Source organism: Schlesneria paludicola DSM 18645 (assembly GCF_000255655.1).
Lineage (GTDB): Bacteria > Planctomycetota > Planctomycetia > Planctomycetales > Planctomycetaceae > Schlesneria > Schlesneria paludicola.
The window spans coordinates 1,618,408-1,733,750 of sequence record NZ_JH636434.1 but is presented as its reverse complement, the minus strand read 5'-3'; the positions used below and the strand labels follow the sequence as shown (position 1 = coordinate 1,733,750).

Below are 115,343 nucleotides of genomic sequence, written 5' to 3'. Positions count from 1 at the left end.
CGAAAACAGCATCCACGGGGTGCGCCGTCATGCCGCGTCGGCAGGCGAAGTCTTCGCAGACGTTGCGGCCGAAGTGGGGACGGAATATTTCTGCGGACTCGAATTCACCACGCTGCAATTCGCCGCAGACCGTGCCGCACAGATTTCCTACAAAGACAAAATTGGTTCACCGCATGAGCCGACACGCGTGTTCCCCTTCGTGCTGAACACCGAAACGCTGCAGATTTCCTGAAGTATTCGGAGATCCTACGCTGCCATCGATAGCCCGGCTCCTTTCACGGCCGGGCTATTTTGCATTCCATTGAGCCTGCAGAACGAACGCGGATTATTTTCCTCGTTCCCAAGCTCCCGCTTGGGAACGCTCTGCCGCCCCCAGAGTGTGCAGAAGCGTCCCAGGTCGCTTTTGCACTCGACAGTAGGCACGATTGCAAGAGGCGTTACCAAGCAGGAGCTTGGTAACGAGGAACGAAGCAGGAGCTTGGTAACGAGGAGGGGGCGAGGGTTAACCAGCGAGCGAGCGATTGGAGTGCGATCTCGATTCGGTCACGATTTTTCAAGGTGTGTCCGCATGGCCGCGTTTGCACCTCTTTCTTGCAAAAGGTTAGAGTGTCACGGTCATTGATACGTTCTGAATCAGACTTCTTTGCCGCTGAGGAGCACCCCATGAGTCACCGATCCCATCGTCGCGATTTTTTGAAAACGTCGACGGCCGCGCTGGCCGGGGCGACTTTGCCCTACTGGTTCACGTCGACCAGCAATCTCGCGCTCGGTCGGCAACTCGTGAACAATCGTCCTGTACTTGGCTGCATCGGAACCGGAGACCGCTGGAACGGGGTGGGGCCGAACGCACTGGAATTTTCAGACTGTGTCGCGGTCTGCGATGTGGACCGACTGCACGTGGAAAAAGGTCGCGATCGTGTGCACGAGATTCAGGCCAAGAAGGGCAATGACGCCGTTCCGGAAATGTACGAAGATTATCGCAAGCTGCTCGATCGCAAAGACGTCGACGTCGTCACGATTGTCACGACCGACCACTGGCACTCCAAGATTGCCATCGAAGCGATGCAGGCGGGCAAGGATGTCTATTGCGAAAAGCCGCTGACGCTGACGATCCTTGAAGGAAAACAGATCATCAAGGTTCTGAACGAGACCAAACGCGTTTTCCAAGTTGGCACGCAGCAACGCTCGGAAATGTCGGCCAACGAAGGCAAAATTCAGAATCAGTTCTTAAAAGCGGTTGCCATTGCTCGCAGCGGACGCTTGGGTAATATCAAGAAAGTCACTTGTTCGATCGGCGGTGCACCCTCGAGTCAGGCTTTGCCGAAAGCCGATGTGCCTGCAAATCTCAATTGGGACATGTGGCTCGGCCAGGCCCCGATGACCGACTATTTGCTCGGCGGCATTGGCAATAACAAGCACTATCCAGAATCACGGACCCACTACGAGTTCCGTTGGTGGTACGAGTATTCCGGTGGAAAAATGACGGACTGGGGTGCACACCACGTCGATATCGGGATGTGGGCGCTGGGCATGGATCACAGCGGGCCAATCTCTGTGGAAGGAACTGCCACGCATCCTGTTCCACTCCAGAATGGAATGCCGACCGAATCCAATCGGTACAACGTCGCCACAGAATTCAACGTCACTGCGAAGTTTGCCGATGGGGCCGAACTCGAAATTCGCAGCGAAGGCGACAATGGCGTGCTGATTGAAGGAACCGAAGGGCGGATCTTCGTCAGCCGCGGAAAATTGTCGGGTGCACCCGTTGAAGATCTCGCGAACAACCCCTTGCCAGAAACGCTACTGCGGGAACTCTACAAAGGCAAAGACCCCAAGGGCGGTAAGAACGCGCATATGGCAAACTTCTTCGACTGCGTCAAAGATCGCGGTTTGCCCGTCAGTGATGTTTACTCGCACCATCGCGCCATGACGACATGTCACTTGGCGAATATTGCAATTCGGCTTGGTCGCAAGATCGAATGGGATCCGAAGACCGAACAGATCGTCAACGACAAGCAGGCGGCCCACTGGATTGGCCGCGAGCAGCGTAAAGGGTACGAGATCAACGTGAGCGTTTGATCGAAAAGCGGACCTGGAATATGTCCGGCCGACATCTTCCTGATCGAAGATGTCGGCCTTATTTTTGTGTCGCGGCAGATTTGAAATGCGGACGGACGACGAGATGGAAGATTGAAACTCTTGTGCGCGTCATCACGCCGATCGCCGTCCTCGGATCGGGCCTGCGTCACACGTTTTCTTCGTTTTGTTTCTATTTGAAGACCTCGGTATCCCATGATCGACGAACTGAAAATCGCCGTAAACGAATTGCTCGAGGGCACACCCCTATCGGCCTTCATCATGAAGTCTGCTGTCGGTGCGATCATGGATGGTCAATGTTCCGAGATTGAAATCTCATCGTTTCTAACGGCACTGCGCTGTCGGGGTGAGTCGGTCGGTGAACTGGTCGGTGCGGCCAGTGCCATGCGTGAACGCGCGACTCCGATTGTCTGCCGCTCAACGGGGCTGCTCGACACCTGTGGAACGGGCGGCGACCTGCTTCACACCTTTAACATCAGCACGGCGGCGGCCCTGGTTGCGGCGGCCGCAGGGCAACCTGTCGCCAAGCACGGCAACCGAGGGGCAACTAGTACTACAGGGTCGGCCGACGTGCTGGAAGCGATGGGCGTCAACTTGAACCTGACACCCAATGAGGTTGGTCGTTGCATTGACGAAGTTGGGATTGGTTTCTGTTTTGCCCCGTTGTTGCACGGGGCCATGAAGCATGTGATTCCCGTGCGAAAGCAGCTTGGCTTTCGGACGATCTTCAACATGCTGGGACCACTGACAAATCCGGCGCGAGCCACCTATCAGGTGATTGGAACAACCCGCACCGCCGTCGCCGAACTGCTCGCCAATGCGCTCCATCAGTTGGGGTGCCAGCGGGCGTTGGTTGTTTGCGGCAACAACGAATTGGATGAAGTCAGCCTATGGGGCGAAACGGTGGTCTTTGAAGTCTCGCCCGCAGGGGTTCTGCATCAGGTGTGGCGTGCCGATTTGCTGGGGTTGCCTGAATGCCGCGTCGAGGCGCTACGAGTCAACAATGCCGCTGAGAGTGCCGAAATTATCCGTCGCGTTTTTGCGGGCGAGCCCGGCCCGGCACGTGACATGGTGATTGCCAACGCCGCCGCTGGGTTGCTTGCGGCGAATCGGGCGAACTCGATTCAGACTGCGATTCCCATTGCTCGCGAGACGATCGATTCGGGGGCCGTTTCGGAGTTGTGCGAGACGCTCAGAACATGGACCAATACGCTTTGAGGCGGTGATTTTTGACGTGGCAAGGCGATCCGCGTTCTGCCGCGGGCATCCGGCCGAACTGCCTGCGTTCCTTATACGACGATATTCTTTTGGACTGGTGATCTATGAAATTGACGACCGAGCACGTGAATGGTTTGACGTGCCATGTCGCGGATCGACTGGAGCATGGCACGAACCCTGATGCTGTTGTCATCCTGTGTCATGGCTACGGAGCGTCCGGAACGGATTTGGTCTCGATTGGACAGATGCTTTTGAAGCATTCCAAATTGACCTCAGTCCAGTTTCTGTTTCCTGAAGCTCCGTTGAGTCTTGAAGATCTCGGTATGCCCGACGGGCGGGCCTGGTGGCCGATTGACATGCGCCGACTACAAATGGCCGCCGCCTTGGGGTCATTTCGCGATCTTCGGAATGACAATCCACCCCATATGGCCGTCGCGCGGGAAATGCTCGTCGGGCTGATTCGACAATGGTCCGAACGAACGGGGGTGCCACTCAGTCGGTTCGTTCTGGGCGGATTCTCACAAGGATCAATGCTGGCCACCGATGTCACACTGCAGCTTGACGAAAACCCGGCCGGGTTGGTTGTCTTGTCGGGAACGTTGCTGAACGAAGAAGTTTGGCGTGTACGAGCGGCCCATCACAAACTGCTGCGCGTCTTTCAATCACATGGCTCGAATGACCCGATACTGCCTTTCGCGGCGGCCGGGTGGTTGCGAGATTTGTTAAATCAGGCCGGAGCGGATGTCGAGTTTCTGCCGTTCTCGGGCGGGCATGAAATCCCCCTTGAAGTACTGCAGCGCGTCGCCGTGTTCCTGAACGAAGTGACGGCAAAACGCTCGGTCTGATTCGACCGGACTTGTCGCTCCGATGTCCTGGAAAATTCGTGAGGCCCATGTTCATGACTCAAAGACCGACGTCGTACTCGCGTGTTGAAACGCATTCCACAACGATTCTGGCTGTCCGGCATCAAGGGAAGGTCGCCTTAGGGGGCGACGGGCAGGTCACGTATGGTACCGCGATTCTGAAATCCGACACGCGTAAGGTTCGTTGGATTCTCGATCGGAAAATGCTCGTCGGGTTCGCCGGTTCGACGGCGGATGCGTTCTCGCTGCTCGAACGATTCGAAGCGAAGGCAAAGAACTTCCCTGGAAACTTGCCTCGTGCGGCGACGGAACTGGCCCGCGACTGGCGCACGGATCGGATTCTGCGTAAGCTCGAGGCGATGATGATCGTTGTCGACGCGGAGCACAGTTTGCTGATTACCGGACAGGGAGACGTGGTCCAACCGGCTGATGGCATCCTGGGGATTGGGTCGGGAGGGAACTACGCGGTTGCAGCGGCCAGGGGCCTGATTCGGCATTCCACCTTATCGGCCGGAGAAATCGTCCGTGAATCTCTACGAATCGCGTCGGAAATCGACATCTACACGAACGACAATATCGTCGTCGAGGAATTTGGACAGCCGAGTTAAGCTGTAGTTGCTTCAGATAGAGAAGGCCGCTGCGATCCGCTTTGATTGTGTCAGGTGCTGAGTGACGTCGTCGAACACCATTCTTGCCGCAAATGTGAGCGATCTGCTTTTGGCTCATGCTGAACAGGCAGATCGTTCGATCAATTGGCCCGCCGAATCTTGGAATGCGCTGGGACAAGCCGGGATGCTTGGCCGATCAATTCCTGCGGAATTCGGCGGGACCGCGGTCGAACCCGTCGCGTTTCAGCTCGGCATGGAAGAAATCTCGAGCAGTTGCCTGACGACCGCATTTATCCTCAGTCAGCGGGAAGCCGCCGTTCGACAGTTGCTCAAGGGGCCCGCACATTTGCAGCAACGCTATCTCCCTTCTCTGGTTGATGGATCAGCCTACGTCACGGTTGGGTTGTCTCAACTGACGACGTCACGTCAGCACCTTGGCCCCGTGCTGCGTGCGACCCCGACTTCAAATGGCGGATATTGTCTCGACGGAGAAATTCCTTGGGTCACCGGTGCGGATCACGCCATCGGCATTGTCGCCGGAGCGACTCTTCCCGACGGTCAGCAATTGCTAGTGGTGATTCCCGCCGACCGGCTTCGGGGAATGATCGAAACTCCGTTGCCTCTGGCGGCCCTCGTGGGCTCGCGGACCAGTCTGATTCGGTGCCGGCAGGTCGAATTGGAAGCCGATTGCGTTCTGATGAATCCCACCGACAACGTGCTGGGAAAACTTGGTGGCGGTGGTCTTGATACGTCGTGTCTGGCGATCGGTCTGACAGGGGCTGTCGTGCGATATCTGCAGCACGAGGCGGAACGACGGCCTGATCTGCTTCCTATTGCCGAACGATTTGAATCGGCGTGGCGAAGCGCCCAAGGACGCCTGCACCAACTGGCGCAATCGGTCGCCGATTCGGGGCAGACATTGGAATTGCGTCTCGACTGTACGAAATTGGCGCTGCGATCGGCTCAAGCCGGATTGATGATCGCCAAAGGCGTCGGATTCGTATCGCCGCATCCGGTGCAGCGATGGGTTCGTCAGGCGATGTTTTTCCTTGTGTGGTCGTGTCCGCGCCCTGTTGCTGAAGGCGTGCTGGCGGATCTGGCTGATTTTTGATGCGTCGCGCATTCGCGATCCGGCGGCGATCACTGGCTCAATTGAGAAACAGAAACTCATTACTATTCAGTAGCAGTCGGCACAGATTGGGAAGTCCGTGCTGTTCCAAATAAGCGCCGAATTCTCTCGATTCGGCTGGTGAAGGACCCCGACACAAAATGAGGCGGACCGCGCGGTCAATCTGTCGTTGGCGAATTGCCGGGGCGATCAGCGTTGCCTGGTTGCCCGATGCTGTCGCGGAAGTCTCGTCGCAGTCTCGTTCGATTCGCACGGCGATCTGTTCACAGTAACTGGCAATGAACGCATCATTCCAGAGTGCCAAAGCCTGCTGAATTGTAACGCTGTTGCTTCTGACGGGGGTAATCTGATCACCGGAGGGACAATCGAGCGACTCCATAAAGGGATCGGGTAATGTCCGAAACAGGAAGCGATAGATACTGCGTCGGCGACCCTGATCGCTGCTCGGATCAAATTTCGAATAATCAACTTTCGGGGTGACGTGATGTCCGGGCTTCAGATCGAAATGACGGTCCGATGGCCCGCCCATGCGCAGATCCAGCTGTCCCGAAATTGCCAAGACCGAATCCCGGATGGATTCTGCATCGAGTCTGATCCGGTTCATTCTCCAGAGCAAACGATTGTCGGCGTCCGCCGCCACGCGAGGATCGATGCGAGGTGACGTCGAGGATTCGAGACGCGATGCGACGGTCTGGCGATACGTGCGACTGGTCAAAATGAGCCGGTGCAGGGTCTTAAGGGATTGGCCTCCGTCACGAAACTCGACGGCCAGCCAATCCAAAAGTTCGGGGTGTGACGGTGTTTCACCCATGTGCCCAAAATCATTCAACGATCCGACCAATCCATGCCCGATATGAAGGTGCCACACGCGATTCACAATCGATCGCCACGTCAGGGGATTAGATTTGTTCGTCAGCCATTGGGCCAATGCCACTCGACGTGCAGACTCGGGTGTTCCCGCAGGAATTTCAAATCGGCCAGCAAGGCTTGTCACACAACTCAGTGCTCCTGGCGAAATCTCATCGCGTGGATTGCGAATGTCTCCGCGGTGCAATAGATGGATCGATCTGGGTCCTGGCGGCGGATGGAGCGATCCGTCGGGGTCGAAGTCGGCGGCCGCCGCATAAACAAGCGACTGCTTCGGAAGAGCGGCAATTTGCTGATTGATGCTCTCCAACTGCTGGTGACGTGCCAGTTCAATCCACTGCGTTTGAGTCCGCTCCGCGGTGGGGATCTCGAGGAGTGCCGCGATCTCAGAGGTAAGAGATTCTGTAATCAAGGGCGAAATCGCATCCGTGAGCGAAATTCGCATGCGGCCGATCAGATGCGCACGTCCGTGCAACTGCTTCAAGACAAACCGTAGCCTCGAAGCCTTTCGAACAGAAGAATCATTCGAATTCGAACTCGCTGGCTCAATCGCTGCGTCACGAATCGTCAGGGGGTGTTGGAGTTCGAACGTCGCGTGATGGGCAACGCCTTCCTTGGGATGAATTCCCCAGGCGGTCTCGTTGTTGTGATCGATGGCCTTGCCGATCTCCCAGCTTTGCTGGTCGAAGTCGGCTTTCGCGTTGAGCAGCGCTTCTGGGATTTTTTGATCGTCGACGTAGATTTCAAACTCCGACAGATGAAAATTTCCATTGTCGTTTCGGCCTGGGCCGTGCTGCGGCAACCGATCGTCGTCAAGGACTTCCAGGCGAACTGCCGTGATTCGCTTGATCGTCGGTCCTCGTTCGAATCGCGTCGTTTCTGTCGCATCCGCCGTCGTCAAACCTCGCACATGCTCCGTCAACGGACCTGATTCGATCGTCACGGTGTCTTTGTCTGGTCGTGCTCCGTCAGAGTAGATGGATGCGTCTTCGAGCTTTGTCAGAGTGGCTCCGTCGGACGAATTCCACGATTGAGGGTCGACAAGATGCCACGTAACGCGCTGCGAATGGATCTGCTGTTCCCACGAACGCAGTGCGTTACGAGCGGCATCGGTTTCCAATTCGGCCATGACGGCGGGAGAGCGATGTTCCAGATCGTGGCGTCGCTGCGTCAGTTGGATTCGACGCTGCCGCACCCTGGAATCCACGTCATATTTGCGATTGGCGCGTTCGACACCCGAAAAGACGGCCTGCAGGGCATAGTAGTCGCGCTGGCTGATCGGATCGAATTTGTGATCATGGCAGCGTGCACAATGAACTGTGACGCTGGCCACGTTACTCATGACGGTTGTCAGCATGTCGTCCCGGTCGAGGTACCGAGCGATTTGCCGATCGAGCGTATCTTCGCGGATATCGCGCAGCGAACTTTCATCCCAAGGGCCCGCAGCCAGAAAGCCCAGGGCGGGAATCAATGATGGATCGTCTGGAAACATGGCGTCTGCGGCGATCTGTTCTTGGATGAATCGATCGTAGGGCGTGTCCCGATTGAAGGCTTGAATCAAATAGTCGCGATAGGGCCAGGCGTTCTCGCGAATTCGATCTTGGTCATGGCCATGCGTTTCAGCGAAGTGCGCGGCGTCGAGCCAATGTCGCGCCCAACGTTCGCCGTAATGAGGGGAATCCAATAGGCGGTCAACGAGTTTTTCGTAGGCTTTCGTGTCAGAGTCCGCAAGGAATGCGTCAACTTCCTCAGGTGACGGCGGCAGGCCGATCACGTCGAAGTAAATCCGACGAATCAACGTCCTCCTGTCAGCCTCGGGAGAAGTGGAAAATCCATGCTCGTTGAGTTTGTAACGGATGAATGCATCGATCGGATTTGTTGTGGACGGTTCAGCAGCCACGACTGGAACGCTGGCACGTACCAGGGGCTTGATCGACCACAAATTTGCTTTGTTCGCGACGGTGCCCGCGATGCTGTCAGGCCATTTTGCCCCCTGATCGATCCAGGCTCGCAGAAGTCCAATTTCCGCGGGTGACAATCGTGGCCCTTCCGGCGGCATTTTTAAGTCACCGGTACCAGCAACAAACTGAATCAGGGGGCTGTTTGCGCTATCCTTCGCGACGATATTGGGGGCATACGATTCACCGCCATGCAGCGCCGTTTGGCGGACGTCGAGTCGGTAGTCGCCTTTCTGCTTTTCTTCTCCATGGCAACGAGCACACGCCCGCTGAAAGATCGGCTGAATGTCACGGACGAAATCGATTTCTTGGGTTGCCACCGGTGGCAATTCACGGACTGACTGTTTGTCTTCGTCTGCCTGAATGTAGACCACACTCATGCAGGCGGTCATGAGCGAGAGAATCAGCAAGTTCTCGATCGGTTTGCTCTTCACGGTCGCCTCGGTCACGGAAAGTTCAATTCGGCGATCGCCGAAACCTGATGCGCATTTCGCATCGAAGTTGATAGATCCGTTGTAAGGCAGGGCGATCCGAGAAGTCAATCGGCTTGGATTTGTGAGGCGAGGTGCCCATAACATCTGACAAGATTTGCGGTCATCCATTGCAGGGTCGAGCCTGCGCGTCACACATAAAGCAGAGCAACCCACCTCTGCGAATGGCCACCCGACGATGCACGCGGCTAACAAATGGGATCAGCCAAAAGGGAGAACTACGAAGCCGACTTGGCGATGTGGTTCGCGTTCGACAATTTCGGTCGCAAACACCTGACGTTAAAGGAAAGGCCAGCGGTGGCTACCGGGCTTGAAGACCACATCTGGACGATCCGCGAACGGAGTGAAGAGTCGGCCAAGTCCTGAGTCTGAGATCGAAACGGAACGGCCCTGGAGATAAGCTGGGACTTGTTCTTTTCAGGGGAATGAGATGAATCGCGAAGGCTGCCTGAGTGAATTGATCGTTCTCACGGTGATTTGTGTTCCAGTGCCGCTGTTCTTTCTCGTCCTGTCCGGATTCGAGATGATTGATAATTGGATTCATCAACGAGGCAGTTTCCCACTGCCCAGTCTGGCTCCTGGATTTTTCTTTTGTTCTCTGTTGGCTCTACTTCCACTGGCCTTACTCTGGGGCCTCTTTTTCTGGATCTGGAAAACACGCAAACCTGATTCCACAGAATAACCTCAGTTTTGTCGACACACTTTACGACACCACGACCGATTCGTGCGATGGAGCCTTCTGGCACGAATCGGATTGCCGAGATCCCTATTTGGAAGGGTTTCGCAGTGATTCGATCAGCCGATGATAGCTGGGCATCAGGTGGGCATCGACCGTTTGTGTGACGGCTTTCCAGACATCATCGACGAGCGTGCCATTGATGACTCCATCGACCGAGCGGCTGACAAACTGGCCAAACAGTTCGACAGAGGAAGACGCCCCTGGCCCGACGCCGGACGTCACTTCTGACATCACGTGGCCATAGTCATTGGCGATCAGACTGATGGTGGGCAGCTTGGGAACTGGGTCTGGTCCATTGACGTAGCGATAGATCTTGCGTGCAAGCTCTTTATCAAATGCTTTCGACGCTTCGGCATTTCCAATCATCGGTCCGCCGAACGTATACACCTGATGGACATTGACGAACTTGCGTTGAAACAGCCAGGCACTTAAGACGGCCAATGCGCCTCCCAGACTGTGCCCGGTGATCCAGAGCGGCCGGTCGGCACGCTTCAGTTCTGCTTCGACGCGGGAATACAGGGGTTCCCAGATCGAACCGAGCGCATCGATAAATCCCTGATGAAACCGGGCTCCTACCCCCGCCGCGGCAAAGTCCGTTCCCAGACGCCCGCTGGGCAGGATCAGCAAATTGACGGCGTCAGAGAGCAGCCAGTCCTTCAGGCCTTCGAACGATGTTGGTGATTCGGTGCCTCGGAAGGCCACGATCACGTGGTCGTCGTTTTGTGCGAGAAATGCCTGAGTGTTGCCGACACTGAACAACTGAGCGTCCAAGCCGAGCTGCGCGGCGAACTCGCGCTTCCCGTTCTCCTGGTCGAGATAGGCCAGTTCCGAGGCTTTGGCGAGCGTCATTGCGTTGCGGTGATCACCGAAAGCATCTTCGAACAAATCGAAACTCATGGTCCGATCCTTGTCAAAACGGCAAGATCAAAGTGGAAGGATCGCGATGATAGTGTGCTCGCTGGAAAGAGACGAGCAAAGTCGCAATGATGCTCGACGACTTCAACCCTAAGGAAATCCGTCCATGTCCGATGCCTCAACACAGATGGTCGTTCACAACGTCTTTTTCACGCTGAAAGAGGGAACGGCCGAGAATATTCAGAAGCTTACCGATGCTTGTTTTAAGTATCTGAAAGATCATCCGGGCGTGGCGTTCTTTGGTGCCGGACCGCTGGTTCCGGAACTTGCCCGTCCCGTTAACGACCGCGACTTTCATGTCGCGTTGCTCGTGGTCTTCAAATCCAAACAGGACCACGACATCTACCAGACCGCGCCAGATCATCTAAAGTTCATTGAAGAGAATAAGCCAACCTGGGACAAGGTTCGCGTGTTCGACAACTATTCGAAGTAACGCGCCGAACGGCATTCTGGAATTCCGAGTTATCCACGAACGGCCCAAGGGTGGCATTTCACCGCGCCCCCCTCACGTTCACCTCGCTCTCTGCGTCCCCGAATTTAGGTTCAGGGGACGCCTCTTTCGCCCCTTCCGCAGGCAGCCTTTCCACAGCATCCTCGCATCTGATCTGCGATCACATCAATCAACCTCGGCTGCTGCAGCCAACGTTTTCTCTCGTCGGTCCTCACGTTCCCGAGCTTCCCCTTTGACGAAGCCTCTGGCACGGTGCATCAATGCGGAACGGTGCGGATACAGAACGGCGAGCTTTCACGAAACGAGCGACCTTCCAAACGTTTGGAAACAACTCCCAAACTGCCCACTGCGCCGTCTCTGGATTTTGCTATTGTGCCGAGTTGGCAGTGTTGGATTCGATTTAAGGAGGCCCGACGTCTCATCGCGATGCGGGCACCGCTACCGGTCTGTGCGCAGCCTCTCGAAAATCATCGTTTAAGCGAGAAAAAGATTTGAAATGAGCAACTTCATGAGCACGTAATTTCCCTATGAAATACAGGGCGGCGTTCAGGTTGATCATTTTGTTCAGGAGAATTCAAAATCGGGCAATGTGCGAAAAATGCCACCTTGGTTAAGGCGGCTTCGTGAGGCTGATCTTTGACAATTTGATTGAACTTCAGCCGTTTGTGGCAACGCCATGAAGGACTTTTTGGGATGGGTTTTCGGCACCACTGATGAGAGCACCACTGAAGAGAGGGGTCTGGCGAGCCGAAAAGCGTTATGGCGTTACGATGCTCGGCGCCCCCCCCGTTTTGAAGGATCGTCCTAGGACGATCGGATGTCGGCCTCTCAGTGCGGGACTTGGGAACGAAGATCCAACCTATTGGGTTGGCGCCGACCCAACAGACTCCTGGACTATGAGAGCAGCTTTGTGACGACGTTTCCGTGGACGTCGGTCAGACGGAAATCGCGGCCTTGAAATCGGTACGTCAGCTTTGAATGATCGAAACCGAGCAGGTGCAGGATCGTCGCGTGCAGATCATGAACATGGACGCGATCTTCCGTCGCGTTAAATCCGAACTCGTCGGATTCACCCATCGTGATCCCGGGTTTGATTCCGCCACCGGCCATCCACATTGTGAAACAATTGGGATGGTGGTCGCGACCGTCGTTTCCACCCTGAACCATGGGTGTGCGCCCGAACTCACCGCCCCAAATGACCAGCGTGTCTTCCAACAGGCCACGTTGTTTGAGGTCCTTGATCAGGGCGGCTGCCGCTTGGTCGGTTTTCCCACACTGATCTTTCAAGCCATTCACCAGTCCCCCATGGTGGTCCCACGCTTCGTGGAACAATTGCACGAACCGCACGCCTTTTTCGACCAGCCGTCGTGCGAGCAGGCAATTGTTCGCAAACGAAGGCTTGCCGGGTTCCGCGCCATACATTTCCAGCACATGTGGTGATTCGTTCGAAATGTCCATCAATTCCGGCGCGCTGGCCTGCATGCGATAGGCCATCTCATACGAGTTGATGCGTGAGGCGATTTCGGGATCGCCGGTGACTCCCAGGCGAATTTGATTCAGCTGCCTGAGTGAGTCGAGCGATTCACGTTGAACCGTTCGATCGACGCCGCGTGGGTTGTCGAGGAACAGCACCGGCTCGCCACTTGAGCGAAACAGCACGCCCTGATTGACCGTTGGCAGAAAGCCGCAGCCCCAGTTTGACTGACCGCCGCTGGGGCCTTTCGAGCCAGAGCTGAAGACCACGAATCCGGGCAAATCTTGCGATTCGCTACCCAGCCCGTACAGTGACCAGGCACCCAGACTGGGACGCCCAAACTGCTGTGCCCCGGTATTCATCATGATTTGACCGGGGGCATGATTGAATGCGTCGGTCACCATCGACTTGACGATGGCGATATCGTCAACCACCGTGGCGAGGTGAGGTAGCAGTTCCGACAGTTCTGCTCCCGATTGACCGTGACGGGCGAACTTGAACTTCGGACCAAGTAACGTGGAGTTTGGATTGATAAACGCCGCTCGATAGTCCTTGATCAACTCGGCGGGGGGCTGCTTGCCATCCCATTTCGCCAGCTCTGGTTTATTGTCAAATAGCTCCAGGTGCGAGGGGGCGCCGGCCATGAATAGGTAGATGACGCGTTTTGCTTTCGGTGCAAAGTGCGAATGCTTGGGGCTGAGCGGATCGAGCCCCGCGGGAGCGGCTTGAGCGGTCTGGCCCAGCAACGAACCAAGGGCGACCGAACCCAATCCCACTCCGCAATCTTCGAAGAACCACCGACGTGTGATGTTTCGAGAACGTTCAAGATCAAACGCTGTCATCAAGGCGATTCCCAAGAAATACTGCGACGGAGTGCAAAGCGGTTTGCGAGCCCTTTGCGAATGTCATTCGGCCCTGACCGCTGGTCAACTCAGTCTAGCATTCTGGTGGCCGAACTTCGACGTGAATCAGCGAGAATCGATCCATCAGATTCTGCGTTTTCCCATCGCGCCGTTGGCACGGTGTGCCTCTGATGCCACCGGCAAATCATGTCATCAGCGCCGTCAACGGGTGCCCTTCTGAAATCTTGTGGGGCCGACCATTTTGGTCATAGAGCATGAGATCGTGCTGAATTCCAAGCGATTCAAAGATCGTCGCCGCGATGTCATCAGGTCGGACGGGAAAATCCGTGACATCGGCAGCGTGTTGATCCGTCGCTCCGTAGGCGACGCCACCCTGGATTCCACCGCCAATCAGTTGAATCGAGTAGGCGCGCGACCAATGATCGCGTCCACCGCCCTGCGCCGTATTGATCTTGGGCGTCCGTCCAAATTCACCCATGACGACGATCAATGTTTCATCAAGCAGTCCGCGTTCCTCAAGGTCCGTGACCAGGGCTGACAGGGATTGATCGAACTCGGGCAACAGATTTTCGTTGTAAACTCGAAAGTGGTCGAAGTGCGTGTCCCAGATCTGAAACGCGGAAAGCGTGGTGTTCTTGGGGTTTGAGACCGCGTTCGCAGTGACAAATCGCACTCCGGCTTCCACCATTCGCCGGGCGAGCAGCATCACCTGGCCCATTTCGAATCGCCCATATCGGTCGTGGGTTTCCGCAGATTCGCGACTGAGATCAAACGCCGCTTGCGTTTTCGACGACAGAATCAACTGCATCGCTTTGTTTTGATGGCTGTCGAGTGTCTGCATTCCGGCGACGCGATGAGCATCGGCGAAGGTTTCATCGACGGTTTTTAGAAGGTTTCGCCGCGCCAGCAAACGATCTGCGTTCACCGCATCGGGCAACTGCAGGGCGTCGGGGATGGGCAGTTTTCCTTGCCATTCAGGTGAACGGGCCATCATCCGATTGCGAACGACAGGAAACGGGTCATAAGCCTTACCCAGCCAGCCACCCCCGGCACTGGGAGTGGGAAATCCCATATCGAACAAATACGTCGGGGTCAGCACAAAGCTCGGCATCGATTCTGGCGAAGGCAAAACCTTGGCGATGACAGAACCATAGGTTGGGTGATCCGTTGGTTTCGGTGAAATATCCTGATCCGTTCCAGGCGAGTGCCCGCTGAGCGCATAGGCGGCCCCACTGTTGTGCGCGAGCAAATGGTGGTGCATCGACCGAATGATCGCCATCTTGTGCGTCAATTGGGCGAGCCGCGGTAGCTTTTCGCAGATCTGGATGCCAGGCACACTCGTTGAGATGGGCTGATAAGGGCCGCGGATCGAGTCCGGTGCCAGCGGTTTCATGTCGAATGTGTCGTGCTGCGCCTGTCCACCATTGAGCAGCATCAGAATGCAATGCTTGGCGCGGCGGATTGAGCGCGCGTGGGCGGTGGACCTGAAAAGGTCGGCCAATCCCAAGCTTCCGATCGACAGCATTCCCGCTTGTAACACCTGCCGACGCGAGAGCTTCCCTTTCCAGCAAACTGGTTGCCCAAACACCCGAAGCATTGGTTGGCTTTCGTACACGAGTTATTTGGCGGTCAAGCGGTGCAGACGAGCAGACATTCCAATCTACCCGTCCAGCGCATGCAACACCACGCCAATTCACGAGCCCAGGTTCTCACAAGTCGAATGGTGGGAAACATTGAGGCGAATTTGATTTATTGCACAGTTTCAACGTGGTTTCCGGCAGCGATGAGGGACGCACGAAATGCCGTCAAATGGCCTCAAAAATGCACCGATGGAGTGGAGTCTCTGCGATTTCGTGAATGCTTGCTCCCGTTTCGCAGACTCAATCGCTATCTTTACCGCTCACACATTCGTAACCCTGTCGGCGTATTCGAGAGTTCCCGGATTCGGGGTTCGCTTGTGTCTTAGCAACGTTGAACTGGCTGCGTGCCATCAGATCATTGAAGGATGTCGACATGCGAAACGTGCTGGCTGTGATTCTGGGGGGCGGAAAAGGCACTCGGTTGTTTCCGCTCACGCAGCTTCGATCGAAGCCAGCTGTACCACTCGCGGGAAAGTACCGCCTGATCGACATCCCGATTTCGAACTGTCTCAACAGCGAAATCAATCGCATCTATTTGCTGACGCAGTTTAACTCCGCCAGTTTGCATAGCCACATCCGACAGACGTATCGGTTCGATCGTTTTGACGGCGGCTTCGTCGAAATCCTGGCCGCGCAGCAGACGATGGAAGGGCACAACTGGTACGAAGGCACCGCCGACGCTGTTCGCAAGAATCTGCGATACTTCGAACAAAGCGGGATCGAGTACGTCTTGATTCTGTCCGGTGACCAACTCTACCGGATGGACTTTGCCGAAATGCTCGAGACCCACAAGAAATCGGGAGCACATGCGTCGATCGCCGCTCTGCCGGTGACACGCGAAGCGGCGCGCGGATTCGGGATCATGCGCGTCGACGACACGGGCCGCGTTCGCGGGTTCCTCGAGAAGCCCAAGTGTGATGAAGAGATTGACAAGCTCGTTCGAACCGACCCAGCCTGGATCGACGCGCGTGGCATCAAGAGTCACGGACGCGACTGTTTGGCCAGCATGGGAATCTATCTCTTCAATATGGATACGCTCGTCGAGCTGCTGTCGAAATCGGATTACCAGGATTTCGGCAAAGAAGTCTTTCCGATGTCGATCCGAACGCACAACGTGCACGTCCATCTGTTTGATGGTTATTGGGAAGACATCGGAACGATTCGCTCGTTCTACGAAGCGAACCTCGATCTGACCCTGCCCAATGCGCCATTCAAGATGGAGGATCAGCGTTTTCCGATCTACACGCATGCACGCTCGCTGCCACCGACACGTTGCGATGGTGCGCACATCAAACGCAGTTTGATTGCCGATGGGTGCGTGATTGGCGAAGGGTCGATCATTGAAAACAGCGTGATCGGATTGCGATGTAAGATTGGCAAGAACGTCACCATCGCGAATTCGATTCTGATGGGTGCCGACATGTATCAGACGGAAGAAGAAGTTCAGTCTGATATTGCCAAAAGGATCCCCATTCTGGGGGTTGGCGATGGCAGCATGCTGGACGGAGTCATCGTCGATAAGAATTGTCGCATTGGAGAAGGGGTCCACGTTCAAGGCGGTGAATCGTGCACTGTGACGGAGCGTCCGCCCGTCGTCATCCAGGATGGAATTATCGTCATCCCTAAAGAAACAACGTTGCCTGACGGCTGGCGACTGTGATTCGAATCTCACGATGACGCATCGATTTTATTGTTCCGATCTCAGCGAGCTTGGTTCCGTCCGCCTGGTCGAGACCGAAGCCCATCACCTCGTTCATGTGTTGCGGCATGATGTGGGTGATCAGGTCGAGCTTTTCGACGGACGGGGGCTTGCAGCGATTTGTCGAATCACGGCTGTTCGCAAGCGAGACGCGGACCTCGAAATTCTCACGTCGCGGCGCGATCCCGTGCCGTTGACGCTCCTGACTCTGGCCACCGGCGTCCCCAAAGGGGATCGCTTTGAATGGCTGATCGAGAAAGCGACGGAGCTGGGGGTCGCTCGAGTGATTCCGTTAACGACGACCCGCAGCGTGGTTGACCCACGCGACAGTAAACTCGACAAGCTCCGACAAACGGTTATCACCGCATGCAAGCAGTCGGGTCAAAACCATCTGATGGAAATTACGCCCGTCGTCGCGTGGACTGAATTTTTACGCGATCACGATCCCGCGGCCGAGCTTTTAATTGCGCACCCCAGGGGGGCAGACGTGGGGCTCGTCAGCGAAGACGCGAAATCGTCCAGCCGCGCAATCATCGCCGCGATTGGCCCTGAAGGCGGGTTCAGTGATGACGAAGTTCAGTCGGCTGTGACTCATGGAGCAAAAATCATCCGACTTGGCCCGCGAATTTTGCGGATTGAGACGGCGGCGCTGGCGCTTGCGGCAAAGATTCTGTTGTAATCGTGTGTCCCCAAGTCGTGCCTGCCTGTGCCTTGATTTCAACATATTTTAGGTACCACTGACTGTGCAAGTGCCCTTAGATTCTGGAATGAAGTGCATCCTGGTTGATGGAAATGGAACGGCGATTGCCACTCAAAAGGACGCTTTTGTTTGATCTCTCGACGGGCGTCATTGTCCTGCGATGAATCAAAGTGGTTGGAGCAGGAGCATGGGCTGAGCCGGCGGCACACGAAAACCGGCGAAAAAATCCTTTACGGCGTTGCCGTTTGCGGCATGCAATGGACGCAGTGCGAAAATCTGGGCATGGTGCCAGGATAGCCCGCGCCGTCGACATTCTTTGCGTTGAGAACGGCCTTGACGAAACGGAGTCGTTTGCGAGTTGCAACGGAGGTCAAGTATCCTATTGGACGCGCGTTTCGTTTTTGTTTGATCGCTCCCGACAAAAAAGATCTCCTTTGAATGAAGACGATTAAGAAGTTACTCGTTGCCAACCGCAGTGAAATCGCCATTCGTATTTGCCGGTCGGCTCACGAACTGCAAATCCGTACGGTCGCGATCTATACGCACGAAGATCGTTACGCATTGCACCGGTTCAAAGCGGACGAGGCCTATCAGATTGGTGCCCCCGGCGAACCGATTCGAGCCTATCTCGATATTCCGGCGATCATTCGAATTGCCAAGCTGGCTGGCGTTGACGCCATCCATCCCGGTTATGGATTCCTGTCGGAAAATCCAGCATTGGCCGCCGCATGTGACGAGGCCGGAATCATTTTCGTTGGTCCGACCGTCAAGATTCTCGAATCGTTGGGGAACAAGATCACGGCGCGCGAGATCGCCCGGGCGGCCGGCGTGCCGGTGCTAGGTGGCAGCTCGAAGCCAATCGCCGACGTCGCGGATGGTCAGAAGCTGGCCGAGGCGACCGGCTATCCCGTGATTTTGAAGGCCGCCAATGGCGGTGGTGGACGCGGGATGCGTGTCGTCCTCAAGCCCGAGGATTTGCCGGGACTCTTCGATCAGGCTCAGCGCGAGTCGATGACGGCCTTCGGGTCGCCGGACATCTTCGTGGAAAAGTTCATCCGGCAACCGCGTCATATCGAAGTCCAGCTGCTCGGCGACAAGCACGGCCATCTGGTCCATCTGTTCGAGCGAGATTGCTCGGTTCAGCGCCGGCACCAGAAGGTGGTCGAGATTGCTCCCGCGCCATTCCTGGATTCCAAGATCCGCGACGCGATCTGTGAATCGGCCATCAAGATCGGACGTGCCGTCGGCTATCAGAATGCGGGCACGGTCGAATTCTTGTTCGACACCGAAAAGAACGACTACTACTTCATCGAAGTCAATCCACGAATCCAGGTCGAACATACCGTGACCGAAGAAGTCACGGGGATCGACATCGTCAAATCGCAGATTCTGGTGGCTCAGGGGGTTCCGCTCGACGATCCCGAAATCAACTTGGGGTCGCAGGCCGACATCAAAACAAATGGCTTTGCGATTCAATGTCGCGTCACAACCGAAGATCCTTCGAACAACTTCATGCCTGACTATGGCCGGGTGTCGCACTACCGCTCGGCAGGCGGTGCCGGCGTACGACTGGATAGCGGCAGTGCGTTTTCGGGGGCGGTCATCAATCCGTTCTACGATTCACTGCTCGTCAAAGTCTCGGTTCGCGGCCGCCGATTTGGCGATGCCGCGAAGCGGATGGAACGCGTGCTGCAAGAGTTTCGTATTCGTGGCGTGAAAACGAACATCCCGTTCCTGATCAAGGTGATGACGCATCCGAAGTTCATCAATGGCGGGTTCACGACGCGGTTCATTGACGAAACACCGGAACTCTTCCAGTTCGCGCCGCGAAAAGACCGTGCGACAAAGATGCTGACGTTCCTGGCCGACACCATCCTGAACACGGGAAAAGTGCATGCCTCCGCGGCACTGAAAGTCGATCGAAGTCCGGCACCCTTGCCGAAGCTCGATCTGAACGCACCGATTCCTCCTGGCACCCGCGACAAGTTCAAGGAGTTGGGGCCGAAGAAGTTCTCACAATGGGTACGCGATCAGAAGCAATTGCTGATCACCGATACTACGATGCGTGATGCGCACCAGTCACTGCTGGCAACGCGTTTCCGCACACACGATCTGCTCAATATTGCCGATGCCTATGCTCGGCTGTGTCCTCAATTGTTCTCTTTGGAGATGTGGGGTGGGGCGACGTTTGATACTGCCATGCGGTTCAACAAAGAGTGCCCCTGGGATCGATTGGTTCAGCTTCGTGAACGAGTCCCCAACATTCTATTTCAGATGTTGTTGCGTGCTTCGAATGCCGTGGGATACACGAACTATCCCGACAACATCGTGATCGAGTTTGTGAAGGAAGCCGCGCAGGCGGGGATGGACGTGTTCCGAGTGTTCGATTCGCTCAACTGGGCGCCGAACATGCGTGTGGCGATGGACGCCGTCTGCGAAACCGGAATGCTGTGCGAAGCTGCGATCTGTTACACCGGCGACATTCTGAATCCGGGGCGACCCAAGTACGACCTGAAGTACTACGTCAACCTGGCGAAGGAGCTGGAAAAAGGCGGGGCTCACCTGCTGGCAATCAAGGACATGGCAGGGCTTTGCAAACCGGCTGCTGCCGCCAAGCTGGTGAAGACGTTGAAAGAGGAAATTGGGATTCCCATCCATTTCCACACGCACGACACCGCCGGGATTCAAGCCGCGTCAATTCTGTTCGCCAGCGACGTCGGGCTGGATATTGCCGATGCGGCGCTCGCCCCGATGTCGGGCGGAACGTCTCAGCCGAACCTCAACACGCTGGTCGAAGCGATCCGCTTCTCGGACCGTAACCCGGGGCTTGAAACCGAGCATCTGGATTCGCTCGCCCGGTATTGGGAGGTGGTCCGTCAGTATTACCAGCCATTTGAAACCGTCATGCTGCCCGCTACGGCCGATCTTTATCAGCACGAGATGCCGGGCGGACAGTACACCAATCTGTACCAGCAGGCGAAAGCGCTGGGGATGGCCGATCGCTGGCCTGAAGTTTGCCGCGTCTATGCCGAGGTCAATCAGTTGTTCGGCGATATCGTGAAGGTGACGCCAAGCTCGAAAAGCGTTGGCGATATGGCGCTCTTCATGGTGGCGAACGAGTTGACGTCGGCCGATGTCTTGAACGAACAAAAGGATCTTTCGTTCCCGGAAAGCGTGATCGATTTGATCAGCGGCAAGATGGGGCAACCACCTGGTGGGTTCCCTCTGGCAGTTCAGAGGCGCATTCTGCGCGATCGTCCATTGGTCACCGGTCGTCCTGGCGAGAGTCTGCTTCCAGCCGACTTTGCTTCTGCTGCCGAGAAGGTTCGCAAGATCATTAAGCGTGAGCCGACGAATCGTGACGTCGTAACGTGGCTGCTGTATCCGAAAGTCTACGAGGAATTCAGCGAGCATCAATTGGTCAATTCCGACACCAGTTGTCTGCCGACACCGGTGTTCTTTTACGGACAGGCTCCAGGCGAAGAAATTTCGTTCGATATCGAACCGGGTAAACGTCTGATTGTGAAGTTCTTGTCGATCAGCGACCCACATCCAGATGGGAAGCGGACCGTCTTCTTCGAATTGAACGGACAGCCGCGCGATGTGACGGTGGTCGATAAGTCGCTCGAACCAAAGGCTTCGGCCAATATCAAAGCGGACTCGGCGAATCCCAAACATGTGGGGGCCAGTATGCCTGGGATGATCTCGACCATCGCCGTTCAAGCTGGCGACAGTGTGACCAAGGGTCAAAAGCTGCTCAGTCTTGAAGCCATGAAAATGGAAACGAATTTGACGGCCGACCGTGACGGTAAGATTGCTCAGGTATTGGTCAAACGAGGGACACAGGTCGCCGCAGGTGATTTGCTGATGACGATGGAATAGACGATGTGTGTTCCATGTCTTCGGACATCGGAAAGATCAGCCTTGTGTCACGCCTCGGCACACAGGGCCATCATTGTGAAGAAGTGGAACGAGGAATGACTTCGTTTCGAGAAGATTTCGGGCGAGACTTGGTCTTTACTTGGGCCGAGTCTCGCCTGATCATTTGGCGAAGACTTGCCACGTGCTGCTCGCCACCGTTCGCAGGAGACTCACATGAATCGTGCCTTGCTGGTCATTGATGTGCAGAATGAGTACTTCACCGGCGCACTGCCAATCACGCACCCTACCGGTCACCTAGAACAGATTCTTGGCGTAATGGATGCTGCGGCCAAGAAGAGCCTGCCGACCGTCGTGATCCGACACCATCAATTGGATAGTGACTCGCCGATCTTCCGGAAGGGATCGACAGAGTGGGAACTGCACCCCGAAGTTGAGAAGCGACGCTACGATCTGTTGATCGACAAGACGTTGCCTGGCAGCTTCACGCTGACGGGCCTGGAAGAATGGCTGAAATCGTCAGGAATCGGCACGCTGACGATTTGCGGTTACATGACGCACATTTGCTGTGATACGACAGCTCGTCAGGCGATGCATCGGGGATACAACGTTGAATTTCTCTCCGACGCGACGGGGACATTGCCTGTTGCGAATTCGGCCGGAGCTGTCACGGCGGAAGAGCTGCATCGATCGATTCTGTGTGCTCAGCAGATGATGATCAGCGAGGTTCTCGATTCCAAGGCCTGGATCGAGCGCATCTAGGTGTCGCTGTTATTGCCTGTGCGGACCGCAAATCTACATTGCATCACTCACAATAAAAGAACGGCCGAGGAACTTTGGAGTTCCTCGGCCGTTAAGCACTTCAGTGGATCGCTCTCAGTTGGTTTAGAACTCGCCAACTTGATCGCCTGCGTCACCCGTGACGATGGCCGCCAAAACCATGGCACCGATGTTCTCGCTGACGAATCGAACCGAACCGTCACCCATCAAGACTTGAACGCCGCCGATATGGAACGAGTACAGTTCGCTGTCATTTACGCAATTCACAAAGCACGTTCCGACGCAAGCACCCGTGGGACAAGCGGTCGCATTGGTCAAGGGTGCGTTGCCCTTCTTGGCGTTGTTGATCGTGACACCGTCGTCGGTGCTGCCGTCGATGGCACCCGAGAAGCCGGGATCTGCCCAGCCCCATCCGTCTTTGGTCACGACATTGGGAGCCACAATGCGTTTTCGTGTTTGATAAATCGCAGGGCGACCGGCAGCTTCCGCGATCATCATGGTGTTTGACAATCCGTCGGTGACGTTGGCGATTGTCCGTGACATGGTGCTGTGCATGACGCTCGTAAAGCGGTTTTCTTTCGTGCTGGGGGCATTTCCTGGCAGCGTCAAAACGGGCGAGAGAGCGGTCGTCGGGATCGTATTGCCGGTGGCACCCCAGATACTCGCACGGGCACCACTGAGAGCCATGTAATCGCAAACACCATATCCACCCACGGCAGTCGGGTAAGGATATCCCGTCGGATTTTCAACAGCAGGCGTCACGCTGCTGGGTTTTGTTCGGGATTCCTTCGACGGAGCCGACGGACATTGGAAAACGGTCAGGTTGGTTGAGGTCAGAGTGTATTGCGACGGATCGGACCAAATCGTGTTGAAGCTAAACTGGTTATACAGCGGTACCTGATCCAGGTACGGCAGGACCATTTGATTGCAGTTTTGCTGAAAGTTGATTGGCGGGGTGGCCCCGGTGAAATCAATTTTCTCCATCGGGAAGGTGTTGTAGGTCGATTCGTAGTTGTAGTACGCCAGACCAAGCTGTTTGAGGTTGTTGCGACATTGGGTTCGGCGAGCGGCTTCGCGGGCCTGCTGGACGGCAGGCAAAAGCAGCGCGATCAACACGGCGATAATCGCGATCACGACCAGTAGCTCGATCAGTGTGAACCCTTTGTGGTGGCGTTGCCGGTTTCGCGTTTTCGTCATGACAGTCTCCTGGGTAAAAAGCAATCCGGCTGCGTCAGTGCAGTCCGAGTGATCAAGTTCACGAGGTTCGACTTTGGCTTCCGCGAATTCGATTTGCAGAAGTCGTCGGAAGGATCAGGGGTTCAATTCGATTGGCTCGAGTTCATTTCGCCCTGGTTTGACGGAGATCAATACGGTTGATGTGCCCGGGTCCTGGTACTTTTTTGGCAGCAATTCAGGACCAAGGTCACTCTCCTGATCATTGGGACGCAGGGGCTTTTTCCACGAGATGGCCGCGACGTATTCGCCGGGTTTCGCACCGTTGGCAGTACCTTTCGAAACGATCGTCTGGACCGAGAACTTGCCATCTCCGCCAACCGTGGCCTTAGTCACGGGTGTACCGCTCGTGGGATCGCCGTCGACGCCCATGTCGAACAGAATCAGTTCCGCGCCGGTTGTCGGCTGGCCCTTGAAGGTGATCCGACCAACGACGGGAGCGAGATTGTGCAATTCGGATGGTTTACTCGTCCCGAACCCACATCCAACAAGTGCAAAACTCAACAGGAAAAAGCCGGTCGCCTTCATGAGGCCTGTATGGCGGAGACGAATTTCCTTGCCACGTGTCTTCATCACAATCGCTTCCAGCTGGCTTTTTTAGTGTTCGAAAGAGCATCTAGTTCGAGGTGGCGGATGATCTCTTCGGACAATGAAGAAAAGATGAACAAACGCTGAAATTTCGAGTTTTCGTCAAATGGGTTTGACGACGGTGGAAGTCATCCAAGATGAGAGCGTGCATCTCATTCCAATCTGGTCACGGTGTCGTCGGTGACTCAGGGATGACGTCTGAAAAAATGGCGCGAAGATTCAGACTGGATGTGACACGACATGGAACGCATCTGCTTCAAGACCGTCCGAGGCATTCAGGTGCTCCTTCAGGCGGGAATGTTCGTTGATGAATGTCGACGAACGAGGGGTTCATCAGTCGCGTAAATCGCATTTCGTCGCTAAATTTCACCATCCTGGTTTCGTTCACGTTTTTTGGAAACGCCTGTGACCCGTCCCGCTGCAGCAACTGAGCCGTCTCCTGAAGATCTCGCGTCGCGCCTTGAATTCGCCCTGAGAGTGGCGGAAGAGGCTCAGGGACTCATTCTGAGTTACTACCAATCTGCCGATCTCGTCGTTGAGCGGAAACGAGATGCAACTCCCGTGACTGAAGCCGACAAGCAGACCGAAGTTTTGATTCGTGATCGGCTTGCCGTTGCATTTCCGGACGATGCGATTCTCGGGGAAGAGTTCCCCGGTAAGGATGGAACGACCGGATTTCGCTGGATTCTTGATCCGATCGACGGCACGAAGTCCTTTGTGCATGGGGTCCCCTTGTTCGGGACATTGATCGGTATCGAGTACGGGACGAAATGTGTCGTCGGTGTCTGTCGATTCCCGGCGCTCAACGAAGTCGTCTATGCGGCAAAGGGCACGGGAGCCTGGTGGAAGATTGGCGACGAGGAACCACGTCCGGCTCGTGTCAGCGGCGTGACGGAACTTGCCGACGCCACCTTCTGCACGACGAACCCCTCGCGATGGTACAACATCGGTCGTCGCGACACGTACGAAACGTTGATTGGATCGGTTCAATTGGCGCGTGGCTGGGGTGATTGCTTCGGGCATATCCTGGTGGCCACGGGGCGCGCTGAACTCATGGTCGATCCTTCACTGAATGCCTGGGATGCTGCCGCTTTGGTTCCGATTCTGGAGGAAGCAGGCGGGCACTTTGTGGATTGGACAGGCGAAGCGACGATCTACGGCGGTAGCGGATTGTCCGTTGTCCCCGGGCTGAAGGACACGGTCCTAAGCCTCTTAAAAAAAAAGTATGTGATTGACGGGGACAATTTCAGCACGCTCGAAGAATTCTACGACGAAATCAGTCGCGTGCTGATTCCCGGGGTCGAGTGGGGGCGGAATCTCAGCGCCCTCAATGATCTGCTGCGCGGTGGCTTTGGTACTCCGGCAGGTGGATTTCAATTGGAGTGGAAGAACGCCACCATCTCGCGCCAGCGACTTGGGTACCCGGAAACGATTCGGCAATTGGAGCAACATTTGGAGCGGTGTCATCCCTCCAACAAGGCTTCCGTGGAATATGATTTGGACGTTGCCAGGGCGCATCGTGGCTCAACAGTCTATGACTGGTTGATGGATCTCTTCCGCGAACATGGCGAGGGTGGCTCCGAGGCGGGTAGTGGAGTCGAATTGGTCGTGGACTGACCTGTCTCGGGGTGATCCTTGTTCATCTTTTTGCGAATGGAATTCCGCCGTGATGAGCAGTCCACGACGTTGCCTGTTCTTATTGATCGCCGTTTCGCTGGTGGTCCGACTTGCGTGGGCGGCGACTCTCGAGACCGGACAGGACGAGGCGTACCATTTTCTGTACACCGTTCATCCTGACTGGAGCTACTTCGATCATCCGCCGATGCTGCGCTATGTTGCTCAAGCGGGGATTTCGACATTCGGTGGATGGTTGCATCCATTGTCGTTGCGTTTCGGTTTTGTGCTGATGTTCGGGGGGGCCACATGGATCATGTTCACGTGGACGGCTCGCTGGTTCGGCGAGTGGGCAGGATTCTATGCCGCGCTCGCACTGAATCTGAGCGCCTACTACACCGCGGCCGCGGGGGCATTCGTCCTGCCCGATGGTCCGCTGCTGTTCTTTGCGCTCCTTACGATGTGGCGGCTTAGTGAGGCGCTTGTCGCGTCGCCGGGACGCCTTGTACCATGGCTCTGGGTTGGTCTGGCGTGTGCGGGTGCGATGCTCAGCAAGTACCATGCGGTATTCCTGCCGTTGGGGGCACTGGTCTACATTCTTGTGACACCCTCCGCACGTCGAAACCTTTTGACGCCGGGGCCCTATTTCGCGGCGGACATCGGGTTGTTGGGACTGGTTCCCGTCTTGATCTGGAATGCACAACACGACTGGGCTTCGTTTGGATTTCAGACCGGCCGCGCCGTTGGTGGACGGCTCCAAATTGGTGGACTGGCCGTGATGCTGTTTGGTCCGATGGCGTTGCTGTTGCCGTGGATCTGGTATTCCCTCATCGCGGCGTTGATCGGTCGCCTCCGGTCGTTTCGTACCATTACTGGCATCGAACGATTGCTGATCTGTCAGGCTCTCGTTCCTCTCGTACTCTTTGGTGTCGTGTCCTGTACGCGACCGATTCTGCCGCATTGGCCACTGATCGGCTTTCTTCCCCTATTTCCCATGCTGGGTGCCGACTGGGCCGCGCGATCGGTTCGCGAGCCGATCGTCGTCCGACGATGGCTGAACTTCATGACGGCATCCGTGCTGCTCATCGCAGGGGCGTTTGTCGTGCAAGCACGGTTCGGGCTGATCCAATTTCCGTTCCGTGATCCGTGCATTGAAATCAGCGGATGGGACTCCGTGGGGCGAGAATTGCAGGAGCGTGGCCTGATCGATCGGCCAAATACGTTTCTCTTCACGAGTCATTGGTTCGACAGCGGGCAAGTGGCGTTTGCCGTCCGCAATCGCATCCCGGTCACCTGCTATCGTCAAGGGGATGCGAGAGGCTTCGCCTATTGGAGTCGGCCGGAAGACTGGGTCGGTCACGACGGGATCCTGATCGACACCGACCTTCGTGATGATGTGAATACAATTTATGCTCCTTATTTCCGTGAAGTGGACGAATTGCCTTCGATCGAGATGACTCGTGGGGGCCGACCGTTTCGAACGGTACGCCTGTACTTGTTCCGTGACCAGCAGCGGCCGTTTCCGTTTGCTTACGAACGCACGCCGAAATAGTGGGATTTCTGCTGGAATCTTCGGGATCGCGAAACATCTGGTTGCCGAAGCCATGCATTTCGCCAACAATTCATTTGTTTGAACGAATGACGTCAACGCATTGCTTGCACAGCCTCGTGGGACGGTGTTCCAATAGAGCGAATGACCTGGACGAATTTCTGGAAGGGGAAAAACCCTGATGAGTGCTGAAATCCTGGCGCCGATTGAAATTGCTCCTGCATCGACGGAAGTCGGCAGCTACTTTATTTCGAACTATCCTCCGTTCTCGCTCTGGAATCGCAACGACGTGACCGAGATTCGGAATGCGTTCGCATCCGAACCCGATCGAAAAGTCCCCTTGGGGCTCTATCTGCATATCCCGTTCTGCCGCAAACGCTGCAAGTTCTGCTACTTCCGCGTTTACACCAATCAGAACGCCAACGCCATCACTCGCTATGTCGAGGCATTAGCGAAAGAGGTCGAGCTTCTGGGACAGCAACCCGCCGTTCCGGGACGTGAACTGAAGTTCGTCTACTTTGGTGGAGGGACGCCGTCATACCTGAGCTCGCGTCAATTGCGGTTCTTACGAGACGAACTGAGTCGATCGGTCTCTTGGGATCATGCGGAAGAAGTCACGTTTGAGTGTGAGCCGGGGACGCTTAGTCTGGAAAAAGTCCAGACGCTGAAGGACATTGGAATCACGCGTGTCTCGTTGGGGGTGGAAAACTTCAACGACAAGATCCTGGAAGAAAATGGCAGGGCCCATTTGTCGCCCGAGATCATGCGTGCGTATGACTGGCTGCAACAGGTTGGATTTCCCCAGATCAACATCGACCTCATCGCCGGAATGGTTGGTGAGACGGACGAAAACTGGGCCGACTGCATCGAGCGTGCGCGGGCGATGAAGCCCGACAATCTGACGATCTATCAGATGGAATTGCCGTTCAACACGCTGATCTCGAAGGACATGAAAGAACACGGAACCGCTTCGCCGGTGGCCAATTGGGCGACAAAACGCCGCTGGGTCGACGAAGCGATGAATGCCTTTATGGCCGACGGCTATCACGTTTCGAGCGGAAATGAACTCGTTAAGAATCCGAAAACAGATCACTTTGTCTATCGGGACAACGTCTGGCGTGGTTGCGACCTTCTCGCGGCGGGGGTCTCGTCATTCGGGCACTTCCAAGGCGTGCATTATCAGAATCTCGACCAGCTCGAAGACTATTTGAAGACGGTCGAGTCCGGCGAACTGCCGATCAATCGCGCATTGCGGCCGACGGCCCATCAACGGTTGATTCGTGAGATGATTCTGCAGATGAAGGAAGGTCATATTTCGGCAGAGCCGTTTCGCCAAAAGTTTGGTGTGAACATTCTTGACGAGTTCTCGAAGCCATTGGCGGCGCAAGCGGCCAAGGGATACTTGACCGTCAACGGCGATGAAATTGCCCTGACGCGAAAAGGCCTGCTGCAGGCCGACACGCTGCTGCCAGAATACTTTGAAGAGCAGCATCGTGAAGTGCGGTATACTTGACACCGTACATTGCTGCACGCGAAACGATCAATTGCCAATTGTCTCGTCTATCCGCGTTTGTCGCTCTCTCCCACAGGACCTAGGGGCGGGATGATGTCAACGGTGTTCGGTATCAGTTCGAATGGGACGAGCTGTCCGCCGGAGAACATGGGATAGCTTCTCGCGAACTTGGGTGACATTCCGCCCGAGCGCGTGCGACTTGATCCACCTCCTGGACGAGCGAAGAAGAAGGACTTATTGCGAGTCTTAGCGAACAATGAGATTCGCTGTGAACTGGTGGATGGCACGCTCGTGGAGAAGCCCGGGGGACAAATTGGATCTGTTCTCGGTGGATGGTTGATTCATTGTCTCTGGTCGGATCTTGAAACGCGAAATCTGGGGCGGGTCTTCGGAGCCGATGCACCCCATGAACTGAAGCCGGGTTGATTCGAATGCCCGATGTTGCCTTCGTTTCGTTCGATCGGCTCCATCAGGGTGACGCGCGTAAGAAAAGCGTGGCGACTTGGGTCCCAGATCTGATCATCGAGATCCTGAGTAAAAGCAATTCGAAGAAGGAAATCGATCGCAAGCTGACGGAATATTTCGGCGCGGGTGTGTTGCTGGTCTGGATCGTTGGCCCTCGTAAAAAAACGATCAAGGTCTACTCCGACGTTCACACGGCAACACTGTTGAATTCGATGATACGGTTGACGGTTGACGGTGGGCAGATCTTGCCGGGCTTTGCGATGTCGATTCGTCACTTGTTGGCGAAGATCGAATAGCAAATTTCGGTCGTGGAATCAGGGAAACAGGCGACTCACCGCCCAGTCTCCATTCGCCGACTGGACGTAGGCAAATCGATCGTGCAATCGACTGGGGCGCCCCTGCCAGAATTCGATTCTGTCAGGGACGACGCGATAGCCACCCCAGTGAGGGGGGCGGGGAATGGGTTGGCCTGCGAATCGTTGTCGAAATTCTTCGACGCGCGCATTCAATGCGGCAGGTGATTCCAATGTTCCGCTCTGCGACGAGGCCCAGGCCCCCAATTGGTTGTTCAATGGGCGTCCCGCGAAGTAGTCGTCGGATTCCTGCTCGGATACCTTCTCGACGCGACCTTCAATCCGAATCTGTCGTTCCAACTCTTTCCAGTAGAAGCACAACGACGCCCAGGGGTTCTGGCCAATTTCCTCCCCTTTACGGCTGTCATAATTTGTGTAGAACGCGAATCCGCGTGCGTCGAATCCACGAAGGTAGACAATTCGTGCTGCGGGTCGGCCCGCCGCGGAGCATGTCGCCAGGGTCATTGCCGGGTATTCCGTAATCCCGGCCTTTTGAACGTCCTGGTACCACTTGGAAAACTGTTCGATTGGGTCGGCCGCCAGGTCGGCCAGATCGAGAGTTCCCAAGGTGAATTCGGCGTGGACAAAGTCTTCAGGCATGATGGAGGCCACCGGCGTGCAAGGATTGAAAGTCTGAAACGTCGATTGTCAAGCGTTACCATTGCTACTTCGAGACGTCGACCGAGGGCCCGGCGTCGGCGATCAGCATGTCAGCCGGTTCAGCGCGTGCGACGCATGCGGCAATGACCAGATCACCCGTGACGTTAACGACTGTACGACACATGTCCAGGATCCGGTCGACACCCAGAATGATTCCAATCGCGGCTCCAGGTACTCCCACCGATTGCATGACGACCACGATTAACGGAAGTGAACCGCCGGGCACCCCGGCAGTACCCACACCGGCCAACACAGCCATCAAGACGACGGTAAACTGCTGACTGGCGGTCAGATCCACTCCCATCACCTGAGCGAGAAAGAGGACGACAACTCCTTCATAAAGCGCGGTTCCGTTCTGATTTCCGGTTGCCCCCACGGTCAACACGAAATTGGACACGCGTTGCGGCAACTTCAATTCTTCATTGGCAACCTTCATTGCGGTCGGTAACGTCGCACTGGACGATGAAGTCCCAAATGCGACTAAAATCGCCTCAGAGGCATTCGAGAAGAATTTCCAAGGTGACATCCGCGCGAAGACCACCAGGACGATCGAATAAACGACGAATAGCTGAAGGCCAAGGCCGGTCAGGGCGGTGATGACAAACAGCATCAGCGTTTTCAGGATGTCGAACCCAAGTTGGGCCGCCAGAGCGAAGACCAGGCAGCCCGCTCCGTATGGTGCCAGTTTCATCGCGAATCCGATGACGGCCATTGAGATTTCATATAAGCCTTCTAGCCAGCCAACGAACGATTTCGTTCCATCAGGCTTGGCGGTGATCGCAATCCCGCAGATCAATGCGAACACCATGACGGCCAACATGCCGTTGCCTTTGGAGCTGCCGTCGACCGCTCCTACCATCTCTTGCAACGGATTTTCAGGCAGCAGGTCCACCAGTGTGTCGCGGAGTGGTTTTGCATCCTTCGCTTTGCTGATCTTGTCGGCGGCGCCGGTGGAGTATTGCTCGAGCAGTTGTTGCCTTTGCGTTTCGCCGAGATATTTTCCGGGCTTGAAGAGATCAACGAGTCCAACGCCGATCAGCACTGCGGAACTGGAAAGTATGGCCGTGAAACCCAGCGTCCTCAGGCCCATGCGACCGAGTTTTCGCACGTCGCCGATATCCGCGACCGCCAGCGCGAGTGCGGAAAACACCATCGGTACGACGACCATGAACATCATTCGCAGAAAGATCTTTCCGACGGGCTCGACCCAATAGATCAGATTGTCGAGCCAATCGGCCAATCCATTGGAGTTGCCGTCGCTCGTTCCTCCTTTCTCAGAGCTCCCCAGTGAATGCGCAATGAGCCCAGCCAAGATCCCAACGATCAGTCCGATCAGAATCTTGGTGTGGAGTGGCAGTCCTTTGGGGGAAGATTCGTGACGGTGTTCGTTGGTCATCAACAGTCCTTCGTGAAAGAGGCCGAGCACCAAGAGAATACCGGCCCCTGCGACGAACGTCATCTCGCGCCACAAAAAGGCCGCCGAACTGGCGTTTCAACTAGAATTCACGAACTTGCCGCGTAAATGGCATGAATCTTAAGACCGCTTTGAGACGTCACTGTTGGGCATTCCATCTCCAATTGGGCTTGAGGTCACGCCATTGAAGGCGACTTACGTTGCCGTTTTTTCGGTTGTTGTCCCTCAATAGCGCACGATGAACCCACCCGCGAGTCGTCTGACCAGACGTTTCATTTCGAGCACGGTCAGCGTCGAGAGTACACGTGATGTTTCGATGTTGGCGGTGCGAATCACTTCGTCTACGGCGGTGGGCTCGGCCGACACGAGGTTCAGAATCGTTCGTTCCTGGTCGGAGAGTGTCAGTTCAGCCGGTTGACGGACTGTTTCGGTCGGCGTTCGCTGTATGGGTTTGACGAGTGGTCCAAGTGCGCTCAGGACGTCGTCCACGCCGCGGATCAGGGTCGCACCATCGCGAATGAGATCCAGGCACCCAAGACTGGCCTCGGAGTCGACGCGTCCAGGCATCGCGAAGACATCGCGGTTCTGTTCCATGGCATGTCGGGCCGTGTGCAAGGCACCGCTGCTGCGGCCGGCCTCAATGAGGACAACCCCCAACGAGATCCCAGAGATGATTCGATTTCGTTGAGGAAACAGGCCCGACTTGGGGGCTTGATCCATGGGCGATTCGGTCAACAGGCAACCCTGCTTGGCGATTGAGTCAGCGAGTTCGACATGTTCGGGCGGATAGACCGTATTCAAGCCCGTGGCACAAACGGCAATGGTCCTGCCGCCGGCATCGAGCGCGCCTTTGTGAGCCTCGGCATCGATTCCACGTGCCAGTCCACTCACGACCGTGATGCCAGCACGTGCCAGCGCTTGAGCCAGTCGGAATGCCTGCTGCCGTCCATAGGCCGTGCAGTGCCGCGATCCGACCACACCGACCGCTAACGCATCTGTTTCAATCAGTGTTCCTTTGCAGTAAAGCACTGTTGGCGGATCAGGAATGCGATCAAGTGCCCCGGGATATTCGGGTGTTCCTCGGACGATCAAATTGGTACCGGCCGCGCGCGTCTTGTCCAACTCATGGCGTGCCGCCTGTTCGGTTCCATGTGTGATCAGCGACATGGCGAGCTTGGGGCCGACGTTCTGGACTTCCTGAAGTTGTGAAACCGATGCGGCCAGGATCGCTGAAGGCGAACCGAATCGTTCGAGCAGCAGTTGATACGTTCGTGGGCCAAGACCCGGAACCAGGTTCAGTCGCAACACGTCAAGTACGCTGCCAGCATCACGAACGACTGGGACAACGTCGTCAGGAAACAGTTCTTTGGGCATATTCTTCGCACTGAAGGATGGACGAGGCGCATCGATCTGGGGCAAAATAGTAACAAGAATTCTAACGTTTCTGCATGGAGTACGATGCCGGTGTGCGGACGGATCAATCTGAAATTGTCGCCCACCGAATTGGCTGAGTTCTTCAGTCTGTTTCGTGAGCCCGAATGGTCGCCGCGTTATAACCTCGGGCCGATGCAGTCGATTCTGGTCGTGCGACTGAAGCCCGGTGGAGTTCGGCAAATGGATCCGTTGCAATGGGGGCTGGTTCCAAGTTGGGCACGCGATGCGGCGAGCGGATCGATCATGACGCTGGCACGTAGTGATACGATCACCGAGAAGCCTGCATTTCGCGAGGCGATTTGTTCGCGTCGTTGCTTGATTCCGGCCGGCGGCTTCTATGAATGGCAGCACATTTCCGGGAAGACCAAGCAGCCTTGGCACATCTTTCGGCGCGATGGACGACCATTCGCTTTCGCGGGGATCTGGGAAACCTGGCGGCGACCGGATGGTGGATGGTTGGAATCCTGTGCGATCATCACGACCGACGCGAATCCGTTCATGAGCGAACTCGGTGATCGGATGCCTGTGATGCTTTCCGAACCGGATTGGGACATCTGGCTGCAAGGCCAAACGCTGCGGCCGGTGGTCCTTAGCGAGTTGTTTGTCCCGAACACCGTGATTGAGTTGGACAAGACTCCGGTCAGCACGTTCGTGAACAGCGTCAAGAATGACTCGCCTGAATGCATTCGTCCAGTGCCGAAACCTCGGACACTGTTTTGAGTCGCCTGCGACGCGTTCGGGCTAGATGCTATCTGCGAGAAAGCGATCGACCCGGCGGAAGTACCAGACGCCCGTTACCAGCATCATCGACGAGACGAGAAATGAGATGGTCAACTCGTCCCATGCTGGAAATCGCAGACCGAGCACCGCCCAGCGGAATGCGTCAAGAAGTGCGGCCATGGGATTGGCGAAGTAGAGCCAACGCCATGCCTCCGGGACACGTGTCGAATCGCTGGCAATGGGACTGACGATCAGCCCCAGTTGAAGTGAAAACGGCACGATATGGCTGAAGTCCCGATAGTGTGCATTCAGTGCGGACAGCCACAGGCCGAAACCAAGTGCGGACAGGATCGTCATCAAGACAACGATTGGGGCGAGCACGATCTGTGGACTGGGGGTGACGCCAAACCAGATCATCATTGCCCCCAGGAGGGCGATTCCCACCACAAAATCGATGAGTGGCCGCATGCTCGCCGCAAGAGGCAATGCCATGCGAGGAAAGTAGACCTTCGTCAGCATCTGGCGATTGTCGAGCAGGCAGTTTGTCGAGACCGTAATGATCCCTGCGAAGAGCTGATACAGCAGCAGTCCCGTCAATGTTCTGATCGGGGTGGGGACCGCCCCTTCCACCGGCTCGCTCGAGATCATTTTGGTGAACAGTCCCAACGCGAACATCAGCGCCAGGGGCTGCAGCAACGTCCACGCGATCCCAACGACAGTCTGTCGATAGCGAACTGTGATGTCGCGGACCGCGAAGATCCAGACCAGATCGCGATACCGCCACAATTCACGAAGGTCCAACCAGTCCAACGAACGTGTCGCATCGATCACGATCACTTCGGCATCGGGCGACGTGGCGTTGGACTGGGGCATAAATTGAGCGGGCTTTCCATCGAAAAGAATCGGCACCCCGACATCAGTGTGCTTCGGGCGGCGTGTTCTGGAAAGCACGGGCGCGGAACAGGAAGTCGACGATATTTCCTTCGTGGGGTTGCAGCCAGTTCAACTGAACCGTCTTGACCGGGCCGATATTCAAGCGGTCGATGTGTGTCGCATCCAGCAATTGCTGTTTGAATTTTGCGTCATCAGTCAGTGCCGTACAGACCAGAGTCTGCTTGATTTGCGAGAGCATCTTGTTTTGAGGGCATTCGACCACTGATACGAACGGAAACATATACTCGGTGTTGGCGAGAGGCACGTCAGGTCCTGTGCAGTGCACCACGGTCGGGCGCAGATAATCGCATCGTTCCCGCTTATCCAGGCGATCACCATTGCGATATTTGGCCGTGACTTCGGTCACGCCGTCGGCCTTGCAACCTTCTTCGATCTGCGCGTTCATGGCGTCGGCGGCGCCGGGTGTTGTGAACGCGGCCAGCGATGCTTTGGGGTCTGCGGGCGGCAATGGAACGACGGGACCCAGTCGCTGTGCCAGGGCGTCGGCAATTTCCTTGGTGTGACGCGATGCCCAGATCCCGCTGGCGTTGATGCAGCTGCGTCCGCTATTCGCAAACACGCTATCGACCATCAAATCGAGGTAGTCTTCCCAGCGGTCGACGACATCATCGCCGAGGATGATCTTCGAGAATCCAGGACCATGCACCGAAATACGGGGGTTGCCCGCATGTTGATCGACGGTGGCTTGTCCGCCGAAAATCATTGCGCGGTTGCAGTCGGTCATCACAGCGCCGCCGACATCGTGTCCACCGGGATACACCGAGATGGCTTCGCGGGGTAAACCGGCTTTGAAGAACGCTTCGGTAATGCGGTAAGGGGTCCAGAACTCTTGCGAGCCGGGCTTAATGCACAGTCCGATCTGCATCGGCAACGCGGGCAGCCATAGGGTGTGCACACCGGGTGAATTGTTCGGCAAGACCATCCCGAACACAGGGGTCGTCGCCTGGTATGACACCATGACGCCGCGGGATTCTTTTCCGTATCCATTCGTCAGGATGTCGTACGGCAGCCCGCGAGTCAGGGCGTCGAGCACCTGATCCATGTGCCCTAGCACGAACGCATTCTTTCGCATGTTTGCCGCGCACATGTTTTCTGGCAGGCCGGTGGTAGCGGACTGCAGTCGACAAAACTCAGCAGGCGACAGTGATCCGTTTCCGCAAGGAAGAGTTTCTTCCAGGTACATCCGCGCTGCGGCTTTGCAGATGTCGATTAGCTTGGGGATCGGAACCGCACGCAGGGCGTCGCGCGCCTTTTGTGCTTTCTTCAGATCCAGCTTCACCATCGCGCCGGTGGCCTGGTGTAGCTGGGCGACCGTTTCGCCGGTGTCAAAATGGACCACCGGCTGTCGTTCCATCGATTCGTAGGTCTGGCCAAAGCGAAGAATCGGGATATCGAACATGTGAAGCTCTCACGGTTAGACGGTCTTAAGTTGTACTGCGAAATCCAATCAATACACGCCGACGGTGGTCGTCTTGGCGTATTCGTGGAACGGTCGGGTTCCACTGATTCCATCCCAGGGGTACTTATCGTGGGGCAGTTCGCGTTCCCCTTCGTCACGTTCCATGAAGCCTGGGATGAACAACTCTTTCGTCATCGTGTACAGCTTGACGCGGCCCGTCTGGCTATAGCCCACGAGCTGGTTGTAGTCCTTGAACTCAACCGTTTCGATCACCGCACGCGGCTGTGGGGCGTAGTAGGTGATCTTGTAGTTGTCGGCTGGATCGAACGGCTTTCCGCATGCCAAGCCCATCAACGTGTTGCCGTATGTGGGGGTGATGTAGACGTCGGGGCCGAGCAGTTCTTCACGACAGGTGCGGTACCACTGCGGTGTGAATTCGGTTCCCCCGGCGAAGATGCCCGTAATTCCTGTTTCCGCGATGCTTGAACCCTCGTCGATCAACCGCATGGCGAGCGCTTCCAACAGCTTGGGCGTCATGAATGCGCATTTGATGTCGTGGTTGGCAGACAGGATCGTCATGACCTGATCGATGACGTGATCCTTATAATCTTCTGCTTCCTTGATCTTGCCTTTCTTTAGCAGTTTCACCACCCAGCGTGGATCGAGATCCACGCAGAAGCAGATTCCGCCGCGATGTTGAGCCAGGTGTTCAACGGCCAGTCGCAGTCGACGAGGACCAGAAGGGCCGAGCATCAGCCAGTTCGAGCCCTTGGGAAAATACTCGTCCGGCAATGTGTCGCTGAAGTTCTCGTAATCGATCCAGTGATCTTCGATCACCATGCGGCTCTTCGGGATCCCGGTCGTCCCACCGGTCTCGAAGACGTAGGCGGGCTTGCCTGCCAAACCTTTCGGGATCCAGCGATTGATTGGACCGCCACGCAGTTCTTCGTCTTCGAAGTGAGGAAACTTCTTCAGGTCATCGAAGCATTTGACTTCTTTCAGTGGATCGAACTTGAAGGTCTTCGCCTTTTCGAGCCAATAAGGGCTTCCCGTCGATTCATGAAAGTGCCACTGAACGGATTCGACTGTGTGGGCGTCGAGTTGAGCTTTCGCGGCAGCAATTTTTTCGGCAAGTTGACTCACGGGCGGGACCTCTTGGAGCGGTGGGACGAAAACAATTGTCTGAGAATCATAGTAGCAAGAGTGGCGTTTTCAAACTTCACAGGGATTCCCTGCGGACTGTCGCACGGCATTCTGAGCATGATCGGAAAGGATTGCCACGCTGCCAGTGAGGATTACGCTCGCTTTCGGGCGTCGCGAAGGTATTTCCAGTATGCGGTGAGCCAAGGCTGGCCCCATTCGCCCGAGGGTAACCCCTGAGTGCTGAGCGGGGCCGCACGCCCCGCCTGAATTTCGTTCAGCTTGGCCGTCAGCGCATCAAGGTTATCGAAAACGACTTTGTGCTGGATCACATGGTGTGAATCCTGCGTTTCGTCGAATTCGGATCTGTAGTAACCGTAGACGGGGCCGGTGTCGATTCCCTTGTCGATCTTCAGCAGGGTCATCCCCACATTGCCGCGATCGTTTTGGGCAAGTGCCCAAAAACATCCATGGGCGTTGCGGTACTGGGGGCAGATTCCGGGGTGCATGACAAACGTGCCAGACTTCGGAATTGTGAAGACGCTTTCTTTGAGCAGCGATTTACACCGGGCGATAACGATGTCGGGCGTCAAGCTCTGTAGGAACTGTTCGACCTCTTTCGAATTCGGCGAAGGTGCGTGCAGGATCCGTGTGGATGGCCCAAGGGGCGGAAATTGCACGCACAATTGGTCGAGCGTCGTCCGTTCCCACGCATGGTCGCGTTTGGCCAGGAACAACTTGTAGTAGACCCGGAACGCGAGCACGTCGAGAAACCGAACCAACCCCACACGCTGGATTTCTCGCTGGATGCGTCGTCGCATCCGTTTGGCTGGTTCCTCGAGAATCACGACGCCGACCAGTTCTGTCGTAGTCGCCAGCCACCGCGCCAGTCCTTCCCGGTTCAAGTCGTCGTCGGCATGACAGATCAGCACGGTGCGACAGCGAGATGCGGTGTCCGAACAGTCTGTCACTGGCGTCGCTTTCAAAGGGTTTCGGCCGGTTCCTAACGGTTCGTTACGGCGTGTGATCCGAAGGCGACGCCCCGATCATTTGGCGGGGCGCATCGCGTCCCATTTGCGGTACCCTTCGTCCAGAAACTTGGCGAAGTCGCCTTCTTTGGATTCCAGGCCCAGGAACTTGCTCAGAATGGTTTTCCCGTCGGGTGTGACCACGGCGTAGGCAGGCAACGTCACATCGCCAAACCAATCGGTTTGAAGCCCGATATTGCGGGCCAGAATTCGGTCCGCTTCCGCCTGATCCGGCTTGTTGGGAACCTTGTCGGCGTACAACTGCGCTTGGACGAACCGTTGAAGACGACGATGGTTGTGCGGCTTTGCCATCCGCTTTTCCATCAGGCGGCAATTGGTGCAGAAGACGCCGGTGAAGTCGATAAAGAGCGGCTTGTTCGTGGCCATCGCGCTCAGCACGGCGGCATCAAAGTCCGTTTCAAACTCGGATTCGGTCACTCGCGCGGGAGCAAACGCGACAAGCTGGTCGACGAACCAGGATTCGCGATCTGGATTGGCCATTCCCACCGCGAAGAGTCCACCCAGTAGCAAAAAGCCGACGGACAACAGGACGCGTATTGGAGACAGGCCCTGCACGGGCGAGTCATGGGTCAGACGGAACTGGCCCAACAGGTAAAGTCCCGTGCAGATCGACAGCACGGACCAAAGCGTCATGACGTTGGTAAAATCGAAGATCCAGGGCACTGGATTCCACTGCTGGTCGACAATACTGATGTATTTGACGGCGACACCGACTTCGACGAAGCCCATCACAACCTTCACGGCATTCAGCCAACCACCACTTTTGGGCAAGGATTTCAGCATCCCGGGGGCCATTGCCAGTGCGAAAAACGGCATTGCGAACGTGGCTCCGAACGCGAGCATTCCCAGCACGGGCCAGTAGTACTCCCCTTGCGCGGCGGCGGCCAATAGCGAACCCACGAAGGCAAACGTACAACTGAACGAGGTCAGCACGAACGTCAACGCCATGAAGATGACACCGAGGTAGCCGCCCGCCTGCTCTCCGGTCGAGGTCATCGACACCAGCCAGCTTGGCACCTGGATTTCGAATAAACCCAGCATGTTCAGGGCGAAGGTAAAGAAAACCGACGCCAGGAACAGATTCAGAATCCAGTTATTGGCCAGTTCGTTCGGTTTGGTGGCACCAAAAATCGCCGCGATCCCCACTCCGATGACGACGAACGCCGCAACGATCGATGCGGAAAAGACGAGTGCCAGGGCAATCGGGCGGGTGCCGGTCGATTCGTTTTGTTTCAGGAAAAAGCTGACGGTAATCGGAACCATCGGGAACACACACGGGGTGACCAGGGCCACCAGACCGGCGCCAACGGCCGTCAGCAGAAAGAAGATCAAACCTTTATCTTGAATCCGGGGTGCGGCGACGACTTCTGTTGGCGCGGTGGGTTCTTCATAGAAATCGACCGTGGCAGGCGGTTGGATGTCATCGCTTGTGACACCCAGCGAGAACTTGGTGTTTTTGGGAATGCAACTGGTCGAACAGACCTGGTACTTGATCGCGCCTTCAATGCCATAAGCATTCGGGCGACCGTCGGGGAGGACTTCAAATTCCTGAGTCCATGTCACCTGATCATGATAAATCTGAAGCTTGTCGTTGCCTTCTTGCTTATGTTCGACTTCACGATTGGGTTTGAACTCGTCCCCGATTGCCTTAAGCCCATAGACCGTCTTGAGGTCGAATGCCGTGGGCTGTCCCCCGGCACCTTCGTAGGTTGGAAACGTGTGCCAACCCTGATCCAGATGCATCGTGATCGACAGCACGACGATTTTTCCCGCGGACTCTTTCTTTGGTCCGAGCTGGTATTCGAATTCAACGGGATTCGAATTTCCTTTGATCGGCCGATCGCGGTACCAGAATTTCACTGCCGCCTCGTCAGCGGGTTTTGCGTTCCCGGTCTCCTTCACGAGGTTCGCGTGCAGATCGATGCCACGGATCGGTGTGCATGATCCGCCAGCACCCTCGGAGCAGTATTGCCCTTCAAGCTGGAGTTCGACGGCGACGTTCGCGGGATCGACTTCTGATTCGACCTTAAATTTCTTCGACCATGAAACGTCGCCATGGAACTTGGAAATCACTTGATTCAAGATCGGATCAGGTGCCGTTTCAGGCTTACGGTCAGGCTGAAATTCGTTGTCGACGGCGGCCAGTCCGACGATTTTTTTCGTCGTGATGCGTGTGCGCTGATCGAATTCGCCGGTTGTGGCGTAGATGTAACTCTTGGGGGGAAGCTTGGCGGAAACGGTCAAGGTGACTTCATCACCAGGCTTCGCAGTGGCAGGTTCCAGCGTCGCGGTAAACACGGCCTTCACCGATTTTCCAGGCCGAGGCTTGGTCTCGAGCAGATCCTCGAAATTGCCGAGTTGTGCCCATGCGGGGCAGATCATCACTGTGGCAAAAACCAGAGCGGCCTGCAGGACCGTGACTAAGCTGGTTTGGCGACCGGAATCCATGGAAGAACAGCGCATTATTTGCATCCTGCGAGACATCATTGGCAGCCCCCGCGAAGGAATTCGTATCGGGTGAGCCAAACTCACCACGTCCGTGTCTCCTTTGCCATTCCTTTGCGCCGCTCACAGGTCAGGTGTGGGTCGAGCCCAAATCCCATTTGAGCTGGATTGCCAGCGACCATGTTCACAGCGCCACGGGACGCTACAACGGCAGGGGTTCATACGTCGGAATCCCCCCAGCCGTTGGGGTATATCTTAGCCGCACTTGGCCAATGGCCCAATGTCGACTTAGGGAAAAACAGGTCGTCCGTCAGTCGCAGATCGTCGTCGGTGCGGTCCGGAAATCAACATTTTTGGGTGATTTCAAGCGGCACGGGTCGATCCGAAGTGGAGATCTGCCGAGTTTGACGTACTGATCCGGCCATCGAATTTGCCGGGTGTCAGCATCTTCGGTGGCCGGATCGAACAGACGCTTACGACTTGACTTCGAAAATGGCTTCGACTTCCACGGCTGCATTTGTGGGAAGTTGAGCGAATCCCAGCGCACTGCGCGCGTGATAACCGTCGCCCGATTTGCCGTAAATCTCGTGCAGCAAGTCTGAAGCGCCGTTGATGACCAGATGCTGTTCATGAAATTCGAGCGTCGAATTCACGCAGCCCAACAACTTGATAACCCGTAGACCATTCAGCGTTCCGTGGGTGTTATGCACCGATTTCAGAATCTTGATGACGCAGTCGCGTGCCGCCTGATAGGCCTCTTCGACGCTGACGCCAGCTCCCACTTTTCCTTTCAGGTCGCTGACATGTCCCGAGGACATCAGCAGATTGCCGGTACGGATGCAAAGGTTCAGATAGCCCGGCTCTTGTTTTGCAAAGGTGATGCCCAGTTTTTCGGCGGTTTCTTGTGGCGTCATGGTCGTGAATCGATCCTGATATCAAAAATGAGGAAAACGGATGTGCAGGCACGTTGAACTCCATCGAGTTCAATCCATCGAGCCAGCACCTGTCGCGGGAACGTGTCCTCGCGAAAAAAGGGGGCGCTAGTGTTCGATTCGCGATCGCTTCCAGGCCAGGCCCGGTTTGTCGACGCGGAATTGGACCAGACGCGTATGTTCCACTTCGGTGACATACGCGGTTCGGCCGTCGGGTCCGCCGAAACAAATATTGCTGGGCATGCTGCCGAGCACGTCGATTTCGCGAAGGATTTCACCCGCGGGCGAAAGTACGACGACGGTCCCTTTGCGGTATCGCGTAATGTACAAATTTCCGTCGACGTCGCAGCGCATGCCATCGAAGCCGAAATCGTCAAACTTCTTCAAGAGCCGCTTTTCGCCGACGGTCCCATCGGGCTTAATGGGCAGCGCCCACACGTTTCGCTGCGTCGTTTCGTTGACAAACAATGTTTTGCCGTCGGGGCTGACTTCGATTCCGTTGGTCGTCCCCATGTTTTCGGCGATTTTCTGCATCTTGCCGGTGGTGTCGATTTTCCAGAGTTGTCCCGTACCCTGCTTCCAGGCTGGATCGCTGGCATACAAGGTTCCGTCGGCGGCAATGGCCAGATCATTGGGTTGATTCATGCTGTCGTCATGGGCAAACAGATCGATCTTCTTCGTCTTCATGTCGATGCGCAGGACGCTGTGTCCCACGTAGTCGGCGACATACATCCGTCCCTGCAGATCGAACACGATTCCATTACCGACGCTCTCGCCCGGCAGCGTCACAAAGATTTCGCCTTTTCCGGCGGGCGTCACTTTGCCAATCGTCTGTTGCTTCTCGAAATTGACGGCATAGATATTCCCTTCACGATCACACTGAGGACCCTCGATCCCTGGCGTGAACTGCAGGGGTTGAGTCAGTGGCGTCGCGACGAACAAGGTTTCGTTCGCCTGACTGGCGAGCAACATCGCCAAGGCAAAGGGTAGCATGTGGGACTTCTCCTGAGGTTTTCAATTCGGCCGTCAGCGTATCCTGTCGCCTGGGTACGTTGATCGTCAACTCAGTCCTGGATTGTTCCCTCTTTCAGTCGTTGGCACTTCGATTTGTTCGGTGGTCGCTGGCGAGTTCCGGCGGCTTGGCGAGCAACTTCGCTTCCATCAGTGCCTTGACGAATTCACGTGCGACGGGACCCGCCACTTTGCCGCCACCACCGCCATTTTGGACGACGACCACAAATGCGTATCTGGGCCGTTCAGCGGGGGCGTATCCCGCAAACCAGGCGTGATCGACACCGTTCGTTTGCGCCGTCCCGGTCTTTCCCGCAATGGAGATTTCCTTCAGGCGGATGGTTTTGTAACCCGTGCCGTGCGAATCGTGCACGACCATGACCAAACCTTCTCGGACGGCTTCAAGGGTTCCCGGGTGTAGGCCCCGGACGGGACGCGATCCGTCCGTGGTCAGCGACTGCCGAACGGAGTCGGCTTCGTCCATGTTGGAAGGGCCGGAATTTGCTGCGAGATGAGGGCGAACAAGGTGGCCATCATTGGCGAAGGCGGCGATCATTCGGACCATTTGCAATGGCGTCACTTCGAGTGTCGATTGACCGATCGCAAGTTGCAGCGTGTCGACAGGTTTCCATTTCGAGGGCGTTGAGCCGGATTTCGCGGGCTGATCGGGGGCAGGGAGATGTCCCGCAGATTCCGACGGCAAGTCGATTCCCGTTGGTTCACCGATCCCGAACTCGCGGGCCCAGTCAACGAGCGTTTGCGGTCCCATACGACGGGCAGCGGAATAGAAGTAAACGTTGCACGATCGGCAGAGGGCACCTGCCAGATCCAGTGAACCGTGGCCTCGCTGGTAGTGTACGAATGGCAAACAACGAAATTGTTTGGGATTATCAAGGTATCCGCGGCAATCGAACAGTGTCTCGGCATGCATGACGCCGCTCTCGAGGGTGGCGACGGCGGAAATGGGTTTGAAGACCGATCCGGGCGGCAGCGGGATTCGCGTGATGCGTGACATCAGGGGACTACGCGGATCAGAAACCAAATCCTTCCAGGCTTCGGCATCGCTCGAAACCATCAGGTTCAAGTTGAACCGTGGGGCCGATGCCGCGGCCACAATCGCGCCGGTATTCACGTCCATCGCCACCAGGCAAGCTCCTCGCGGTCGTGTGGCGTGTCGCAGTGCCCCGTGCGGTCGTTCCTGATCCACTGTTCCCGGAAGTGTGACTTGTGACAACGCTTCGTCGGTCAATCGTTCTGCTTTGCGCTGCATTGCGGTATCGATTGTCAGGACCAGGTCTCGTCCCTGTTGGGGTGCGCGATCGATGCGTGTTTCGAGGATTTCCCCGCGACGATTCTTGATCAGTGTGCGGCGTCCGCGAATTCCTTTCAGGACGGAATCATAGGAACGTTCAAGCCCATCGAGACCATAGGGGTCGCCCAGTCGATAATCCTGTGGATCGCCGTCGGGGTACTTCGTTTTTCGATCTTGCAGTTGTTCGTCGGTGATCGGTTTACGATACCCAATCAGATGAGATGCCAGTTCGCCTTGCGGGTAAACCCGCTTGGTTCGAATGACGATTTGTGCGTAAGGATACAGTTCTCCATGTGCCTGGATTTCTTCCATCATATCGACCGTGACGTTGCTGATGACGGTATGGTGCTCGGTTTCTTCGGAAATCAATCGTGGTCCATGCCGGTGATCGTGGCGATCTTCGACTTTCTGCAGAATCTGTTGCCCAATCACAGACCAGAACGACTGGTGCGATCGGGCATCGAGATCCGCGCGTGCAGCAGCCAAATGACGTTCACGATGTTGACGTGCGACAGCCGCCTTCATGGCTTCGACGCGCGTTTGCACCTGTTGTCGCGCTTCGTCGAGATCGTCGACGGAGCGTTCCGTCAGCGCCGCCACTCGTGTCCAGAACTCCGCCAGTTCGTTCAAGACTTTTCGTTTTTCTTCGGCGAGTTTCTCGGCGATTCGACGATCGAGTTTACTGAGCCGTTGCTTGGCCTTGCTGGTGATCCATTCGTCATCGGGGGGATAGACGAGCGCCGGGTAATGAATCGACACATCGTACTGACGAACATCGTCAGCCAGGATGCTGCCGTCTGCCGCCAAAATTCGTCCGTCGCGTGCGGGGATTTCTTCGGTCTGGCTAGTTGTCAGCGAAAAGCCCCGTGCGAAATCTTCTTGAAGCGAAATCTGCAGTTGGGCGACGCGTCCCACGACGAGAAGGACCGGAAGGAACATGGCGATCCAAAGTAATCCCAGCCGTATGCGCGGATTCCGATCGGTATCCCATTCCGAGATCTCGGGGGATGTTTCATCTGACCACGGCGTTACAGGGCGATTCAACATGTTTCGGCCGGTCGCAAGGGCACGATTTGCCGCTGCTTAAAGGTTTGTCATGACCGTGCGTTATCCACCGGTCAGCATCGTCCAGCGATTCGTTAACGACACGGATTTGGGTCGGGCCGTTTTCCGGAAGGTTTGAGGCAGGCTGACGACGAGGATCAAGAACGCCCCGACGAACGCTGTCGCGGCGGCTTCTGTGGCTGGGGTCACCACGGTGGGATTCAGGTCATATGATCGGCGATCAAGATACTCATGAATCAAGGTGGAGCCGGCACGCCAGCAAAAGGTGCTGATGAAGACGGTCATTGCGAACCAAACGACGCCATAGCGACTACGGTGACGATTGATCGTCACGAGTACGGCCGCGATCAATGTCGTCAGGACCGTATGGATTCCCAACTGATTCTGGTCCAGGCCATCGACGCCCAAACCCATGACGGCTGCACAAAGGACGGCGGCTGTCGGATTGGCAATTGCCTCGCATCCGACGAGGGCGAGCCCGGGCAGCCAGACTGGCATCGACAAATCGAGCGGCGCCGAAATCAGGTTCGATTGCAAGACCAGAACGCAGTAGACGGCACAGAGCAAGAGCAATGTACGACTCATTCCGACACCGCCATTCGATCGGGATTGAGCGCCGTCCGCAGAACTTGAACCTTGGTGAGCGACGTGGGGAGTGAGACCGGTTTGACGAGCACCGTCCATTCGCGATCGTCCGAACCGAGTGTGGCTTCGACGACTTCACCATAGTAAAGCGGTGTGGGAAGGATGCCGTCTCGTTCTGCGGTGTAAACGGCATCGTGAAGATGAACGGAACTCTCGGCGGGAATCCCCTCAAGCTTACACAACGGGCCGCCTTGGCCCTTTAAAATGCCTCGCGCTTCGCCAAATACGAATTGCCCGTCATCCGTTTCACGAATGAGTTGTGCCCGACCGCGATAGTGGGCGTCGGTCACGAGCAGCACGGTGCTGGTCCACTTGCCGACGTTTTCGACTTTGCCGATGACGTAGCGTCCCAGCAGGAGTGCGTCTTCGGTGGAAATACTGGCATCTTCGCCGAAGTCGATCAATGTTTTGCGAGACTTGCGGGTCGACAGGACGAGTTCATTTTCTCGCAGGCCATTTTTGGAACCCTGATCGAGAAACTTCCCGGCGCGCCACTGTTCCGACAGGGTGTCGCCCAGGATGGCCACTTCGACGAGTGACGGCAGCAGCAGGCGGTCTGATTTGGCGCTCGCGCGCGTGATCTCTTCATCAGACACGTAGCGTTCGCACAATTGAGCGAGTCGTGTCTGCAAAGCTCGGCTGCGTTCCTGTTCGGCGGCAAGCTGATCGGCCAGATCCTCCCAATTCTGGTCGGATCGAACGGGCGAGGAGACGTTCAAATGAGGCAATTGCCGGGCAAATGCGTCTTTTGCGAAGCGAGCGACCTGCCAACCGGGGCGCATGATGTCTTGAATGGCGCCGCGCAGGCCCGTCGCCACATTATGGGGGGCAAAGTGCAGGCCGGCGCCAATCAGCGTCAGCCCGAATGCAGTAAGAAAAATGCGTGATTTCATGGCCCGTTCGCGTTTTTCGTGGCAGACAGATGCTCAGATGCCTTGTGTCGACGTTCACAGATTTCGATTGCTGGTTTCGAGACCATCCTTCCATTGCGCCAGGTGTTCGATGCAGATCGCGGCTCCCCGGACGACGGCCCGCAGCGGGTCCTTGGCGACTCGAACGGGGATGCCCAGTTGCTCCTGAAACAGCAGTGACAAACCGGGTAGCAGGGCGGTGCCACCAGAGAGAACCATTCCGGTGTCTGAAAGGTCGGCGACTAGTTCTGGATCGCACTGTTCGATGACACTCTTGATGCAGGTCATGATGTTTTCCAGCGGCTGTCGGAGTGCTTCACGAATCTGTTCGCTGGTCACAATGGCTTTGCGGGGCACGCCACTGACGATATCGAGGCCGCGGATTTCGCAGGTTTGTTCCTGGTCCAGCGGATAGGCGCAGCCAATTTTGATTTTGAGCTGTTCGGCCGATTGTTCGCCGATTCGCAAGGCGAAATGTTGTTTCATGTAGTCGACGATCGCCTGGTCTAGTTCATCGCCCGCGACGCGTAGCGATTTACTGGAAACGATTTCGGCCAGACTGAGCACCGCGACTTCTGTCGTGCCGCCGCCAATGTCACAGATCATGCTGGCCAGCGGTTCCGAGATCGGAAGCCCCGCTCCGATGCTGGCGGCTTTTGATTCATCGATCAGGTAAACACGTCCCGCACCCGCACGTTCGGCACTATTGAAGACGGCTCGCTTTTCTACATTGGTGATGCTGCCCGGAACGGCGATGACGACGTTGGGCCTGAATCCGGGAGTCGTGCGACCGGCTTTTTGAATGAAGTACCGTAACATCGCTTCGCAAAGCTCGAAGTCGGTGATGACGCCATCCTGGATGGGGCGTACCGCGATGATCGAATCTGGTGTGCGGCCGAGCATCTGTTTGGCGAGTTTGCCGACAGCCGTTCCGCGGCCTAGCACTTTTCGGCTGCCTTGCTGCAACGCCACGACGGATGGCTCATCGAGCACCACGCCTTCGCCTTGAATGGCCACGAGCGTATTCGCCGTGCCCAAATCAATGGCCAGGTCGGGACTCAACCAGCGTCTAAGACGATTCAGCATCCGTGCATCAGCCTTGTCAAGATCGCAATCAACCCGCGCAGACCGATTCCATTCGGCACAGGTGGCAGGGGCGGGAATGTAGTCGAGAATCGGCAATTTCGGCAAGACGCGGTTTGAGACTGGATCGACAGATTCCCCATCCTACGCCGTCTTCCGTCGTGAATGCCTGCCTTGAGCAGTCCCCACCGAGTCTCGACGTCATGCTCATCGAGTGACTGCGGTGGACGTCGGGGGAGCGTTCATGCCTTGGCCTGAACGGTCATTGGACTTTTCTCGCCGAGCAAGAGCCAGGCCGCGGCAAGCGTCAGAGGGATCACGAGTAGGAAATAGGGGACGAGGAGCATCGAAAATTCACCTGCGACAATTTTGCCGGGTGCGTTTGCTCCCGAATAGACGCCGCCCCAATTCCATCGCCAATGCGAGTACCGGCCATAGGGAATCGGTGATGAACGAGGGGGCACCGATTTTTGTGATGCGGCAGAAGATCGTTGCCAGTAGCCTTCTTTCAGAACGAGAGCTTCAGGTTCGCCATCTTCGATGGGAGTCAGTCCCGTCTCGCCTTCGTAAATCGTGATCCACGCGAGACCGTGGAAATTCGAATGAATCTCGTGGATCGTCTTGCCCAGGCCTCGAAAGCGAACGTATTCGTCGATATTTCGACTTCTGATCCATCCGCTGAGTGCCAGGCAGGCGATGATCAGGATCACGATTCCAGCTTTTCGGCGACTGCCTCGCATCAAATCAGCCATGCCGAAACGCACTCCAGGCGATTCGAGTCTGGTGGAATGTATTGTTGGGCTCACTTGCGATGATCCATGTAGTCGTGCAATGGAATGATGCGGGCGAGAGGTATCTGCAGTGCCAGCGAATCGAGATCGATGTCGACGCGTTCACGGTCTTCTTCTGAAAGAATCGGATATGTCTGCGGCCGAGGCAAAATCGTCGTGAGGATTTCCGGCTCTTTCGCATCGCGGATGAGTTTGAGCCCGCCGCCTTGAAACGGAATGATCCTTAACTCCAAGGTTTCCAGATTCGGTAGGTTCGCAAGTTGTTCCAAACCGTGTCGAGAAAAATGATTCGTCGCCCAGTTGAGATCTAACTTCGTCAGCGATGCCGTTTGCGACAGGTATTCCAGAGATTTATCTGTCAATTCCGCCGTGTGTAGAGTCACGCTGGCCAGATTTGGGAAGAGTTTAAGATGAGCGATGGCGTTGTCAGAGATTTCTTCCGCGCGAATATGGAGTTGCGTGAGGCTTGGAAGAGGACGCAAATGCTCAAGGGCGGTGTCCGTCATTTCGGAACAAGAAACGTCAAGGTGCGTTAGTTCTCGACACTTTGCAATGGCTTTTGCGAGGTCATCATCGAATTGATTTCGATTGATTCGGAGGGACTTCAAGCGTGGAAAGTTCAAAAGGTCTGTGGAAACATCATGCCCGCTCAGATCGAGGTGTTCGAGTTCAGTGAGAGCGATCAACTGATTCGTCGCTGATTCGGAAAAATGCATTCGTCCGAGCGGGGTTCCGACATGTGTTGTCAGGGTAAGGACCTTGAGGTGTTTCAGCTTCGCGATTGTCGAGAGTGCGGCATCAGTCAGTCGCCCTTCCTGATAGATCGAAAGGTGTGTGAGATTTGGCAGCTTTTCGAGTGATTTTAACCCCTCATCCGTCACTCCACACTCACTCAAATTGAGTTCGCGAAGACTTTCGATTTCGGAAATGCTGCGGAGCGTCGCGTCCCCCAATTCATTTGCCGACTGACTCGAGAAACTGGCACTGAGTCTTTCCAGGTTGGTCAATTTGGAAAGGTGAGACAAACCCTCAACCGTGAATTGCGGTGCCCCTTCGAATTGAATTCCACGAAGAGTCGAGAGGACAGAGAATTTCGCGAGAGCTTTGTCGTTAAGTACGCCGTAATCAGAGAGCGACACCACATTGCCATCATCATCGCTGAAGATCCGCAGTTTAGGGCTGTCGAAGTATTCGTGAATCCATTTTGGCAGTCTTTGTTTTGCTCGCTCTTTTACGGCCTTCATGGTGGTAATGAGAATGGAGTTGTCAGTCGATTGAACCTTGTAGATCACGCTGAATCGGCGTTGACGCATCAGGATTTGCTTGATTGATGATCCGAATTCGACGTCCGTGATCGAGACATTTTGAAGGCGATCAAGATCGAGTTTTGCGTCCTCAAGCGCAGGGGTGTCGAATGCGATCTCAACGCCTCCAATTTCTGCTACTCGCATGAGTACGTCTTTCAACCTCGTCTCATTGATGTTCAAGGAAATCTTTCGTCGCAGTGGATCTTGCGGGGAGATCGTTGATTGTTGATTCTCTCGAGCGATGACCGATTTCGATTGATTTGACAAAGAACTACTGATCGCAAGAGTCACGAGGATGCTGGCAAACAATCGAGATCTGATCATCGCGTGGACTCCTACTATGTCAGGAGGAAGTTTCACGATCTGCTGGGGTGTCAAGCAAAACCTGCGAACAGGTATGCTGAGCTACTTGAGGAGCGGTCCTGGAATGGGCTTCCCATTCGTGGTGAGGATCTGGACTTCGTGGGCATTGTGGTTTCCAGTGTAGGTCCACACGATTTTCTTGCCGGGCGACACTTCGAAAATCTTGATCGGGCGGCTGGAGTGGTAGCTGCAAATCACGGTGTTGCCATTGGGCAAACGCTGACCTCCACACGGATCATCGAAAGGCGTCTCGTTGGGGAAGTCGTCGTTCGAGATTTTCCAGACGACATCACCCGTCGAGTTGAGTTCCACGGTCTTGTTTCCGTGGGTTAGATTCACAAGCGTGTTGCCGTTGGCGAGTCGAATTGCGGTGAAGGGCCAATTCTCTGCGGGCCGTCCGCCCAGATCCGGCATATCGGTAGGAAATTCGTGCACGACTTTCCCGGTCGGCGAATATTCTTTGACCTTGAATGCCAAGAGGTGCGGAACCAGGTAGTTCCCATTGGACAATTTGCGCGCCATGCGTGTCTGCATATGGGCATTATCGGTTTCCGGCAGTAGTGGGACGTTGACGGCGATTGTGCCGTTCGGCGCGATTTCCAATAAGCGCGGCTGAGGGCCGAGTTCCGTGACAAGGGTGTTACCGTTTTCCAAACGCTGGGCCGTTCCAAGTTCTTTGGCGTCCGGTGATTTTGCGTACTGGAAGATCGTTTTCTTATCGCGCGTCATCTCGAGGACTTCATCGCTCCACGTGATCAGGAGGTTTCCGCTCGGCAGCACGAATCCATCCCGCGCGGCGGGTTTGCCAGAGTTCCATGCTTCACGCCCCTCTTCGTCGACGATGCCCGTGAATGTCGGTCCCGCAATGAAGAAGGAATGTTTGATTTCTTCTCCCACGGAAAGAGCGGGGTGGAACGCGGTGAGAAATAGGACAACACGGCTTAGGGAAGTGCGAAACCAGGACACGAGCGATTCTCCTGATGACTAGTGCAGGGCGGAGCCGGAACGTATGCGGCAGACGCGAGAAGTCTACGCCGCAAGATTGTGTCCGTAACTCGCCGAAAACGACAAGTCCGATGGCTTGCTCTCGACGGCGAAACTTTTCTCGGACACCGACACTTTTCATACCGTGTGGTACAGTCTTTCACACCGCAAACGTTCGTCAATTCAGGAAGAGTCGCGAAACGATGATGACTTTAATACCTGTGCGCCCGGCGTTCAGAGTTCCGCACACGAGTTTGGTGCTCGTTGCGATGTTGATGGTTCTTTCCGCGAACCCAGCGTGTCTCATGGCGGAGGACTGGCCGCAGTGGCGGGGCGTTCATCGCGATGCGGTGTCGCGCGAAACGGGGCTGCTCGAAACCTGGCCGACCGGTGGTCCCAAGCTGGTCTGGACGGCGAGCGGACTTGGAATTGGATATGCCAGCGTGATTGTTGGCGAGGGGCGACTTTTTACGCTGGGCGGTAATGCCGGGGGAACTCAAACCAAAAGGGGAAGTCCCGCGGATGGAGGTGCCCAGGACGAAGGTACCGACGCGAAACGGCCGGTGCCGGTCTCGGTGATTGCCATCGACGCTGCGACAGGGAAAACGCTGTGGACGCGAACGATTGGCGAGAGTGCCCGCAACATCAATTCGACACCAACTCTCGACGATGACCGGCTGTATGCACTCGATCCCGATGGCGATCTGGTCTGTCTGAAGGCCGCCACCGGCGATCTGATCTGGAAGCGACGATTTGTCGAAGACTTCGATTCGAAAATGATGTCGGCACGCGGATGCGGTGAATCGCCACTCGTCGACGGCGATCGGCTCATCTGTACGCCGGGCAATCGCGAGGCGGCATTAGTGTCGCTGAATAAATTCACAGGGGAAGTGATCTGGAAGGCGAAGCTGCCGGAACTGGGACCAGTGGGACGCGATGGCGCAGGTTTCTCGTCAATCGTCGTGACCGAGGCTGCCGGGGTTCGGCAGTACGTGCAGTTGATGGGACGTGGCTTGATTGGTGTCGACGCCGCGACCGGGCGTTACTTGTGGGGTTATAACGCGATTGCGAACGAACATGCCAATATCCCGACCCCACTTGTTCATGGTGAATACGTATTCGCCGCGAACGGGTATACGGCGGGCAGTGTCCTTTTGAAGCTGGTGCGTGACCCGGCGTCGACGCCGAATGAACCGAATGTCAATGCCGAGGTTGTCTATTCCCTCTCGGGCAGTCAGTTTCAGAATCATCACGGGGGCATCATTCGATTGGGCGACCACGTCTTTGCCGGACATGGGAACAATAATGGATTGCCGACGTGCCTGGAGTTTGCGACCGGACGAATTCTGTGGAAGCGACGCGGGCCAGGTGTGGGCTCGGCCGCCATCGTCTGTGCCGATGGCCAGTTGATCTTTCGATATCAGAACGGATTGGTCGCTCTGATCGGGGCATCCCCCACGGGGTTTGCACTGCACGGGACGTTCGAGATTCCCGGGGCCGGTGGTGACAGTTGGTCGCATCCCGTGATCGCGAATGGTTACCTCTACCTGCGCGAACAGGATTCGCTATGGGTTTATGACCTCAGGCGTGAGTCGGGTTCCGCGACCATTGAGCATTCGTCCGACTCTGAAGGGGACGAGAAGTCTGTCGCAGAATTACTTCGCAAGCAGGGCGTCACGGTAAAGTCGATCGTGACCGAAACCGATCGCGTTACTTTGCGTCGCGTCTTTCAATTCGCCGTTTCGCCTGAAGGCACCCCGTTGCAACTGGTGACCATTGCCGATACGGCCTTGTCAGCGGACGGCACGATCTCGAGCGAAATTGTCAGTCAACTGGCGTTGCTGAAGGGACGGCTGATTTTGAACTTGGAGGGAGCTCGCATTTCCGACGCAGGGACGGCGCAGCTTCGAGCTCTTCCGATTGTGGGGCTGAATTTGGAGCTTTGCAGCCAACTGACGGACGCGACGTTTTCGTCATTGTCTGGGCTCAAACAGCTCGTCGCGCTCGTGCTGTCGGGCACAAATGTCACATCGACCGGCCTGACTCAGGTCGCTGAGAACTTGCCGTTAGTGGCCCTGGAGCTTGAACTGTGTGACGCGATCAATGACGACGTCTGTTTGACGCTTGGATCGATGAAGCGGTTGCGGTGGCTCAATCTGAAAAAATCAGGGTTTGAGAAACGAGGCATCAGCGATATCGGATTGGAGCAACTTAAGACATTGACGGAACTCGAGATGTTGAATTTGTATGGCAACAAAGTGACGGATGCCGGACTGATTCATTTGCAGTCGCTCAAGCGATTGCGCGACCTGGATCTCAGTTTATTGAATCTCAATGACGCGGGGATTGAGTCGTTGAGTCCTTTGATCAGTCTCGAACGATTGAATTTGATGTTCACGGAAGGATTCGCCGGGCCAAGCCTGACTGATCGCGCCACTCGGTCGCTTACGCCCCTTCAGCAACTGACTTGGTTGAATCTGAACGGTTCGAAACTGACGGATTCAGGATTGGAACAACTTCAAGAGCTGAATCAGTTGAGGACTCTACACGTCGTCAGGACGAAGGTGACGGAATCGGGCCGCGAGAAATTCCGACGAGCACTTCCCGAGTGCGAGGTCATTCGCTGAGTTGCGTCTGGCCGTCTTCCGGTCAGGATGTCAGGTGTTTAGCGAACCAGTGCTTGGTTTTTTCCCACATGGTGGGGGAAAAAACGTGACCTGTTTGGAGCTCGATAAAGGACTCAAACTTGTCTCCGGCGTGCATACTGTCGTAGGCTCGCTGGATGATTTGGATACCGGCACGAACTTCATCAATCGGGCTGCCGCGATCGGTTTCACCGAAGTTCATGAGAAGGGCACGTGGGGCAATCAGCGCGGCGATGTCGGGCGTGTCTCCGTCCGGGAAAATTCCCGGAATGAAATTCGGAAAACAGTGCAGCATGTGTTCACGATGAATCGCTTTGTAAGTCGGCAGACAGCAAGTCGCCACAATACATTTCAAACGCGGTTCCCATGGGCCGACCAGCCAGCAGTGCGTCGAGCCCATCGAAAATCCGTAACAGCCGAGCTGATCTGAACGAACTTCGGGGCGACTGGAAAGCAGGTCAACGGCGCGGCGCATGTCGAGGATGTTTTTCCAGGCCATACATTTGCCCTGAACGACATATCGCAAAAATTCGAACCGCTCGTATTCACCACCTTTCAGCCGCCCGGTTGGGTCGCTTCGCTCGCCAAAACAAAGCGCATCTGGACAAAGCACGACATAGCCCTGCTGGGCGAGCGCGACACCCGTGTGATGCATCGGGTTGCCCGCGAGCCCGGCGGGTTCGGATTTGCCGAGATGCCATTGTCCGGCGTGTTCGTGCCAGACGCAGATCCCCGGGGCCGGACTTGCGGCGGTGACTCCATCTGGAATCAGCAGCATCGCGGGAATTCGATCGTTCGGTTCCGCCTCGAAGTAGACGGACTCGATGGTGTAACCCGGTTTTGAAATTCGTTCGCGCAGCTCCACGTTGAGCGGGCAGCGGGCTGGCCAGTCTCCACCAAGCCCGCGAAGCAAGCGATCTCGAAAATCTGCTGACGCCATGGAGTAGCCCCTATGCCGAGATGTTGACCCGTCACCGAAAGTCATCCGCGCGGAAATGCAGCCGCGAGCTGACTTGGTGGCGAATCAGCATGTCGCGTAGGCGGGCAAGCGACAAGGGAATTCGAGCGACACGCGAAGCAGAGCGGTCGGCGGAATTGAAGAGAAAACCACGTTCCTCGACGAGTCGCGGTAAAGCGAAAGGGAGGCCGATGGATGCGGCCCCCCTTTGATGTTGACTATTCAGCGGCTGCGGAGAGTTTTTCGTGGGCGGACAGAATTAATTGTTCTGTTTCTTCCCAGCCGATGCAGCCGTCAGTGATGGAAACGCCGTACTGCAATTGTTTCAAGTCGGCGGTCAGGCTTTGATTGCCGGGGTTCAGATTGCTCTCAAGCATCAGGCCGACAATGTTGGTGTTTCCCGCCAGACGCTGGGCAATGCAGTCGTCCCAACACGTATGTTGCAGGCGGTAGTCTTTGTTCGAATTGGCGTGGCTGCAATCCACCATGAGGCGCGGAGGTAATTTCGCATTGTTCAGCCGAGTCAGGCTGTCGGCCAGGCTTTCGGGGCTGTAGTTGGGGCCCGAACGGCCGCCGCGTAGAATGAGAAAGCCCCAGGGGTTTCCATTGGTATTGACGATGCAGGTCTGGCCTTCGCTGTCGATGCCCAGGAAACTGTGCTGGGATCGCGCGGCTAGCATGGCATCGATCGCCACCTGCAGGCTGCCGTCAGTGCCATTCTTGAATCCGACCGGCATCGACAGTCCGCTCGCCATTTGCCGATGGGTCGGTGATTCGGTCGTGCGGGCCCCGATGGCGGTCAGAGCGATCAGGTCGGCAATGTATTGAGGGGTAATGGGTTCCAGCAGCTCCGTCGCGGCGGGAAGTCCCATATTGGCGATTTCGAGCAGGATCCGGCGGCCGATTCGTAGGCCGGTGGCGATATCGAAGGTGTCATTCAGATGAGGATCGTTGATCAACCCCTTCCAGCCCACGGTCGTACGCGGTTTCTCGAAATAGACCCGCATAACGACCAGCAGCTTGTCTTCGACACGTGCTGCCAGATCTTTGAGCTTCCGGGCATATTCCAATGCCGCGACAGGATCGTGAATCGAGCAGGGACCGACGACGATGATCAGTCGCGATTCCTTGCCAGTCAGAATCCGCTTAATCGACTCGCGGCTATTGATGACCGTTCGAACCGCAAGGTCCGAGATCGTCTCTTCTTGTTTCAAATACTTGGGGGAAACGAGCGGCACGGTTTCTCGAACATGTACGTCTTGCAGCGGTTGTCGCGTCGATGAATCAAGCATAAGTCTTTCCTGGAGTTTGCGAAAAATCAGTATAGGATCGACACGCAGTGCCTGCCATCGGTTCTACGCCATTTTTCAGTCGCCAGGCGGTTTCTGGGACTTCGAATCGCATTGTGCCTTCGCGGGGCACGTAAAATCGTCGTATTTTGACGGTGCCTCCTACCGTTGTGTGATGAGTTTTCGGGCATTCCGGATGCGATCACGTCTGCGCCTCCCAAATTTGATGAGGGCAACCCGTGACCTTCACAAATATTACGCACAAGGCTGGGCCGCCAAATCGACTTTCTGAAAAACGGGTCTCGTTCCCCGGTTTTCCAGGCGATTTCGCTGGACTTTCCCCGCATTTGACCTTTCCTTACACTTCGCCCCACGAATCATTGAACGCCTGTCTTGATCAGACTGAAGGCGGACACAATGCGATCAATTGAAGGAGTTTTTGTCGATGACTGAGCAGAAGGCCACCAATATCAAATGGCATGCCCATGCCGTCACGCAAGAAGAACGTTGCAAGCTGAACGGACACAAGGGGGCCGTGTTGTGGTTCACCGGATTGTCGGCCTGCGGCAAGAGCACGATCGCAAACGCCGTAGACCGAAAGCTTTACCAACTCGGTAAACACACGTTTTTGCTCGACGGCGACAATGTTCGCATGGGTTTGAGCAAGAATCTTGGGTTTTCTCCCGAAGACCGCGCCGAAAACATCCGTCGTATTGGTGAAGTCGCCAAGTTGTTCGCGTCGGCGGGCAATTTCGCACTGACCGCCTTCATCTCGCCGTATCGCGCTGATCGAGATAGCGTTCGCGAGATTCTGCCTGCCGGTGAATTCATCGAAATCTACGTCAACGCGTCGCTCGAAACCTGCGAAAAACGCGATCCGAAAGGCTTGTACAAGAAGGCGCGGGCCGGTGAGATTCAGAACTTCACCGGAATTTCCGATCCGTACGAAGAGCCATCCAAGCCCGAGCTCGTCCTTGATTCAAACACCAAGAGCATTGAAGAACTGGCGGACGAAGTCGTTGCCTACTTGGAACAGCGGGGTCTGTTGTCGGCCTAGTTGCACAGGCATTCTGTGTCATTCGATCGAATGTCGGTCCGACGAGCTGACTGCCATGATTCAGCCAATCGATGCGATTCAGACCCCGACCACGCCTGTGATTGGGGTTTTTTCGTGTGCGAGACTCGTCATTGATGGGATGGACACCTTACGATAGGACCGTTCCCTGATCGATAGTTCCTATGAAGGCTGGTGCCGAATTCGACCGCGCCGGTCTCAGTTTGCGCACGATGCACGCTTTGAGGCGACATCCATGAAGACGATAGACTTGTCAGGCAAAACCGCCCTGGTGACAGGTGGCGGACAGGGGTTAGGGCTCGCGACGGCCACGGCACTTTATGGTGCAGGGGCAAACGTCGTCCTGAACTATTTTGAAGATTCCAGTGGGTCGAACCGCCAGAAAGCAGAGGCGGCCGCCAATCAATTGGGCGAACGGGCATTCGCCCTGCCTGCTGATGTACGCGACCGTCCTGCAATTGAATCGATGCTGGACACGATCATCGAGCGGACCAAGCGGCTGGATATTGTCATCAATAATGCCGCGATTATTCGTGATCGATCGCTGAAGAATATGTCCGACTCGGAATGGTCGGATGTCATCGATACAAACCTGACCGGTGTCTTCAACGTCTGCAAAGCAGCGTGTACTCGCCTGGCCGATGGCGGGCGTGTCGTAAGCATGGCTTCGGTGTCGGGGTCAATCGGGTTTTACGGTCAGGTGAACTATTCGTCCGCAAAAGCGGGCGTGATGGCGCTGACAAAGGTGTTGAGCAAAGAGCTGGCCATCAAAAATATCACCGTGAACGCCGTTGCGCCGGGCGTCGTCATGACCGAGATGGCTCAAACGATTCCTGAGTCGGTACAAAAGCAGATGATGGCCAATATTCCACTTCAGCGATTTGGCGAACCGGAAGAGATCGCAAATGTGATCCTCTTCTTATGCAGTCCCCTCGCCAGCTACGTCACGGGGCAGACGATCCACGTGAATGGAGGTTGGTGGGGTTGATGCATCGAATCCACCAACTGACGTGTAGTGCCGACGATGCGGTGGCCCGAATTCCCGATGGTGCGACGATTGCCTGCGGTGGATTTGTCGGTGCCGCCCATCCCGAGGCGTTGACGGCTGCGCTCGAACGTCGTTTTCTGAAGGATCAGTCACCAACGGGGCTGACGCTGGTCTACGGGGCAGGGCAGGGGGACGGAAAGACGCGTGGCTTGAATCACCTGGGACATGCAGGGCTGGTTCGTCGCGTGATCGGTGGCCACTGGGGGCTGGCGCCGAAAATTGGCGCATTGGCACTTACGAATCAAATCGAAGCGTACAACTTTCCTCAAGGGGTGATCTGCCAACTCTATCGTGATATCGCTGCGGGACGCCCGGGGTGTATCACGCATGTGGGTCTCGGGACGTTTGTCGATCCCGTGTTCGGTGGGGGACGCATCAATCGCATGACGACAGTGCCACTCGTGGAGCGTGTGGAGTTGGCGGGGCGGACGTGGCTGTTCTATCACGCGTTTCCGCTGAACGTTGGGTTGATTCGGGCGACGGCTGCCGATCCGTTCGGCAATCTGTCGATGGCCGAAGAAGCGGTCGTCGGTGAGGTGCTGGCCATCGCACAGGCAGTTCACAACTGCGGCGGCATCGTGCTCGCGCAGGTCAAACAATTGCTGGATGAGCCCCTGGTTCCGTCGCGGGTCAATGTCCCTGGAATTCTGGTCGATCAGGTCGTTGTCGCATCGGCCGATGAACATCATCAGACATTTGCTGAGCCGCTGAATCGCAGCTACTTCGAACCCGCTTCTGCGACAGAGGCATCGATCCGATTCAGCTCGTTAGGAACATTACCCTGGGATGAGCGGCGCATCATTGCAGCACGAGCATGCGATGAACTGCGACCCGGCGCGATCGCGAATCTGGGGATTGGGATGCCGGAAGGGGTTGCGCGAATCGCGGCCGAACGAGGGCTGCTGGCGGATGTGATTCTGACTGTCGAGAGTGGTCCGATCGGCGGGATGCCAGCGGGTGGCCTCAGTTTCGGTGCGGCTGTCCATCCGCAAGCCATCATCGACCAGCCTTCCCAGTTTGATTTTTACGATGGCGGAGGACTTGATTTCGCGGCACTGGGGGCGGCACAGATTGATCGCCACGGCAATGTGAATGTTTCCCGGTTCGGAAGTCGACTCGCAGGAGTGGGCGGATTTATCAACATCTCGCAAAACGCGAAACGTCTGGTCTTTTGTGGAACTCTGACTTCGGGTGATCTGGAAGTCGCGATCGAAGATGGGCAATTGAAGATTGTGCGCGAAGGGACACACCGAAAGTTCGTCGCGGACGTGGAGCAGCTTTCGTTCAGTGGGACAGTCGCGCGGAGCCGGAAGCGAGAGATTTTGTATGTGACGGAACGTGCCGTATTTCGACTGTGCGACGACGGGTTGGAACTGATCGAGGTCGCCCCCGGAATTGACCTCGAAACGCAGGTCTTGGCTCAACTCGAGTTTCGCCCAGTGATACGAGACATCCGTCCGATGCCGTCGCATCTTTTTTGCCGCAAGTAGATTGACCTGCGGTAATCAGGCCGTGCAATTCGCCAGTGACAACTGGAGCCTGTCCACGGCTCGCGGTACGCTATAATTGATTGTGCACAGTTCGTGACTGTCGTCAGCATTGTTGCGCCACAGGTTCGGCTCGCGTTTCGACCCATCACAAGGTTTGGTCGCTTCCGTGTGCCGTAGCTGGCAAAATTTGAATGTCACGGATGGCAGCGTCGTCGTTCGGACTCTATTCACCTCGCCTCGGGAGAATCGCCATGGCAGCCGCCCTCATCGCCCCGCCGAAAATCCGCCAAACCAATATGCTTATCGGAGGGAAATGGCAGGAATCCCGCAGCGGGAAACGTTTCAAATCGATCAATCCGGTCAATGAGCAGGTCATCGCGGAAGTACCGGAAGGGAGTGAAGCCGATGTCGACGCGGCGGTAAAGGCCGCTCGCAAAGCGTTCGAATCCGGTCCGTGGCACACGATGGATGCTCGCGATCGTGGTCGACTGATGAACAAGCTGGCAGATCTGATGGAAGCCAATCTCAATGAATTGGCGGCGCTGGAAACGCTGGACAATGGGAAGCCGATCAGTGACGCTCGCGGGGCGGATTTGCCCCTGGCGATCGATTGTCTGCGGTACTATGCAGGCTGGGCAGACAAGCTGACGGGCGACACCATTCCGATCCGTGGAAACTATTTCTGTTACACGCGTCGCGAACCGGTTGGAGTCGCCGGGCAGATCATTCCATGGAACTTTCCGATTCTGATGGCCGCCTGGAAGTGGGGCCCGGCACTGGCGGCCGGTTGCACAATCGTGATGAAGCCTGCTGAGCAGACTCCATTGACTTGCCTGCGCATGGCGGAACTCGCTCAAGAAGCCGGGATTCCCGACGGTGTGATCAACGTCGTAACGGGTTATGGAGATACAGGTGCGGCGATTGTTCGGCACCCAGGTGTCGACAAGATCGCCTTCACGGGACACTATGAGACCGCTCAGAAAATCATGGTCGATGCGGCTCGCACGCTGAAGCGAATTACGTTCGAACTGGGAGGCAAGAGCCCCAACGTCGTGTTCGCGGATGCCGATCTGGATGCCGCCGTTGCCGGAGCTGAATTTGGGCTGTTCTTCAATCAGGGGCAGTGTTGCTGCGCTGGGTCGCGGTTGTTTGTCGAACAGTCGATCTACGATCAGTTTGTCGAGAAAGTCGTGGCGCGCGCCAAGACGCGACAACTGGGAGATCCGTTCGATCCGAAAACGACGCAGGGTCCGCAGGTCGATTCGGATCAGTTCAATAAGATCCTGGGCTACATCGACAAGGGGAAGTCCGAGGGGGCCGAGTGCCTGACAGGTGGCGCCCGGTTCGGAGACAAGGGATACTTCATCCAGCCAACAGTGTTCGGCAATGTGACCGACGAAATGTCGATCGCCAAAGACGAAATCTTTGGCCCCGTCATGAGCATTCTGCCGTTTAAGAACGCCGATGAGATCATCGAACGCGCCAACAGTACCTATTACGGTTTGGCGGCGGCGGTTTGGACGCGGGATGTGGTAAAAGCTCATCAGTTCGCAGCGAAAGTGCGTGCGGGAACGGTCTGGGTGAATTGTTACGATGTCTTCGATGCTGCCGCACCATTCGGCGGATTTAAGTTCAGCGGCATGGGCCGTGAACTGGGTGAGATCGCGTTGTCAAACTATACCGAATCGAAGACGGTGACGATGAGTCTCTCGTAGGCTCGATCGGTCGTTGAAGGGATACGTTGGCACCGATTGTCGCAAGGCAGTCGGTGCCGTGTCGTTGGTGTCCTGGAAATTCATCGCCGGTTCCGTGATGCTGCTTGATGCCTTGTCGAGGGGGCATGAATTGATTCGACGGACTCGCTCGGTGGAAGCGAAGTTGTACAACCAGACGCGAATCGGATGATTCGAATTGCAGATTGGAGGATCGGCCGCATGCGCGAGTTGAAGAACCGTCATTTCTCGCGGAGGGAGTTTCTCGCCGCGTCAGTCTCTGCGAGTTGTGCCGTCATGGCGGCCAAGGTGGGGCGCGCGGACGATGCGGTCCAGGAACCGATCATCGATATTCATCAGCACAGCAACTATCGCGAGCGTTCGGCCGAGCAATTGCGAGCTCATCAACGAGCGATGGGAGTGACACGCACGATTCTATTGCCATCGGGAAGTCCGGTGAAGCGTGCATCAACGGGGGATGGGATTCACAATGGTCTGGGCGGTGTCGGGGCCGGAGGCAATGAGTCCGTTCTGGCGACGGCGCGGCAGTTCCCACAAGAGTTCTCGTTCGGTACGAACGAAGTAACCGATCTGCCCGAGGCACGGCAAGAAATCGCGAAGTATCTCGATCTCGGGGCGATCATCATCGGCGAACAAAAATTTGCCGTGACACTCGATTCCGTCGAGAGCCAGCAGTTGTATGCTCTCGCCGCAGAATATCACGTACCGATTCTGATGCACCTTCAGCACGGAACTTACAACCTGGGGTTTGAGCGTCTGCCGCAGATGCTGACGAAATTCCCCGAGACCATCTTTATCGGTCATGCTCAGACATGGTGGGCGAATATCGATCGCAACCATACCGATCAGAAATTGCTCTATCCCAAGGGGCCAGTCGTGGCCGGGGGGCTGACCGATCGATATTTGTCCGACTATCCCAACTTGTTTGCCGATATGTCGGCGGGGTCGGGGCTTAATGCACTGACGCGTGACGAGGACCATGCCCGCGGTTTCCTCGATCGGCACCAGAACAAGATTCTTTACGGCAGTGACTGTGACGATCGAATCGGCTCTGGTGTTGCGTGCCAGGGTTCGCAAACCATCGCTGCGATTCGAAAGTTGGCCCCGAATAAAGCGGCGGAACGCAAAATCTTGTTCGAGAATGCAAAGGTGTTGTTTCGCTTGCCGAATGGCTGATCGCAGATTCTCGGCATACGGCGGACGCGATTCTTAACCAAGCCGGAGTTTTTCAGAGATCTCAATTGGAGTCGTCCCGGCATCTCGTTTTTTGGAGCCGATCTGTGATGAGATTGTTGTTGCCTCGTCCGAGTGCGCGTGGTTTCGGTGATGTCTTTTTCACCGCGACGATCATCTGGCGCGTGATGACATGTCAGGTTCTGAATGCGGGTGAGCCCGTTGAACCGGTGTCGTTCCAGCATGTGCGGGTGACGGATGTCTGGAAAGAGTATGCAAACCTGATCTCGTTTGGACGTGGGCAAACACTGGCGCTCGTGGATGACGGGTGTACGTTGTCGATTCCGGAGTGGAGTACGCCGGTTGACGGACGACCGAAGGTTCTGGTCTCGTATGACAGCGTCGATGGTGATGATGACCCGAAGCACGAAGGACGCGGCTATCACGGCACGACGATTGGCGTGCCGTCTTCGCTCAACTATCAGGGGAAATGGGGCGTTGCCTACAACAATCAAGTGGCCGTCATCCGAGGGCTGGAATGCTGTCACTGCAAGGTGGATGACAATGTGACACTGGCTGCCGGACTTCGATGGATCATCGAAAACCATGAAAAGTACCACATCACCACGGTGAATCTGGCCCCCGTCGATGATCTGGCACATGACAAGCCTGTGCCGACGGCGATCGACAGTCAGTTGTTGGAACTGCGGAAACTTGGCATCTGGGTGAGTGCGCCAACGGGTAATCATGGCTTCACAACCGGAATATCTTGGCCAGCCTGTCAGCCGAATTGCTTTGCGATCGGGGCGGTCAGTCCGGGGCGCGATGAGGTGACCCAAGATCGACATGACAAAGTGGATCTGCTGGTTCCTGCCTCCGCGACCAGTTCGTCCAATGCCATCCTGTGCGGGACAGCGATGCTGCTTCGTGAGGCGATGCTCCGGTCCGAGTATGACTGGAAGAACGATGGTCCAACTCAGCCTGAAGCGATGATGATCATTTTTCAGAAGACCGGGGTGAGTGTTGAAGATCACGTCACCAAGCGTCGCTACCCGCGACTGGATGCAAAAGCCGCGATTGAATATGTGTTGGCAAATGGCACGAAAAAGCCGTGAAAGCTGAATTTGGATCATTTCTTGACAGCCAGAATGGCCCGGCTTCTCGCGGGCCGGGCGGACGGCAATCAATTGACCGAGGGGGCTCGTCTGCTTCACCAATGCGATTCAATGGTGGGGTGATTGTTTGACTAGAATGTCATTCTAGAATATTGTTCTGGAATGATGGAATCAGGACAGACACGTTCGCCCGTATCACAGCGCCGTCGCGATATCCTCGACGCATCGTTGCGCTGTTTCATGAAACATGGGATCGACGCGGCAACGATTGAGCAGATCCGCGAGGCTTCTGGAGCTAGTTCAGGAAGTATTTATCACCACTTCGGCAGTAAGCTGGCAATCGCTATTGCACTGTATGTGGAAGGGATGGAGTTTCTGGCCGAGTCGTTTCAAGAAGCGATGGCGGCGCACCAGACGTTTCCCGAGGGAATTCGTGCGCTGCTGTGCCGATATTTTGATTGGGTTGAGGCGAATCGAGACTGGGCCCTGTATCTATTGCGCGTCGCGACGGCGGATCTGACGCCGGAAGGAGCATGCGCGATCGACGAAATCAATCGTCGAACTCGCGACGATCTGGCCTTGTGGTTAAAGCCGTATGTGGATCGGGGCGAAGTCGTCTCATTGCCCGCCGACTTGTACTCGTCACTGGTCTTCGGTGCGTCGACGCACTATGTGCGACATTGGCTGGTGGGCCGACTAAAACTCGATCTGACGAGTGCCGCCGAGCACCTGGCCGAGGCAACGTGCCGGGCCTTGCTGACGTCATCGATAGAACGCGTCCCTCGATCGCTCGCACCGACGGGTTCGAAATCCGAGTCCGGTCGTCGCCGTGTGGGCAAGGGGGCACGCAAATGACTTGGCTTCGTGTAAGACCTTGCTGGTTGACGGGACTCATCCTGTTGTGGAATTGCTGGCCTGGGCTTGCCGCTGACCCGCCATCGTCTATCGCGGAAGTACGATATAATCGGGACGTTCTGCCGATTTTGGCCGAGCACTGTTTCTTATGTCATGGATTCGATAAGGGAACGCGACAGGCGGGGCTTCGACTCGATTCTGCGGCGGGGGCGACCGCCCCATTGGGGTCGGGAACAAAAGCGATTGTACCGGGCGACCCGGCGGCGAGTGAACTGGTGCGACGAATCAACTCGCACGACACCGACGAAGTGATGCCACCTGCCGTTACGGGCAAGACGCTGTCATCCGACCAGCGCGAGACAATCATACGCTGGATTGAACAGGGGGCATCGTACGAAGCGCATTGGGCGTACATCCCACCCCAAATCACCCAACCACCCGTTCTGGAGGGAATTCCGCTCGTCATTGATCGATTCGTCCGGGATCGCCTGCAGCGTGAAGGGATTCCTGCCGCGCGACCCACAAACCGAGAAACGCTCGTGCGACGTCTCAGTCTGGACCTGACAGGCTTGCCGCCGACTGTGTTGGAAGTGGATGCGTTCCTGAATGATTCGCGGATGGATGCGTATGAGCGTGTGGTGGAACGATTGCTGGCTTCGCCGCACTTTGGCGAACGATGGGCTCGCTGGTGGCTCGATCTGGCACACTACGCCGACAGCGACGGATACCTCCAGGACTTCTTGCGACCCTACGCATGGAGGTACCGACAGTGGGTGGTTGATGCTTTCAATCGTGACTTGTCGTTTGACAAATTCACCATTGAGCAGTTGGCGGGGGACCTCTTGCCCGATGCCACAACATCGCAACGAATCGCGACGGGGTTCTTGCGAAATACGCTGAGCAATCGCGAAGGCGGTGCGGATTTGGAAGAGTACCGTGTGCGTCAAGTTGTTGATCGAACGACGATGGTGGGCGTCGTTTGGATGGGACTGACGGTGGGATGCGCGGAGTGTCACGACCACAAATTTGACGCAATCTCGCAGCGAGAGTTTTATCAGCTATACGCATTCTTCAATAACGCGGACGAAGTCAATCTTGACGCGCCCCTGAACGATGAGCGTGAACGATATCGAAGTGCGAAGCAGACATATGATCACAAGCGAGCCGAGCTATTGGCCCCCGTCGCGCAGGCCGCTGCCGATCTTCAGAAGGCCTGGGAAGAAAAGCTGCTTTGGACAGAAACCCATCCTGGTGAAGATCACCGCTGGGATCGTCACCTCGAAGTGCTGGGACTGATTTGGGGGCAGGGTCAAGGGGAAGGCCAGCTTGAGGGGCTTAACATCGTCAAGACCGAAGTCTCGGCGCGAACTCCGTCAGAATGCGATCGATTGCAGGACTATTTCCTGCAGCATGGATCGGCGATTGATTCGCAAAAGTTTTCGGATTTGAAGCTCGGTGAATTAGCCACGAAACTGGATCAGCTTGCCAAGACCGTTCCCGCCATTTCGCGTGCGCCGACGATGACGCGGTCACGCCGTCACCGAACGACGCATCTGCATCGTCGAGGTGATTTTCGTCAACCGGGGGAAGAACTTAGTCCCTCCACCCTGTCATCGTTGCCGCCGATCCTGACGCGATCGGTTCCAGACCGACTGGTGTTGGCCAAGTGGCTGGTATCGCGTGACCACCCGCTGACGGCGCGCGTGACGGTGAATCGAATCTGGCAGGAAATGTTTGGTCGAGGGCTTGTCGGGACGTCCGAAAACTTCGGTGTTCGCGGCGACCGTCCGACACATCCAGAGCTTCTGGATTGGCTGGCGATCGAGTTCATGCAGAACGAGTGGAGCTTCAAGTCGCTGATGCGGACCATCGTCATGTCACAGACCTACCAGCAGTCTTCGCGTGTGCTTCCTGAAGTCGTCGCACGCGACCCTCAGAACAGATTGGTCGCGCGGCAGGCGCGATTGCGACTGTCGGCAGAAACGGTTCGCGATGCGGCGCTCGCGTCTAGCGGATTGTTGTCGCGGAACATCGGTGGGCCAAGTGTACGTCCTCCACAGCCTGAGAGTGTCACGAAAGAAGCGTTCGATAATCAATGGGTTGCGAGCCAAGGGGCGGATCGATATCGCCGCGGCCTGTACACATTTTTGCAGCGAACGTCGCCGTTCGCACAATTTGTGACGTTTGATTTGCCGGACAGCAGCCGTACTTGTACACGGCGGGAACGATCAAACACTCCGCTGCAGGCACTCAATTTATTGAACGACCCCACCTTCGTCGAAGCGGCACAGGCATTGGCAGACCGTGTTTGCCGTGAGATTAAAGATGACGATATGGCCCGATTGGATCACGTGTATCTGCTGACGTTGGCACGTCGACCAACGATGGACGAGTCGAATCGACTGCTGGAATACCTGAAGTTGCAGCGCACGTTGTTTCAGTCTGACCAGCGGGCGGCCCTTGAATTGGTTGGCGGTGAATTGGATGGGCAGAGCCTGTCCGAGCGCGCAGCCTGGATTGCGCTAGCGAGCGTGTTGCTCAATCTCGACGAAACAATCACCCGCGAATGAAGCCATGCAAAACTCGAATGCTCGACAACCGCAGCAGACCACGCGTCGTGAACTGTTAGCCCGAGGCGCCCACGGTTTTGGTGCGATGGCGCTTTGGCACCTACTGAATCGCGACGCGGTCACAGGCTCAGAACGCGCCACGCATCACTCTCCGCGCGCGAAGAATGTGATTTTTATCTTCATGGCGGGTGGGCCATCGCATCTGGATTTGTTCGATCCCAAACCCCAGATGGCCAAACTGCACGGCGAACCGGTTCCCGCGTCGCTGCTTGCGTCCCTGGTCGATCCTTTGATTCGGACAAGTGCCCGTGTGATGGCCAGTCCACGTACATTTCAGCGTCGGGCGAACTGCGAGATTGAGTTTTCCGACTTGCTGCCGCAGACCGGTGCGATGGCCGATGAGCTGTGTTTGATTCGTTCGATGACGACGGACCAAAGTAATCATGATCCGGCGCAGCTCCTCTTGAGTTGTGGCACACCGTTGTTCGGGCACCCGAGTATGGGGGCCTGGATCAACTACGGGCTGGGAAGTGTCAGCCAGGACATGCCGGGGTACGTCGTGCTGATGTCGAATTCCGGAAAAGGAGTTGATGCCGGTACCGCCTTGTGGGGCAGCGGATACTTGCCGTCAACATTTCGCGGAGTCACTTTCCGCAATTCGAGCGACCCAATTTTGTATCTGTCCAACCCAGTGGGAATCACGAATGCGACCCAGCGGGCGCGACTGGACGTCTTGCGAGACCTGAATCGAATCCACGAAGCTTCAACGGGCGATAACGAGATCGCTTCACGGATCGCAGCCTACGAATTGGCCTTCCGCATGCAGACGGCCGCGCCGGAGTTACTGGATTTCCGCCAAGAGACGGCCGCGACGCGGGCCATGTACGGACTTGACCAGGATGTGACACGTTCGTTCGGGGGGAATTGCCTGCTGGCACGTCGGATGGTCGAACGCGGGGTGCGCTTTGTGCAGTTGTTCCATTCAACATGGGACGACCATTCCAATCTGAATGCGAATTTGAAAACAAACTGCGATATGACCGATCTGCCGACGGCGGGACTGTTGCGAGACTTGAAGCAGCGAGGCCTGCTCGACGACACGCTCGTTGTTTGGGCGGGTGAGTTTGGCCGCACCCCGATGGGTGAAGTGCGGCGTGGTACGTCGCCGGGTCACGAAGGCCGAGACCATCATCCATTTGCCTTTTCCGTGTGGATGGCAGGCGGGGGCGTGAAACGTGGGATGATCCATGGCCGCACGGATGATTTTGGTTACGGTGTCGTTGAATCTCCCGTTCATGTTCACGATCTGCAGGCGACGATTTTACATCTGCTGGGGATTGATCACGAGAAATTGACCTACCGCCACAGTGGTCGAGACTTTCGTTTGACTGACGTTCATGGCAAAGTGGTTTCTGAAATCCTGATTTAGCCAGACTCGGGCTCGTCAGGCAATCACAGACTGGTGAACTGTCAGGCGAACTGAATTGTGCACGCTACTTCACGTCGGCAATTTCTGAGACAGCTTGGAACGGGATTTCCGGCGGCGTGCGGACTGTCGTCGATGCTGCAGGCGGACGACAAACCACTGACGAAGGCCACGATCACGTCGGGCCAGTTACTGGCGACATTGCGGGACAATACCGGTTCGCCAACGGATCTCAGTGGAATTGATTCTCTGTTTCATCGCACCGACGCGCCAAACTTCGACGCATTCGATCCTGACACGCGCGGGGCATCGGCTGGACTGAATTTCGAGCACATCATTTCGGGACACGCGACGGAGCACAATGCCTTTTCGCCGCGTAAAGGCAAGTTCGCGATGCGGCAGTCGCCTGACGGCAATTCGGTGTCGCTCGTTCGAGATCCTGCCGACGATCCATGGGCGATGTCCTCGACGCTGCAATTCACCGTGGCGGCTCCTCACTACATCGATGTCGACTTTCGCTGCGTTCCATTGGATGCGCGGCGATTCGGCGCGCGCGGGTATGCAATCTTATTTTTTGCCAACTATATGAACGACGTCGACGCGATTGGGATCAATTTTCGCGGCATGGAGCGGGCAGGTCAGCCGGAATCATGGATTTCCGCGGATGCACCACCGGGTCATCGTGACTGGAATCAGGGCGGCACGTATCGGCATGTGGATGCCAAAACGCTTGAGTACGACGCCAGTCACAATTTCAAATTGAACACATGGAGCTACGAGGAACCACGATTCAGCCTGCCGTTCTACTATGGGCGGGCCGCACACGGGATGACGCTCATCCAGATGTTCAACAAGTCGCACAGCGATGTTGATGAAATTCGATTCAGCCTGTTCAAGTTTAAAGTCGCTCGGTTTCCTCGACCTGCGTGGGACTTTCAGTATGTAATCCGCAACATTCAGTCAGATCGGGAATATGGCTTCAAGGCGCGCCTTGTGTGGAAGAAGTTCATCAGTCCAGATGACTGCCTGCACGAATACGAATCATGGGCAGCGAAGATCCGCAGCGACTGAGCGGCGCATTCCGCCATCATTTACGATAACGCGCACGCCGCTGGCACGTCGTTTCGTGGCACGTGGGCGTCACAAGGCCAGGCTCATTTGGGGAAGGCGACGTGAGTTCACGTTATTGGAAGCCGCGGCGGCGCGACATGCTGTAGCGCTCAAGAGCTTCCATGATGATGGGGAACGACGTCTTCGCTTCAGTCAGCTCGTCAACTTCAACCGCTTTTCCTTCCAGGATCTTGTAGTCCTGAAAGAATCGGCGAATCATCGCCAGCTTGTGTGGTGGCAGTTCGTTCGCTTCGTGGAACATGTTGTATTCAGGATCGTGGGTTGCGACGGCCAGCACTTTGTGGTCGCGTTTTCCACAATCGACCATCGTCATTAGACCGATCGCGCGGGCTTCGACCAGCGTCAACGGGTCGACCGGTTCCTGGCACAGTACGAGGACGTCGAGCGGGTCGTCGTCCTCAGCCAAAGTCTGGGGGATGAAGCCGTAGTTGGCGGGGTAGTAGACGGCCGAGTGCAGCATCCGATCCAATCGCAGCAGACCCGTGTCTTTATCGAGTTCATATTTCACGCTGGAACCACGTGGAATTTCGATGACCGACATGAATTCCGACGGTAAATTCTGTCCCGGCGTAACATCGTGCCAAGCGTGTGTCATTCCCAAATTCCCCTGCAATCCAGTTTGTTCTTACATCCCACGTCTCGGTACGCCGCCGAGTGTATCAGCCGCTGCTGTGGGTGCAAACAGTCTTGTTCTCAGGCCTGCAATACTTGTGTAAATCGAGTGACACGGTAGCGAGTTTGCCGACTTCAATAGCAATGTTTCGAATTGGCAACACTCGATCAGTGGATGCGATGGAAGTGATCTTCCATCGAAATGCGCCACTGTTCCGACGATTGTTCAGGTGTCGCTTGATCTGTCACGTGACTGTTTCAAGAATACGTGTGCCGAACAGGGGCGATGGACGGAATGGGGATTGCCCGGGACGATGAAAGTCATTTTGGAAAGTGATTGACAATGAACACTCCGCTCGTGCGTCGTTTATCGCTGATGGTCGTGTTGGCAGCCGGTTCCGTCGGCGCGGCCGAGACTCAGTCGATTCTGGTGGTCGTGCATCCGAAAGAGAATCCGTCGACTGCGGAAAAAATTGCCTTGGGCCAGCAACTGTATTTTGACGGGCGATTGTCTGCGGACAATAAAGTCTCGTGTGCGACATGCCACGATCCGGCCAAAGGGTTTAGCAATGGCGAACAGTTCGCAACGGGTGTCGAAGGCAAAAAGGGCGGACGGAATTCGCCGACGGTGATCAATTCGGCGTTTCAAAACTTCCAATTCTGGGATGGCCGGGCCCGCACACTTGAGGAACAAGCTCTGGGGCCGATCCAGAATCCCATCGAAATGAACATGAAGATGGACGATGTGGTTGCCAAGTTGAATCAGATCGAAGGGTATCGCAAGCAGTTCCAGCAGATCTTTGGAACCGATGTCACCGCGGATGGGATCGCAAAGGCGATCGCGGCATATGAACGAACGATTGTTTCGCGCGATGCACCGTACGACCGTTTTAAAGCGGGGGACACGGCGGCCATGAGTGAGTCGGCTCAGCGCGGAATGAAATTGTTCTTCGGCAAAGCAAATTGCTCGGCCTGTCATGCCGGACCCAATTTTACTGACAACGGATTCCATAATATCGGCTTGCCCAGTGACGACGAAGGACGGCATGTCATCAGTAAGACCTTGGGAGACAAGGGCGCGTTCAAAACCCCGACACTTCGCGAAGTCGCCAAGTCGGCTCCGTATATGCACGACGGCAGCCTGAAAACGCTGGAAGAGGTCGTCGCGCATTACATCAAGGGCGGATCGCCACACCCACAACTTGACGAAGCCCTGTATCCACTGAAGTTGTCCACGGAAGAAATCACGGATCTGGTGACCTTCATGAAGGAAGGGCTGTCGAGTCCTAGCTATCCAGCGCATACGGTGCCCGAGTTGCCTCAATAGTGGGCCGTTCGATTTCTCGTCGGCGGACTTCCTCATCCCTGCATTCGCGGACACCCACGCATTCAATGGCACGCGATCGACGTTGATTTTGTCATGGCCGTGCTGAAGATTGGGGTCTCGATGGCCCCACACACTCACTGTTCCCTCTCAAGAATGAGTATTGATTTTGTCTGAATCGTCCACTGAACATGTTTCGCTGAAAGACTTGCCACGGAAGCAACGACGAGTATTGGGCGTGTTACTGGAAAAAGCATTCACGGTGCCCGAGCAATATCCGCTGACGTTGAAGGCCGCGACGACGGGATGCAATCAAAAGAACAATCGCGATCCCGTTTCCAACTATGACGAAGACGACGTGCTGGAAACATTGAATCAGTTGCAGGAACGCGGCCTAATCGGCTGCCTGCATACGGAAGGGGGACGCACAGAACGCTATCGCCATTACATGCGTCACAAGACGCCACTGAATGAACAGCAGCTGGCGATCATGACCGAGCTGATGCTACGTGGTAAGCAGCAGTTGGGGGAATTGCGAACGCGTGCCAGCCGGATGGTCGGTATCGATTCCCAAGAGGATTTGCGGCGCGAGCTACAGAGTCTGATGGATGCGGGACTGGTTCGAGCCAATGGTCCACTGGATCGCCGCGGCATTGAAGTGGATCATGATCTGTACCCTCGCTCAGAGAACCACGAACCACTCGCAACCTATTCCGTCGATGACAGCGATGCCGTGACGTCCCGTCCTGCATCGCCGCCGCAGCAGATGAGTCGTCCAGCCGTGCCCGAGGTGTTGGTGTCGAATGCCAGTAATGAACGGTTCACGAATTTGGAATCCATGATTCGCGAGCTGAGAGACGAGTTGGCGTCGGTGCGATCCGAGTTTCAGACGTTGCAGAACAGTTTTGAAGACCTTCGCCGACAGTTGGGCGGATGACAGGCTATGCCGGATATCGTCCTTGCCACATTGAATGCTCGCTATCTGCACTCGGCGTTCGGACTGCGCTACCTGTTCGCAAATCTGGATGAACTTCAGAGCCGAACGGTCCTGCTGGAGTTCACCATCCAGCAACCCACGCTCGACATCCTGGCGGCGATTCTCGAACAACGACCTCGTATTGTCGGATTGGGAGTCTACATCTGGAATATCGACGAGACGACACGGCTTGTTGCCGACTTGAAGCGGATTCGTCCAGAGATTGTCGTTGTCTTGGGAGGACCAGAAGTCAGCTACGAGACGGAACAGCAAGAGATCGCTCGGTTGGCCGATCGCGTCATCTGTGGCGAAGCGGATCTGGCGTTTGCCAAATTCTGCCGCGAACAGCTCGAGGAACCATCGACGCCAGCCGGTGACGTTCCGAACTTGCTGACGATCGACCGATCGCATGTCTCGAACGCACCTCTTCCCGTCTTGACCGATTTGGTTCTGCCCTACGAATTGTATTCTGATCACGATATCGCGCATCGGGTGTTGTACGTAGAGGCCTCGCGAGGGTGTCCCTTCACATGCGAATTCTGTCTGTCGGCACTTGAGATTCCGGTCAGGCAATTCCCGCTTGAATCGTTTCTGCAATCGATGCAGCGGCTGCTGGATCGAGGCGCGTTGCAGTTCAAGTTTGTCGATCGCACGTTCAATTTGAACCTGCGAGTGGGGCGTGCGATCTTGGAATTCTTCCTGTCGCGATACCGCCCCGGCATGTTTCTGCATTTCGAGATGATTCCCGATCGATTGCCTGACTCGTTGAAAGATCTGATCGTCCAGTTCCCGGCAGGGGCGTTGCAATTCGAAGTGGGGATTCAGACGTTCAATGAAGAGGTGTGCGAGCACATCAGTCGCCGTCAGGACAACGCGGTGGTCGAACAGAATCTGCGGTGGCTGAAGGAGAGCACGGGCGTCCATATCCACGCGGATTTGATTGTCGGTCTACCCGGCGAAACGCTGGAGAGCTTCGCGGCCGGTTTCGATCGACTGGTGGGAATGGGACCCCACGAAATTCAAGTCGGGATCCTCAAACGGCTCCGTGGCACGCCGATTGTCCGACATGACGCCGAGTGGCGAATGATCTACAGCCCTCATCCGCCCTATGAGATTCTGTCGACACGCTTGCTCGACTTTTCGGCAATCCAGGAGTTGCGTCGGTTTGCCAAGTATTGGGACACCATTGCGAACAGTGGAAACTTTGTTGAGACGCTGATCTGTCTTTGGCAAGCGGCAGCAGCATCGGCAGATTCTGTTGAGAACGACATCCCGTCCCCGTTTTTCGCATTTCGGCGACTTTCAAGCTGGTTGTTCGAACAGGAGCGCAAGCTGCATGGAATTCCACTAGGGAGACTGGTCGAACTGTTACTGACCTATTTGACGGATGTCCTGAAGCAGCCTGCGACTGAAGTCGCAGCCAACTTATGGCGAGACTATCAACGTGGGGGTCGCAGTGACAAACCGCATTGCCTGAGGCCCTACATCGACGCGGCCGAGATTCAGGCGACGACAAGCCAGCGATTACCTAAGGTCGGTCCCAAGCGACAATCACGGCATCGAACCGAAGGCCTTGATTCCGATCTTGGTCAGGCTTTGGCTTGATCAAGATGTTGCGTCGATTGGACTGACGTCTGGCTTGCATCCGATTCTACGGAAGAAGCTGGAGCTTGGTCACAAATGAACGAGGGGACGTCGAAGGCCGATTCTCTTTACTCCGGCCATGAAGATGACTCCGGCCGTGACGAGCTCATCGCTGGGGCTGCACATCGTTTCGGTCGATTCGCGACACGACCTCGGAGAATGGAGCGTCGCTGAGACTCAGGACCTGAAGTGTTCTGGCGAGCACCAGAAGTGCATCGCATGTCGGATACGACTGACGAAACCAGACGCGCCCGTCGGCCGAGATCGCGAGCAATGCTTCGCGTTCCAGCAGAAGCCGAATCAGATCCGAAATTGATTCTACTTCGCAGATCAATGAGGCATCGCGGCCCTGCAACCAGTGCGTAACATCGTGATGCCAGGATGTCGCGACCACAAACTGGGCGTGACGATGTTCGCGCTGTGAGATTTCGAAAAGCAGTCGCGCCACGTCGCGGGCGTTGACGAGACGTCCCTGGTCGGTCACGAATGCGACATGCTGGCCATCGTCATCAATGATCACTCCCAGATGATGCCGTCCATCGACGACGGACGTGGCCACCTGCAGCAGGTCCGCGTCGCTGGCGTCCAACAGATTTCGTCGTCGTATCGGCAGGGGCACGTGCTTGATTGTGCAGGGCAACTTCGCAAACAAGCGATCGATTGTCCGCGGCAGCCATCGTGTCGACGAACCACAGACAATGCTCAGTGGCCTGAGAGCATGAAAGTAAGGTTCTAGATTCGCCTCGTATGGAAGTTGTCCCTGACAGGGTTGATGAATACCCACCTGACGAGTTTGTCGGCCGACGTCCGTTTTGGTCAGTTGCTCCAGATTGAGAAGACGTTGGGCCGAGAACGGCAGACCGCCGCGCCCAACGAAATCGAATCCGGTGAATGACAGGTCGCAGCCTGCCCCTGTGACCAGGACTCCTGCCGCCGCATCCAGCGCTTGAACGTTGAAAATCAAAGTCGGCAAACTGGCCTGACCAAGGTCGATGACCGGGCAACCCATGCGTCGCAATCCCAGGACGAGCCCGGTGACGATGTCGGGCGAAGATGGTCGTTCATCGAAGGCGACGACGACTGTCGGGCCAGCGACGGCACTCGCGGAGGCGGCTTGTGGGGCAACGGGCGGCAACGGCGGTGCGAACGCGAGTTCTGTGGATTTTGGACGGGCGACTAAGGGACGTTCGTTCCACAAGTCGGCGGCGAGCGATTCGCCCCATTTCAGCGCACGGTTGCGGTCAAGCTCGTTCAGGTAAATGCCGCGAACGTTTTCATCCGTAAGCATCGTGTTGCGGACGGCAAGGCGGTCGGTTTCACGGTTCGGTTCGGGAGGACGTGGAAACGCGTGGCCGCCATCGAAGCGGTGCGCGCAGTCGCGGCACTTGGGATAGAATGCCGCAAGTCGTGCCAGATGGATACTGCGTGGGATCGAATAGAGCTCGCCCGGGCACGTGTAAATCGGATGTTCCGATTCATTGAGGTGACCCGTGGCATTCAACGGGTTACTCATGAATTTCATTCTGTACTGCGGTGGGAGGTTGGGCTGTGTCGTTATCGGTGCTTTCGGGCTCGACTGGCGCAACCGGTTCTACGGAGTTGGGCGCCGACGAGACGACGGGTGCCGTGGCGGCCATGGGGGTTGCAGTCTCGGAATACGCTTCGATCGCATCGATCATTCGGCCAAGCTGGGCGATCATCAACGGGACGTCATTTTCGATCGTGCGTTGAAACGTGCTTGTACGAGCACGGTATTCGTTCGCTTCACGGCCCGCCTGAACCATCCATTTCCTGACGGCGGCCTGTTTCAGACGAACGTACTCCATTCGCATTTTTGCCTTCTCGAACGCTTTTTTCTCTTCAATGCAATCGGAGTGACGGCCGCCGACCGTTCGCAAGCGGCACGTTTCATACGAAACTCGTGCCGAGGCGACTTGATCAAAGGCCCGCAATTCCTGTTCGCGCCAGTAACTGGGGCGATCGAGTTCCAGCCAAGAAACGGTTCGATCGATTTTCTGACGCAGATCACCCAGGGCAGTCGCCGCTCGTTCTTGAAATTTGATCAAGGCCGCTCTGACATCCTTCAGCGCATCCACCGAGTGGATATTCGCACCCTGCGAGCCAGCCATTGATGTTCTCCCGATGAGGATGGAAATCTTGTCAGCGGCGTCATGTGACATTGTCGAGCACAACAGGGTGAACTCGAACTATTTTTGTGACAGGTATTCTTCGATGCGTTCAGCTTTTCGCATCAAGTACGGAACATGTTGCTCATTGGCCTCGATAAAGCGAGCGAGAAGCTTTAGGTGCTGTGAGAACTCGTCGGCGAATTTCAGATGCTCCTGATCACGCCACGTCTGACTGAGAGCGTTCATTTGTCCATTCACGGCAGACAGCCGACTTTGCAGCTCGGTCGTAAAATCGCGTAATAGTGCCGCGAATCGACGCAGATCGACGGGATCAACAACGGCTTGTGACATCGGCAGGCTCCTGAATTCACATCAAGTATCGAGTGGTGGCTTGGGCAAGCGAGTTGGTTTGGCTGTTTCGCGGCGTAACGCGAAGCGGATACCGCCGACATTCACAGTATATCCGCGATGTCGATCGGCTCACGAGCGCCGGATCGACGGATTTGAGTTTCATTGCGCGTTCCCGCGAAATCTGCCGATAGCCGAGATCTACGGTCGGTCCTGAAGAATTCCTGAAAATGAACACTTGCCGATGCCCCGAAATTCAGGCGAGCCGAGATGCGTCAGCACCCCGGGGGCGATGCGAATCATGCCAATGATCGCAGTGCGTCGCCGTAACCGGTGAGAATGAGCGGAGATTCGCTCGGAATCTTCATCGAAGGTCATTGATGCAGAAGATCCGAGGGCTGACGCATCTCGGCTCGCCCCGATGTGAAAGTGGCGTGTTTGATGTGACGGTTGCGTGGTTTCAGGGCGCTCCCCCCTTGGCAGACTCATCTTGACGGTGTCGGCACGTCGGCATAATTTCCGATACTCCGTTCTACTCAATTTCATTTCAAATGATCCGATGCGCTGTGTGGACACCGGTCCGCGAGGCGTTTCACGCGTACTTACACCCTCTGACTGTTTTTCATCTCGTCGGCGATGTTCGCTGCGATCTGATTGCCAATGGCGATCACTTCGCATGGGGCAGCGCCAATTGACTGCCCATCAAGTTGATGGTGATTGCGGAAGGAATCGCATTCCATGAACAATTTTGATCCCTCGCAGTTGTCGCGTCGTCAGTGGATGCAATTTGCCGCGATTGCCGCTTCGTTCCCCGTAGCGACGGCATGGGGAAAGGCGATCACGACGGACAATGATGATGACGATGAAACGGAGGATGATGATGCCCGCTACCGAACGAAGCTCGATACGAACCTGATCGGCGATCATACCAATGTTGGCGGATTGGAACCGGTGGTCTTGGAAGGTGTCGGCCTGGTCCGAAGTCTCGCAGGAACGGGTGGAGATCCAGCGCCCTCGCAATATCGTACCGCGCTGCTGGAAGACCTGAAGAAAGACGGTTACAAGAATCCGCATTCGATTCTGAGCTCTCCCAATACTGCGTTGGTAATTGTGCGGGCCTACCTTCGCCCGATGATCCGCAAGGGTGAGCGCCTGGACGTTGAAATCACCGTTCCTTCGAACGCCGCAGTTTCGAGTCTGGTCGGCGGTGAACTACTGGAAGTTCGCTTGTCGGACAAGGCAATCGTCGATGGCAAGCTGATGGCGGGTCACACGTATGCGATCGCTCGCGGGCCAGTCCTGACTGCCGGGTTGGGAGCATCTACAGTCAAAGAGCCTGCGCTCCTCAAGCAGGGGCGAGTGCTCAGTGGAGCGGTCGTGCTGAAAGAGCGCGACCTGACACTCAATCTGAAACGCGATTTTATTTCTGTTCGAAACGCCAAACGCGTGTCCGAGGCAATTGGCCGACGGTTCCATGATTTTGATGAGTACGGAATCAAGAAAACGCTGGCGACTCCCAAGACCGACCAGAAGATCGTATTGAGGGTTCATCCAAGCTACAAAGAGAATCCTGCGCGTTATCTCCAGGTCATTCGGCACATGGCGTTTACGGAAACGCCAGTCGAGCTTCGCGTGCGGATGGCTCGTTTGAAACACGATCTGTGCATCCCCAAGACCGCCAACGCAAGTGCACTGCAACTTGAGGCGATCGGCCAGGATGGGATTCCGATTCTGAAGCACGGTTTGACGTCACCCACGATTGAGTGCCGTTTCCATTCGGCAGTCAGTCTTGCGTATCTTGGCGAGACCGCCGGTTTGGTCCATCTGGTCGAGTGTGCCAAGAAAGAACGTGCATTCCGGCGGTACGCGCTGGATGCGATCGCGACGATGGAAGATGCCGATGCGCATATCGCGCTCAAGGGGTTGATGAGCGAACCGAGCGACGAGACTCGCTACGGAGCCTTTCGTGCACTTTGGACGTTGGACAGAACAGACCCGTTTATCCGTGGCGAAATACTCGGGGTACGGGAAGAAGACGAGCGTCGCGACAACGAATACAAACTGTACGTTCTGAAGACGGAAGGCCCGCCGATGGTGCATGTCACCTTGAGGACGCGGCCAGAAATCGTCTTGTTCGGAGCCGAACAAGAATTCACTCCGCCGCTGTATCTGTCCGCAGGCAAACATATCATGGTCACGGCGCAACCCGGTTCGGATAAAGTCCAGCTCGCCCGCTTCGAAGTGGGCAAGATGGATCAGCGGAAAGAAGTCTCCCTGCGCGTCGCGGACGTGATCCGTGCTGCAAACGAACTGGGGGCCACATACCCTGACGTCCTGCAGCTGCTGGCGGACGCCTCTCGGCAAAAGAATCTGCCGACAGCCATTGCCGTTGAAAAAATACCGCTGGCCGGACGCGCCTACTACCGTCCTGAGTCGAAGGACACTCCGTCGGATGCACGCAAGATTCGGATTGGTCGCGAATCGAACGAACAGAACGAGTTTCCAGGTTTCGGTCAATCGGATGAGGGTGAACGGAAGAAGCCCGAGTCGGTCGGCGGACGCTCGAACGGGTCGCTTGCCAGCGTGCCGACAGAAAGCTCGGACGATTCCGACGATACGGAGACCAGTCCGAGTGACGCCAAGAAAAAGAAGAAGTCTGGTGCGAATAAGAAGGACGAAAAGTCCAAGAGTTCCTGGAAGTGGTTTGGCGGAAATAAATGACAATCGAGCACCAGGCCATGCGTTGCCCTTCACGGGGCAACACCATGACGAGTCGCTGCGGTTGGACACGCGGACCGCGGCAACCCAATCGTCGCGGTGATCATGCTCTGGTGTGACAGTTGTCGATGTTCCATGCGTTTGACAGTTGGTTTTTCCGATGCTCAAGTCCCTCGAACTGTTCGGCTTTAAGAGTTTTGCCGACCGAACTCGGTTCGACTTCTCGACGGGCATCAATTGCGTCGTCGGGCCGAACGGCAGCGGTAAGAGCAACGTCGTCGACGGCATGAAGTGGATTCTGGGCGATCAGTCGGCGAAAAGCCTGCGCGGTAAGGAAATGACCGATGTCATTTTCAATGGGTCCGCCAGCCGCAAACCAAGTGCCTTCGCGGAAGCGACGCTCACCTTTGACAATTCAGGCGGGCTTCTGCCGCTCGATATGCAGGAAGTGCAGATCGGACGCCGAATTTGGCGCAACGGAGACGCCGAGTATCTGCTGAACCGAGCTCCGGCGCGGCTCAAGGATATCAAAGACCTGTTTCTGGGGACCGGTGCCGGCACGGCCGCGTACAGCATCATCGAGCAGGGCCGTGTCGATCAGATTTTGCAGGGGAGCTCGGCGACACGCCGCAGTGTCTTCGAAGAGGCGGCCGGGATCAGTCGCTTCAAGACACGAAAAATTGACGCTCAACGAAAGCTCGAACGCGTCGGTCAAAACTTGGAACGCCTGACCGATATCGTCGATGAAGTTGAAGCGCAGCTCAATGCGACGCGCAGCCAGGCTGCCAAGGCCGCGAAGTTTCATGATGTCTCGACAGCGCTGAAGAAGTGGTGGCTCGGACTGGCCGCGGACGATTTTCGGCATTTGTCTGTCGAGCTTGAAGCGATTGAGAAACAGCTCGTGGAATCGAGTCGTCGGTTGGGCGAACTAGGCGAACAGCAGAAGGTCTTCGAAGCACGCGAAGCCGCGTTCGATGCCGAACTGGCAAAGTACGATGAGCAGCTGCGCGATGTCGAACGGCGGAATTCCGGTGGCCGCGAAGCGATCGCCGGTCATGAAGCGACGATTCAGTTCCAGACGGCTCGCCTGCAGGAGCTCGAATCAGAACTGGCCAGGCTTCAGCGGCAGCAATTTATGTTGGGGCGGCGAGCGCGCGAAACCCGACTGGAAATCGCCGGGCAGCAGGATCGACTGATCGAGTTCGAGCAGGAAAATTCGGCGTGTCAGCGACGTGTTGTCGAGCATGAGCAGGATGTGGTGTTGGCGGCGCGCGAGCTCGCCGTGCGCCGGGATCAGCTTGAACGCGATCACGCGCGCCGGTTGGAACTGACAAAGCTTGTTTCGGACACGGCGAACGCCGTGACAATGCTTCAGGCCAATGTGGCGACATTGCGGTCAAATCAACAGAAGATCATTTCGCAACTCGACGCATTGGATGGAACCATTGCCGAGCGTGATCTCGAACGCGCACAAGGCCTGCGTCGCGTCGAAGAGGCATCGCAAAGTCAGCAGTTGGCGCTGCAGAACTTGCGGTCATCGCAGTTGAATCGAGCCAACTTGTTGGGGGTCCAAGAAGAGACGAAGCGGACGCTGGCCGAATGCCGGGAACGGCGAAGTGCGGCGCACGCACGGAAGTCGCTGTTGGAAGACCTTGAGCTGCGGCAGGAAGGTCTGGGGATTGGTGTCAAGGAAATCCTGACGCGTGCTCGAACGTCTCCTTCACCTCCATGGAACTCGATTGTCGGCAGCGTGGCCGAATTGCTGGACGTGGATTTGGAACGTGCCGCCCTGCTGGAAGTGGCGCTGGGCCCCCGTGCGCAATTGATTGTCTTGCGGGAATATCAGGCGCTGCTGGACTACTTGAATCAGGGAACCGTTCTGCTGACCAATCGGATTGGATTCATCGCGATTCCGGACCGCAGCATCAGCCAGTCGATCGCACCCGTACAGCACGGCGATCGATTCGTCCATTTGCAGCTCGATCCCGAGAAGTTGCCTGATCTGTCGCGTGAACCCGGCGTCGTGATGCGTGCGGATCAACTGATTCTGTCTGATCGAGGAATCATCGGGCTCGCACCGGCCGTCTTGTCGGACACCTGGATTGTCGAAACGATCGACGTGGCGCTGCGTCTGGCGGTGGGGCCGGGCATCGGTCTGCGATTCGTCACGATGCAGGGTGAACTGCTCGAAGCCAATGGATCGCTGTTCGTTGGTACGATTCGCACAGAAACGTCCCTGCTGTCACGCAAAAGCGAACTGCGGCGGTTGAAGAACGATCTGACACTGCTTGATCGCGACATCGCCACGGCGGAACAGTCGCTGCAGTCCATGTATCAATCGTTGACCGGGGCAGACTCGGAACTCGAAGCACTCGCGGCCGAGCTTGATTACGCCAATCAGCGGTTAGCGGATTTGAAATCGGAGCTTTCAGCGCAAGATCAGACTTTGGAACGGTTGAACCGCGAGCGTCAGATGTTGGCGCAGCAGTTATTGGATGGCGACGAAGCCCTGACCCGCCACGAGGAAGAGTACGCTATCGCGTTGCAGCAGGCGACGACGACCGACGAGGAACTTCAAAATCTGGTTGCCAGTCTGACTGTGCGTGGTGATGAAGTCGCTTCGCTTGAGCAGCAACATCGTCAGTTGGAACAGCAGAAGAGCGAACTTCAACTCGAATTGGTGAAGCAGGCGGAACGACTGGAGAGCCTGAAGTCGCAGGAAGGTCGTTTGAAGGAAGAACTGCAACAGCGGATGGCCCAGCACGAAGAGGCTGAACGCCGATATGGGACATCGTTCGCGCAATGCGAGCGGATCCTGTTGCAGATTTTGAACACCCGCGCGGCCCGAGACGAGCGAATGCTGGTTGCGGAGCAAATTCAATCCATCTTGCACGGTTTGGAAAACGAGAAACGCGCCCTCCGCATTGAACGCAGTCAGTTCGTGGAGCAAGAGCTGGCATTGCGGAAGCAGCGTCGTGAACTGGAAGATCGGCATCACGGCAACGAGATTCGCGTCCGCGAGATGAAAAGCAATCTCGCCGGTTTGGACGAACGACTCGAAGAGGAATATCAGCTCAAGCTCGTGGATGTCGTCGAATCAGGCGTGTCAGCACTCGGCATGCTGATTGAGGAACGAAACAGCAAGCCGTCACATCGACACAAAGCTCGCAAAGAGAAAGAAGAGGAATCACACGCGAACGAGGGGGAAACGACGGAGCCCGAAATCGCGGCGGATGACGCGCACATCGAACCATTGCCGGCCACCGTCGATGACACTCACCACGAGACGGCCATGTCGGTCGTGGATAACGGATTGCCACTGCTCTTTTCTGAGGCCCGTCCGGAACTGGATGCACGCGTGAATCGGCTGCGAAAACAATTGAAAATGATGGGGGCCGTCAATACTGACAGCCTGCGCGACCTGGAAATGCAAGAGAATCGATTCACTCAGCTTTCGGCTCAGTTGCAGGATCTGGTGGAAGCCAAGCAGACGCTGGAAGACATCATTCGCAAGATCAATGCAGAGAGTCGACGGCTGTTCCTTGAGACGTTCGAAACAATTCGAAACAACTTCCGCGACCTGTTTCGGCAGGTTTTCGGCGGTGGCGAAGGCGATATCGTTCTCGAAGATCCCGACGACATTCTTGACTGTGGGATCGACATTGCGGCGCGGCCACCCGGGAAGGAACTGCGGAGCATTTCCCTGCTTAGCGGGGGTGAAAAGACGATGACGGCCATTGCGCTGATCATGTCGATCTTCAAGAGCAAACCCAGTCCGTTTTGTATTCTGGACGAAGTCGACGCCGCCCTCGACGAAGCAAATGTCGAACGGTTTACCGCCGTGGTAAAAGCGTTCCAGCAGACCACTCAGTTCATTATGATCACTCACCATAAGCGATCGATGACTGTGGCAGACGTCTTGTACGGGGTGACGATGGAGGAATCTGGGATCTCGAAACGGATGAGTGTGCGTTTCGAAGATGTCAGCGACGACGGCAATTTCAAGCCGTCAGCCCAACCATCTGCGGCGTGATTTTTGCCGATAACGAAGTCGGCAGTCCCTGTACCTGCGATGTCAGCACGATGAACAAGGCGTGACGTTTCATCCGGGAGACCTCGATGGACGGCTCGGACGCATATGGATTGCCGATTGACAAATTCTTTCGCGTACTGATCGGTTTGAGCGCGACCGAGCTTGTCATGCAGACGGGGTTGCCCGCGTCATTTCGAATCAAGGGTGATCTCTCGCCACTCGACATGCCCCCAATGGATGGGGACACGATGCGCGCTTTGCTGGTCGCTGATGGACAAGCAGGCTGATGTAATCTTCGCGAGTCATGTCATCGTCGATGTTGCGCTTGTCGTCGAATAGAGGGGTGTCGTTTGGGTGTTTTGTTCGAGGATGCGGATCGAAGGCGGTGACATCCGCTTGGATGTAGCGAAGGGCAATCGCCTGAACTGACGGGATTATTCCTGTTTTGCGGTCCAAAACAGAAAATTGTGTCGTTCAAACGCCGATGCTTGCCACCCGGTCCACGGATTCGGTTAGAATCGGTGTGTTCAAGGCAATTCGCTCGCCATCGTCACGTTTCTGTCGGGAGTCTGTCATGAGTGGTTCGGAAAATGGATCGGCACCCAAGGGCGCGGCCGGGATTCGGTTGGGTACGAAGAAAGAAGACCTGCCCGTCAACAAGTACTTTCGAGCCCTGATCGATCTGAACGGTTCCGACTTGCACATGCAGGTGGGCAAGCCGGCCATTCTGCGTGTTAAGGGTTCATTGTCGCCGCTGGATATGCCGCCGATCGATGAAGAGACGATGCGGGAACTTTGCTGGCCGCTGATGGACGAGCGAAACCAAGAGATTTTTAAGAACACCGGGGGGGCCGACTTTGCGCACGTTGTGGAACATAAAGGCGAGCCCTGGCGGTTTCGTGTGAACTTGTTCATTCAAATGAGCAAGATGGGCATGGTGACTCGTAAGGTCGAGCGCAGCATTCCGAACTTCGAGGGGCTCTTCCTGCCGCCGATTTTGGAAAGTCTGTGCGTGTTCGACCAGGGGATGGTGCTGCTGGCCGGGGTGACCGGTTCGGGAAAGTCAACGACCATCGCGTCGATGCTCGACTGGGTGAATCGGAATTACAAGAAGCATATTCTAACGATCGAGGACCCTGTCGAATTCGTGTACAAGGCCGACAAATGTTTGATCAATCAGCGAGAGCTAGGGCAGGATGTGTCCGACTTCCATACCGCCATGAAACATGCGGTGCGTGAAGACCCCGATATCATGCTGGTGGGGGAAATGCGCGATCGTGAAACGTTTGAAACCGCCATGCATGCCGCGGAAACGGGGCACTTGGTATTTGGAACGATTCACGCGTCGAGTGCTCCGTCGACGATCGGACGTATCCTCGACTTGTTCCCACAGTCGATGCACCGCGCGCTGCGTTCGTCGATGGGCTTTAACATGAAGGCAATCGTGGCTCAGAAGCTGCTACCGACGATCGTGGACAAGCCCAAACGAGTTCCGATTACCGAGATCATGATCTTTAACGGAACGATTCGTAAGCTGATCCTGGAAGAAATGGACGAAAAACTGCCCGCGGCGATTCGGATCGGGAAGGCGGAAGGGATGCAGCAGTTCAATGACAGTCTGTATCACTTCGTTACGAAGGAATTTGTGAGTCGCGCGGATGCCTTCGAAATCAGTCCGAACGTCGAAGAACTGAAGATGATGCTGAAGGGCATCAACGTGAAATCGTCGGGGATTTTGTAACCGGCATTGATGTTGTGCAGCGGCCGATGCTCGGGCCGCTGCAACGTGAACCCGCAAGTAACACAATGGTCCCGTCACCTCAAGTTGAAAGTGACGGGACCATTTGTTTTTCGCCGCCGACATCATCATCGCGGTGGCGCTGACGAAGTCTGACTTCCAATTGTGGTCACTATTTCGCGGGTGAGATTTCGAACGCGACCGGCTTCATGACCAGTGTTTTGGCGACTTCCGCATCCAGCGAAAGCAGCTTTGCGAGGCGTTCTTGAATGATGGCTTGCTTCTTGTTTTCCAGGTCCGCGCGAGGGATCGCTTCATAGACCCATTCGGGAACATTGGATGATAGGACGATGCCACGGAAGATCGACTTGTGGTGATAGCCGTTCTTGGCTTCAACAGCCGCCTGAACGGCATTCACCTGCTCCGCGATGGGGCCAGAAGCGAGAACCGCCGAGGCCAAGTTCACACCCGCTGCGAGTTGTTCCGCGGAAAATACGGCCGTCTTCGCACCGCCGATTCGAACTTCGTAGTTTCCACCCGCCAGCCCCGTCACGCGCAGTTGATATTGATTCATTTCTTCAAGCAGCGGAGCCCAAGTTAGAATGCTCGTTGCGTCGGCAGGAAAGAATGGCAGTGCGTCGTCCAAACGCGAGAATACAATTCCATCACTTCCACCTTTGAGTTCGTCAATCTTGCAGTTGGAAGCTGCGTCGACCTTCAAGGTTTTTGCGTCAATGACTGCCGACGAAACTTGTGCAGGGAAGCTGAGTCCCTTCAGGATTGATGCGGCCATGAGTGCCTGACCTGGAGGGCCAGGGTGAACGGCATCGCCGCCGGTAATGCGCTGGTACGTCGTTGTTCCCGCCCGTGCGGCATCCAGAACTTTGATGTAAGGGTGAAACTGATCGACGAAGAGTCCGCCATTTCGTTCGGCGGTGGTCTTCACTCCTTCAGAGAATTTTTCGAGAGTCTGGTTGTAGAGCTCGGCCATGGCGGTCGAACCCTGATTGGCGTTATCCAGGGGCTGTGGTGTGACCCAGGCCGTGCGGATGTTATGAGATTTCGCTTGATCGGCCATCCCTTGCAGGCCAGTCATATAGGGGTCGAAGGTGCCTGGCTCGAACGCGCGGTAGCCGCCGTCATTCATACCAAAATCGACGGTCATGGCGGTTGGCTTGTGGATCAGTACATCCCGTGCGAAGCGTTGATTGCCACCCGGCGAACGGTCGCCACCGATTCCGACGTTGCGAAACGTCAGCTTCCACTTGGGGAAGCGAGTCACCGTCCAGAGTTCGACGTAGTTCGAATAGAGGTGCTGCTCGGTAATGCTGTCGCCAATCATGACGACGACATCACCGTCACGGAAAAAGAAATCTGCCGCATCGACTCGAGTCATTCCGGCCAACAGGATCAACACACTGAACCATCGCAGACTTCGTGACATTCTGAACCTTCTTCTGTTTGGTGACGGATCTCCAATCTTGCTTCCGCGGGCGATTGTGTGTCGAAGCCTGTTGGCAAACAAGTCAGCGACGATCCCTGCGATGTCCTGCAGAGGGCCGGCCGTTGCGGTCACGCTTGAGCGAATCCTCCAATATTCGTATCAGTGGTGCTGGCTCGGCGCGTCGGGGATGCGCGGGGCGGAGCAGCGCATCATCCAATGACTGAGGAGCACCATGACTTCACGACGTGATTTTCTTGAGAAACTGACGATCGGTTCGACGGCTGCCATGGGAGCCGCGCTTGCAGGCTGCGCCGGGCCTGGTGTGTCGACAGAGTCTGGGGCAAAGCCGCTTCGCGCGGCATTTTCCAATGCCGGACTGCAGAGTACCTGGTGCGAACTGGGGAAACGCACGGCGGAACTGTGGGGAAAGCTGCTGAATGTCGAGATCGAATGGTTTGATGGAGAAATGGACCCGGCGCGGCAACGCGACAAGATCGATTCGTTGACCAATCGCGACTGGGACTTCTGCTGTTTTCAGGCGGTGCAGATTGACTCGTTGGCGGAACCCTGCTTGCGACTGAAAGAGCGTGGTATTCCCGTCATTTCGATGGATACCCTGTTGGTGAGCATGGATAAAATGCGTTCGACAGGTGTCTGGTGCGAAGTGACGCCCGATCATGTTGAGATGGCAGAGAAGAGTGTTGGCTATCTGATGGAGAAAATTGGCGGGCAGGGAAAGGTGATTCACATTGGCGGGTTGGATGGTCACAGCGGCGCGCAGGGGCGACGCCAAGGGTTCGAGAATGTCTTGAAGCGTTTTCCGAATGTAGAGGTGCTGGGCGGCGGAGTCCGCTGGTGCGACTGGAAGCCCGAGAAAGCGCGTAATACCTTCGAGGCATTGCTACAGCAAGAGACGACGCCCATTGCGGGAGCCTTCTTTCATAGTGACGACATGGCACTAGGATCGATTCCGGCCCTGAAGGGAACCGTTCACGAGAAGATGGTTGTTGTCGCCGTTGACGGTCAAAAAGACGGATTGAACGCCATCAAGAACGGCGTGCTTGCCGCGTCGGCCGTGAATCCCGTCTGTCGGATTCATCAGACGGCGTTGATCGTCGGGCAGTTCATCGTGCGAAACAAAGAGCCGATTGAATCCGTACCGAGCGAAATCATTACGCCGGGGCCATTGGTCACCGCGGACAACCCTCGCGCCCTTGAGGCCATGTACTACCTGGCTGACCCGGCTCACTGCCTTGTTTGAAGGCCAATCCGCCGTTTCTGATAAATGACCGCCACATGGTGCCGTGAAATTGCAATACGCATTTCCAGTAGTGGCGGCGCGCTCGTGCCGGAAAATTCCGCAGGCGACAACGTCTACGAATCCGATCTGGTCCGCAATTTGCAATTTCGTCATTGTCAAATCGCGGGCCTTGATCATTGGCGGAATGTCTATTTTTGATTGGATGGTAACGGCAGAATTCTCTTCGTCGGCTGAAAAGTCAACGGGATGCTCGTATTTGCTAATGTTCGCTCAGATTTCCCATCTTGACTATGGACACTGCTTCTATTCAGTTTTAGTATTTGCCATCGTTCCACAAAGTTTAGCTTGATTTTCGTGTCATTTCGCGAGGAAAGACGTCGTGGTCGGACGTCTTGGGCCAGCGATCGCGGTTGGACACGGAACGACAGCTTTTTTCAGGGTTTGGGTTCAGGCTACTTAAGTTGAAGGGGGAGATTTATGGTCAAACAGTGGGCGATTTTGGTCGCCACAGTCGCCTTGCTGGGGTCGACGGCACAAGCAGGTCATCGCCATCGCTGCTGCCAACCGTATCCAGCCGCGTGTGCTCCGGCACCGTGTTGTGCAAGCGTTTCGGCTTGCGGGACTGGTGGTTGTGGTACAGGTGGTTGCGGTGCCGGTGCAACTGCTGGAACAGCCGCCGCCTGTGCTCCTCAAATGGTGGAACAGACGGTTCTCGAACCTGTCATGACCACGGAAACCCGAAAGGTTGCCACGACGGAATACCGTCAAGAGCAACGCGAGCGCAAGTACACCGTTCAACGGCAGGTTCCTCGCACGGAAACGAAGACCCGCACGGTGAACTACACCGAGAATCAAGCTCAAAGCCGTGAAGAGAAGTACGTCGAGAGCCGCCAAGTGACCGAGCTGGTCGATCAGGCGTACACAGTTCAGGTTCCTTATACGGAAACTCGTAAAGGTACGCGTCAAGTTCTGAAGAACGTCACGAAGGACGTTGTTCAGAACTACGAAGTTCAGGTTCCTTATACCGAGACCCGCAAGGGAACTCGCACGGTCCTGAACAACGTGACCGAGAACGTCGAACAGGCGTACACGGTTCAAGTGCCTTACAGCGAAACCCGCAAGGGAACTCGTACGGTCTACAACACCGTAACCGAGAACGTCGAACAGGCGTACACGGTTCAAGTTCCTTATACGGAAACGCGTAAGGGAACCCGTACGGTTTACAACACCGTAACGGACAATGTTGAACAGGCCTACACGGTTCAGGTTCCTTACACCGAAGTGCGCAAGGCCACTCGCGCTGTGGCACGTCCGGTTAACCGAACCGTCGATCAGACGTACACGGTGAATGTTCCTTACACCGAAGCCCGTCAAGGTACGCGAACGGTCTATGAGACCGTCCAGGTTCAACAGACCCGTACCGTTTGCCAGGATCAGGGACACTGGGAAACCCGATGTGTTCCAGTGACCAACGGCTGCCAGTCGGTTGCCGTGACCGCCAACTGCTGCTCGCCATGCGGTACCGCTGCCGCTTGTGGTGGATGTGCTCCTGCTTGTGCTCCTTGCCAGACAACCGTCTCGCAACAGGTTTGGGTCCCGAATGTCGTTCAGACTCAGGTTCCTTACACCGTCTGTCAACAAGTGTGCAAGCAAGTTCCTTACACCTACAACGTCACGCTGTGCCGACAGGAACAGCGAACGCGACAGGTTCAGGTTTGCGACTACGTGACCGAACAGGTCCCGTACGAGTACACCGTCCAGCTTTGCCGCACCGAACAGCGTACGCGGACGGTTCCCGTCTGTCGCCAAGTGGCTACGCAACAAGAGTATGAGTACCCAGTTCAACTCTGCCGCACGGAACAACGCACCCGGACCATCCAGGTCTGCAAGCAAGTTCCAGCTCAGCAAGAGTTCGAATACCAGGTTCAGCTCTGCCGCACGGAACCACGCACCCGGACCATTCAGGTCTGCAAGCAAGTTCCCGTTCAGCAAGAGTTCGAATACCAGGTTCAACTCTGCCGCACGGAACCACGCACTCGGACCATCCAGGTCTGCGAGCAAGTTCCAGAAACGCAAGAGTATGACTACCAGGTTCAACTTTGCCGCACCGAAAACCGCACTCGTCAGGTCCCTGTCTGCAAGACAGTGAATGAAGAGAAGACCCGTACAGTCAACTTCACGGTCTGTGTTCCGAAGACTCGTGAAGAACAGTACCAAGTCACGGTGTGCGATGTTGTGAATGAAGAAAAGACCGAGACTTTCACCGTTTGCGTGCCTGTCACCGTCGAAAAAGACGTGACCGTTCAGGTCTGCAAAATGGTCGAGAAGAAGGTCCTGGTTCCAGCAGCTCCTAGCTGCAACGCTTGCTGCCAGTAAGTTCGCCGACGAATCACTGATGCAGTGGTTCACGGCGTGAATTGTGGTTTCAAATCACCGATGCCCCGCAGTTTAGGCTGCGGGGCATTTGCATTTTGAGTGGTGAAACTTTGCTCGCGCGTTTCATTCAGCCTGAGGGCGTCGACGGCTGTGCGGTACGGCAAATCCAGATGGATCGCTGATGATTGGCGTTCTCTCGTCGTCGGATCAATTACGCTCTCATCCTTCAAAGGCTTGCTTGAGGTGCTATCCTTACGCTTTTCTTTTGCTGGAGGAAGGCGTTGTACATGGAACCGAGTTTGCTGGATTATCTGCAACGGATTCTGACCGCTCGAGTTTACGACGTGGCGATTGAATCGCCGCTGGAAGCGGCCAAGAAGCTGTCGGCTCGGTTGGGGAATCAGGTCTGGCTGAAACGGGAAGATACTCAGCCTGTTTTCAGTTTCAAGCTGCGTGGCGCCTACAACAAGATGGCGCGTTTGACGCCGGACGAACTGGCACGCGGCGTGGTCTGTGCATCGGCCGGAAATCACGCACAGGGCGTGGCCCTTAGTGCACGACGACTCGGCTGCCGCGCCGTGATCGTGATGCCCATCACGACACCGAAGCTCAAGTCGGATGCCGTGAAAGATCTGGGCGGGCAGGTGGTACTTCACGGAGACAGCTACTCGGATGCCTATTCCCATGCGCTGGAACTGCAGTCGCGCGAGGGATACGTATTCGTCCATCCGTTCGATGATCCAGACGTGATCGCGGGCCAGGGGACGATTGGAATGGAAATCCTGCGTCAGCATCAGCACCCGATTCATGCGGTCTTCGTGGCGATCGGAGGGGGCGGTCTGATTTCTGGTGTCGCAGCGTACATCAAAGCGGTTCGGCCCGAGATCAAAGTCATCGGGGTGCAAATGGCAGACTCGGATGCCATGCTGCAATCCGTTACCGCCGGAAATCGTGTGCGGCTCGCGGATGTGGGACTGTTTTCTGATGGTACGGCCGTAAAGTTCGTCGGTGAAGAAACGTTTCGGATGACGCGGGCACTTGTCGATGACTTTGTCATGGTCGATACGGACGCCGTCTGCGCCGCGATCAAAGATGCGTTCGAAGACACACGCAGTATTCTCGAGCCGGCTGGTGCGATGGGAATCGCGGGAATGAAAGCCTACATCGCGAAGCATGGACTTGCTGGTCAGAGTCTTGTTGCGATCACCTGCGGCGCGAATATGAATTTCGATCGGCTGCGGTTCATCGCCGAGCGGGCCGAGGTTGGGGAAGAACGCGAGGCACTTTTCGCGGTGACGATTCCTGAGGAACGGGGAAGCTTCAAACGCCTGTGCGAAACCATCGGGCAGCGTAGCGTGACCGAGTTCAGCTATCGTATTTCCGACGCAAAGGATGCACATGTCCTTGTCGGCCTGGCAATGCGTCATCGAGGTGAAGCGGTCGCCATAGGTGACACGTTCGCGCAGCAAGGTTTTGCCGCCGTGGACCTGGTTGATGATGAACTCGCCAAGGAACACGTGCGTTATATGGTTGGTGGTCGAACGGCACTGGCACGCGATGAACGGTTGTATCGATTTGAGTTCCCGGAGCGCCCTGGAGCCTTGATGCAATTTCTGGCGCGGATGCATCCGAACTGGAATATCAGCCTGTTTCACTACCGGAATCAAGGTGCTGACTACGGGCGCATCCTGGTCGGAACGCAAGTGCCGGATGGGGAAAAGGCAGACTTTCAGGAGTTTGTCGATTCGCTGGGGTATCCCTATGTTGACGAGACTGAAAATCCCGTCTATCGCCTGTTCCTACGGTAACACCGTCTTCGTGTCGGGTGTCAGAATGCATCGGTCGCCGACGTGGAATGGGCAGACATTTTTGCAATGGCCAATCAGGTATGGCTATCATTCCTGATTCAGACACCGTTGCGTCATCCTCGGAAGAACATGCAGCATGAGCCTACCGCCGAAATCAGAGAAGTCCGTATCCGGCGACGATGATTCTACCTATCGGTTGTCGTCGGCCTCTCCGCTTGCACCCGACGGAATCCAGCCACCACCACCTGTTCATGGGCCTTCGCCCAAGCGTATAGGCCGATCCCGGCCGGTCCGTGGCGGCGGCACAATGGGGTTCAACTTTCTGGTCTTTGTCACCAGCGTCTGCGTGATGATGCTGGAGCTGACGGCTTCACGTCTCATTGCGAAGCACGTCGGTTCGTCGCTCTACACCTGGACGTCCGTCATCGGTGTCGTTTTGGCCGGGATCACGGTCGGGAACTGGCTGGGTGGGTGGCTGGCCGATCGATACGATCGTCGCCGGGCACTCGCGTGGATGTATCTTGTTGGTAGTCTGTCGTGCGCCAGCGTCTTATGGCTGGATCAACTCGTCGGAACGATGCCTCGGCCAGATGCGTTAAGCTGGCCCCAGTGGATCGTGACGCTGGTGGGGACGATTTTTTTTCTTCCTGCTCTGGCCATGGGGACGGTATCGCCGCTCGTGGCTAGTATGGCATTGGAAAACAATTCGAGGACCGGCTCAACGGTGGGCAATGTCTATGCCTGGGGAGCGCTCGGTTCGATTGCGGGGACATTTCTAACAGGTTTCTATCTGGTTGATATCTGGGGAACTCGGGCGATCGTGGGAATGACCGCGGGAATTTTAGGTGTGCTGGCGGTCTTCGTGGCGTCGCATCGACTGATCTTCCGTACCGCTGTCATCGTGGGGTGGATGCAACTTCTGGGATGGACGATTCTGGCGGCGACAGTCACCGGAGATGCGCTCGCGTCTGTGGGAATTTCGATCGGCGAATTGGCGGCGGCAACTCAGTCAGGTTCCGCCGCGGCAACTGTGCGTAGTCGTTCGTTTCATTTTTGCCATTCGCTGGGCGAGAAATTGCACGAACTGGGCCTATTGCTTCATCTTCGCGACGACTCACTCAATCAGTATCAGGACGAAAGTCATTATTCGGATATCGCGGTGCAGAACTCAGTCGTGGACGGACGCCAATTGAAAGCGTTGCGGCTGGACAAGCTGATCCACAGCTATTACGACCCGAGCAACCCGACGTTTCTGCATTATGAATATGAACGAGTGTATGCAGGGGTCACCAAAGTGGTGGCGAAGTCGACTCCTGTTGACCCGATCACGATTTCATTGCAAGGTTTGTCAGTGCTGAAAGTCACAGCCGATGATTTGCCAGACGGGGTGACCCTGACGGAATCAGGTCAATCACTCTCGATCGAACACCCGACTACAGAACTGTTGACACAACTGCTGTCGCTTTCACCGGTGTCGGAGTACTGGGCGGCGGTTGATCAGCTCTATCGCGCCACCAGTCGAGATGATTTCGGAGGCTTTTCGGCCGTCGATCTCGCTGCGCTTCCCGACGGCGTGTCGATTCCTGCAGAACTTTCGAAGGTCGTGCGCCACGATGAAACTATCGCTGTGCTGATTGCCTATCGTCGGTTGACCGTCGGCGATCGAGATCAGCTCATCGAAACGTCCCCGTCCGCGGGCTGGTATCGCGACATCGTTGGAGCCCGTCAGCGATTGGGAACATCGACCGCCTGTTTCTACGGTGGGGGCGGGTTCATCTTTCCGCGATGGTTCTTACAGCAGTTTCCTGCCAGTCCGAGAATTGATGTCGCTGAGCTTGATCCCGCTGTGTACCAGGCGGTCAAATCCGAGTTGGGATACACCGACGAAATCGCTGAGCGGATTTCGACGTCATTGAATGATGCCCGCAACTTCGTCGATGACCGTCTTCGCGGCAATGCGGAAATGTTACGGCAGAATCGGCCTGCGGTGACGTACGACTTCATTTATGCCGATGCCTTCAATGATTTCAGCATTCCCTTTCATCTGACGACGCGAGAGTTCTTGCAGAAGACCTGCGACTTGTTGAGCGAGCGGGGGGTTTTTCAAGCCAACATCATTGATATGTATCCCAGAACAGAGATTCCTGGAGGATTTATTGGACGTGCCGAGGTGGAATTCGGCGGCAGGCTGCCTCAGGGATTGGTGTCCGCGGAGGTCCGGCGTGAAAAAAACGTGGATGCCAATCGGCGCTACGCGCCCTTGCAGGTGATGGAACTTCTTACGAACCGATATCGACTCAGTGTGAATCGACCGATCGCTTCGTGGGAAGAGCAGGGATTGGTCGACGTGACCTGGCCAAGTGTCGCGCCGGCTGCCGCGTATGACGTGACCAAAGGGGTGGCACCTGAGATCGATGTGAAGGTCGAACGTGAGGCCTGGAATGAGGCGATCGCATCACTGGCTCGTGCTTCTCGCAAGAAGCAATCTTACGCTGGCGTGATCCCACCGTCGCTCGAACTCACGGAAGGAACTTTGTTGAAGTGGAAAGCCGCAAAGGCCCCTTACCAGTTCGTCGAAGCGTATCGACAAGGGGAATCCACGTACCTATTGGGTTTTCGCGGACGGCTTTCCTCCGTGATGGCGAAAGAGTTAATCAACCTGGATCCGACGAATCAGCCCTGGGTCGACGCCGTCACGGCGGCCGCGAAACGTTCACAGTTGAAGCGGGCAGGTGCGTTTCTGGGACGATACGTCGCTACGGCAGCGCGCGTGTTTCCGAACATCTACCTGTTCAGCACATCGCATGGAGAGCCAGGTGCGGGGCGAGACACCTTTGTGATGGTCTGCTCTCGTCGTCCTTACGATCTGGCGGCGATCCGCGAAACTGGCGAATGGGACGGAGTTCCGTTTGCCTCGCTGGAAACCTTGCCGGACACGAAGGAACCTCAACTGAGGGGGCAGATGTCTTCAATTCTCGAGCTTGCGGACGGACAGATTCTTACGGACGATTTTGCGCCCGTGGATAACCTGCTTGCGCCGGTCTTCGAGACACAAGAGTAACGTCGACCAACATGCATCTCGTTACCCGATGTCTTGCCAGATCTCTGGGTATGGTGCCGAGACTGACAATGGTTCCTTGGTCGTGGGGTGTGCAAAATCCAAGGCGGCGGCGTGGAGTGCGATAAAACCGTTGGTGCGGACGGTCGAGCCATACTTGCGATCGCCTGCGATCGGCCAACCCTGCGCAGAGAGTTGAACGCGAATCTGATGACTGCGACCAGTCAACGGTCGAATCTCGAGCAATGTGAAGTGGCCCCAGCGTTCCAGTCGTTCGAACGCCAGTTCACAGTCCTGGCCCTGTTCATCATCGGCATCAAGGACCGAAACCACGTTCCGTTCGCGATCTTTGAGAAGCCGATCACGCAAGATTCCCGTTCGGGCGTTGACGGCGCCTTCAACGAGTGCCAGATAGGTTTTCTGAACGTGATGGACGCGGAATTGTTCTGACAGCCGACTGGCTCCTTTGCTCGTCCGCGCGTACAGCACAACGCCAGAAACGGGGCGGTCGAGTCGATGTACGACACCGACGAAAACATTGCCGGGCTTTTGATATTTCTCGCGCAAGTAGTCTCGAGCCAAATCGACGAGCGAACGTTCGCCGGTGTGATCACCCATCGTGAGCAATCCCGGCGGTTTGTCAAACGCCAGGCAGTGATTGTCTTCGTAGATGATAGGGGGAAATTTAAACACAGAATCAGTCCATCACACGGGGGCCGCGCCGATCGTCCGGGTCGCGGCGTGTTTCGAGGGATTCTACGAATTGTACGTCATTGAGGTAGTGTCGCATGCCGTGGAATTGGAGCGGGATTCTCGAAAAGAGAACTGAAAAAGCCTGACCACGGTGTACTGAATCGCAGAAGTGAGAATTCGCGAAATCCAGCGTGGGGCGTCAGGTTGGCAGAGATAGAATAAAGGATGACCTCTTGAGATTGAATGTACTGGATTATTGAATGGGAAGGATGGTCCCTTGGCTGGTCTTCTGTTTGGTACGGCCGTCGGGCGGGCATTCAGGCTGCGTTGTCCTCGATGCGGCGTGGGCGTACTGTTCAAAAACCTGATTATCATGCACGAGCGCTGCCCGAACTGTTCGCTGAAGTACGAACGTGCGCCGGGATACTTTCTCGGTTCGACGTACATCAACTACGGCATCATGGCGATCTCGGTGACGTCGATCTATATGCTGCTGCACTACGGCGCCTCGATCTCGAACGAGACGCTCACGATTCCGTTGATGATTTACTGCACCGTCGTTCCGATCTTGCTCTTTCGCTATGCACGCGCCTGGTGGCTCGCGATGGATTGCTACAACGATCCAACCGGATTCGGGCTTTTGCCCACGAATACAGACACGGACCCACCCGGCGGTCCGTCACATTGAAAATGAATCGAAAAATAAGCTCAATACGAACGGAAGCTGGCGGAATCGGACCGACGTCACTCACGGTGACGAGGGGACGGTGGCAACGAGGTCGTTGACCAACTTGGCAAGTTGTTCGTGCGTGAGTTGCAGCGGAACTGCGACGCGTTGACCGCTGGTGGTGTCGTAGCGGAAACGGCGAAGCGAAAATCGACCGGCGCCAAGGGACGACAGCATGACTTCGTAGTACTTCGTGGTTCCCCCGGCCGATTTGTCCGGCGGTGTGGAACGAATCAGAATCTGATTCCCTTGGGCGTCGATTTCAAGGGGCCCCAAATTTTCGAGGAGATAGGTCACCCGACGGCACAGGTCATTCGCCCACTTTTTCAAAGTGTCCAGCGTGGCGGCACCGAGAGACGCAATCTCAAGACGCAGTTCCTCGCAGGAAACGCCCAGGGATTCGACCGCAATGACATCAATGGCAAGGCTCGTTCCGCTGGTATCCGAAACGGCGACCGTCTTGGGCGGAACGAATGCCTGTCCCGACAAGGGAGTTAAGGCGGCGGACAGATCTAGGCTTAACGACATAAAGCATCCCTCAGGCGAACGCGATGGCTACGCGTATTTTCGTTAACCGGTTCGATCCGGATTGAGTTTCATTCGTGTTGTACCACATGTGGCGCAGTCACTCTGGCCAGTCAGGTTTGCGAGCATTGTTCGCGGACTCATCGGGTGCTCGCGGCAAGTTCCTCAAAGTGTCAAATTTGAATTGAAATTCCACCCCATTGTACGCGGCTTCGTCCATGAGCCTCTGGTTTACCCGGAAAAATGCACAAACGCCACAGTCCGGATACAGTCAGGATGCCGAACCTCATCCGGGCACGGGAAGCGCAAATGAGGCATTGCATCTGGGCTCGATCAGAATTGTCGCCGGGCTTTTCGTGTCCGGTGCGTCATGGACACGACGATGACAGTTGAAAATCCTTGATTCATCTGTCACATCTCGTCACATGAAACCTCTGGATATTTTGCGAACTCGTTTCGGACACGAATCGTTCCGACCGCCTCAAGAGCAGATCATTTGTCGCGCCATGCGGGGCGAACACTCGCTGGTGATCATGCCCACTGGCGGGGGAAAATCCTTGTGCTATCAGATTCCCGCATTGATGATGGGCGACGGCGACGCGTCTACGGGGCCCAAAGTCCCATTGACCCTGGTACTGTCTCCGCTGATTGCCCTGATGAAAGACCAGGTTGATGCCTTGCGCGGGCGCGGCATTGATGCGACATTCATCAATTCGTCACTATCCCGCGAAGATCGAGAACGCCGATACGCGGGCGTCGGGGCCGGGAAATATTGCTTGCTGTATGTCACGCCCGAGCGATTCCGCAAGGCGGAGTTTACTGACGCTCTCTCGAATCGGCACGTGCGTTTACTGGCCGTTGACGAGGCCCATTGCATCAGCGAGTGGGGACACGATTTTCGTCCGGACTACACACGTCTTCGCGAGCTTCGCGAGCAAATCGGCAATCCGGCGACGATCGCGCTCACGGCCACGGCAACTCCCGAGGTGCAGTCCGACATCATTCGCCAACTGGGGCTAAGCCCCGACGATGTTCATGTGTTTCATGAGGGGATCGACCGGCCGAACCTGCGGTTGTCGGTCGAAGAAGTCTGGGGCGACGATGAAAAGATCGAGCGGATTTCCGCGATCCAGCAGAACTTTGCCGATCACAAAGGAAGCGGCATCGTCTACTTTACGCTGATCCGGACGCTGGAGCGGTTTAGCGAACGTTTGCAGAGCTTGAAGATCCCGCATCTGTGCTACCACGGGGATCTCGATCGGACCCTGCGTCGGCGTATACAGAACCAGTTCATGCGAGGGGATTGTCCTCTCGTGTTGGCAACACCCGCTTTTGGTATGGGAATCGACAAAGACGATATTCGATACGTGATTCACGGAGAGATTCCGGGGTCGATGGAGGCCTGGTATCAGGAAATTGGTCGAGCGGGCCGCGACGGATTGCCTTCGGACTGCGTGTTGCTTTATGACGAATCCGATTTGTTGACTCAGATGGAGTTCCTGCGCTGGAGCAATCCCGATTCTGAGTTCTATCAGCGTGTCTTTGATTTGCTCGTCCATCACCGAGAGCGAGTCGAGGCGTTCGGCTTGGAATGGATGCGCGAGAAGCTGCACGCCCGGCAAAGACACGACTTCCGGCTGGAGACAGTGCTGGGAATGCTCGAACGGCACGGAGTCATCGAAGGGAGCTGGGAGCCAATGAACCTGACGGTTGTTGGCGATCTGGTTCCCGAAATGCTCGATCAAGATCGACTGGCCGAAAAGTTGCGTCGTGATCAGCAAAAGCTGCTTGCGCTGGTGACGTTTATTCGCCACGAAGGAGACAAGATGGCGTACATCCATGACTATTTTGGTATTGTGAAGCCACGCTCGTCCCAATAAATCCGTCGAGTTGGGGAAATGTGTGTCGTCGTCTCGAATTGCGTTCGTCGTGCGGCAGAATCATACTGGCGACCGAGCAGGGCTCTCTCACACCGAAGCCAGATTTCATCGTGAGCACTACCATTGCGAATCATGGATTGGAGGAACATCAAGATGAAGTTCATCCTCGCTGGACGCAACTATCTTTGGTTAATGGTGCCGGCGCTCGCCGTGTTGATCGGGTATTCGCAATATCACACTGCTGAATCGCACTACAAACGTGGCACGGCACAGCACGAGCGAGGCGACTACGAAGCCGCGATTGCAGAATTTACCCAAGCCATTCGCAGTGAACCCCAAAATGCACAAGCGTATTGTGTTCGAGGGATCGCCTGGCATTACAAAGGCGATGAAGATCTCGCCATCGACGACTACACGGAAGCCATTCGAATCGATCCTGAGTACGCTCAAGCGTATGTTGGACGTGCGAATGCGTGGTTCGACAAGTTGCAGTTCAATCTGGCGGTGGCCGACTATACCTCGACGTTAAGATACGATCCGAAGAATCTCGAAGCCTACTACAGTCGTGGTGTCATCCGGTTAGAGCAAAATGAAATGAGCGATGCGATCGCCGATTTTGATTCCGTCGTCAGGATCGATCGCACGCATGCGCCTGTCTATAGTCGACGGGGATACGCACACGGACAATTGAATGCGCTGGATGCCGCTTTTGCGGACTATACGGAAGCGATCAGGCGTCAGCCCAATGATTGGCTGTCCTATTTCAATCGAGGAAACGTACGCCAGTTGGTGGGGGAATTTCGAGTCGCCATTCGTGATTACTCGCGCGCCATTCGATTGGACCCGCAACTGGTCGTGGGATACAACAATCGCGGCTGCGCGTATGCCGCGTTGGAGGAAATTGATTCCGCAGAGATTGATCTTTCGGAAGCGGTCAGGGTCGATCCTCAATTCTCGATCGGCTACTACAACCGTGCTAACCTCAGGTGCCTTCGCGGTGATTTTGACAATGCGATACGAGACTATACCGAAGCACTGCATCTGGACCCAAAGAACTGGCTGTTCTGGAGTCGATTGGCGTGGCTGCGCGCGACACTTCCTGGGGATGATTCCGTTTACGAGCAATCGGCCACGGAGTACGCGCTGAACGCTTGTGAGTACTCGGGTTGGCAAGAGCCTTTTGGTTTGAGCGTTCTCGCTGCGGCGTATGCCGCAGCCGAAGATTGGGACAATGCGATTCGTCGAGAAGAACAAGCAATCGAGATGTTTGACGACGATTCTCTGAAACGGGCCGCATTGTTACGCCTGGAACGGTATCGACGCCATGAAGCCTGCCGCGAACTTCCAGAAGGATTCACGTCACTACTGGAAATCAACGATTTGAAGCCGAGCCTTTTACCTTCGCAATTGCCACAGAACTCGTAACCTGAGAACGGTGGATGAACGTGTTCGCTTGGTAAGTGAGCAAACCTTTCGAGATCCGAGGCGTGTCGTTCACGACGCGAACGTTCGAGAGGGTGATCTGCCGGCCGAGATTCGGTGAATCACATTGCGCGAGTTTCAAAGGCTATTCAAATACAGTTCGAGATTCGTGTATCCCGTGTCACTGTTGTGACCGTTGCGATCGGCTGCATCATTTGGGTTCAGGCCATGTTGCGTTTCCCATTCGTCGGGCATTCCGTCGCGATCGGCGTCTTGAGGGGCCGGTTCGCTCTTCAACACCGGCCAACCACCAACTTCGTTCTGTGAGTCGATCAGCCGATTCGTCCGCTGGACGACGCCCTCGACAATCCTGAGGTCGGCTGTATCACGCCGACGCGATGCACCTGCGGATTTCAAAACGCGTTCAAAGGCGACGTCGGGCGCATCCGTTTCGGGTCTTGCCGAGCCAACGTCAAACTCCGTGTCGACTCGGATCTGTGGGATCGAAACGGACAAATAGCTATTGGTCTTCCAACGATCGACGTCAACCGCGAGCCAGTTGTCCCGCGTGTACTCGGGAGTGTTCTCAAAGACATTTCCTTTCAGAAAGGCCTTGAGCGCATCCTTGTTTTCCGTCTTGGTCGCGAGCGGATGATTTCCGACTGGCGTATTGGGCCCCGACCGGTAGAAATTGTTGATTGCATTGATCCGGCAGTTTCCGAGGTTCGTCGCGCCGGACAGGTTGTAGATGACGTTGTTGCGAAAGTCCGCGACCGCATCGGGCCGCGTGCGCGGGCTGCCACCCAGGGTAGGATGGCGGTCGCGACTGCTGGCGAACAAATTGTGGTGAAGGGAGATGTTGTCGGTCAGATCGCGGAATGACGCGAGCATCGCATGTCCGCCTTTTGAGTGCAGACTGTGGTTGAGTGCTTCGGCGTAAATCGACCATTGCAGAGTGAAATTTCCGCCGCGGCGCAGGTCATGGTTGCCATCAATGCCCCAGGTTCCGGTCAGGTGGTCAAAGATGACATGATCGATATCGTTCGTCGTCATCCCGTCGATCCCGCCCGACGTGACCGATTTGTTTTGGTCGCCCAGGCGAATTCGCAGATAGCGTACGATGACGTGCGAAGCGCCTTGAATGCCGAACGTCTGGTCTTTCAGGCAAATGCCGTCTCCGGGAGCCGATTGACCGGCGATGGTCAGAAACGATTTCTTGATCATCAGTGGAGATTTCAATTCGATCGTGCCAGACAGATCGAACACGATTGTACGTGGTCCACTGGCGGAGCGGATTCCTTCGCGCAGTGAGCCGGGTCCGTCATCGTCGAGATTCAGCACGTGGTAGACATCGCCACCGCGTCCTCCCTTCGCGAATCGACCGGCGCCCTCCGCACCCGGGAAGGCGATTTGTGGACCCTCGCCGAGGCAAGTTGAGGCCGTTGCCAGCAGAAGTGATCCAGTCAAGCTGACGAGAAATGACCCAATCGTCTGTTTCATGTTGAGAAGTCCATCAATGGGAAATATGGTGCGAACGGGTTTGAATGGCGGACAACTGGGGTCACTCGATTCCGCGTCCTTTGACGGAATCTCGCCAAGTTGGATAGTCCTTGAGCAAGCGGGCGGGCCATGCCCCATACCAGGCGGTGCCCGTCCGTCGTTCCCGTTCGATCTCGCTAAGTGCGTATCGCTTTACCGCGTCGCGTCCGGCGAAGATGGGGCGATCGGTTCCGATCTCGTAGTGTCGTGCCCAGATTCGATTTGCGGACGGATCTGACTGAACGACCACATCAAAATTGGTATCGTGTCGTAGAAACTCTGCTTTTGGTGCGGGAATACGTTCGATGCGAATGCCCGTCAATGCGACGCGATCCAACCAATGGATCGCGTCATCCATGGCGGATATCAGTTCGGGTGATGGCTGCTTGGTTCGCATCAGGAATTGGATGATTCCGGTGGTGTCCTGCGGACAAATCGAGGCCAGTTCAAACGTTCGAGCGGAAGCGGCCTCGAAGGTTTTTGCGTCGTGCTGCTGGCACCACCCGGTTCGGACATCATTGACGCGAATCTGACAGTTCAGGAGACAGGTGATGCCGTGCGCCACGGCTGCCTTTGCCTTCTGGCGACGATCGGAGTCCAACCAGCTCCATTGGGGGTGGCCTTCAGCAGCGTCTTGCAGGACGTTCATGATTCCGATCATGACGCCGTCATTGAATGTGATATGCGCCCCATAGCCTTTGGGATTTGGAAACCGTTGAGTAAAGCCTCCGTTGGGAAGCTGAGCGGCAAGCATGAAGTCGAAGCCGCGTCGACACGCGTCTTGCCACTCCGGAGTGGCAATCTGAGAGCACGCCTTTGCCAGGTAGTCGACCTGACTGTGGATGTTGTGGTTGTCGAATGAGGTGTCTGATCGATCGCGAGTTGCCAGAACGGCCTGCTTCTGTGCGTCGGTCAGCACGGCGAGCATGTCATAGTCCTTGGGCCATCCTCCGTTCGCCCGCTGGAACAAGAGAATGTTTGTCACAATTTCGGGAACTTGGTTTGAAGTGTACGCCGCTTGGTTCGGTTCGACCTGGATGAAGCGGGTGGTGTCCCGGATATGCCGCCAGTGGCCAGCGGAATCTCGGAAACCGGATGTGTCGATCGCCTCATTTTTCTTCTGGTCGGATCGACGAATTAGTGCGACCCAGTCCATTTCGGGGTCACTGGGCGGCGCACCGAAACTGTGTTGGTTTCCACCCGCGATATTGGAGTCAGGACCGACGAATTCGCCGGTCCTCGGGTTGTACCACCGCTGAACGGCATCGCCCTTCAAGTCCGAGAGATCGAGCGAGCCAGTCGAGGCCGCCGTGGGGAAGTAGACCGCATAAATCTCGCCGCGTTTTGCGAAGACTTGTGGTCCGAGCGGGACGGTCTTGCCTTTTCCGATGCCGACGGCATAGGTGCCTGCACCGTTGACGAGTTCGTCCGCTGGTTCCATTTCCCAGAACGGCAATTCCTGTTCGATGAACTTGCGGGCATACCAGAGAGACTTCCAAAGCTTCTCTCGTTCGGGCGTCTTGAAACTGTCGGTTTTGAGCAGATCTCCCAGGATGAATTCCAGCATCCCGCCCGAGAAATATGTCGGCCAGATTTTTTCACGGCGGTGGCCTTCGGCTTCGTCGACAGGGATATGAGACGCACGCTGACCGCGATCGAGCGTGAATTCATCCATGCTGATTGGAAGTGGACGTCCCGATTTGATGGTTTCCCGCCGCAATGCCTCGGCGACTTCATGGATCGGTCGTTGATTCAATTGGACCGATGTCATTCCGAACCGGGGATCGCCGTAGGTAAATCGCAACTTTTCGACGGGGTCTCCCGCGCTGTGCACCGTGATCGGATGGCCGTACGGATCGAGAGCGTGAACATAATCGGCAAACTGTCGAACGCGTTCTGCACCGAGATCAAAGTTCAGGTTGTATTCTTCGCACAGATTCCATTGCAGAGCGAGATGATGCGAAAACCTCGCAATCATCTCGCGATAATACAGCTTGCGCTCAGTGCCAAGTTCTCCGTTATCCAATTCACGTTTATTCGCGTCTTCGGCTTCGTTGAACACAATGTGCAGAAACAGACCCTTCTGTTGCGCATGATTCAGCACGACTTCCCATTGCTGCAGCTTTTCAACGTCAAAGTGAAGATTATCGTTGGTCTCACGCCCCTTGGCGTCGATCGGGCCAAGCCAAGGCCAGACGTTCTTGCCATCGCCGCCAATATTCATCGTCAGGAAGTAGATGCTGTTGACATGCTGTTCTGCCAGATAGTTGAGGGCACCGATGATCGCCCGTCCCTGACCGTCACCCCAGTCAGGATCGCCAGGATGCCAATCCGCCAAGTGATCTTTGTAGTGATGTCTGCCGGGAGTACGGACGAATCCGACATAACCCAGAAAGTCTTCGGGTTCGTCAGTTCCACCGCGGATCCAGTAGGGGCCATCCTCAAATTTGAGATAGTGCCTATCGGCATATCTCAACCGCCCCCACTTCAAATACCCTGGGGCATCAGGATTGCGCACTGCGACCTGGAACGTTCCCGTTCGATTGGGGAGGTCGAGGGCTGTCCCCGCTTCGGCCTCGAGCTGCACGGCGACTTCGGAGCCGGCTCGGAAGAATGCCTCGTATCTCCATACTCCAGGTTGATCGGGGGTGAAGTGGGCACGCCAGGCGTGACCATGTTGTCCACCCTGGCCATCCCCATCAAAGTAGCCCGGAACAATGATTGTTCGTTCGTTCGGACCCTTGAAACGAACCTGCAGGCGAATGTCGAGAAATGGATTGGGAGAATCTTGGCTTGCCGATGCTTCGGGGCCTTCGAATGTCCAGGTCAGCGGATGCCAGACGGCCGACGTCCCATCCATCTTCGTGTCCGCAATCACCTTGGCCGGGTGAGAGTGGAGTAACGTGACAAGCAGTCCGATGGCGATCACGAGTTTTCGCATCATTGTGTCCCTGAGAAGTGTGCAATTCGCGGAACGTCTGCGACCTGTGGTGGAGCGGTGCATTGAAGTCATCGAGACAAGATCTGGGAAGGCTCGGTCTTACGAACTTGCTCAAGGCGATGGAGTGGCCGTTTATTTGGTTTCGACAGCTGACGGCCTTGGTGTTCCTGCGGCCACGATCAATTTCAGTCGCTGATTCAGGACCGAGTTCGGATCGCCTGCATCGTTCTTGCCCCAGTCGGCATTTGCGGCAACTACCAGCAGCTTCAGGCTCGGAATCATGGCGGTACAATTTCCTCGGACACCCAGCGACATGACCGTGTCTGGTGGAGCATCCGGCCAGGTCAACGTTCCGACGCGCGTACCGACCTGGTTATTGAACCACCAGTTAAAGCCGTAGATCCCCGGACCACAGTCGGAATAGTGGTTCGAATCGCCGCCGTAGGTGCCAATTTTTAAATAGTCGTCAGTTGCGGCCTGGATGCTGAGCGGCAGATCCGCAGGAACTTGAGCGCGCATGTTCTGGTCAAAAAAATCTCGGGGCAGAATCTGTTGGCCGTTCCAGTTCCCGCGGTTCATCCAGAACCAGGCGACGCGGGCGAAATCACGGACTGACGCACGGATACGACGATTGGTCTTACGGAAGTTGAATCCATCCTGAAGCTGCAGGACTCCAAAACGTTCGGGAGCATGAAAGATCGTGTCCGGATCGTCTTGATAGACCTTGTCGAACAGCGTCTGCTGATAAAGTTGAATGGCGTAGTCATTGTAGGCCCATGCCGCTCCTGGACCTTCGGGACGAGCGTATCCACTCGTCATGCTGCCCAAGTGTCGAAACGTAATGCCGCGGTCTTTTTCCGACAACTTCCAGCCAAAGTCGACAATCGGCTGGTCAAAGCTTTTGACTCTTCCCTCGTTGTGGGCAAACATCAATAACGTTGAAAGCACGGGTTTGGCAGAGGATGCCCAGTCGCTTTTTTCGGATTGCGTCCCCCATGCTTTAACGACATACCCATTTTTGATGATACAGCCGCGAGACCCCAATGCTGTCGCGACGGCATCAAGCAGTCTTTCATCGAGTCCTGCGTCGACAGGTGACTTCTGCTCCCAGTCGCGGCCAGGGAAAACGAGATCATCGGCGGCTTGGATGTGAGATGGAGACTGCAGGCAACCGAGGCCGGTCAACATCAGCAAACAGGCGGATTGGGACGCCCAGCGAAGTGTCTTGAAGTGGGCTCGCATCACTCATCTCCCGTCAAATGGGGTGTTGCTCACAAGTCTCGTTCAATGCGTTCGTTGTCCAATCGAGATGAAACTCAAAAAATCCGTCGTGGTTGACAAGTCGCCTGTTGAAATTGCGTGGGCAGGCCGCTTGGCATTCACGATATCATGGCGTCGTCGAAACTCCGCGGAACCCGTATCCGTTATTTCAGCATGCTGCATCGCAGCAATGAGCACAAAATTGATGCGGCTGGACGATCAGTTGATGGCGGAGGTCAAGACGGCCATATACTGTCAATCGTTTGCTGCAAGTCGCAATTCGCACCAAGCAACATGTCATAAAGAAAACTGTCGCTGGCGTCGCGGCAGGAAGACGACCTATCAGGTTAATTTAAGGTTTGAAATCGTGAACCAATCAGCGCTCCTGAATCGGCGAATCCTTTTGAAGTCGCGTCCAATCGGTGCTCCGGTCGCAGAGAACTTTCAGATTGAAGAGGTCGCGATACCGGCCGTCCAGGAAGGTCAGGTCAAACTTAAGACACTGTTCCTTTCGCTGGACCCCTATATGCGAGGCCGCATGAGTGACGCACCTTCGTACGCGGAACCGGTTCAGGTCGGAAGCGTCATGTGTGGAGGAACCATCTCGCGGGTTGAGGAGTCGAAACATCCGAAGTTCCAATCAGGCGATCTGGTCTTGAGCTATAGCGGCTGGCAGTCGTTCGAAATCTCCGATGGCAAGGGTGTCACGAAACTCGATCCTAAGATGTCCCATCCGTCGTTGGCCTTGGGCGTCTTAGGGATGCCCGGATTCACGGCATATATGGGCCTGTTGGATATTGGCCAGCCCAAAGAAGGCGAGACTGTGGTTGTCGCCGCGGCAAGCGGGGCTGTCGGCTCGGTTGTCGGGCAGATTGCAAAGCTTAAGGGATGTCGCACGGTGGGAATTGTTGGCGGTCCAGAAAAGTGCCGCTATGTGACCGAGGAACTGGGGTTCGATGTCTGTATCGATCGTCGAGCGGATTTGCGAACAGAGTTGGCCGCGGCCTGTCCCAAGGGCATTGACGTTTACTTTGAAAATGTGGGCGGTGCGGTGTTCGAGGCGGTCATGCCACTCTTGAATGTGCGCGCACGAGTTCCCTTGTGTGGTTTGATTTCTCACTACAACGATACGAAGTTGCCGGAGGGGCCGAATCGATTGCCACAATTGACAAGGACGATTCTGACAAAGCGGATCAAGATTCAGGGCTACATCATCTCGGAAGATTACCGGAATCGATTCGGCGAATTTTTCAGTCAGATGAGTACATGGGTCAACGAAGGGCGAATCAAGAGTCGTGAAGATGTAGTGAACGGATTGGACAACGCGCCACAAGCATTTATCGGGCTGCTGGAAGGGCGGAACTTTGGCAAGCTGATCGTACGCGTGGCATCGAATTGAATTCGCTGCTGGCCGACCGAGAATTTGTGGCCGCAATTGCGCCCCATTACCGTTGGGCTCCACCAAACCGAATGGACGCAAGTTGATTCTCGACGGCGGCTCGATCAAGATTAAGATCAGTACGTCGTCAAGTTGCCAATCGGGGATGTCACGACTCAACTCTGTTCGATGATCGAGGACCATGAATCATTTGAATCCCATGTCACCGGTTTCCGATCCAACGAGTCCCGTGACGAGTCCAGAGGGTTTGGTCCATGTCTGCGAAGACAACGCGCCAGCCTGTTCCGAAGCAGGAGACGTGGCTTTACCTTCTGACGATCGAATCGATGGCGCGGGCGAACCCTGTCCCACACCGATGATGTGGCAAGACGTGCGAGAGCAGTACTTGCGTGACAGCACTCCTTGGGAAATCGTGCGTGGTCCGCATCGATTGGCCGGGCGCACGTGGGGTGACGGTCCACCGCTCTACTTCGTGAACAATTTTGCCGCGACCGCCGAATTGTATTCGCTCGTAATCTGGTTGCTGCGCGACCATTTTCGTTGCGTCGTGTTTGATGCGGTGACGAGCGACACGCACGCGGCGCGGTTGTCGAAGCCTACGATCTGCGAATTCGCGGAAGACTTGATGCTGGTTGCCGATCGCCACGGCGATGTGTGTTTTCCAATCTATGGAGCCGGTTTCGGAGCCGCAGTCGCACTTCAGGCGGCGGTTGACCATCCCGCTCGCATTCAGTGGCTGGTCCTTCAACACGGCTTTGCGAAGCGAAAGGTGACGCTTTTCGAGCGAATGTTGGCCTCGGCCTGTTTGCGTTCAGGTCAGTTGCTCGATCAATTGCCACAGCGGCGACGGTTTCAGGCGGTAAACCATAAACCGTGGTTCCCACCGTTTGATTCGTCCCGGTTCGACTTTCTGATTCAAAGCACCGGAACATTGCCCTTGCGAGACCTGGCACGCCGGGCCATCGCCGTCAGATCGTTTGATCTGGTGTCGCGGCTGGGCGAAGTCTCGTGTCCCGTGATGCTCTTGAGAACAGAAGGCGAAGGGCGAATGTCGGCCGATTCACAAACGCTGCTGGAACAGCGTTTGAAGGATCCGCGGGTTGAGTGGATGCATTCGGCTGGTCAACATCCATGTTTGACTCACCCGCACCGCGTCGCCAAAATTGTGCAGACATTCCAGCAGTCGGTTGCGGGGTGAATGGATGACGTGTGGCAATCTTGGGGCACGAATTCCTGATATTTTGATTCTGTTCTGATAGATTCAACCTGACTGGCAGCAGGCTCGTCATTCCATCGATAATGATGACTGCTGTTGAAGATTGGGGTGCCACGAAAGGAAGACGATGCCCGAAGAGTTGCCGATACCTCTGGACGTTCTGGCGGTGGGGGCACACCCGGACGACGTCGAAATCGCCATCGGCGGAACGTTGGCGCGGCTGGTTCAGCAGGGATACCGTGCGGGAATCTGCGATCTGACGAATGGCGAACCGACTCCTGGAAGTCCCGGGCCCGACGCCCGACTGGCCGAGGCACGCGAGGCGGCGCGAATTCTGGGAGTCCAGATGCGTGAGACGCTGACGCTGCCAAACCGATGTCTCTTCGATTCCTTTGCTGCACGAATCTGTCTGGCACGGGTCATCCGCACCTGGCGACCCAAGATGGTCATCGGAATCGGCGCAAAGACTCCGATGGCGTCACCCGACCATTGGCAGGCGATGCAAATCACAGACGCCGCCATCTTTTACAGCCGACTGACGAAATGGGATGACGAATTTGCCGGGCTACCGGTTCACACGGTTCGCCGTCAGTTGTGGTATCCGCTGGGCCTTTCGACGCTGGATCATCCCGAGCCGTCCAATCGCTTCATCGTCGACATCTCAGATTCGCTAGACCTCAAACTCGACGCGATCCGAGCCTACAAGACGCAGTTTCCGCCGAGTAAAGATCGAGTTTTCCGACTCGTCGAGAGTCAGAACCGATTTTATGGGGCGAGTGCTGGATTCGATGCCGGTGAAATGCTGATGAATGCTACAACGCTCGGAATTCGGGATTTGATGCAGACCCTTTGTCCCCCCCTTCCGATTCCGTCGTAACGAACCGACGCAGTTTTCACCAGTGGAGGGCTTCCATTCCGTTGGAACGGTCGTAAACTCACTAGAAGGGTGAATTTCGTCTCCAGGACCGGAGAGGCCGGTCGATGAAGTTTCGCGTACGAATTCAAGATCGACCACATCGACGTTCTGGTAGTGCATCATGAAGTTGCGAGCAGGTTGGCTCAGCATTGTTGGAAAGCGCGATAACAACGAAGACGCGTGTTACGTCGATCCTCGTTATCGTTTTTTTCTCGTTGCTGACGGGATGGGAGGGCAATCCGCGGGGGAGCGGGCCAGTGGTCTGGCGATGGAGATTGTCCCCCAACGTTTGCAACTGCTCGATTTTGAAAAATCACCTCCTGAACAGACCACCAAGATCATCGACGACGCCATCACCCAGGCGAATTACGAGATTATGGCGCTGGGTGAACTCGATCCCAAACTGAAGAATATGGGAACCACGATTACGTTCGTGGTGCAGGTCGGCGGAACACTCTATATCGGCGGCGTCGGCGACAGCCGTGTCTATCTTCTCCGTGGCGGAAAAATTCAGCAGTTGACGACCGATCACTCGCTGACGCAGGCGCTAATGGACGCCGGAACGCTCACTCCTGAAGAAGCGGTCAATCATCGATATAAGAACGTCTTGTACCGCTATCTCGGTTGCAAAGAAGGTGGCAGCGGAACCTCGCCGAAGCAAGTCAAACCGGCGGTGGGTGATCGATTGCTGATCTGCACGGACGGAGTCACTGGTGGCGCCGACGATGCGACGCTGGCAAAAATCCTCGGGGCCGGTACAGACCCTCAGAAGACTGCTGAAGCGGTGGTCCAGGCGGCGAGCGACGGCGGCTCGAAGGACAACATTACTGGCGTAGTCATTTTCGTTGATCAGGCCTGAATTCCCACCGGCCGAAACCTGTACGGCAAGCTTTGCGAAATGAGCCCACTTTGTGCCGACGTGCGGTGGTCGTGATGCCAGCGGTTCTTGATTTTCGACGCGCCGCGTAGCAACCACGGTCGGCCAGACGAACGGTCGGCCTCTCAAGCAGTGGCAAACGCTGGATGGCTTGGCAAAAAACTCCTTTTGTCGAGTTCACTTCGCGCCGGCGGCCTTTGATTCCATGTTGATATCGAAGGGGGCCTTCTGGTGGCCCGGCGTGATTTCGAACTCTTTCATCTGGGCCTGTCGCCACTCGTTCGGAACGTCTTCACCCTTCGGTCCGACCCGAGTCACCCAGACTCGGCACTTGCCAGCGGTGACCCCTTCAATCCGATCATCTGGCGAGTACATCATCTTAAACGCCCCTTTTTCATCGGTGATGCTGACGGACGTTCTCGGACGATCACGCTTACCACCTTCGATTTTGGCATCTCGCGGCTCAAAATAGACTTGGGCTCCGACAAACGGCTGTCCATCCAGTTTCACTGTTCCCGAAACATAGCCTAGTTTGGGTGTCAGTAGGACCGATTTGAAGAGGGACTGGCCCAAGTAGGCACAGAGCACGACGAGTGCCACTCCGCCAACCAGGATCCCCAGTCCACGAACTCCAAACTCACGGAAGAACAGCATGTAATCGTAACCCGCTTTTTCCTCCCTTTCGCGTTGAAGCGCGGCGTCGGCCTGGCTGTCTTTGATCGCCTTCTTCATCATCTTCGCAGCGGTGGCGAGATCGACCTTCTCGGTCGCTTGTCGCGGTCCCGAAGGAGCGGGCATGGGACGCGATACCGGCTGTGGCGTGGGGCGGCTGCCAATTTCGTAGTCCGAATCATCGGAAAGACTCAGGTCAGAGTCATCCTGCATATTGCCCGGAAACTGATTGTGCTTTTGCGATGTCGAATCCGACATCAGATACTTCAAGGGATCAAACGGTTCATCGCCCCGAGGCTTTGAATTGCCACGTGATGATTTTTGCGAAAGGTGGGGCGACGAGTCTGCTCGATCCGCCGAACGCGTTGCGGAATCTCCAGCGGGCGCGACCACAGGCATACTGGACGCAGAACCGATGAGAACGGGTGGGCTGTCAAGGTCGTCGTCATCACCTCCTAAAGCCAAGGCATAGCCGCTGCCAGGAGCTGGTTGATGGTCGTTCTTGCGTGGTGAACCTATCGGCTCGCCGGGGCCGACATCATTGTCATCCAGGTGCAGAGACGCCGGAACGCTCGCAGTTGCGGCGAAGGGCAGTTCTTCAGCCGGGAATGTCGGTGGATTCATCTCCGCAATTGGCGAGGGCGAGGCGGACAATCGTTCGTCTGCGACCGGATCTGCGACGGGGGCGGACAGGGGGGCGATCACCGGAGCGGCGGGGGTTGGTTCTGGGGCCATCGCTGGTGGCACATCCGCTGGTGACGCGCTTCCCGCAATCGATCTCTCGGGGGCGTGTGGTTCCGTGATTGGGGCCGCAGGTACGACAAATTTCGTCTTGCATTTAGGACATTTGGCACTTGTTCCGGCCAGCTCGTCCTTGATCTTGAGTACCGATGCACATTCCGCGCAGGTAAAGCGTATCGTCATGCCGCAACTCTCTGTAATTCGCGAATCGCGACGGATGAACGCGCTGCTTCAGCGTGCGCTGATCCGTCGAATTTGATTCTAGTAACAGCGACTTTTCCAGCGGACCGTGGTGATGAAAGACACCGCGAAACCGCTGGCTCCATCAAGTCATCAACATTGCCGACTGATCCTACGCGGCGACGGTCACATTAACAAAGCGAAGTCGCCTCGTGAGAAGCGACTTCGTCGCAAGCAGAAACCCAGCACGTTGCGAATTGATCGTGGCTGGGAGATTTTCATTACTGGAATTGCAGGTTGATCGGGCTTCCCTGAGACATGTTGCCCAGGTTCTTCCATGTGGTCAGGTCGATATTCACGCTGATGATTTTCACGCTACCATCGGCAAGCAGCACCTGGACGAGTTGATCGTGTGGACTATCGGCTTCATCGTAGTGAATGCCGGTGTGTGGTGCATTGCGGCAACTGAACATCGTGGCCGGGCCACCCCAGATCCAGCCATCGGAACTTCGTTGCTGGATGTTCGGGGTTGCGTTCTGGAAGATTCGGCGTTCAGAGACCATCATCACATTCGACGTCCCGTCGGTGATGTCGCGAAGGCTAACGAACGAATTCACGCCAAATACGCCGATATTCATGTTGAATTGGGTGTAAGGCGACGCTTGATAGGTCACGCCCGTCAACGAGTTGAAGGTATTCACGACAGTCAATTGCAACTGTGCGGGCAGCAGGGCATACGTCTGACGATCGACGACGGCGTTTCCACTGATCGTGGTTCCGTCACGAAATGTGATTCCCGACCCCGTGCAACCCGCATAGTCATTCCCGCCCTGAGTCCAGGCAATTCCGAGAGTCGACGGGTAGGTGGGATCAGAATCAAGTCGTTCACACGCGGCGAACGTGCTGCTGGCGAGCATCGTCGTACGTCGGCTAGGGCAATAGTAGACAGCCAGATCCGTCCGAGGAGGATAAATGAAGTTCAGGTCTTGCGTCGTGATTGGGTACTCGCCGTTCGTTCGTGCGTTGTCACCGTACTGGTAGAAGTTGTACAGCGATCCCTGATCGAGCATTGGCAGGATCTGAAGCATCCAGCTCGTACCCTGGTAGGCCAGCACATTCAGATTGCGACCGGGGGCCAGAAACTTGGCTTCCGCCGGATTGACATAGCGTCCAACCGCGTCGGCCGGCGGATTGAAGCCCGGGTTGACGCTATTGTTGATTTGCCCGGGGGGCAGGGTCCGGTGCACGTCGTGGTAGTTGTGGAGAGCCAGTCCAATTTGCTTGAGGTTATTTTGGCAGGCGGTGCGACGGGCGGCTTCACGCGCACGCTGAACGGCGGGAAGCAACAGGGCGATCAGCATCGCGATGATGGCGATGACGACCAGAAGTTCGATCAGGGTAAATCCTCGCTGACGCTGTCGGACTGGCATAACGCGCTCCTCAAAACATGAGAAAAAGAGCTATTGGTCAATGCCGCCAGGATCGGCCCGTAACAGGTCAACCTGTTCGACACAAAAGAACCATGAACAACCAATTCCGTCGAGTTGGTGATCGACTCCGTCTTCGCGCCTCGCGCGGCCATCATCACCTGCTGAACGCACTTTAGTCAAGAAGATTTCAGCAGTTGTGTCGACGCAATGCAGACGGATTCCAGCAAGCTAACGTTGTCGAAAGGTCCATTTGAGGGCCGCTTTGCGATGTGACGTGAATCGGGCGACCTTAGGCAGGATTCGGCGGTGAGTTTCTGACGGGGGACGCCAGGCTTTTCTATTCTGTCGGACGTTGGGTATTCTGCTGATCGCGAAATCAGAACGGGCCAGTCCGCCAGGAATCTCGGCAGCGACCTTGCTTGGCCGATTTGCGGCCGCTGGCCACTGCGAACGACCAGAAAAACAAGCGTTGAGGAAGAACTGAAGATGCGTGTCGTGACGTTTGGGGAAGTAATGCTCAGGATGATGCCGTCGGGTTGGCTGCGACTGTCACAGGCGCTTCCGGGGTCTCTGGATGTCACATTCGGTGGTGCGGAAGTCAACGTGGCGGTGTCGATCGCCCGACAAGGTGGCCAGGCGGCCTATTGCACCGCATTGCCCGACAATCCGTTGACCGACGCCTTCGTCGCCCAGCTTCGGTCGTTCGGCGTCGATACGAGTCTGATTCTTCGCTCAAACGAAGGGCGATTCGGGATTTACTTCGTCGAGAATGGGGCAAACCAGCGCGGGGGGACAGTGACGTACGACCGCGGCTCATCGACCATTTCTCTGATGCCCGGTTCCGCCTACAACTGGGATCAAATCTTTGCCGATGCCGACTGGTTTCACACCACCGGGATTACTCCGTCGCTCAGTCGTGAATCGGCCGATGCAGCGCTCACGTCGGTGAAGCAGGCAAAACAGCGGAATATTCCGGTGTCGTGCGATCTCAATTTCCGCAAGAAGCTTTGGAATTGGGAGCCGGGGACAAAACCCGCTGCCTTGGCCCGCCGAACGATGGAATCGATGCTGCCGTATATCGATGTCCTGATCGCCAACGAAGAAGATGCCGACCATGTACTGGGAATTCGTGCTTCCGGTACCGACGTCGACGCCGGTGAATTGAGTTTGACCGGCTACGAAGATGTTGCGCGTCAGATTGCGACCAAGTTCCCAAATCTTCGCTTTGTCGCGATCACCTTGCGAAAAAGCCTTTCCGCCAGTCACAACGACTGGGGAGCGATGCTGTACGATGTGGCGAAGGGTAAGGCCCTGTTTGCTCCGACGGATGCCGCAGGTCAGTATTCGCCCTACGAGATTCGCAACATTGTCGATCGCGTGGGAGCGGGGGATTCGTTTGCAGGGGCACTGATTTTTGCATTGAAGACGCCTGAACTTTCCGATCCGTTGACCGCTCTGCAGTATGCGGTTGCGGGAAGTTGTCTCAAGCACAGCGTGCTGGGCGACTTCAACGATGTGACCCGTCCTGAGATTGAAGCTTTGATGAAGGGAGGCGGGCGCGGTCGAGTCAGCCGCTAAGCTCGCATCAATGGATTCAGTTGGTTCAGAGCGTATCGCTTGGCCATCCGGCCTTATCCGCGTAT

The 115,343-nt window shown here is 56.0% G+C and carries 84 protein-coding genes (1 of these 84 running past the window's edge); 47 read left to right on the top strand and 37 right to left on the bottom strand.

Annotated features, from left to right (window positions below; translation table 11 throughout):
• The 6 genes from OSO_RS0108520 to OSO_RS0108495 form a co-directional block, all read left to right on the top strand.
• Nucleotides 1–232, top strand: the 3' portion of a protein-coding gene (locus OSO_RS0108520; protein ID WP_040592109.1) for a DUF309 domain-containing protein. Its footprint begins 335 nt before the window's first position; 232 of the gene's 567 nt are visible here — the last part of the coding sequence; its start codon lies beyond the left edge, outside the window; it ends in the stop codon at nucleotides 230–232.
• A gap of 431 nt (nucleotides 233–663) precedes the next feature.
• Complete coding sequence (locus OSO_RS0108515; RefSeq protein WP_010582992.1) at nucleotides 664–2,079, top strand: Gfo/Idh/MocA family oxidoreductase; 1,416 nt, start codon at nucleotides 664–666, stop codon at nucleotides 2,077–2,079.
• A gap of 213 nt (nucleotides 2,080–2,292) precedes the next feature.
• Complete coding sequence (trpD, locus tag OSO_RS0108510; RefSeq protein WP_010582991.1) at nucleotides 2,293–3,315, top strand: anthranilate phosphoribosyltransferase; 1,023 nt, start codon at nucleotides 2,293–2,295, stop codon at nucleotides 3,313–3,315.
• A 104-nt stretch (nucleotides 3,316–3,419) separates the two neighbouring features.
• On the top strand, nucleotides 3,420–4,160 hold the full coding sequence (locus OSO_RS42700; RefSeq protein WP_010582990.1) for an alpha/beta hydrolase: 741 nt from the start codon (nucleotides 3,420–3,422) through the stop codon (nucleotides 4,158–4,160).
• 47 nt (nucleotides 4,161–4,207) lie between these two features.
• Nucleotides 4,208–4,786, top strand: a complete 579-nt coding sequence (hslV, locus tag OSO_RS0108500; RefSeq protein WP_010582989.1) for an ATP-dependent protease subunit HslV — start codon at nucleotides 4,208–4,210, stop codon at nucleotides 4,784–4,786.
• Nucleotides 4,787–4,847: 61 nt separating this feature from the next.
• A complete protein-coding gene (locus OSO_RS0108495; protein WP_010582988.1) occupies nucleotides 4,848–5,897 on the top strand; it encodes an acyl-CoA dehydrogenase family protein in 1,050 nt (349 codons plus the stop codon).
• Between the two features lie 37 nt (nucleotides 5,898–5,934).
• Here the strand turns inward: OSO_RS0108495 and OSO_RS42695 are convergent, their stop codons facing one another.
• Complete coding sequence (locus tag OSO_RS42695; RefSeq protein WP_162130519.1) at nucleotides 5,935–9,189, bottom strand: PSD1 and planctomycete cytochrome C domain-containing protein; 3,255 nt, start codon at nucleotides 9,187–9,189, stop codon at nucleotides 5,935–5,937.
• A gap of 808 nt (nucleotides 9,190–9,997) precedes the next feature.
• A complete protein-coding gene (locus tag OSO_RS0108475; RefSeq protein WP_010582984.1) occupies nucleotides 9,998–10,867 on the bottom strand; it encodes a lipase family protein in 870 nt (289 codons plus the stop codon).
• A 124-nt stretch (nucleotides 10,868–10,991) separates the two neighbouring features.
• On the opposite strand from OSO_RS0108475, the gene OSO_RS0108470 reads away from it, so the two are divergent.
• Nucleotides 10,992–11,318, top strand: a complete 327-nt coding sequence (locus tag OSO_RS0108470) for a Dabb family protein (RefSeq protein WP_010582983.1) — start codon at nucleotides 10,992–10,994, stop codon at nucleotides 11,316–11,318.
• Nucleotides 11,319–12,230: 912 nt separating this feature from the next.
• Here the strand turns inward: OSO_RS0108470 and OSO_RS0108460 are convergent.
• On the bottom strand, nucleotides 12,231–13,652 hold the full coding sequence (locus OSO_RS0108460; RefSeq protein ID WP_010582982.1) for a DUF1501 domain-containing protein: 1,422 nt from the start codon (nucleotides 13,650–13,652) through the stop codon (nucleotides 12,231–12,233).
• A 205-nt stretch (nucleotides 13,653–13,857) separates the two neighbouring features.
• A complete protein-coding gene (locus OSO_RS0108455; protein ID WP_010582981.1) occupies nucleotides 13,858–15,270 on the bottom strand; it encodes a DUF1501 domain-containing protein in 1,413 nt (470 codons plus the stop codon).
• Between the two features lie 416 nt (nucleotides 15,271–15,686).
• Here OSO_RS0108455 and OSO_RS0108445 point away from each other — a divergent pair, with 416 nt between their 5' ends.
• From OSO_RS0108445 to OSO_RS0108420, 4 genes are all read left to right on the top strand, one after another.
• Entirely contained in the window at nucleotides 15,687–16,973 is a 1,287-nt protein-coding gene (locus tag OSO_RS0108445; protein ID WP_010582980.1) for a glucose-1-phosphate adenylyltransferase, read from the top strand.
• 13 nt (nucleotides 16,974–16,986) lie between these two features.
• Nucleotides 16,987–17,691 carry a 16S rRNA (uracil(1498)-N(3))-methyltransferase gene (locus OSO_RS0108440; RefSeq protein WP_010582979.1) on the top strand — a complete coding sequence of 235 codons (705 nt, stop codon included), beginning with the start codon at nucleotides 16,987–16,989 and terminating at the stop codon, nucleotides 17,689–17,691.
• A gap of 459 nt (nucleotides 17,692–18,150) precedes the next feature.
• A complete protein-coding gene (locus OSO_RS0108430) occupies nucleotides 18,151–21,594 on the top strand; it encodes a pyruvate carboxylase (RefSeq protein ID WP_010582977.1) in 3,444 nt (1,147 codons plus the stop codon).
• 213 nt (nucleotides 21,595–21,807) lie between these two features.
• Entirely contained in the window at nucleotides 21,808–22,353 is a 546-nt protein-coding gene (locus OSO_RS0108420) for a cysteine hydrolase family protein (RefSeq protein ID WP_010582975.1), read from the top strand.
• A gap of 123 nt (nucleotides 22,354–22,476) precedes the next feature.
• Here the strand turns inward: OSO_RS0108420 and OSO_RS0108415 are convergent, their stop codons facing one another.
• Entirely contained in the window at nucleotides 22,477–23,568 is a 1,092-nt protein-coding gene (locus OSO_RS0108415; protein ID WP_010582974.1) for a DUF1559 family PulG-like putative transporter, read from the bottom strand.
• 114 nt (nucleotides 23,569–23,682) lie between these two features.
• Nucleotides 23,683–24,177: a hypothetical protein gene (locus tag OSO_RS0108410; RefSeq protein ID WP_010582973.1), complete on the bottom strand. Its 495-nt coding sequence runs from the start codon at nucleotides 24,175–24,177 to the stop codon at nucleotides 23,683–23,685.
• Nucleotides 24,178–24,597: 420 nt separating this feature from the next.
• On the opposite strand from OSO_RS0108410, the gene hisN reads away from it, so the two are divergent.
• From hisN to OSO_RS42680, 5 genes are all read left to right on the top strand, one after another.
• Complete coding sequence (gene hisN / locus OSO_RS42690; protein WP_010582972.1) at nucleotides 24,598–25,809, top strand: histidinol-phosphatase; 1,212 nt, start codon at nucleotides 24,598–24,600, stop codon at nucleotides 25,807–25,809.
• Between the two features lie 52 nt (nucleotides 25,810–25,861).
• Nucleotides 25,862–27,358 (top strand): ArnT family glycosyltransferase, encoded by a 1,497-nt coding sequence (locus OSO_RS42685; RefSeq protein ID WP_010582971.1) that lies wholly within the window; start codon nucleotides 25,862–25,864, stop codon nucleotides 27,356–27,358.
• Between the two features lie 178 nt (nucleotides 27,359–27,536).
• The gene (locus OSO_RS0108385; RefSeq protein ID WP_010582970.1) at nucleotides 27,537–28,868 is read left to right on the top strand and encodes a coproporphyrinogen-III oxidase family protein; all 1,332 of its coding nucleotides are present in this window, start codon (nucleotides 27,537–27,539) and stop codon (nucleotides 28,866–28,868) included.
• Nucleotides 28,869–29,105: 237 nt separating this feature from the next.
• Nucleotides 29,106–29,294: a PDDEXK family nuclease gene (locus tag OSO_RS52245; RefSeq protein WP_157605097.1), complete on the top strand. Its 189-nt coding sequence runs from the start codon at nucleotides 29,106–29,108 to the stop codon at nucleotides 29,292–29,294.
• A gap of 5 nt (nucleotides 29,295–29,299) precedes the next feature.
• Nucleotides 29,300–29,629, top strand: coding sequence for a Uma2 family endonuclease (locus OSO_RS42680; RefSeq protein WP_050986049.1), 330 nt, complete (start codon nucleotides 29,300–29,302; stop codon nucleotides 29,627–29,629).
• A gap of 18 nt (nucleotides 29,630–29,647) precedes the next feature.
• Here OSO_RS42680 and pdxH read toward each other — a convergent pair whose 3' ends face one another.
• The 3 genes from pdxH to dprA all read right to left on the bottom strand — a co-directional run bounded on the left by pdxH (nucleotide 29,648) and on the right by dprA (nucleotide 33,134).
• Nucleotides 29,648–30,286: a pyridoxamine 5'-phosphate oxidase gene (pdxH, locus tag OSO_RS0108370; protein ID WP_010582967.1), complete on the bottom strand. Its 639-nt coding sequence runs from the start codon at nucleotides 30,284–30,286 to the stop codon at nucleotides 29,648–29,650.
• A gap of 64 nt (nucleotides 30,287–30,350) precedes the next feature.
• Nucleotides 30,351–31,742 carry a dicarboxylate/amino acid:cation symporter gene (locus OSO_RS0108365; RefSeq protein WP_157605096.1) on the bottom strand — a complete coding sequence of 464 codons (1,392 nt, stop codon included), beginning with the start codon at nucleotides 31,740–31,742 and terminating at the stop codon, nucleotides 30,351–30,353.
• Nucleotides 31,743–31,985: 243 nt separating this feature from the next.
• Entirely contained in the window at nucleotides 31,986–33,134 is a 1,149-nt protein-coding gene (gene dprA / locus OSO_RS0108360) for a DNA-processing protein DprA (RefSeq protein WP_010582965.1), read from the bottom strand.
• A gap of 84 nt (nucleotides 33,135–33,218) precedes the next feature.
• Between dprA and OSO_RS0108355 the strand changes: the two genes are divergently transcribed.
• Nucleotides 33,219–33,914, top strand: a complete 696-nt coding sequence (locus OSO_RS0108355; protein ID WP_010582964.1) for an SOS response-associated peptidase — start codon at nucleotides 33,219–33,221, stop codon at nucleotides 33,912–33,914.
• A 21-nt stretch (nucleotides 33,915–33,935) separates the two neighbouring features.
• On the opposite strand, the gene OSO_RS0108350 is transcribed toward OSO_RS0108355, so the two are convergent.
• The 14 genes from OSO_RS0108350 to OSO_RS0108280 form a co-directional block, all read right to left on the bottom strand.
• Nucleotides 33,936–34,823, bottom strand: coding sequence for an ABC transporter permease (locus OSO_RS0108350; RefSeq protein WP_050986048.1), 888 nt, complete (start codon nucleotides 34,821–34,823; stop codon nucleotides 33,936–33,938).
• Nucleotides 34,824–34,830: 7 nt separating this feature from the next.
• On the bottom strand, nucleotides 34,831–36,267 hold the full coding sequence (locus OSO_RS0108345) for an aldehyde dehydrogenase family protein (RefSeq protein WP_010582962.1): 1,437 nt from the start codon (nucleotides 36,265–36,267) through the stop codon (nucleotides 34,831–34,833).
• Nucleotides 36,268–36,315: 48 nt separating this feature from the next.
• Nucleotides 36,316–37,410 carry a phenylacetate--CoA ligase family protein gene (locus OSO_RS0108340; protein WP_010582961.1) on the bottom strand — a complete coding sequence of 365 codons (1,095 nt, stop codon included), beginning with the start codon at nucleotides 37,408–37,410 and terminating at the stop codon, nucleotides 36,316–36,318.
• 152 nt (nucleotides 37,411–37,562) lie between these two features.
• Nucleotides 37,563–38,378 (bottom strand): formyltransferase family protein, encoded by an 816-nt coding sequence (locus OSO_RS0108335; protein WP_157605095.1) that lies wholly within the window; start codon nucleotides 38,376–38,378, stop codon nucleotides 37,563–37,565.
• Between the two features lie 75 nt (nucleotides 38,379–38,453).
• On the bottom strand, nucleotides 38,454–40,919 hold the full coding sequence (locus tag OSO_RS47640) for a protein-disulfide reductase DsbD family protein (protein WP_010582959.1): 2,466 nt from the start codon (nucleotides 40,917–40,919) through the stop codon (nucleotides 38,454–38,456).
• Nucleotides 40,920–41,374: 455 nt separating this feature from the next.
• Nucleotides 41,375–41,815, bottom strand: a complete 441-nt coding sequence (locus tag OSO_RS0108320) for a RidA family protein (protein ID WP_010582958.1) — start codon at nucleotides 41,813–41,815, stop codon at nucleotides 41,375–41,377.
• A gap of 126 nt (nucleotides 41,816–41,941) precedes the next feature.
• On the bottom strand, nucleotides 41,942–42,826 hold the full coding sequence (locus OSO_RS0108315) for an SMP-30/gluconolactonase/LRE family protein (protein WP_010582957.1): 885 nt from the start codon (nucleotides 42,824–42,826) through the stop codon (nucleotides 41,942–41,944).
• 94 nt (nucleotides 42,827–42,920) lie between these two features.
• The gene (locus tag OSO_RS0108310; RefSeq protein ID WP_010582956.1) at nucleotides 42,921–45,203 is read right to left on the bottom strand and encodes a peptidoglycan D,D-transpeptidase FtsI family protein; all 2,283 of its coding nucleotides are present in this window, start codon (nucleotides 45,201–45,203) and stop codon (nucleotides 42,921–42,923) included.
• 60 nt (nucleotides 45,204–45,263) lie between these two features.
• The gene (locus OSO_RS0108305) at nucleotides 45,264–45,806 is read right to left on the bottom strand and encodes a hypothetical protein (protein WP_010582955.1); all 543 of its coding nucleotides are present in this window, start codon (nucleotides 45,804–45,806) and stop codon (nucleotides 45,264–45,266) included.
• The gene (locus OSO_RS0108300) at nucleotides 45,803–46,759 is read right to left on the bottom strand and encodes a rod shape-determining protein MreC (RefSeq protein ID WP_010582954.1); all 957 of its coding nucleotides are present in this window, start codon (nucleotides 46,757–46,759) and stop codon (nucleotides 45,803–45,805) included. The genes OSO_RS0108305 and OSO_RS0108300 overlap by 4 nt, the downstream gene beginning before the upstream one ends.
• Nucleotides 46,760–46,813: 54 nt before the next feature.
• Nucleotides 46,814–47,863: a rod shape-determining protein gene (gene mreB / locus OSO_RS0108295; protein WP_029246782.1), complete on the bottom strand. Its 1,050-nt coding sequence runs from the start codon at nucleotides 47,861–47,863 to the stop codon at nucleotides 46,814–46,816.
• Between the two features lie 239 nt (nucleotides 47,864–48,102).
• Nucleotides 48,103–48,612, bottom strand: a complete 510-nt coding sequence (locus OSO_RS0108290) for a hypothetical protein (RefSeq protein ID WP_010582952.1) — start codon at nucleotides 48,610–48,612, stop codon at nucleotides 48,103–48,105.
• A 50-nt stretch (nucleotides 48,613–48,662) separates the two neighbouring features.
• Entirely contained in the window at nucleotides 48,663–50,102 is a 1,440-nt protein-coding gene (locus tag OSO_RS0108285; protein WP_162130517.1) for a leucine-rich repeat domain-containing protein, read from the bottom strand.
• Between the two features lie 261 nt (nucleotides 50,103–50,363).
• Entirely contained in the window at nucleotides 50,364–51,287 is a 924-nt protein-coding gene (locus OSO_RS0108280) for a beta-propeller domain-containing protein (protein ID WP_010582950.1), read from the bottom strand.
• Between the two features lie 287 nt (nucleotides 51,288–51,574).
• Here OSO_RS0108280 and OSO_RS47635 point away from each other — a divergent pair, with 287 nt between their 5' ends.
• Nucleotides 51,575–53,932, top strand: coding sequence for a BamB-related PQQ repeat family beta-propellar protein (locus OSO_RS47635; RefSeq protein WP_010582949.1), 2,358 nt, complete (start codon nucleotides 51,575–51,577; stop codon nucleotides 53,930–53,932).
• Between the two features lie 22 nt (nucleotides 53,933–53,954).
• On the opposite strand, the gene OSO_RS0108270 is transcribed toward OSO_RS47635, so the two are convergent.
• Both OSO_RS0108270 and OSO_RS0108265 read right to left on the bottom strand, forming a co-directional pair.
• A complete protein-coding gene (locus tag OSO_RS0108270; protein WP_010582948.1) occupies nucleotides 53,955–54,890 on the bottom strand; it encodes a dienelactone hydrolase family protein in 936 nt (311 codons plus the stop codon).
• 236 nt (nucleotides 54,891–55,126) lie between these two features.
• Nucleotides 55,127–56,200, bottom strand: a complete 1,074-nt coding sequence (locus OSO_RS0108265; protein ID WP_010582947.1) for a 3-deoxy-7-phosphoheptulonate synthase — start codon at nucleotides 56,198–56,200, stop codon at nucleotides 55,127–55,129.
• A gap of 442 nt (nucleotides 56,201–56,642) precedes the next feature.
• Here OSO_RS0108265 and cysC point away from each other — a divergent pair, with 442 nt between their 5' ends.
• From cysC to OSO_RS0108200, 10 genes are all read left to right on the top strand, one after another.
• A complete protein-coding gene (cysC, locus tag OSO_RS0108255; protein ID WP_010582946.1) occupies nucleotides 56,643–57,254 on the top strand; it encodes an adenylyl-sulfate kinase in 612 nt (203 codons plus the stop codon).
• Between the two features lie 253 nt (nucleotides 57,255–57,507).
• Nucleotides 57,508–58,260 carry a 3-oxoacyl-ACP reductase FabG gene (gene fabG, locus OSO_RS0108245; protein ID WP_010582945.1) on the top strand — a complete coding sequence of 251 codons (753 nt, stop codon included), beginning with the start codon at nucleotides 57,508–57,510 and terminating at the stop codon, nucleotides 58,258–58,260.
• Nucleotides 58,260–59,810: an acyl CoA:acetate/3-ketoacid CoA transferase gene (locus OSO_RS0108240; protein ID WP_010582944.1), complete on the top strand. Its 1,551-nt coding sequence runs from the start codon at nucleotides 58,260–58,262 to the stop codon at nucleotides 59,808–59,810. Before fabG ends, OSO_RS0108240 begins: the two co-directional genes overlap by 1 nt.
• A 251-nt stretch (nucleotides 59,811–60,061) precedes the next feature.
• Nucleotides 60,062–61,525: an aldehyde dehydrogenase family protein gene (locus OSO_RS0108235; protein ID WP_029246780.1), complete on the top strand. Its 1,464-nt coding sequence runs from the start codon at nucleotides 60,062–60,064 to the stop codon at nucleotides 61,523–61,525.
• 219 nt (nucleotides 61,526–61,744) lie between these two features.
• Nucleotides 61,745–62,719 (top strand): amidohydrolase family protein, encoded by a 975-nt coding sequence (locus tag OSO_RS0108225; protein WP_010582942.1) that lies wholly within the window; start codon nucleotides 61,745–61,747, stop codon nucleotides 62,717–62,719.
• A 107-nt stretch (nucleotides 62,720–62,826) separates the two neighbouring features.
• Nucleotides 62,827–63,831, top strand: a complete 1,005-nt coding sequence (locus tag OSO_RS0108220; protein WP_010582941.1) for a S8/S53 family peptidase — start codon at nucleotides 62,827–62,829, stop codon at nucleotides 63,829–63,831.
• Nucleotides 63,832–63,993: 162 nt separating this feature from the next.
• Nucleotides 63,994–64,686 carry a TetR/AcrR family transcriptional regulator gene (locus tag OSO_RS42665; RefSeq protein ID WP_083842811.1) on the top strand — a complete coding sequence of 231 codons (693 nt, stop codon included), beginning with the start codon at nucleotides 63,994–63,996 and terminating at the stop codon, nucleotides 64,684–64,686.
• A complete protein-coding gene (locus tag OSO_RS0108210) occupies nucleotides 64,683–67,256 on the top strand; it encodes a PSD1 and planctomycete cytochrome C domain-containing protein (protein ID WP_010582939.1) in 2,574 nt (857 codons plus the stop codon). Before OSO_RS42665 ends, OSO_RS0108210 begins: the two co-directional genes overlap by 4 nt.
• Before the next feature lie 4 nt (nucleotides 67,257–67,260).
• Nucleotides 67,261–68,685 (top strand): DUF1501 domain-containing protein, encoded by a 1,425-nt coding sequence (locus OSO_RS0108205; protein WP_010582938.1) that lies wholly within the window; start codon nucleotides 67,261–67,263, stop codon nucleotides 68,683–68,685.
• A 57-nt stretch (nucleotides 68,686–68,742) separates the two neighbouring features.
• A complete protein-coding gene (locus tag OSO_RS0108200; RefSeq protein ID WP_157605094.1) occupies nucleotides 68,743–69,753 on the top strand; it encodes a hypothetical protein in 1,011 nt (336 codons plus the stop codon).
• A gap of 112 nt (nucleotides 69,754–69,865) precedes the next feature.
• Here OSO_RS0108200 and OSO_RS0108195 read toward each other — a convergent pair whose 3' ends face one another.
• Nucleotides 69,866–70,408 (bottom strand): inorganic diphosphatase, encoded by a 543-nt coding sequence (locus OSO_RS0108195; protein WP_010582936.1) that lies wholly within the window; start codon nucleotides 70,406–70,408, stop codon nucleotides 69,866–69,868.
• A gap of 360 nt (nucleotides 70,409–70,768) precedes the next feature.
• On the opposite strand from OSO_RS0108195, the gene OSO_RS0108185 reads away from it, so the two are divergent.
• The 3 genes from OSO_RS0108185 to OSO_RS0108175 all read left to right on the top strand — a co-directional run bounded on the left by OSO_RS0108185 (nucleotide 70,769) and on the right by OSO_RS0108175 (nucleotide 74,330).
• Complete coding sequence (locus tag OSO_RS0108185) at nucleotides 70,769–71,752, top strand: cytochrome-c peroxidase (RefSeq protein ID WP_010582935.1); 984 nt, start codon at nucleotides 70,769–70,771, stop codon at nucleotides 71,750–71,752.
• Between the two features lie 166 nt (nucleotides 71,753–71,918).
• The gene (locus OSO_RS0108180) at nucleotides 71,919–72,686 is read left to right on the top strand and encodes a DUF480 domain-containing protein (protein WP_157605093.1); all 768 of its coding nucleotides are present in this window, start codon (nucleotides 71,919–71,921) and stop codon (nucleotides 72,684–72,686) included.
• Nucleotides 72,687–72,692: 6 nt separating this feature from the next.
• Nucleotides 72,693–74,330 carry a B12-binding domain-containing radical SAM protein gene (locus OSO_RS0108175; protein WP_010582933.1) on the top strand — a complete coding sequence of 546 codons (1,638 nt, stop codon included), beginning with the start codon at nucleotides 72,693–72,695 and terminating at the stop codon, nucleotides 74,328–74,330.
• Nucleotides 74,331–74,475: 145 nt separating this feature from the next.
• Here OSO_RS0108175 and OSO_RS0108170 read toward each other — a convergent pair whose 3' ends face one another.
• The 3 genes from OSO_RS0108170 to OSO_RS0108160 all read right to left on the bottom strand — a co-directional run bounded on the left by OSO_RS0108170 (nucleotide 74,476) and on the right by OSO_RS0108160 (nucleotide 76,849).
• A complete protein-coding gene (locus OSO_RS0108170) occupies nucleotides 74,476–75,882 on the bottom strand; it encodes a phosphohexomutase domain-containing protein (protein WP_010582932.1) in 1,407 nt (468 codons plus the stop codon).
• On the bottom strand, nucleotides 75,875–76,498 hold the full coding sequence (locus OSO_RS0108165) for a hypothetical protein (RefSeq protein WP_010582931.1): 624 nt from the start codon (nucleotides 76,496–76,498) through the stop codon (nucleotides 75,875–75,877). The genes OSO_RS0108170 and OSO_RS0108165 overlap by 8 nt, the downstream gene beginning before the upstream one ends.
• Nucleotides 76,499–76,576: 78 nt before the next feature.
• Complete coding sequence (locus tag OSO_RS0108160; RefSeq protein ID WP_010582930.1) at nucleotides 76,577–76,849, bottom strand: WXG100 family type VII secretion target; 273 nt, start codon at nucleotides 76,847–76,849, stop codon at nucleotides 76,577–76,579.
• 735 nt (nucleotides 76,850–77,584) lie between these two features.
• Between OSO_RS0108160 and OSO_RS0108140 the strand changes: the two genes are divergently transcribed.
• The 4 genes from OSO_RS0108140 (at nucleotide 77,585) to OSO_RS0108120 (ending at nucleotide 85,338) form a co-directional block, all read left to right on the top strand.
• The gene (locus OSO_RS0108140; RefSeq protein WP_010582929.1) at nucleotides 77,585–79,567 is read left to right on the top strand and encodes a flagellar basal body P-ring protein FlgI; all 1,983 of its coding nucleotides are present in this window, start codon (nucleotides 77,585–77,587) and stop codon (nucleotides 79,565–79,567) included.
• 157 nt (nucleotides 79,568–79,724) lie between these two features.
• On the top strand, nucleotides 79,725–83,597 hold the full coding sequence (smc, locus tag OSO_RS0108135; RefSeq protein WP_010582928.1) for a chromosome segregation protein SMC: 3,873 nt from the start codon (nucleotides 79,725–79,727) through the stop codon (nucleotides 83,595–83,597).
• An 86-nt stretch (nucleotides 83,598–83,683) separates the two neighbouring features.
• Entirely contained in the window at nucleotides 83,684–83,884 is a 201-nt protein-coding gene (locus OSO_RS0108130) for a twitching motility protein (RefSeq protein ID WP_010582927.1), read from the top strand.
• 287 nt (nucleotides 83,885–84,171) lie between these two features.
• Nucleotides 84,172–85,338 (top strand): type IV pilus twitching motility protein PilT, encoded by a 1,167-nt coding sequence (locus OSO_RS0108120; protein WP_010582926.1) that lies wholly within the window; start codon nucleotides 84,172–84,174, stop codon nucleotides 85,336–85,338.
• A gap of 169 nt (nucleotides 85,339–85,507) precedes the next feature.
• Here the strand turns inward: OSO_RS0108120 and OSO_RS0108115 are convergent, their stop codons facing one another.
• Nucleotides 85,508–86,779, bottom strand: coding sequence for an SGNH/GDSL hydrolase family protein (locus tag OSO_RS0108115; RefSeq protein ID WP_083842808.1), 1,272 nt, complete (start codon nucleotides 86,777–86,779; stop codon nucleotides 85,508–85,510).
• Nucleotides 86,780–87,011: 232 nt separating this feature from the next.
• On the opposite strand from OSO_RS0108115, the gene OSO_RS42660 reads away from it, so the two are divergent.
• The 4 genes from OSO_RS42660 to OSO_RS0108085 all read left to right on the top strand — a co-directional run bounded on the left by OSO_RS42660 (nucleotide 87,012) and on the right by OSO_RS0108085 (nucleotide 95,285).
• Nucleotides 87,012–88,040: a sugar ABC transporter substrate-binding protein gene (locus tag OSO_RS42660; protein ID WP_010582924.1), complete on the top strand. Its 1,029-nt coding sequence runs from the start codon at nucleotides 87,012–87,014 to the stop codon at nucleotides 88,038–88,040.
• A 477-nt stretch (nucleotides 88,041–88,517) separates the two neighbouring features.
• A complete protein-coding gene (locus OSO_RS42655; protein WP_010582923.1) occupies nucleotides 88,518–90,416 on the top strand; it encodes a hypothetical protein in 1,899 nt (632 codons plus the stop codon).
• A gap of 287 nt (nucleotides 90,417–90,703) precedes the next feature.
• Nucleotides 90,704–92,224, top strand: a complete 1,521-nt coding sequence (gene ilvA, locus OSO_RS0108090; protein ID WP_010582921.1) for a threonine ammonia-lyase, biosynthetic — start codon at nucleotides 90,704–90,706, stop codon at nucleotides 92,222–92,224.
• 136 nt (nucleotides 92,225–92,360) lie between these two features.
• Complete coding sequence (locus OSO_RS0108085; protein ID WP_157605092.1) at nucleotides 92,361–95,285, top strand: fused MFS/spermidine synthase; 2,925 nt, start codon at nucleotides 92,361–92,363, stop codon at nucleotides 95,283–95,285.
• Between the two features lie 21 nt (nucleotides 95,286–95,306).
• Here the strand turns inward: OSO_RS0108085 and OSO_RS0108080 are convergent, their stop codons facing one another.
• On the bottom strand, nucleotides 95,307–95,975 hold the full coding sequence (locus OSO_RS0108080) for an RluA family pseudouridine synthase (RefSeq protein ID WP_010582919.1): 669 nt from the start codon (nucleotides 95,973–95,975) through the stop codon (nucleotides 95,307–95,309).
• A 277-nt stretch (nucleotides 95,976–96,252) separates the two neighbouring features.
• Here OSO_RS0108080 and OSO_RS0108075 point away from each other — a divergent pair, with 277 nt between their 5' ends.
• Nucleotides 96,253–96,663, top strand: a complete 411-nt coding sequence (locus OSO_RS0108075; protein WP_157605091.1) for a DUF983 domain-containing protein — start codon at nucleotides 96,253–96,255, stop codon at nucleotides 96,661–96,663.
• A 60-nt stretch (nucleotides 96,664–96,723) separates the two neighbouring features.
• Here the strand turns inward: OSO_RS0108075 and OSO_RS0108070 are convergent, their stop codons facing one another.
• Entirely contained in the window at nucleotides 96,724–97,230 is a 507-nt protein-coding gene (locus OSO_RS0108070; RefSeq protein ID WP_010582917.1) for a hypothetical protein, read from the bottom strand.
• A gap of 422 nt (nucleotides 97,231–97,652) precedes the next feature.
• On the opposite strand from OSO_RS0108070, the gene OSO_RS0108055 reads away from it, so the two are divergent.
• Together OSO_RS0108055 and OSO_RS0108050 are read left to right on the top strand one after the other, a co-directional pair.
• Nucleotides 97,653–99,107 carry a RecQ family ATP-dependent DNA helicase gene (locus tag OSO_RS0108055; protein ID WP_010582916.1) on the top strand — a complete coding sequence of 485 codons (1,455 nt, stop codon included), beginning with the start codon at nucleotides 97,653–97,655 and terminating at the stop codon, nucleotides 99,105–99,107.
• A gap of 153 nt (nucleotides 99,108–99,260) precedes the next feature.
• Nucleotides 99,261–100,532 carry a tetratricopeptide repeat protein gene (locus OSO_RS0108050; protein WP_010582915.1) on the top strand — a complete coding sequence of 424 codons (1,272 nt, stop codon included), beginning with the start codon at nucleotides 99,261–99,263 and terminating at the stop codon, nucleotides 100,530–100,532.
• 135 nt (nucleotides 100,533–100,667) lie between these two features.
• Here OSO_RS0108050 and OSO_RS0108045 read toward each other — a convergent pair whose 3' ends face one another.
• From OSO_RS0108045 to OSO_RS0108030, 3 genes are all read right to left on the bottom strand, one after another.
• The gene (locus OSO_RS0108045) at nucleotides 100,668–102,029 is read right to left on the bottom strand and encodes a pectate lyase family protein (protein ID WP_010582914.1); all 1,362 of its coding nucleotides are present in this window, start codon (nucleotides 102,027–102,029) and stop codon (nucleotides 100,668–100,670) included.
• A gap of 61 nt (nucleotides 102,030–102,090) precedes the next feature.
• A complete protein-coding gene (pelA, locus tag OSO_RS47630; RefSeq protein ID WP_050986040.1) occupies nucleotides 102,091–105,012 on the bottom strand; it encodes a pectate lyase in 2,922 nt (973 codons plus the stop codon).
• Between the two features lie 129 nt (nucleotides 105,013–105,141).
• Complete coding sequence (locus OSO_RS0108030) at nucleotides 105,142–106,251, bottom strand: serine hydrolase (protein WP_010582912.1); 1,110 nt, start codon at nucleotides 106,249–106,251, stop codon at nucleotides 105,142–105,144.
• Nucleotides 106,252–106,636: 385 nt separating this feature from the next.
• On the opposite strand from OSO_RS0108030, the gene OSO_RS0108020 reads away from it, so the two are divergent.
• The 4 genes from OSO_RS0108020 to OSO_RS0108005 all read left to right on the top strand — a co-directional run bounded on the left by OSO_RS0108020 (nucleotide 106,637) and on the right by OSO_RS0108005 (nucleotide 110,659).
• Nucleotides 106,637–107,668, top strand: coding sequence for an NADPH-dependent curcumin/dihydrocurcumin reductase (locus OSO_RS0108020; RefSeq protein ID WP_010582911.1), 1,032 nt, complete (start codon nucleotides 106,637–106,639; stop codon nucleotides 107,666–107,668).
• A gap of 181 nt (nucleotides 107,669–107,849) precedes the next feature.
• A complete protein-coding gene (locus OSO_RS0108015; protein WP_010582910.1) occupies nucleotides 107,850–108,866 on the top strand; it encodes an alpha/beta fold hydrolase in 1,017 nt (338 codons plus the stop codon).
• Between the two features lie 145 nt (nucleotides 108,867–109,011).
• Nucleotides 109,012–109,761, top strand: a complete 750-nt coding sequence (locus OSO_RS0108010) for a PIG-L family deacetylase (RefSeq protein WP_010582909.1) — start codon at nucleotides 109,012–109,014, stop codon at nucleotides 109,759–109,761.
• A gap of 160 nt (nucleotides 109,762–109,921) precedes the next feature.
• Nucleotides 109,922–110,659: a PP2C family protein-serine/threonine phosphatase gene (locus OSO_RS0108005; protein ID WP_010582908.1), complete on the top strand. Its 738-nt coding sequence runs from the start codon at nucleotides 109,922–109,924 to the stop codon at nucleotides 110,657–110,659.
• Between the two features lie 195 nt (nucleotides 110,660–110,854).
• Here OSO_RS0108005 and OSO_RS0108000 read toward each other — a convergent pair whose 3' ends face one another.
• Both OSO_RS0108000 and OSO_RS47625 read right to left on the bottom strand, forming a co-directional pair.
• Complete coding sequence (locus OSO_RS0108000; RefSeq protein WP_157605090.1) at nucleotides 110,855–112,273, bottom strand: hypothetical protein; 1,419 nt, start codon at nucleotides 112,271–112,273, stop codon at nucleotides 110,855–110,857.
• Nucleotides 112,274–112,551: 278 nt separating this feature from the next.
• Nucleotides 112,552–113,700 carry a DUF1559 family PulG-like putative transporter gene (locus tag OSO_RS47625; protein WP_010582904.1) on the bottom strand — a complete coding sequence of 383 codons (1,149 nt, stop codon included), beginning with the start codon at nucleotides 113,698–113,700 and terminating at the stop codon, nucleotides 112,552–112,554.
• A gap of 486 nt (nucleotides 113,701–114,186) precedes the next feature.
• Between OSO_RS47625 and OSO_RS0107975 the strand changes: the two genes are divergently transcribed.
• On the top strand, nucleotides 114,187–115,278 hold the full coding sequence (locus tag OSO_RS0107975) for a sugar kinase (RefSeq protein ID WP_010582903.1): 1,092 nt from the start codon (nucleotides 114,187–114,189) through the stop codon (nucleotides 115,276–115,278).
• The last annotated feature ends 65 nt before the right edge of the window (nucleotides 115,279–115,343 follow it).

Coding starts and splice junctions, on each gene's coding strand:
- OSO_RS0108515 (WP_010582992.1), top strand. CDS start 664: ATGAGTCACCGATCCCATCGTCGCGATTTTTTGAAAACGTCGACGGCC.
- trpD (WP_010582991.1), top strand. CDS start 2,293: ATGATCGACGAACTGAAAATCGCCGTAAACGAATTGCTCGAGGGCACA.
- OSO_RS42700 (WP_010582990.1), top strand. CDS start 3,420: ATGAAATTGACGACCGAGCACGTGAATGGTTTGACGTGCCATGTCGCG.
- hslV (WP_010582989.1), top strand. CDS start 4,208: ATGTTCATGACTCAAAGACCGACGTCGTACTCGCGTGTTGAAACGCAT.
- OSO_RS0108475 (WP_010582984.1), bottom strand. CDS start 10,867: ATGAGTTTCGATTTGTTCGAAGATGCTTTCGGTGATCACCGCAACGCA.
- OSO_RS0108470 (WP_010582983.1), top strand. CDS start 10,992: ATGTCCGATGCCTCAACACAGATGGTCGTTCACAACGTCTTTTTCACG.
- OSO_RS0108460 (WP_010582982.1), bottom strand. CDS start 13,652: ATGACAGCGTTTGATCTTGAACGTTCTCGAAACATCACACGTCGGTGG.
- OSO_RS0108455 (WP_010582981.1), bottom strand. CDS start 15,270: ATGCTTCGGGTGTTTGGGCAACCAGTTTGCTGGAAAGGGAAGCTCTCG.
- OSO_RS0108445 (WP_010582980.1), top strand. CDS start 15,687: ATGCGAAACGTGCTGGCTGTGATTCTGGGGGGCGGAAAAGGCACTCGG.
- OSO_RS0108440 (WP_010582979.1), top strand. CDS start 16,987: ATGACGCATCGATTTTATTGTTCCGATCTCAGCGAGCTTGGTTCCGTC.
- OSO_RS0108430 (WP_010582977.1), top strand. CDS start 18,151: ATGAAGACGATTAAGAAGTTACTCGTTGCCAACCGCAGTGAAATCGCC.
- OSO_RS0108420 (WP_010582975.1), top strand. CDS start 21,808: ATGAATCGTGCCTTGCTGGTCATTGATGTGCAGAATGAGTACTTCACC.
- OSO_RS0108415 (WP_010582974.1), bottom strand. CDS start 23,568: ATGACGAAAACGCGAAACCGGCAACGCCACCACAAAGGGTTCACACTG.
- OSO_RS0108410 (WP_010582973.1), bottom strand. CDS start 24,177: ATGAAGACACGTGGCAAGGAAATTCGTCTCCGCCATACAGGCCTCATG.
- OSO_RS42685 (WP_010582971.1), top strand. CDS start 25,862: ATGAGCAGTCCACGACGTTGCCTGTTCTTATTGATCGCCGTTTCGCTG.
- OSO_RS0108385 (WP_010582970.1), top strand. CDS start 27,537: ATGAGTGCTGAAATCCTGGCGCCGATTGAAATTGCTCCTGCATCGACG.
- OSO_RS42680 (WP_050986049.1), top strand. CDS start 29,300: ATGCCCGATGTTGCCTTCGTTTCGTTCGATCGGCTCCATCAGGGTGAC.
- pdxH (WP_010582967.1), bottom strand. CDS start 30,286: ATGCCTGAAGACTTTGTCCACGCCGAATTCACCTTGGGAACTCTCGAT.
- OSO_RS0108365 (WP_157605096.1), bottom strand. CDS start 31,742: ATGACCAACGAACACCGTCACGAATCTTCCCCCAAAGGACTGCCACTC.
- dprA (WP_010582965.1), bottom strand. CDS start 33,134: ATGCCCAAAGAACTGTTTCCTGACGACGTTGTCCCAGTCGTTCGTGAT.
- OSO_RS0108355 (WP_010582964.1), top strand. CDS start 33,219: ATGCCGGTGTGCGGACGGATCAATCTGAAATTGTCGCCCACCGAATTG.
- OSO_RS0108345 (WP_010582962.1), bottom strand. CDS start 36,267: ATGTTCGATATCCCGATTCTTCGCTTTGGCCAGACCTACGAATCGATG.
- OSO_RS47640 (WP_010582959.1), bottom strand. CDS start 40,919: ATGCGCTGTTCTTCCATGGATTCCGGTCGCCAAACCAGCTTAGTCACG.
- OSO_RS0108320 (WP_010582958.1), bottom strand. CDS start 41,815: ATGACGCCACAAGAAACCGCCGAAAAACTGGGCATCACCTTTGCAAAA.
- OSO_RS0108315 (WP_010582957.1), bottom strand. CDS start 42,826: ATGCTACCCTTTGCCTTGGCGATGTTGCTCGCCAGTCAGGCGAACGAA.
- OSO_RS0108310 (WP_010582956.1), bottom strand. CDS start 45,203: ATGTTGAATCGCCCTGTAACGCCGTGGTCAGATGAAACATCCCCCGAG.
- OSO_RS0108305 (WP_010582955.1), bottom strand. CDS start 45,806: ATGAGTCGTACATTGCTCTTGCTCTGTGCCGTCTACTGCGTTCTGGTC.
- OSO_RS0108300 (WP_010582954.1), bottom strand. CDS start 46,759: ATGAAATCACGCATTTTTCTTACTGCATTCGGGCTGACGCTGATTGGC.
- mreB (WP_029246782.1), bottom strand. CDS start 47,863: ATGCTGAATCGTCTTAGACGCTGGTTGAGTCCCGACCTGGCCATTGAT.
- OSO_RS0108290 (WP_010582952.1), bottom strand. CDS start 48,612: ATGGCTGATTTGATGCGAGGCAGTCGCCGAAAAGCTGGAATCGTGATC.
- OSO_RS0108285 (WP_162130517.1), bottom strand. CDS start 50,102: ATGCGAGTAGCAGAAATTGGAGGCGTTGAGATCGCATTCGACACCCCT.
- OSO_RS47635 (WP_010582949.1), top strand. CDS start 51,575: ATGTTGATGGTTCTTTCCGCGAACCCAGCGTGTCTCATGGCGGAGGAC.
- OSO_RS0108270 (WP_010582948.1), bottom strand. CDS start 54,890: ATGGCGTCAGCAGATTTTCGAGATCGCTTGCTTCGCGGGCTTGGTGGA.
- OSO_RS0108265 (WP_010582947.1), bottom strand. CDS start 56,200: ATGCTTGATTCATCGACGCGACAACCGCTGCAAGACGTACATGTTCGA.
- cysC (WP_010582946.1), top strand. CDS start 56,643: ATGACTGAGCAGAAGGCCACCAATATCAAATGGCATGCCCATGCCGTC.
- fabG (WP_010582945.1), top strand. CDS start 57,508: ATGAAGACGATAGACTTGTCAGGCAAAACCGCCCTGGTGACAGGTGGC.
- OSO_RS0108240 (WP_010582944.1), top strand. CDS start 58,260: ATGCATCGAATCCACCAACTGACGTGTAGTGCCGACGATGCGGTGGCC.
- OSO_RS0108235 (WP_029246780.1), top strand. CDS start 60,062: ATGGCAGCCGCCCTCATCGCCCCGCCGAAAATCCGCCAAACCAATATG.
- OSO_RS0108225 (WP_010582942.1), top strand. CDS start 61,745: ATGCGCGAGTTGAAGAACCGTCATTTCTCGCGGAGGGAGTTTCTCGCC.
- OSO_RS0108220 (WP_010582941.1), top strand. CDS start 62,827: ATGAGATTGTTGTTGCCTCGTCCGAGTGCGCGTGGTTTCGGTGATGTC.
- OSO_RS42665 (WP_083842811.1), top strand. CDS start 63,994: ATGATGGAATCAGGACAGACACGTTCGCCCGTATCACAGCGCCGTCGC.
- OSO_RS0108210 (WP_010582939.1), top strand. CDS start 64,683: ATGACTTGGCTTCGTGTAAGACCTTGCTGGTTGACGGGACTCATCCTG.
- OSO_RS0108205 (WP_010582938.1), top strand. CDS start 67,261: ATGCAAAACTCGAATGCTCGACAACCGCAGCAGACCACGCGTCGTGAA.
- OSO_RS0108195 (WP_010582936.1), bottom strand. CDS start 70,408: ATGACACACGCTTGGCACGATGTTACGCCGGGACAGAATTTACCGTCG.
- OSO_RS0108185 (WP_010582935.1), top strand. CDS start 70,769: ATGAACACTCCGCTCGTGCGTCGTTTATCGCTGATGGTCGTGTTGGCA.
- OSO_RS0108175 (WP_010582933.1), top strand. CDS start 72,693: ATGCCGGATATCGTCCTTGCCACATTGAATGCTCGCTATCTGCACTCG.
- OSO_RS0108170 (WP_010582932.1), bottom strand. CDS start 75,882: ATGAGTAACCCGTTGAATGCCACGGGTCACCTCAATGAATCGGAACAT.
- OSO_RS0108165 (WP_010582931.1), bottom strand. CDS start 76,498: ATGGCTGGCTCGCAGGGTGCGAATATCCACTCGGTGGATGCGCTGAAG.
- OSO_RS0108160 (WP_010582930.1), bottom strand. CDS start 76,849: ATGTCACAAGCCGTTGTTGATCCCGTCGATCTGCGTCGATTCGCGGCA.
- OSO_RS0108140 (WP_010582929.1), top strand. CDS start 77,585: ATGAACAATTTTGATCCCTCGCAGTTGTCGCGTCGTCAGTGGATGCAA.
- smc (WP_010582928.1), top strand. CDS start 79,725: ATGCTCAAGTCCCTCGAACTGTTCGGCTTTAAGAGTTTTGCCGACCGA.
- OSO_RS0108130 (WP_010582927.1), top strand. CDS start 83,684: ATGGACGGCTCGGACGCATATGGATTGCCGATTGACAAATTCTTTCGC.
- OSO_RS0108120 (WP_010582926.1), top strand. CDS start 84,172: ATGAGTGGTTCGGAAAATGGATCGGCACCCAAGGGCGCGGCCGGGATT.
- OSO_RS0108115 (WP_083842808.1), bottom strand. CDS start 86,779: ATGTCACGAAGTCTGCGATGGTTCAGTGTGTTGATCCTGTTGGCCGGA.
- OSO_RS42660 (WP_010582924.1), top strand. CDS start 87,012: ATGACTTCACGACGTGATTTTCTTGAGAAACTGACGATCGGTTCGACG.
- OSO_RS42655 (WP_010582923.1), top strand. CDS start 88,518: ATGGTCAAACAGTGGGCGATTTTGGTCGCCACAGTCGCCTTGCTGGGG.
- ilvA (WP_010582921.1), top strand. CDS start 90,704: ATGGAACCGAGTTTGCTGGATTATCTGCAACGGATTCTGACCGCTCGA.
- OSO_RS0108085 (WP_157605092.1), top strand. CDS start 92,361: ATGAGCCTACCGCCGAAATCAGAGAAGTCCGTATCCGGCGACGATGAT.
- OSO_RS0108070 (WP_010582917.1), bottom strand. CDS start 97,230: ATGTCGTTAAGCCTAGATCTGTCCGCCGCCTTAACTCCCTTGTCGGGA.
- OSO_RS0108055 (WP_010582916.1), top strand. CDS start 97,653: ATGAAACCTCTGGATATTTTGCGAACTCGTTTCGGACACGAATCGTTC.
- OSO_RS0108050 (WP_010582915.1), top strand. CDS start 99,261: ATGAAGTTCATCCTCGCTGGACGCAACTATCTTTGGTTAATGGTGCCG.
- OSO_RS0108045 (WP_010582914.1), bottom strand. CDS start 102,029: ATGAAACAGACGATTGGGTCATTTCTCGTCAGCTTGACTGGATCACTT.
- pelA (WP_050986040.1), bottom strand. CDS start 105,012: ATGATGCGAAAACTCGTGATCGCCATCGGACTGCTTGTCACGTTACTC.
- OSO_RS0108030 (WP_010582912.1), bottom strand. CDS start 106,251: ATGCGAGCCCACTTCAAGACACTTCGCTGGGCGTCCCAATCCGCCTGT.
- OSO_RS0108015 (WP_010582910.1), top strand. CDS start 107,850: ATGAATCATTTGAATCCCATGTCACCGGTTTCCGATCCAACGAGTCCC.
- OSO_RS0108010 (WP_010582909.1), top strand. CDS start 109,012: ATGCCCGAAGAGTTGCCGATACCTCTGGACGTTCTGGCGGTGGGGGCA.
- OSO_RS0108005 (WP_010582908.1), top strand. CDS start 109,922: ATGAAGTTGCGAGCAGGTTGGCTCAGCATTGTTGGAAAGCGCGATAAC.
- OSO_RS0108000 (WP_157605090.1), bottom strand. CDS start 112,273: ATGACGATACGCTTTACCTGCGCGGAATGTGCATCGGTACTCAAGATC.
- OSO_RS47625 (WP_010582904.1), bottom strand. CDS start 113,700: ATGCCAGTCCGACAGCGTCAGCGAGGATTTACCCTGATCGAACTTCTG.
- OSO_RS0107975 (WP_010582903.1), top strand. CDS start 114,187: ATGCGTGTCGTGACGTTTGGGGAAGTAATGCTCAGGATGATGCCGTCG.